Below are 115343 nucleotides of genomic sequence, written 5' to 3' on the forward strand. Positions count from 1 at the left end.
GCAGGACTTATCTCCGCATCGGATCTATCGGGTCAAGTTGTGAGTCTAATAGAAGCATCAGGTATATCCGGTACATTCCTGGCACCAATCGCAGGTATTCTGATGGCAGCGGCAACAGCATCAACCTCGACAGGTGTTATTCTTGCAACGGGTTCATTCGGAGATGCAATTTTGAACATGGGTACAGCTCCACTCGCTGCGGCAGTGATGGTTCACACGGGAGCAACGGTCATCGATTCCTTGCCTCAAGGTAACTATTTCCATGTGTCTGCTGACAGTATGAAGATGACAATTCGACAGCGGATGGGTGTTATACCTTACGAAGCGATAGTTGGTGGCACGATGGCGATTGTAGCTACGTTACTATATGGATTTATCCTTTAAGAAGTTGTTTACCAAACGCGCTTTAATCATATGGATGGAGTGAGAGTAATGGGAGAGAAGAGAGAAAATACATTTGTACTGGCACCGGACTCATTCAAGGAAAGCATGACAGCCAAAGAAGTCTGTATTGCGATGGAAAGCGGATTGCGCAAAATCTACCCAACAGCACAGTATATCCATGTACCCATGGCTGACGGTGGTGAAGGAACGGTGCAATCGCTTGTGGATGCTTCTGGTGGCGCTATTCATTATCAAGAGGTACAAGGCCCATTGGGACAGAACGTCATGGCACAGTATGGCATTCTTGGAGATGGAACAACAGCAGCGATTGAGATGGCATCTGCGAGTGGGATTCATCTTGTAACCTCAGAGACACGTGATCCACTTCGCACAACGACGTACGGAACAGGAGAACTGATTCGGAAATGTCTGGATCAAGGCATTCGTAAAGTTATTATCGGGATTGGCGGCAGTGCCACTAACGATGGGGGTACGGGTATGGCCGAGGCGCTTGGTGCCAAATTTCTGGATGCCCAGGGTCATTCGCTTGAACGTGGTGGCAGTTCACTTAACCGATTAGCACATATTGACGTGTCTGGCTTAGATCCACGTCTCCAGGAAGTGGAGTTCATCGTTGCCTGCGATGTGACGAATCCACTCTGTGGTGAACACGGAGCCTCACGGGTATTTGGTCCACAGAAGGGTGCTACGCCAGAGATGGTGCAGCTATTGGATGCAAACCTGTCTCATTATGCAGATGTAGTGAAACAACAACTGCATAAGGATATTCGAGATGTACCAGGTGCGGGTGCAGCAGGTGGTTTGGGAGCAGGGCTTCTAATTTTCACGCAAGCTACATTACGCAAAGGCATTGAGATCGTGATTGAATACACAGGTTTGCGTGAAAAACTAGTTCATGCAGATATCGTATTTACAGGCGAAGGCGGCATTGACTTTCAAACGAAGTTTGGCAAAACGCCTTACGGTGTGGCTCAAGCAGCCAAAGAAGCCGGAAAGCCAGTTATTGCTGTTGCAGGTTATGTAGGTGAAGGGATTGAAACGCTATACACAGAGGGAATTGATGCTGTGTTTGGTATTGTGCCAGGAGCAGCGGATCTGGATAAACTCTTGCAGGAAGGCTCAGCGAATGTGGAGCGTACCATGGAGAACATTGCGCGGGTGTTGAAGCTTGGTCTTCTGCCGTCGTAGAAATGGGATACCAGCAGAATAAAGATCAGAAGAGACGGATGGCGAATTCGAAGCCTGCATGATGGGGCATTTTGCATCCGTCTTTTTGGCTGTCTCAATCTACCGATAAAATGCGAGCAACCCGTGAGTAAGCTCGATGAGTTCGAGCCAGTTACGTGGGTCTTTACCTGTAATAGACTGTATGCGTTTGAGCCGGTATTGTAGCGTGTTGCGATGGATGTTAAGGTCGTCCGCTGTCGTTGTCATGCTACCACTATGATGGATAAAGCTACGTAGCGTCTCAAGTAGATCGGCAGTGTCCTCCAGCTTATTGACAATGTTGGAGTGATTGGTTAAGTTGGCAGCACTAAAGCGTACTAGAAACTGCACATCATCGTAACGTGTTAGAGGGAACGCAGGGCGTAGTGCCATCAGAATGTTCATGGCGGATCTTGCCTGCTCATAACAGCGTGCGATATTGGCTTCTCGCCTACTAATGGAGATGAGGGCTTGAGGTTGATCCTGCTGAAATTGCTGAATGAACACATCCACCTCTGATTCATTCTGAATAAGCACCAATTGTGCATCCCCTGCATCCTCAAGTGTGAACCAAGGATGAGGCAGCAATGTTCTATAGGCTTCCGGGTTAAACGGAGGGGATTCCCCTTGAAATCGAATATATATAAGAATTGTAGGTAATTGCAGATCGATATGATATTGCAGTGCTTCTTTCCGCATTTTCTGTGAATAAGAACCAGAATGATTAAGGAGTCGTTCCAAAAATGCCTTTTTGCGTGAAGCTTCATGAGCTAGGTTCTCCAGTTGATTGCGTTGTTCAATAAGAAGGGATACGGTAGTACGCACGATGTTACTGAATGGACGAACTTCATCGGGATGTCCTGATATGCCGATTACACCCACCAGCTCATTGCCGATGATAATAGGCTCGTTCGTACCCATTTTCTCTAACCTGCCATCTTGCCACACTTCAACCATGGTTCTTGTCGTTAATGCTCGAATAGCTCCCTGATGAATTGAACCTACACGTTCACGCTGTCCACTACCAATAATAATTCCTTGTTCATTCATAATATTGATGTTGTATGGGATGTCTTGCATCATTTTATCGACGATATCCTGTGCCTGTTTCTCCGAAAGCTGTAACATATCCGTTCCTCCTTCATCAGGCAATCCATCAGTGTATTATGCATAGCCTCTAATGTCTGTTCAGCCCTATTTATAATTGTGCAACTGAACGAAATTATAGACGATGGATTGGGCTTACACAAGCGAGAGGGTTTTGAAAGGAAGGATATATCACGGCTCATCCTGTTCTTCTAATCACTGTTCGTTCATAGAGGACTCCTCCATAACCTTCGTGTCTCTGTTGGCACGCAAATAATCTTCTTTTTTTCTTTGGACATCCTCCATGTTCAGAATCGGTCCAGAGCATTTTACTACAATACAAATAACACAGAACGGGAGGACAGAATACATGTTATTCAAGCGGTTTATCAGTTTTATGTTGGTTGTAGTGATGTTGGTGCCACTCATTAACGTGGGGAGCGTGGCCAGTGCAGATGGGTTAACGCCTCGTGAGCGTCTTAATGAGCAGAGAAATGATTATTTCCTGAACAATTATCCGGGTATAGTCTCAACTGTGCAGAGTATTTTGGAGGAGCAGGGATTTATTAATCTACCAGATGACTATAGCTCGTTAACCGATAGTCAGAAATTGGAGATTGCCGAAGGCGTAATTAATCTCCTCTCGCCTAATGTCCAGTATTCGGAAGATGGACAAGTTGAGTATATCTTTAACGTGCTCTACCATTTGGCAAAACTTACGAAACAAGCAGATGCTAATACATTTCAACAAACGTCAACTTCATTATATGAATTGTTCGGAGACGTGGATGATTATTTCCTGAACATTAATGATCAGGACTTGGATCAACTTCGTACTGCGAGCAGTTCGTACAGCTTGTTAAGGGGTGTGGACCGAGCATTGCTTGTCAATACAGCATATAATAAATACGTAAGAGCAAACTTAGGCAATCCAGTTCCCTATGCCACTAAGCTAAGCTTTATGACGACACAATTAGCGCTTTTTGATGGCATGAATGGTACAAGTGTTAGTTCCGCCTTAAACAATCTTTATAGCGTATACATCGCTAACCAAGATTATATTCAGAATCAGGATAGCAGCTTTCCACCATTTGCACTTAATTTGAGTAAAATGTCCGAGATTATTAATTATCATGAGCTTAGTGAATTAGCGGATTGGATAATTGATAACAGACCAGAGAGTGGATTCTATGACAATATCGCACAAGTGCAATCTGCGTTTGATTCGTTCTTTGCAGACGCACCATGGTTGGATCAATATAACGAATTCAAAAAGACCGCTAGAAGGACTAACCCAGAGGACATCCAGAAAGCTATAGAATTGTTTAGTAATGAGCAATTCATAGTTGTACCTGATTTTAAATCTCTGTCTACTGAAGATCAGCAAGCGGTAGCAGACTATTTATTAAGAATTGAAGCTCCGACAAATGCTGGATACGCGAATCAGGGGCAAGTTCAGATCATGGTTGAAGTAGCTATGCGCGCACTTGATGTGATGCACCAGATCGGAGGGCCAAACTCTAGAGAGGCACTTGATGCGTTCTATGCAAAACAAGCAGAACGTGTGAATTACTTCAATGATGCCGTCGAAAGAGAAGAATTCTATCGTCTCGTTCATGTATATGTCACTTCCTCTGATCTAGAGAAACGAATGACAGCTTATCGATTCGAACTGAGGCTCACGACAAGCCCGACAATTAGTCGTGTAATGGGGGAAACGGAATCTGCAGTGGAGTTGACCCCATATCTTAATCGGGTTGAGACGAAAGCAGATATGAAAGATACAATTGAGAAAATTGCTTATATACAGAGCAAGGTCGAAACATACAACACCAATAATCCGACCAAACCGATGGAGAAGTTCCCGCTAGATTTCAGCGAATTCAAAGCGCTACCTAGCACAGATAAGAATGAATTAGCCATGCATATGTTGGAGAAACGCCCGAATGCAGGATATTTAAGCTATGCAGATATTCAACGTGTTTTTGATCAATATTTGAATCCGGATATTGATAATGGTAATGAATATGATCTGCGTGATGTGAATTATGCAAGAGAGGACGAAGATACAGATGATATGATCATGGCTATAGAACATCTGGAAGACATCACTTTGCCTCAGGAATATACTAACTTCACGCCAGAACTAAAAAAATATGTAGCTAAATTCTTGATCTATCAAGTTGGGGAAGACTATGAAACAGAGTCACAAGTTCAATATATGATTGAACTGGCTGTGCAGGCACATTTAGTCTGGGAGCAAAAGGAACTGAGCGTTCTTCAGAATAAACTAAATGTTCTAGCCCAGTCCTTGTCCGATGGTCTTGAGCACTTTAATGATCGCAAGACAGAGGATCTGCATAATATCGGGCAGCGTTATCTTGAACTCAGTAGAGTGAACAAAACTATATTTGCATATACCTTCTTACACTTATTGGCGAAGGAGCAGTTGGAAGGAACATCAGCAGGGGACATCCCCAACCCTGAGTTTATTCTTGAACTACTCTCTACACCGTACGAACCAATCGAGAATGCTATTACGGTAGACCAAATGGATCAATGGCTTGATACAACGATGAAGGATCAGTTGAGTGGTGAACAATTTTTCCATGGCAAAAAGTTCGACTTCTCAGGTTCCGTTAATCTGTCCAGAAGAGTTGGACTTAGCAATGCAGACAAAAAGGAATTAGCAAAATGGGTTCTGGAGCATAAAGAGAATGGTTATAAGAGTGTTCACCATTTGCAACATGTCATTGACCAATTCTTTACCGCTCCTAATGTAACAGGGGACAACACAGCTAAGAAATTGATCGGATTAGACTCCACTATGGAAATTTCCTTCGATGGAGGTCTGAACTGGCTTGATGTAGCATTTATTCAGCGTCTGGAACTTAATCGAAACGTGACAGTGCTAGTACGATATAAAGTGCAGGGAGAAGAGCTTCCAGGACGTGCTGTTAAGATTACCTTTACAGCCAAAGGCGAGACGGATGGCGGGGGAACAACACCACCAACGACACCGACCAATCCATCAACACCTAGTCCGTCCACGTCGACACCTTCTGCCGGAGCACCAAGTACAACACCTGCTCCAGCTACGAAACAGGAACAGATTGTTGTAGATGTGAACGGTATTAACGGCACGAATTTGACCAAGACACCGATTACTCGTACAACTGGAACCAATGGTGTAATCAAAGATTTGGTGAAGATGAGTGAAGCGATTGCGAAGGAATCCGTAGAAAAAGCGAAGCAACTTGGCACAGATACAGCACGCATTGTCATCCCAGATGCTCAAGATGCTGTGGCCGAGACACGGATTGAATTGCCAAAAGCAGCAGTTAAGGAACTGAATGATGGTGCCCTTAAACTTGAAATCTCTACAGGCAATGTTGTGATATCAGTTCCAACGAGTTCGATTGCTGGATTCGATCAAGACTTGTACTTCCGCGTTGTTCCACTGAAACTGGAATCGGAGCGCAAGGAAGTAGAAGAACGTGCGAAGAAGGAACAGTTGATTCAAGAGATTGCTCCTAATACGAATGTACGTGTACTGGCTCGTCCAGTTGAAATTGAAACAAATATGCAAAGCAGAGAAGTTACGTTGACCCTACCACTGCGTAATAGCTTGCCAACCGATCCGACTGCACGTCAGCAAGTATTGGATAACCTGGCGATCTACATTGAGCACAGTGATGGTACCAAAGAATTGATTCAAGGTAAGCTGGTGAAACTCACAGATAATAGTGAAGGCATTGAGTTTACTGTATCCAAATTCAGTACGTTCACACTTGTCGTTGTGGATGGCTTGAAAGCTTCTCACAGCTCACAGCTTCCATACATTCAAGGCTTTGGGGCAGACTTCCGTCCTGAAGCGTTGGTAACACGTGCGCAAATGGCGGCTATGCTGGCTCGCAACCTGACTGATGAAGCAGAATCAAGCTCTGCTGCTAGTGTGAACTACACGGATGTATCTGCAACGCACTGGGCAACCAGTGAGATTCAGAAAGCTCAATCCGCGGGCATTATGAACGGGTTGAGTACTTCACAATTTGCGCCGGAAGGCTCCATTACGCGTGCACAGATGGCAACGATTGCGTATCGTTGGATGCAGCAACAACAAGCAAGTCCAATCACAGGTGCTGGAGCAGAAGTTACGTTTACGGACGTATCAGCAGACCTGTGGGCATCGGATGCGATTGCTTATGTTCAGTCTGCAGGCTTGATGGTTGGTTATACCGATGGTACGTTTAAGCCAAATAACAAGCTGACACGTGCCGAAGCTGTGAAAGTTCTGAATGTGCTGTTCAATCGCGCACCACGAACTGAAGTGGTGACACCTTCGTTCAGCGATGTACCAGCAACACACTGGGCATATGCAGACATTGAAGCGGCAGCGCAAAAATAATATTTTTACAGGTCAACAGGTAATAGGATCGTAGGGGAATATAACAGATAAGAAAAGAGCTGTTCCAAATGCCATACAGTGGCTAGGGACAGCTCTTTTTTGAGTTTTGTGAGACTCAACAATGGTTCGTCGAATCGTCTGATTCGGATGTTTTCCAATCTAACGAACCGAGGAGACGCTATTCACAGCAAATTCAACAAATGGAATATCTAACGAATCATAGCGACGTTATTCCACGATAAAGTAGAAGATTCAGCTACTTTGGAAGCTTTCTTTTACAAATAACTTCGCTCAGGTTCGTTATAATCGGTATCCCAGCATTATTGGTCATATAAGACTTGTTAGATTCGTTAGCGCCTCACCTATTCAATTCGTGATGCTCAATAGGCAGTTTGCTACTCTTCATCGGGGGATTCCGAACGTTATCGTAAGGTATTCATTCTTGCGCAGAGTTTGGATAGAAGCTACCCTCTTGCAATTGATTTACGAATCCCTGAAGCCAAATATAGTATTGCTCCGCATGTTGAAGTTTGTGCAGGTCACGTAGTGCCTCATTTCGGTCTTCTGGCAAGGTATGCTCCGAAAGGATGATCGCCGACAGATCAGGAATGACTGCTCGGATGCCTTCTAACATCACATCCACTTCGCGCTGTAGCTTCGATCCGAAGAAGTTCTGAAAGGTGCGATAGAAATCTGTTTCAGCCAGGTACTGATCCTGACGATCCTTCTTCTCCTCCAGCTTATATATCATCTGTGACTCCGTAAGTGAACGAACAGCGTAGCTCATATTACTTTTACTCATGTTCATAGAGGTCTTCATCTCTTCAAGTGTCATAGGTCGATCCTCAAAATACATAACCCCATACAATTTGCCAAACGTATGATTAACCCCATACAGATCCATCGTGTTGGCGATGGCGTCGATGACCTTCTCCCTCAGCGCATACCGATCAGGCAATGAAGAGTGATTCGGGTTCCCGGTAGATTCTTTCACCACAATGTCACCTCAAGTTTATGATAGCGTTCCCACTAGCTTCTTCATATTTTACATGACCCGTCCCATTTTTAACATAACCCTGAAATAGATTTTTCAATACGAGTGTACAATCATTTTTGTACAGAATAAATAAACAATTGTTCTATGCCAAACATTTCTAAAAGATTAAAGAAAAATTGAACATAAGGAGTGGGGGAATTGCGATTAAAGCTATGGAGGGAGTCTGAAGCGGTATTCTTCACGTTACCGGCTCTAATTCCGTTGCTGGTTTTCTGGCTAGGGCCTCTCGGATATATCGTTTATCTCAGTTTCACCGATTGGGACTTCATGAGCCCAGACAAATTATTCGTTGGTTTAGATAATTACAGCTATCTGCTGACTAATTCTGAATTCTATCAATCCTTGAAGGTTACGTTGTTATTCGGCTTAGGAAGTGTCATTCCAACTATCGTTGGTGGACTAGCACTCGCTATGCTCATGAATAGCAAGATCAAATCAACCGGAGTCTTCCGGACACTACTCTTCTCACCATGGGTAACGCCAACAGTTGCGGTGTCGATCGCATGGTCTTGGATCTTCGAGCCAGAGGTGGGACTCGCCAATCTCATGCTTGGCTGGGTGGGTGTATCTCCAATTGGTTGGTTGCGTGACATGGATTGGGCACTGGTTGCGGTACTGATCGTTACCCTGTGGAAGTCGATTGGCTGGGCAATGGTGTTCTATCTGGTTGCACTGCGAAATCTTCCATCTGATCTGCTCGAAGCGGCTTCCATTGACGGGGCAGGTAGTTGGGACAAGTTCCGAAGTATTACACTGCCGCTGATCTCACCAACGACGTTCTTCCTTTCCATTATTCTGACGATTCAGTCTCTTCAGGCTTACGACCAGATTAACGTCATGACTCAGGGTGGACCGGCGGGATCGACAAGAACGTTGCTGTATATGTATTACCAATCTGCATTTGAATCCTTCAATGTAGGTGAGGCTTCATCCATCGCTGTTGTAATTATTCTGATCTGCGTATTGCTCTCGGGAGTCTCCTTCCTGCTCGGCAGACGTTTGGTGCACTACTAATGACAATGACGATGCCTAACAAGAAGATCCAGAAGAGGATGAAGCGCAAGGAGATGCAGAATGTGTCCGTAAAACTGAAAATAAGTAAAATTATTCGCTATCTGTTATTAGCAATCATTGCACTCGGTACGGCATTTCCTTTCTATTGGATGGTCATTAGCGGATTCAAAACGAATGATGAGATCTGGCAATTTCCGCCGACCTTCTGGCCGGAGACATTCCTGTGGAGCAATTACGTGGATGCGTGGAATGCCGCACCGTTTGCTCGTTACATTTTGAACAGTACTGGAGTAGCCTTGGCGATCTGTCTATTCCAGATCGTTAACTCTAGTATGATGGCATATGCTCTGACTCATATGAAATTCCGTCTCAAAGGTACACTAACCTCCTTAATTCTGGTGGGTTACATGATCCCGAGTACAGCTGTGTATCTGCCGAGTTACATGGTACTTAGCGAGCTTAACTTGCTGGACTCCTACACAGGCTTGATTGTATCCAACTGTGTTAGTGTGTTCTCGATTTTTCTGATCCGCCAAGCGTTCATGCAGGTATCTCATGAATTGGTAGAAGCCGGTCAGCTGGATGGTGCATCTCATTTCCGGATCTTATGGACCATTATCGCGCCACTGGTTCGATCAAGCTTCGCCGTAATGGTGCTGATTACGTTTATCGAGCAGTACAACAACTATTTCTGGCCGATGCTGATCACCAAAGACCCTGATCTGCAGCTAGTATCGGCTGGTCTGAGAAGCTTCTTCGTCGAAGGCGGGGCATATGGACTGGCGTGGCCGCAAATTATGGCTGCGAGTGCCTTCACCATCGCACCACTCCTTGTTCTCTTCTTATTCACACAGAAAACGATCATGCAGAGTGTCAACATGACGGCTGGTGTGAACAAGAACTGATTTGAATCACCGAACATCCTGCATCATCTAGATACACGTTACCAACTGTACTAACCACATTTCACCTAAACGGGAGGAACAACAATGAAATGGAGTCAAGCTAACATGACATGGAAAAACAGACTGAGGTCAAACTGGAAGGGTGGCATGTCCCTCGTACTAGCAGCGAGTTTTGCTCTACTGACAGCTTGTGGATCATCGACACCAGCCGAGTCCGATACAACGGCTGCTGCAAGTGGAACAGACACTCAGGCGAAGGCGCCGGTAGAGATTGAGTTCTGGTATGGTCTCGGTGGTAATCTGGGTGACAACATGAAGAAGACGATTGATGCGTTCAATGCTTCCCAGGACGAAGTTGTTGTCAAAGGAATTGTACAGGCAGACTACACGGAGACCGAACAGAAGCTGCAAGCAGCCATTGCTTCTAAGAAGGTCCCTGCGGCTGTACTGAGTGCAAATATCGACTGGGCGCGCAAAGGCTACTATGCTCCGATGGATGAAATGATCGCAGCAGATTCGAATTTCCAAAAGGATGACTTCATTCAAACGTTCCTGAACCAAGGAGAAGTGGACGGAAAGCAATACTTCTTGCCGATGTATGGAACAACTCAAATCATGTATTACCGTATGGATACGCTCAAAGAGAACGGAATCGACCCGTCAAGCCTGACCTCATGGGAGAAACTTGCTGAGGCAGCAGCGAAAATGAGCAAGCAAGAGAATGGCAAGACCACCTTCTATGGATGGCAACCCATGTGGGGTAGAGACAACATGATTGATGCTGTAATGGGTAAAGGTGGACAGATTCTTAGTGAGGATGGCAAGACCGTTATGATTGATTCCCCAGAGTGGATCGAGACATGGGATCTGTTCCGTAAATGGATTCACGAAGATAAGATCATGGGCATCGAATATGGTGGTCAAGGTTGGGAGTATTGGTACAAAACGATTGATAATGTGATGAAAAACAAAGCAGCAGGTTACACGGGCTCCAGTGGTGACCAAGGTGACCTAGACTTCAGCATCGTCGCTGCAATGCAACAACCAGGTTGGGAAGGTATTGGTGAAGGTAAGCCAGTTGCGAATGCGATTCTGGCAGGTATCCCGGCAGCAGCAAGCCCTGAGCAACAACAAGCGGCATATAAATGGCTGACGTACTTCTCTAAGACTGAAAACACGGCTGCATGGTCGATGAACACAGGTTATATCGCAGTTCGTCAATCCGCTCAAGAAGATCCAGAGTTCAAGAAGTTCAGTGAGGAAAATCCACAAATTACAGTACCACTTCAACAAGCAGCTCATGCATCCGCTCCATTCCGTGATCCAACGGGCGGCAAGATCAATGATGCATTGAAGGATGCGGCAGATAAAGTGCAGATCAACAACGTTCCGGCCGCAGAGGCATTGAAGGAAGCGAAGGAGAAAGCTCAGAAAGAGCTTGATCGTATCGCGAAGTAAGGCTGAGCTAAGCTACCTTTCAGCCATAGATCTAGAATAACTAAATCAGTATTGATACGGGGATTATATTGATAACAGAAGCAATCAAGCCGGGAGGGCGGTACATGCAAGATGTACCGCCCTTTCGGTTCATTACGATCGTAGATAAGGAGTTTAGCGGATGCAACAAGAGGGGACGTATGTAGGTGGATCACCCCATCCGATTCAAGCCGTCCTGTTTGACAAAGACGGAACGTTACTGGATTTTACAAGGATGTGGGGGTTCTGGACCGATTGTGTACTGAATGAGTTCAGAGAACGGTTGGCTGCTCGAGATATGCATATTGATGCGGCTGATATTCCACAGATCTGGGGCACGTACCATGATGAGCAGGGACGTATGAACGGGTATGATGTCCGCGGACCACTCGCCATGGGAACGATGGATGAGGTATACGCCGTGCTGACCTGGCATGGATACCGAGCGGGATTGAGCTGGGCTGAAGCCAAGATCATGGTGCGAGATTGCCTAGCACATGCGGAGGAAGCGATGGAGATTCATCGTCCGGCACACCCTTTACAAGGTGTTCGTGCATTCTTAGAGCAATGCCGTGACCAAGGTGTGGTTATGGGGGTTGTCACAGCAGACGACACCCCTAGTGCGGTTAAACATCTACAATGGATGGGGCTTAACTCATTCTTTGATGTCGTAATTGGTACAGACCTCGTGGATCGTGGCAAGCCTTTTCCCGATATGGTGTTGCTCGCCACTGAAAAGTTAGGTATACCTGCATCGCAGGTCTTAGTTATCGGTGATACGGATGGTGATATGGAGATGGCACGCGCGGCTGGTGTAGCTTATAAGATTGGAATTGGAGAACCGGGGCGACTTACACTCGCAGAGCGAACGATTCAGTCATTTCATGAGCTTCTGAATGGTGGTTTGGCGAATGACTAATGCTCAAACGTATCTGGGGTGGGTGCTGCTCGCCCTCGCCATTGGACTGGAGCTGAGTGCCACCATTTTGCTCAAAGTATCGGATGGTTTCTCTCGTTTATGGCCTTCGGTGATGATGTTTGTCTGTTATGGAGCAAGCTTTACGTTTCTCAATTTCGCAGTGAAATATATGCCTCTAGCGGTGGCTTATGCGATCTGGTCTGGTGTGGGGATTACACTTATTGGTATTGTGGGTCATTACTATTTTGGTGAACGTCTCCGGTTGAATTCTATGGTATGGATTGGCTTTATTCTGATCGGCATTATTGGACTGAAATGGAGTGATTCCTGATGAAAAATGAACATTTGCCTGAGCTACCCCTTGCCAGCTTTCAGGTGATTACGGATACGCATGTACGAGATGATGCAGATCATATTCATAACCGGCATTTGGAGCAGGCCTTGGCCGATATAGCGACCTTCAGTCAAGGAAGCAGTGGCATTATGCATGTTGGCGATGTGACGGATCGAGGCCTACCGGGCGAGTATCGTGAACTAGAGCGTATACTGAAGCAACATGCTGAGAACTTGCCTGATATCCGCTACACGGTGGGGAATCATGATATTGGCGCCATCGTATTTCAAGATCCTCCGTTGCCTCTGATGGCAATGACGTCTGCCGAAGTAGCAGAGTTGTTAGAGCAAGATAAACATGTGGAGCCAACAATAACACAAACGAGAGCTGAATCGGCTGCACTGGTTGAGCAGTTATCCCGCGGTTTGTATACTGTACCGGCTCATGTTTCATCAGAGGGGAAGCCTGTTCCTTCCGAGATTGAGCCGATTACAATTGCTGAGTTGTGGCATCGTCGGTTGAGTGACTTTGAAGTGACTACAGGTATGAAACGTTCTTATCACGATCACTGGATTAACGGGTATCATTATATCTTCTTAGGTACGGAGCAGCCTCATCCGAAGGATTGCGAGTTATCTGCTGAACAATTGGTATGGCTTGAGCTTACGCTGTCTGAGCATGCGATGCCAGATCATCCGATCTTTCTGTTCCTGCATCAGCCACTTATGAACACGGTAGCCGGATCAATGAAGGAACAAGGGTGGTATGGGGTGAATCAGGATGCTGAGCTTAAAGCGGTTCTAACCCAGTATCCGCAGGCTATTCTTTTCACAGGACACACGCACTGGCAGCTTGAAGCACAGCGTACAATGTACGATGGAGAAGGGCACATGCCAACCATGTTCAACGCATCTTCTGTTGGTTATCTCTGGACGGATCAGGACGAACATCTGGAGGGCAGCGAAGGACTTCATGTGGAGATTTACAAGGATCGGGTCGTTGTGAAGGGGAGGAACTTCGTGACAGGTGAATGGATTGAGGGTGCGGAGTTTACGGTACATTATCCAGTATTAGATTAATCATGAGGCAATCATAAGTAGACAGTAGCAGTGCAATGTGGCGAGTTAGTTTACGTTAAGGGGTCATCCTTAGGGGTGGCTCTTTTAGTTTTAGGTAGATTATTCCATTCTAATTTTGGTACAGTGTAGGTTGGATTGGTTTAGCTTGGATACGCTGCATCTGAAAGCATGCACACAGCATGACTCGCCAAGACAATAGTGCTCAAGGTCAGTCCTCGAAATTACGGAGAAAGGAGGTTAGATCAATGAAAGGTCACTGTCCCCTGTTATTCATACATATCAGCTTGATTGTATCGGGTATTTCATTTAAGGGTTAGATTAGATCATACAAAGGTGGAACTTACGAATGCCGCAAGACAGAAGTTACAGTTTGAAAGAGGTAGTTAGACAACTAGGATTAATACTGCTACTGCCTGCAATCTTTTTTATCATTACATCCTTAATATTAGAAATGTTAGACGTGAAAAATGTAGATACAGCGTTTGTGCTCATATTGTTCCAAATCTTAACGTACACGTGGTTTCTTGCGCTTAATCCAAGGTTCAGAGAATACATACGTGATCCACTATGCTCCAAAGTAAAGATAAGAACGGCTGCCTTCTATATCATCGCTGGGTTCGTATTGATGGCACTAACTTCAGTGCTAATCTTAGGAACTGGAATAGAAACAAATGAGGGTCAGCGTCATCTCTTCGAATCGAGTGATCTTCGTTCAGCCGTGACGTTTCAGACGATAATTGCTGTCATAGCCATTTGCCTAATTATTCCGTTCTTCGAGGAACTGCTGTTTAGAGGATTGCTCTTCACGACACTTTCCAATAAATATGGAGCATGGTGGGCATTAATCATCTCTTCGGTGATCTTTGGTATGCTGCACGGTGGTGTTTTTATAGCTACGTCCATTTTTGGACTCGTGTTTGGCTACATTTTTTATAAAACAAAATCACTGATCCCAGGGATTTTACTCCATATGATCTGGAACTCATTAAGTGTGTTTCTCACATAAGACACGCCTACAGAAAGGTCAAGTTTATATAAAAAAGTTCCACGTGAAACGTAGTAGAATAGCGGAGATTGGGTAAAGTTGTAAATGGGTGCGACAACGATTTATACTCAAATAGATACACATGCGAATCACTTCAAGTGCGTGTTCAGAAGCTTACTTTTTGAAAAACCTTTTAAATGTTAGTTTAACCTATCCATGGAGAGGAAGTAGAAGCGGCATGAGAGAACTTCAAGTTGAAACGAAGTATGGTACAGTTCAAGGCGAGCTTTTGCATGGTACACGTGTGTGGAAAGGTATCCCGTATGCCAAACCGCCAGTAGGGGAGTTGCGTTTTCAAGCGCCAGTACCACCGGAATCATGGGATGGAATAAGACAGGCTACACAATTTGGGCCTGAGAATATACAGCCTCGTCACGAATCAGATTGGACAGGTGGGCAACGGCCAGTGGAATCAGAAGACAGTCTATATCTGAACATCTGGGCACCGGAAAAAGAAAGCACTAATCCTCTACCTGTTATGGTATGGATTCATGGGGGCTCATTCGTATCGGGCTCAGGCAGTCAGCCGATGTACGATGGGACACAATTGGCTCATAGAGGCGATGTTATCGTTATCACCATCAACTACCGACTCGGACCACTCGGTTTTCTGCATATGGCTCCACTCGGTGAGTCCTATGTAACGAATGCAGGTCTGCTTGATCAGGCGGCAGCTCTACAGTGGGTGAAGGACAATATCTCGGCATTTGGCGGGGATGCGAACAATGTTACGGTATTCGGAGAATCGGCAGGCAGCATGAGTATCGCAGCTCTAATGGCTATGCCTGCGGCTAAAGGATTGTTTAACCGTGCCATCATGCAAAGTGGAGCTTCACAGTTCATAACTGCGGAACAAGCATCTGCGATGCGTGAGGGGATGTTGAAGATTCTTGGCGTTGAGCCAGACAATCTGCAAAAACTGAGAACTATTCCGGCAGAGGAGATTATCGCAGCAGGTCAGACCCTTAAACAGCAGATCGGTGCAGGGATGGCTCTGTTATTCCAGCCGGTACTGGATGGCGATACCCTACCTCAGACTCCACTTGAAGCGGTGAACGCAGGTTCAGCACAGGACATTCCTGTATTGATTGGAACAACACGGCATGAAGGTGCGCTGTTTATCCAGCCACATGTACCTTTCTCACCCGAGATTGATATGGTACAAGGTGTGGACTTTATGGCACCAGATCTGGAGAACCGTGTGGCCATTGCAGATAGTTATCCCAAAACGGCAGATGGCCAAGCTCAGGTCATGACAGATCTCTTCTTCTGGCGCTCATCATTACAATATGCGGCAGCTCAGCAGAAGCACGCACCCGTCTGGATGTATCGCTTCGATTGGGTGATGCCAGAGCATCCATTGTTAAAAAGAGCCATTCACAGTATTGAAATGTTCTTCGTGTTCAATACATTACCTGTGTTGAAATTCATGAATGCCGAGCCGGACGAGGCAGCGGCAGAGCTTGCGCTCAAGGTACAGGATGCCTGGATTTCCTTTGCCAAGCAAGGTAAGCCAGAGACTGCGGGTATAGCTTGGCCTGCATATGAACAGGATCGCGCAACGTTAATCTTCAACCATGAGATTGAAGTCGTGCATGATCCTGAAGCGTCTAAGCGGGAGTTACTAGGTCTATAAAGGTATAACGGATATAACGTGGTATAACGAAGTTCATTATCCTATTTTCCCCGAGGGTATGAACACCGCGGTGCATATTTGATTTCTCACATTTACAGGGCAGCTAGGTTGAAACAAGAATAAAGGCGACTTCCATGTACGATTGAACGGAAGTCGCCTTTTGTTATACATCATGATGGAGACTAGCTCGGAAAGAACATACAACACTTATTTCCTAGAGGCGCGTGTATGGGATACCTCGTCAAAGTAGAAGGAACGTTTGCCTCCAGAGAATAGCACCATGAATACATGAATGATGAGGATCACCGAAACGATCATGTACAGCATAACCATCCCGACAGACAGCCAGATTAGATAAGGCTGAAGCAGCCCGTCATGCGTATTTTGGAAGGCATAGTCGTTAACTAACCGAATGATTGCAAATGACAGCCACGGAACGTAGAGTGCAATGAACCTTTTGAATATAGAGTTATACGCAGGTTCACCCGTTTGTTGATTAACATAACGGAATCGCAGGATGACTGAGCCTGGAGTTACTCCATTTCGCAGCCATGGAACACAGAACAATACAATAAACATACCTATGGAGGTGTTCAACACATCGTTGATTACATTAGCATCGGTGACGATCGACATCACATTGGCGATAAATACGATCACAATCCCATCGATCATTAATGCGAGCAATTGTGCCACAGGGTATACGCGGTTCTGCTCCACGATCTGTTCACTTTTCGCTTGGATGCTTGCCCGTGACGGGAATAGCGCTAGTAAAATGGGAGCTACGAGATATCCAAGTACCGCGCCTGACGTGTTGGCTAACAGATCATCCACATCAAACAGACGGTAAGGACAGGTGTAATAACCGTAGAGTCCCGTGAGCTGCGTTAGTTCGAAGAATAGGGATAGTCCGAATCCCCCGAACAGGGCAACTTTCCAGTAAGATCTTTTTTGTAAGAAGTACCGAAGGTAAACACCCAGCGGCATAAGCAGTAGAATATTAAACAAAACCTGCAAGAATGCTCTACCCTGAATCATACCAAGATAGGTGGAGGGCTGTGACCAGACGATGGTCGTCTCGCGCATAATGTCCTTCACAAACGTGAACGGGACAAGGTTGTAATAGATTGTGTCAGCCGCATGCTGCGCACAGGTGTTTCGTGTTGCTGGCAATGGGAGAATGACGAGACAGTAGGCAGCCAGAATGTAGAAGATAAACGAAAAGCTAACGAAAAAGCGAGACCAGCTAAAAAAGCCATCTTTGCGATAACCGTAGATCAGCCACGGAACAAGCAGGAACATGGACATGACGACGAAGATAGCCAATGCCGCCTGTACAGGAAATACATAGGAAGACATGAGTGAGAACTCCTTTATAACGTAATATATTTAGATCTGTGTATGTGACCCCTTAAGGGGAAAACTTCGTAAAAATGGTTGCTCAGCATGTTGTGCTGGATAGTTATATGTTAAAGCGATCCCCTTAATGTAAGGGATGATTGAACCTTAAATTTGGTTTAAATTCGGTGAGTTTACTTTGGGTATAAGGCATATCTAGGTGGAAGAATGTAGCTTAATCCCTTATACTTGCGGGGAAGCCTATATAAGAATGGAGAGTTTAATACATATGTCGAATTTGCCTAATTGCCCGAAATGTAATTCCGAGTACACTTACGAGGACGGCAACTTGTTGGTTTGTCCAGAATGTGCTCATGAATGGTCTTTGGACGCTGAGAACGAGAATACAGAGGATAGCAAAGTTGTGCGGGATGCGAACGGAAATGTGCTGAATGATGGTGATACGGTAACGGTCATTAAAGACCTGAAGGTGAAAGGCAGCTCACTCGTCGTGAAGCAGGGCACGAAGGTGAAGAATATCCGTCTGATCGACGGAGATCATGATATTGATTGCAAAATCGATAGCCTAGGTGCGATGAAGCTCAAGTCCGAATTTGTGAAGAAAATCTAGTTATATGTTAGTCTGAGCCGTAGTAACGACCTCTAAGAAAGATGTAGCATGTAAAAGAACGTTCAATTTCGCATATTGTGCGAACTGGATGTTCTTTTTTTTTGTTAATATTGCGTGTCAATAAAAAATGAACCTTTCCAAGCAGGGCTTTGTCTATAGATTTGAAGCAGGCAGAAGTACAGAAAGGAGGGTGGATTTTGAGCGACAAAGAATTGTTCGAGATGTACAACAAGGATGTGTACCGCACCTGTTATTACATGCTCCATCATGCGCAGGATGCGGAGGACGTGTGCCACGATGTGTTCATCACCGTATTTCGGCAGGACTGGAGAAAGGTTGAATATATGAAGACGTGGTTGATGAGAATCACGGTAAACCATTGTCTTAACTTTTTGAAAAAGAAACACTCTGCTAAAGAGCGGGAGAAGAAGCAGTTTATGCTCACAGCGCAGATCACAGCTCATTCCGTAGATCAGGCAATGGAACAACTAGAGGAATCGGAAGCGTGGAAACAATGGATTCATGAATTACCCGAGAAGATACGTTCAGCTATATTGTTGCGGTATGTGAATGAACTGAGTTTGTCAGAAGCTGCCGAGATTCTAGAAGTGCCGATCGGAACGGTGAAGTCCAGAGTGTATAAAGGGCTGCGATTATTACGAAAGAAATGGGAAAAGGCCAGAAAGCTTCATCAGAAAGGGGAAGTGTATGGTGAAAAGTACAGAAAATCAATTATCTCATCATCTGAAAAATGATAAAGATATGCCTTATCCTGACTTTGATGCAATGTGGAATCAGATTAGCCAGGATCAAGAGCGTTGTCCCGCATTACATGTGTCAGGAACCAGGGAATACGCAGGACGACGTATACAATTCAAGAAGACGGTCCTGGTTGGAACAGCCGCAGTTGTGTTGTTGGCAACACCGGTATATGCCGCAGTTCATTATAACTGGGATGATCTTCTGGATGGCAGAAGTGGGATTCAGCATGCTTTACAGATGGAGCTTGGACAGCAGCTTAATCAGTCGATGACGTTAGACGGAGTAACGTTGACGCTGGATACCGCTTTTACAGATGATAACCGTACTGTCATCTTGTATACACTTGATCCGGGGAAGTATACGGGCGACAACATCGAGTTCTCCTCTATCGGTCTTCAGGGCGAGGATGGCAAGCTGATTGAGGGCAGGTATCACCATGTATATGATACGGATGACAGCAAGTTTAAGGGATACTTTGAGACCGAGTGGACACCCAAAGGCAAGCTTGCAGATGTTCACTTTACCGTGGGCGGCATTCAGATGTTAGTTCCTGCAGAGGCTCCACTTACGATTGATCCGTTGCAAAAGGATGTGCAAACCTTCAACATCGATAAGGATGGTCTGGGTACGTTAGAAGTAAGTGCGTTCAACGACAAGCAAAATCAGGTGATGTTGTCTACGTCTCTGACTTTTGAGCAACCTGAGGTTCGTGAATATGCGTTTCCACAGGTGATTATCTATGATCACGATGGAAATGTAATCAATGAAAGCACCGGTGGTGTCTTTGGTACACCGGGCGATCATGGCGAATACACAGCAGAGCAGAACTATAACCTAGAGACGTTGAAGCAATCGGCTGCATCCTATGTGCTGGCCTATAATAGACAGGAAAGTCAGATGAGTCAACCGTTTAACATCGGCATTCAGTTGGATAAGACGGAGATGCTCAGTGGAACAAGTACAAGAGCACTGAACTTACCTATGGAAGGTCTGCCAGAAGGGGCGCAGATCAAAGAAGCCATTATTACCCCTACACAGATCAGAGTGATTATTAGTCACCAGGAGAAATATATGCCATTACCCTATCTGAATTACACACTGGATGTGGAGGGAGCAACGTTGTACGGTGGGTTGATGAACAGTGGCCTGAAGTATGAAACGGAGCTTCGTTTTGAGATAACACCGGGTATGGAAGTGAATCAGGACACCCCGATCGCCTTGATCGCCAGTCACAAAATCAACCGATTCCACGGTGAATTTGAGCCGGTTACTCTGACGCAGATCAGTGAAAAGCCACAACAATTGGATACCATGCTCGGGGGTTACGTTGTTCATTGGACATATTATCGCAAAGATGGGGATTTGTATGTGGAGCGATATAGCGACGATCCTCGCTTTGGCGGGGTGAATCAGACATATATGATCGAGAACGGTAAACGAAACTATGGCAAAATGTCTAAGGCCCAATTCTCCGGTGATGGCGACAACAAAGGTATTGATCAATACAAGCAATACACATCCGATACGGCAACCGTGTACCCTTGGGCGTACAGCACAGAGGAGCCTGAACGTGAAGTATCGGTTCAATTGCAAGAGAGAACGAAATAAGATTGACAGGAAATATATGGGTGAACTATACTGGTTAGAATTTATTGATCTAAACGATAAACGCGATGATCAGGAGTACTAAGGAATATGGTTGGCCCCAGAGAACTGTCATTATGGTGTGAGGCAGTCCATCCCGTTCCCCAACTCGTCTGTGAGTGGCAGGATTGAAAGGTGTGTAAGCAGTTTATGTCTATGCTTAGGCACGGGCTAGGGTCATGCTAAGGCTATGGATTTTAGCGTACAACCAAGCTAACTGTAGATTCTGACGGTTCATCACCGTGATCAGATGCTGAGATTCTATGACAGATTCATATGTATTCAATGTATCCTGTCATGGATGAAGAAGAGTGGTACCGCGAAGGTCTAACCTGTCGCCTCTTAGCTGAGGCGGCAGGTTTTTTGCTTTTTTTTTGACCTATATATTCAGAAAAGGGTAGGTGGCTAAGGGATGAAGAGAGAGCGTATTATTGATTACTATTCAGGTTTCGATGAGTGGGGAAGGCTGGAACGAGAACCGCTTGAATTCATCATCAATATGCATTACATCAGGGAGCATCTTCCGGCTGGCGGTTGTATTCTCGATAATGGTGCTGGGCCAGGGAAATATGCCATGGAGCTGGCTAAGTTGGGGTATCGCGTTACCTTGTCTGATCTGACACCAGTATCGGTGGATATTGCACAGCAGAAGGCGCAGGAGCTCGGCGTGATGCAGCAATTTGATGGATTCCATGTGCTGGATGCAACTTCGCTCTTAGGTATCGCGGACGAAACTTATGATGCATCTCTCATGCTGGGGCCATTATATCACCTACAGACCGAAGCGGAGCGAGCGGCGGCTGTACTGGAGTTGCATAGGGTGACTAAGCGGGGAGGCGTGGTGTACATCGCGATGCAGAGCCGAATGCGCATGAGTATTAATTCGCTACGCTCACCGCAGCAATGGAAGCCAAACGATCATATGGGAGCGATCCGTTCTTTTGTAGAAAAGGGAATATTCGATCATCAGGATGAGGGACGATTTACGGGGGCGTATTACTTCAACATTCAGGACATCACCCCGTTCATGGAACAGCATGGCTTCGCGACAGAAGCGTTGATTGGTTCATCTAGCCTGGGGGCTATGCTCACAGATGAGCAGCAACAATACTGGCGGGATCGCGGCGAATATGATGAACTGATCGGTTATATGATTGAAGCGGCGAAAGACCCGTCGATCTTGGGCATCTCTTCACATCTGTTGTACATCGGAAGGAAAAAGTAGCACTCAATTAACGTTGGAAATACGTATAAGCAAGCTATGAATATAGAAAAAATAAGAAAAGTGCCCGCTGGAGACAGAGGGTACTTGTTTTTTTTCTCAAAATAGTTCAATATTAAGACATATTACAAAAGGTGATCTACTTACAATAGGTTAGATAGATGACGGATCGCTTCATAACAGGGAGGAACAGACCATGGAAATCGGAATCAGTACATTTGTGGAGACGAACCCGGATGTGAATACAGGAGAATTAATCAGTCATGCACAGCGGATTCGCGACGTAGTTGAGGAAATTGTTTTGGCAGATGAGGTGGGGCTGGATGTATATGGCGTAGGTGAACACCATCGTGTCGATTATGCCGCTTCATCACCTGCTGTTATTTTGGCAGCAGCAGCTTCACAGACGAAGAACATTCGGCTGACAAGTGCAGTAACGGTATTATCATCGGATGATCCGGTACGGGTATTTCAGGATTTTGCAACACTGGACGGCATTTCGAATGGTCGTGCAGAGATTATGGCAGGGCGGGGATCGTTTATCGAATCCTTCCCATTGTTCGGTTATGATCTGAACGATTACGACGAGTTGTTTGATGAGAAACTGGATTTATTGCTGAAATTGCGTGATTCGGAAAAAGTAACTTGGGAAGGCAAACACCGCCCTTCCTTCAACAATCTGGGTATCTATCCACGCCCGGTACAAGAGAAGTTACCGGTATGGATCGGTAGTGGTGGTAACCAAGAATCCGTTGTGCGCGCAGGGCTGCTTGGCTTGCCACTGGTGCTTGCTATTATCGGTGGTCGTCCAGTGCAATTTGCACCATTGGTACAACTGTACAAAAAGGCAGCTGCTCATGCAGGGCATGACGCATCGAAACTGACGGTTGCTTCTCACTCTCATGGCTTTATTGCAGATACAATGGATGAAGCGGTAGAGAAATTCTTCCCACCAGCACAAGCAGTAATGAACATGCTGGGACGCGAACGTGGCTGGGGGCATTACAGCCGGGCAACATTTGATGCGGCACGTAGTCTAGAAGGCGCATTGTACGTAGGTGACGTGGATACCGTAGCTCAGAAAATCATCTACCTACGCAAAGAAGTGGGCATCACCCGCTTCATGTTGCACACCCCACTCGGCACAATGCCGCATAATGAGGTTATGCGTGCGATTGAGCTGTTGGGTAAAGAGGTTGCTCCAATCGTACGCAAGGAAATTGCACGTTGGGAAGCGGAGAACGGCGAGAATAACTAATAAAATATATATCTTTTTGGGATACTTGACTTGGGAGATATAATTCCCATATAATATCCGATAACTTCAATAACTAGAAAAAGCTGTGAAGAGAAAGAGTACCATGGTGATATCTTTAAACAGAGAGCCCCGGTTGCTGAAAAGGGGTAAAGAATAACCTTGGGAAAATGGTCTCTGAGCTGCGCACCGAAACCTCATGTGGTGGTAGGCTGCGCCGGAACCCGCCACCGTTATATGGCTAGGGTATACACGCAGAGTCTGCGTCGTACCTGAAGAGGTCAATGTCGTGAGGCATTTATAAATTTGGGTGGTAACACGTGAGCACAACTCTCGTCCCTTTGGGGATGAGGGTTTTTTTGTGTCCCAAAAAAAAGGAGGTTGTTTAAAATGAAGCATGTTTTTATTGGTGGTGCTTGGCCCTACTCCAATGGTTCATTGCATTTAGGACGTCTTGCAAGTCTGCTTCCTGGTGATGTCCTTGCCCGGTATTATCGTGCGAAGGGGTCAGAAGTGCTGTATGTATCGGGAAGTGATTGTCATGGTACACCCATTGCCGTCAGGGCAGGTCAGGAAGGAGTTACACCAAGTGATATTGCTGACAGATATCATCAGGAATTTGTTGGCTGTTTCCGCAAGCTTGGATTTTCGTATGATCTGTACTCAAGAACGGATCAGGAGACGCATCACCATATCGTGCAGGAGATTTTTTCGAAATTATTACAGCAGGAATACTTGTATACTCAAACGGTTCAACAAACGTATTGTGAGATAGATCAGCGCTTTTTACCTGATCGTTATGTTGAGGGAGATTGCCCCGTTTGTGGTCATCGTGCACGAGGAGATCAATGTGATTTTTGTTCCTCCTTACTTGATCCCGTTGATTTGACCAATCGGACCTGTAAACTATGCGGACACCCTCCTGTAGAGCGTCCAACAGAGCATTACTATTTTGCACTTTCGAAATTTCAAGAGTTCTTAAGTGAGTATGTTGAACGTGCTGAGGGCTGGCGGGAGAATGCTACACAGCTAACTCGACGTTATTTGGAAGAAGGGCTACACGATCGGGCAGCTACACGTGATCTTAATTGGGGTGTGAACGTACCTATCGAGGGATTTGAAGAGAAGAAGATATATGTATGGATCGAAGCTGTATGTGGGTATTTGTCTGCAAGTAAACAATGGGCAGCAGAGACCGGAGGGCAGTGGGAGCCATTTTGGCTAGGGGAGGATCAAGATATTCTCTCTTATTATGTACATGGCAAGGATAATATCCCTTTCCATACTTTGATATGGCCAGCAATACTACAGGGAACTGGCGAGCCTCTAGATTTACCAGATCGAATTATATCTTGTGAATATATGACGTTGGAAGGCAAGAAGTTCTCGACAAGTAACAACTGGGCGGTATGGATTCCTGATATTCTTGAACGGTATCAACCGGATTCCATTCGTTATTTTCTTGTAGCCAATGGCCCGGAGAAAAGGGATGGAGATTTCTCATGGCGTGAGTTTATTCATAGTCATAATGGGGAGCTTTTAGGTGCATTCGGTAATTTCGTAAATAGAACATTGGCTTTTGTTGAGAAGTTCTATGATGGTCTCGTTCCTGAAGGTACAACAGATCTGGAGTGGGAGCGTGTAACTTCACAGCTTTATTTGAAAAGTGGTCAACTCATAGAAGAAGGCCATCTGAAGGAAGCAGTTGAGCATATTTTCACCTATATTCGTCTGGCCAACAAATATGTTGATGATACCAAACCGTGGGTTCAAATAAAGGAGGATAAGGCTGCTTGCAGAACTACATTGTCTACTTGCGTGCAGATCATAGCTAATTTATCTAATGTGTTAGAGCCGTTTGTACCTTTTGCGTGTGAGAAAATCAGAAAATTCCTTTCGTTGGAGCAACCGAGTTGGCAGCCTATCAAGGTTCCAGTCAATCGGAAGATTCATGAACTAGAGTTGTTATTTGAACGGATTGATCCCATTCGAATCGAAGAGGAAGAGCAGCGACTTACTAATCAATAACTGCATGGTTAAGCGCTGTTCACAGGAGATTGCCTCTCACGAACAGCGCCTTCATCATACAAGCATGTTAACAACAATCCATTGCACCGATGCAACTAAATCCATTAATCCATTTGCAATGCTGCAAATAGGATGCTAAACGCAGACGCACTTAATGCAATCAATTGCGGTTTAAGACCCAGTCCTTTGAAGTCGAATACGGTGGGTAACAACCAGTACAGCATAAGAAGTGTCCAGCTAGCACTCGCGATACCTGCGATGAGCAGTTGTTTGCCTGAAATATCCCGTACCGCTGACCCCAAGAGACCTGGGAACATCGTGTCACCCATTAATCTCACATTCCAATATGCAATGAGGAAGAAAATAAGTACCACCAGCATAGTACCCATAATCATCATCGTATCTTTACTCAGCCATAGCTTGATTAATGTCTGGTTTTCACGTTTCATGCCACCGAAGCCGATCAGAAAGAATATAAATCCCACAACTAGCCCTGTGCCAGAAGCGGCAGCGCAGAGAATTTGAAGGATGATTCCCGCGATACCGACAATCCATACGATCATTCCATCACCTGTTTCCAAGAATGAGGCAAGCGTGAGAAACTGTACAATTGTTTGCTACGTCAGTTCGCTACTTGTTGATTTCATTCTATATTGTTATGACCCATTGTACGCCCCATCTTCATTAGACTCAATATGAATCCACAGCATGTTAGTGCATCACAAACCACATAGGGACAGGTGGCTACTCGTCGGCTTGTTCGTAGTTTTCCCGGTGCTCCTTCTTCATTTGCACATAATCGGGATCAGACTTGGCAATCTCCCATTGTGCTTTGAAAATAGCTGCGGCCTCTGCTTTTACCTTATCGTTCTGATAAGGCAGAATGGAGCCATCTTCCTTCGAATACTTGCGTCCACCTTTATGGTTGGTATATCTTCTGGCTCGGGTGTACCCCATCTGAAGGAACTTGCGAGCCATGTCCATCCCCACAAAATCTCCTTGTTCTTTATACTCCAAAAAGAGCTCATAGATCTTCTGCGAGGATTCGGTTGCAATCTCTGGAGTTTTGAATCGCCAATGAGGAAGGATTTCGCTTTTGTATGGTTCAACCATGAGTACACCTTGCTCTCCGCGTCCTACGGTGTACAGTTCAGGTTGCTTGCGCAGGTCAAGCTCTTTGTAATTCAGATCGTAATCAAACTTTTTCATCTGCTTGTCATCCTCCTTCATAGTTTGGATTAGGGCTTGCTCTCACCTTGGGGAAGACTATTCTGTTTAGTTATTCATTGATAACGTTATACCCGCGAATATAATTTATGAAAAAGATTAATTGACATATAATATGTCGTTTGTATAATGAGAATAAGAAAGTGACATAAAATACGTCAACGGGGGAGTAATATGAGTCGAGTGAATATGGCATCAATGACGGTTCTGCAATACTTGGCGCTTGTCCATCAGTTATCTTACACCGAGTTGTGTAAAACAATCGGAATGACGCCTCAACAATTCAATGATTGGGTCAAAAAACGACGTCCAGTCCCACAAGATCGACTACAGCAAGTTGCACAATTTTTTCAAATAGACTCTTCAGTACTCGTATATGAGACAAACTATTTACGGGATCTCACTCCAGAGAACAAAGTACAGGTACAGATGATTTATATCAAGCAGCAGCTTGAGCAGGAGGGAGACGTAACTGAACAAGAGGCACTTAGACAAAAGCTCATTCAGCTACAGGAAGAGGAACGAAAACAGGCCTTAATCACTCAGTTTACAGCAGCTGTTAACCAAGCGGATGAACAGTTACTTCAGGAGTACGAGCAATTGGTAAATAGATTAAGCAACTCAGCTATTGGAGATGCACGTTTACTACGAGAGGAGGATAAGGAATGAGCACGGCTTTCACACTGCAATTACAGGGAACAACTTGGGTATGCAAAAACCAAGATGTTATCTACGATGGTGTCTATCTGTTTACAAATCAACGAGGACTAAGCAAAACAGCCTTGATGCCACCGCCCTCAATTCCTGCAACTTGGATCTCCGTCTATGGCAGTCTTACTATCTCTCAGGTAGGCAAAGAGAATCCGAATGGGGGAATAAATGAAGCGGGTCTTGTTGTTGAACAAACAACACTTTGGTCAAGTGAATATCCAACAGTTGATGAGCGTCCTGCAATAAGTGAGTTGCAGTGGATACAGTATCTTCTGGATACTAGCCGTACGGTTCAGGAAGCGTTGAAATGTGTTGAAAACATTCGCATAGCCCAGGCTACGTCTCAACTGCATTATTTAATTGCGGATCGTAGCGGAGATTACGCCATCGTTGAATTTATTAGTGGTCAGATGTTTGTGCACCGCAGACCGTTACCGTTTGCTGTGATTACCAATACAGCTTACGGTGATGCAATTCATGATTTGAAGGCAGGACAGAGTGAGTGGGCATCTATGACGGATTATGAGCGGAATTCGATGGAGCGTCTCCAAACGGTCACTGACGCTCTTGCTAGTACGAGTCCTATGCTAAACGCTGGAAACGTAATGAAGCTTTTTGATCTGCTAGGTTCCTCTAGCCGTCCAGACACCGTTTATTCTTTGGTATATGATCTCGAACATTCTGAGATTCATATAACAACTAGAAATCACGCCAATTGTATTGGAAAGATACGACTGAAGGATTTTAACTTTGATAAGTCTTCACCTGCTCAAGTATTAGATGTGCAAACGGGATGGGGAGCACATAGAGCATTGGTTTTCCAAGATTATTCGGCTGAGCTGAATATGGCAGCAGTGCGTTCCTTTTTCCGAGATCCTGTATTAACGTCTGTGTTCCAATGGGAGATTTCCGAGGAACTGATTCATCATATAGCTCATTATCCCGATTCTTGTGTCTGAACCGAGGTTAATGGTGGACAAGAGCAATCATCGTTCAGGAGGGATAACGCTATGGGAATGTCCGGCAGATATGTTGTGGTTACCGACGAATTAGTTGAATCCATCAAGGCGGGAGAAGTCAGTGTACACGATTGCCCCGTCGATCTTGATATTGATAAAGTGTGGCAGATGTTGCAGTTCACGTTGACAGGGAAAATGGCAGAAGGTGAGCCACCTCTCGGTTACGTGGTGCCGCTCGCAGGTGAGCAATATCTGGGGAATTACTCGGATATGGATCTGTTTCTACTTACGAATGAACAGGTATTGGAGGCCTACATGGCCATGGAACAATTGGATCGCGATGAATTGAAGGCACGTTTTAGCTTACAGGACATGATGGATAAAGACGTCTACCCTGCTATGGAAGGCTGGGATGAAGAGGCGACATTTCAAGAGATCATTCAGACCTTGGATGAGGTTCAGGCATTATACCAGGCGACGGCTGGGAGCGGAAACGGGATAGTCTTTTATATTTTCTAGGTGCGAAGCGGTAACCTGTTTGACCCACCTGTATTCGGGTTATTGATAGAAATAAGGCTTACGCCTTATCCTAAAAATCCGGTAGAAGAGAGGGAATAGGATATGACACAAGAGCAGAACCAGAACGCTGAGAACGAAGAGAACAAAGCCATTCAAGATGATGAACCGGATCAATTCGAAACGCCTGTAACTGCGGAAGACGAAGAGTCAACCAGCGGTAGCGATGAGAACTCTGGAACATAAGAGAAGAGCTTATCTGATATATAGTATTGTGACAAAGATCGGAAATATTTTCCGGTCTTTTTGGCATTTTTTTGTTAATTTTGTTTACAACAATTACCTATAGCCTTCATAATAGGAGTGAACCGTATTATTCGAAGGAGGAGATCATATTAAGAATCGAAGGTTAGCTAAATGGATCGCCGTGCCGCTTGTTTTAATGATGGTTGCGCTTACGGGGTGTCAGGCTGTAGGCGGAGTTGATATTAGCAAAGCAATGGCTCAGAGCACAACGGTGAAGTCTGTTGAATCCAAACAATCACTGAAAATTAACATTGAACCAGCAACGGAGCTGGCAACTGCTAAAGACCTTGAAATGATTGAGCTTATTAACTCTATTTCTCTAGATATTAGTGATGCAAAAGTGAAAGACACAAGCACAGCATCCGTTGAAGGTGCAGTTGGTTTTCAAGGGAAGAAGTTGCCTTTCCATCTCTCCATGAACGAGAAGGAAATGGTGATTGATATGGAAGGAGCACAGAAGCCTCTTTACATATCTCTGGAGTCACTTGAGGGACAGGATGACCTGCTCATGATCGATACGGAGGCACTTGAGAAGCAGATTGAAGAGCTTTCTCCTAAATTGCTGTCCTTTGTAATGAAGCATCTGTCTAATCCGAAAAACATCTCGGTAACACCAGTGCAGGAGTCCGTAAACGGTGAAACGCTTAGTCTCTCGAAATTGCACATGGAGATTACCGGTGAGGAATTGCTCGCAATGGTGAAGCCGTTCTTGGAAAGTGTAGCGAAGGACGAGCAAGGCCTGAAAGACCTGATTGGTGATCTGTATGATGTGATCGTACCGATTATCGCAGCCGTGAATCTGACAGAGCCTACCGATGGCGTTGACTTGAATGCAATGATTCCTGAATCCAAGGAAGTTGCTGTTGCCTCCATGTACGCGATGGTGAAGACAGGTCTCGACGAGATTCTGGTGAGTTATGATCAGGAGCTGGATAAGCTGTTGACCGAGACACCTGAGCTGAAAACGGTGTTTGGTACAGACACCAAGCTGGTACTCGACTATTTCCTAGACAGCAAACTCGATGTTCGTAAACAGAATTTTGAGATGAAGGTAGCGTTGCCAGCATCCCAAGACCTGCCGCTTCAATCTGTGACTGTATCAGGGGACAGTGAGCAGTGGAATATTGGCGGCGACGTGACTGTGGATGCAGTAGATACATCTGCGGGCGTACTCGATATTATGACAACAGAGATCACTCCAGGTACAATGCTGCGTAATTTCGATTCGAATTCAGTGATGTATCAGTTGTTAAAGGATGAAATGAGCATTACGAATAAACATGTGATGTTGATGCCAGAGGATGAGTACTTTGGTGTCGTGACTGAGAAAAATACAACATTTGTCCCGCTTCGTTACCTGTCTGAGGAATTGGATGCTGAGGTGAAATGGACAAAAGGTTCGGATAAGATCGTTGTAATTGACGATATCACAGGCAACGAAATTGTACTGACAGTAGGCTCTAACCAAGCCACCGTCGCAGGTGAGGAAGTCACACTAACTCACCCAGCTTATGTGAACAAAAACGGCACAACCTATGTTCCACTTCGCTTTGTAGCTGAAGCTCTCGGAGCAACAGTAGACAAGGAGAAAGAAACAGGCTGGATTTACATCGTACGTCCATAAGTGTTAAGAAGCAAAAGACCTTCTCCAGTAATAATTGGGGAAGGTCTTTTTTTCAATATTCAAAAAATGAAAGATACACTTACGTGTGTTGTAACATTTGAAGCCTTTTGCTAAATCCAGTGCTCCCAGCCGTATAACCCATCTGTGCATAAAACTCATGAGCAACCTGGCGCTCTGGTCGATTGCCGCTGTTCAGAGAAACTGTTGTGATACCATGGGCAGATGCCCAATGTTCCGCAGCTTGAATGAGAATTCGGCCAATGCCGGAGCCTCTATGTTGCTTATGAACGACTAGAGCTGCAATGCGACAATGACGACCACTTTGCTCATACATATAGAATGTTTGTAAACCAATCATACCGACTGCTCGCCCGTGTAACTCCGCCACCAGTGTCGTATAACTAGGATCTGAAGCAAGATAGGTATAGCGCTCTAGCATATCTGCATACGTTGTTGGATACCCAAGCTGATCCATGAGAGTAACCAAATCTGGGAGATCATCGGGTGAACTGTGCCTTATCGTAACATCTGTACTCATCCGCTCTTCGCCTCTTTTCGTCGTTGTTGCAGTGAGAGTTCAATAATGGAATCGAGTAGTTTGGCAAAAGAGATGCCGGCAGCGTCTGCACTCTTAGGCAGCAGACTATTTCGAGTGAGCCCAGGAAGTGTGTTGACCTCAAGCACATAAGGCATACCATCTCGGATAATCATGTCCACACGTGCATAGACGCTGCATTTTAACACGCGATAACAGGTTAATGCAGCAGCCTCCACATGTTTATGGATATCGGCAGGTAATTGAACAATGCGTTCCTCGGCGCCGCCGTCATCGTACTTGGAGGAGTAGTCGAAGAATGCTCCGCTTGACCGGATTGAGATGACAGGCAGCATGGTGCCATCCAGTATTGCACATGTAATCTCTTCACCCTCAATATATTGCTCGATCATCACCGTATCATCCCAAGCAAGTGCTGCCTCAGTAGCTTCACGAAGTGTACTGGGTTCACGTACAATCTGAGTGCCAATGCTGGAGCCACCAGAGTTAGGCTTCACGACCACAGGATAGGATAGCTGCGTCACGGTTGTGGAGGATAGCTCCTCCAGATCACTGATTTGCAGCCATTCTACCGTGGGCACACCGGCTTGCTGCATAATTCGCTTGGAGATATCCTTATCCATGCAGACGCTACTTGCAAGCACACCACAGCCTGTATAGGGAATACCTAGTGAATCGAGTGTGCCCTGAATGGTACCATCCTCACCGTATTTGCCATGTAGAGCGAGTAACGCGATATCCAGTCCTGCGGACTTTTCAATGAGCTCCCGCTTATTATTGATGACAACGGGGACAACTTCATACTTCTGTGGATCCAGGTGCGTGATCATCTCCTGTCCGGTAAGCAGAGAAATGTCCCGCTCCGAAGATGTTCCACCCATGATGACGCCAACCTTCATGCGTAATCCTCTCCATTCCATGGAATTTTTAGCAACTACATTCAACCAAACCATGCATCACTGCATCGTTCTTGCCGTCTCACCTATGATCCGAATACCTTTGCGTATGTTGTCATCGTTCACTCTGGAGAAGCCTAGACGCATCGTGTTCAGTCCCTGTCCGGGTTCGAGGTAGAAGGTATCTCCAGGTGTGAAGGTGACTCCTTTTAGTTTGCAGGCAGCAAGTAGATCCCTTGTTCGAAACGCTGCTGGAAACTGTACAAATAAGTGCAGTCCCCCTTCGCCGGAAATACGGCACATGGGGAGATGCTGGCGCAAGCAGCGAACAACCAGCTCATATTTGCGTTTATATTCGGCTCGAGCGCGCTTCAGATATTTATCGAAATTACCATTGCTCAGATATTGATAGAGCAAGGATTGATCCAGCGTTGAGGTATGAATGCTCCGAGCCCGTTTCATACTTTCCAGATAATCAATCAATGCAGCATCTGCGATGACCCAACCGACCCGTAGTCCTGGAAAGAGCACCTTGGAGAAGCTACCGAGATACACCAGTCCATTACCCTTGCCTATGCTGGCGATGAGGGGAGAGACGTGTGAGCCAGAGTATCGAAGCTCTTCATTGAACCCATCTTCGATCATGGGAACGTGATATTGATTCATTAAACGAATAATTTCAGCCCGTTTGGCGGGTGATGTGACGATGCCCGTTGGGTTATGGTAGGAAGGCACCAGATAAGCGAGATCATACGAATGCTTCATCAGTTCCTGTTCCAGTTGCCCTAGATGAAGGCCATCTGACTCCATTTCCACGCCGGTAAGGTGAAAATTATGAAGCTTTAGGTTTTTGATTGCCGTGTGGTGGGTGGGATTCTCACATAACGCTCTACCGCTTTTTTTGCGAAGAGCTCCAAGCACAAGGTCGAATCCTTCCGTGAATCCATTCGTAATGAGGATATCCTTGCCGCTCAGATCCACACCCTTGTTCTCCATATACTGCCGTAGATACTTCATAAGGGGGCGATACCCTTGAGCATATCCGTAATTCAGGAGCACTTCACCTTCAAGTGACATCCGATCGAGGAAAGCCCTCTTCACATTGTGAAGATCGAACAGCTTCTCATCTGGAGCAATGCTGGTGAACGAGATTTCCCCACGTTCGGCACCAGAGCCGTGCTTCATCAGATCGTATTGCTCTGCCTGGATTGCATAGTCGCTAACGTGATTGTTCCAGTCCAGCGTCCAACCCGAAGCTGATTCTGGTGTATCCACCGCAGCGCTGACATAGTTCCCTTTGCCTTTAACTGCATAGATCAGCCCTTCCTCTTCAAGCTCGGCATATGCGAGCAGAACGGTACTTCGGCTTACACGCATAAGCGTGCTCAGTTCTCGGGTCGAAGGAAGCTTCTGGTCTGCCTGTAGGCCGCCTTTGAGTATGAGTCGCTTCATATAATCTTTAACTTGTATATATACAGGGCGGTCGTCCGTCAATTGTAGATCGGAATACATCCCATCACTCCCTCTATGTGCTATCTTGCCATATTATAAATACGCCGGAAAGAACCACGATCCCTTTGTTTCGTGGCACGGGTGGTTCCCATTTTGAACACGCACTATTATTCAAAAGACAAATAAAAAAGCCCTGGCTTCTGCCGGGCTGTTTGGTGAAACTAGATCCTGTTTTTTCTATAGTTCTGCTGCTATAACGTTCTAAGATTGCATGGCATGACTAATCTCTCTAGGATCAAAAGCTACTTGTCCTTCTACGTGTGTCTATTTAGTTCGTACGACTATCATTGCAGGCTTTCTACATGAATCCATTGCTATAACATTCGTCAATCTAGTTCTTGCTACGTTTGCTTGCTGCAAGGGTCGAATAGATGATAAATCTAAAAGCTGTTGGCTAATTGTGACACCGACTGTACTCTTATGTGGCCACATGACGAATTCAGTATGAAAAAGAGTGCCAATCATAGGGTACAATAGACGTGAGTAGATATAAAGACGTATGTCTTAGTGCCCAATTTCTTCCTCATACCCCTATAGTACCACTTTGAATCAGGGAAGTTAACCTTTTTTTTGAAATATTTGTCGTAATAGTTGAAAAAAGCGTGAATTGTGCGTCTAATAGTGCAAATACAATAAGAATGGCTGGTTGAATGACATCTTTTACATTGAGATGCATTAGGCATCCGTCGTAATTAAAAGTAGAATTTTGGAACAAACTAACAGAATGAAATAGTCTCCTTTTACAATATGTGATAGGATGTAAGCCTATAGATAATGAGGAAGTGAGCCATTTGATTCAAATTACTGTGCCAACACCAGATGTCAGCATCACGAAGCAGGCTAATCCACAGCTTAGCCATATTTACGGGTTTACTGATTTTCATCTCATCACACGTGAACAGGGCGGCATTTATATGTTCTACAATGCTGATGAAGAGTTGTTATTTGTCGGAAAAGCGAGAAAATTAAGACCACGCATTAAGAAGCATTTTGAGGACACTGTATCCCCAATCAAGAATCACCGTGAAGAAGTGACGAAGATTGAAGTATGTCTGGTTGAAGATCCGATGGATCGTGAAATCTATGAGACATATATCATTAACACGATGCGTGCGAAATACAATGTAGATAAAGTATTGTATAAGTAAGTTTACGAGTACGAGTAAGCTGAACAAGTAAGGTAAGGTGAAACCGCACTGTTGAGGGCTATCCTTCTCAGGTGTGACTTACGGACACGGGTGTGATCTTACGGTTACATCCATGTCTAAGTTTCTCCAGAACAAGGCTGTAGTTAAGACCGAGATGAACGGGGTGCGACTGACCCTCGTGGATTGCAGGAGCTATACCGTACCCAAAGAGATGCGTATAGATGCAATAGTAGTAGTACAACAACCAACCAGCATCCAACACCAAGGTAGATTAAGCTCTAACAGAAGCACAAGTAGTAGTCATATAGGAAACAAACAATTAGAGTGTATTACGTTTTTGAGCAACAACATTACATAGAAGAGGTGATTGGTTTGATCGGTCGTAGTGGTAATCCGACACTGAAAGAAAGTACATTTGAAGGCAACAGAGGGTATGGAGATGATCGGTATCAGCAATTCATGACGATTAACGGTACAGTTAACAAGGCATTTATCACGTTGATCATTCTGCTAGGTAGTGCATTTGCTACGTGGATGATGTTTTTTAACGGACAAGAGGTGCTTCCACTGGCTTACGGTGGGCTGATCGTTGGTTTTATTCTAGCGCTAATTATTTCATTCAAACCAGTAGCTGCTCCCTACCTTGTACCGATCTATGCCATCGCAGAAGGTATGTTCCTCGGTGCGTTCTCCGCAGCATATGAATCGTTGTACAACGGAATTACGTTGCAGGCTGCTCTGTTGACGATGGCTGTCTTTGTCGCATTACTAGTGGCCTACAAAACAAGATTGATTAAGGCGACGGAGAACTTTAAGCTGGGCGTTGTGGCTGCAACTGGCGGTATTATGATTATGTATCTTCTAAGCTTCGTACTGCGTTTATTCGGAATTACAGTACCTTACTTGCATGACAATAGTCTGATTGGTATCGGCATTTCGGTGGTGATCGTCATTGTGGCGGCGCTGAATCTGGTGCTTGATTTTGACTTTATCGAGCATGGGGCAGAGCAGGGAGCACCCAAATATATGGAGTGGTATGGAGCATTTGGTTTAATGGTCACGCTGGTGTGGCTGTACATTGAGATTATCCGTCTCCTCAGCAAACTTCGGAGCAGAAACTAGGAGCGGGCTTGGTTGATTAGGTGGATTGCTAAGACCAAGCCTGTAAGAATCAGTAATAGAGCTAACGAGCTAACGCGTGTCTATACACGACGTTGGCTTTTTTTGTTTATACTCCTTAATTAGTAGGATAACCATACGAATTTCACAGATATAGATTGACCTTACGAAAAATAATATGATACCTTAAATGATAATTGTTCTCATTTATCAGAAAGGAGTCATCTCATGATATTCGATAAGGGAACACATGCCGCTAAACCAACACATGCTGAATCAAGAGCAGTGACGAGCCGAAGCACCAAGACAGATATCGCTAAAGTTAAGACATATATGGCTCAACATTATAACTTACCATTATCTATTGCTGATCTGGCGGCAAGAGCCAATATCAGTCCTAAATACTTTGTAGATTTATTCAAGAAAACTTATGGGCAGAGTGCCATGGAGTACTTAACCGATCTTCGCATTAATCATGCCAAGCGATATCTGAAGGAGTCTGGAGATAAGTTACGCGACATCGCACTGAAGGTGGGGTATAGCGACGAGTATTATTTTAGCCGGAAATTTAAAAAAGAAGTGGGCATTTCTCCATCAGATTATGCAAGAAATACGAAGAAACGCATCGCCACATACTCCTCCAATATGATTGGACAGCTTCTGGCGCTCGGTGTCATGCCTGTTGCTGCGCCCATCGATTCGAAGTGGACAGCATATTATTATAATGTGTATCGCACAGAGATCCCATCTCATCTGAAACTGACAGATCCATATACAAGCTGGCGAATGGAAGCAAATGTGGAGAAACTGGTGCATATTCGCCCAGACGCCATTATTGGCAATGATCAGATTAGTGAGCAGGATGAGGCGAAGCTGGCCGAGATTGCTCCGTGCTGTGTCGTACCTAAGCATCCATCGGATTGGCGTACGCAATTGCGTACGATTGCTACTTTTTTGGAACGGGAAGAGCAGGCAGAACAATGGATCAATGCATATCATCAGCGGGCGCAAGAAGCGCGGGAACATGTACAGAAGGAAATGGGTCAGGAAAAGGTACTCGTACTTCGTGTGTATGGCCAGCACCTCTATCTCTACAGCAATCCGGGTATACAAGAGGTATTTCATCATGCGCTCCAACTAGATACAATGCTGGATATGAACGCTAATGTACCTATAACAATGGAGCAACTCGCTGCGATGAATCCAGACCACATGCTCGTGATGGTGTGTCCTGAAGCGGCATCACGGGCAACATGGCTCAGCTTACAGCATTCGCCTATATGGCGACGGCTTAAGGCAGCACAGCATTATCAGATCCACCTGATTGCAGGTGATCCGTGGTTCGACTACTCTGCTGTCGGCGTGATGCGTATGCTCAGCGAAGCTTTGCTTATGTTTACGGGATATTGTCCAAATGGTTATCTGGATACTGTCCATGGTGATTCACGAGTGACATGACATATAATCCTACTATCTAAATGAGAATGTTTATCAAGGGGGATATATCATGTTTCCACAGAGTCAACCAAAGGGACAGCCATTTGTTGCTCAAAAACTACGTCATGTACGGGTGTCTGTCTTCGTTTTACTATTGCTTATCGCGGGTCTATTATCTGCCTGTAGTTCCAATTCGAGTGCAGAGCAAACCGGGGAATTGCAGCAAGAGCAGCCGGCAACGGAAGCCGCAGCGCCAGCATCCTCTAACACAGATGTGGAGGAAGATCAGGCTCAGGAGGCAGTGGGGGAGCGTACAGTAAAGGATGAGCTAGGCCATGATGTCATTGTCCCGGCTAATGTAGAGCGAGTCTTCGCACCCTATCTGGAAGATTCCCTGCTCACGCTAGGAGTTAAACCTGTTGCACAATGGGCGAGCGGCACGCAGGGGCATGTGTATTTGCAGGATCAGTTAAGCGATGTTCCAACGCTCGACTTCTCCAGCGGGTTGCCTGCGCCTGAGGCATTAATGGCGTTCAACCCGGATTTTATTATTTTGCATACAGCGAATTATGCTGAGAATGGTGTGTACGAGAGCTATTCCAAGATCGCACCAACCTATGTATTTAGCAACGCTTCGGGTGATGTAGAGAAGTCCTTGGAGGTCATCGGCGATCTGTTGGGTAAATCCGCTGAGGCGAAACAGGCGATTGAAGACTATCATGCAGAAGTCGAATCAGCCAAAGCCAAACTGGCTCAAGTGACGGAGGGTAAAAAGGCAGCGATCATCCGGTTTGCCCCGCGTGGCATCACCTTGATGGGAGGAAACTATTTCAGCGGTTATGTCGTGTACGAGCAGCTTGGCTTAGGGAAGCCAGCATTGGTGGAGACGGAGAATAGCGCGATGGTATCGACCGAGATATTGCCTGAGATCGATGCAGATTTTATTTTCACGGTAGAGCAAGGCCCTGGTAGCATGAAAGAAATGACGGAGACCGCAGTATGGAAAGGTATTCCTGCCGTAAAAGCAGGAAATGTGTACGCCGTTGAACCGGCCTCTTGGCTAGGCGGTGGATTGATCGCATATCGACGTGTAATTGATGATACGTTAAAGGCATTGACGGAATAATAGAGAGTTGAAGTGGCTCCCATAGAGGTGCTGGTAAGGAGGATTAACGATCATGACGTTTCAGTCCAAGAAACCCCAATTAGATGCACCTAAACAAGAAAATGCACGAAGTGTGGTGAAGATTCCACGCGCCGAACAATGGAGTATGAGCCCCAGCACAGGAGGTCATGCGTATCAGATTATGGTTTATGAGCCAGCGGAGGAAGCCCCTGCGTCAGGGTATCCGGTCATCTATGTGCTGGATGCGAATGCTGTATTCGGTACGATGGTAGAAGCCGTTCGTCTGCAGGGTCGTAGACCAGAGAAGACGGGAGTAATCCCGGCCATTATTGTAGGCATCGGTTATCCAACAGAGGCGACCTTCTCGCCTCATCGGTATGCTGATTATACCCCGGAGGCCACTACGGAGTATACAAATCAACCGGATGGTACACCTCTGCCGCCGCAGGGAGGAGCGGATCGATTTTTACAGTTTATTGAAGATGAATTGAAACCGAGAATAGAATCACAATATCGAATTAATCGGAGCAGACAAGCGATCTTTGGCCATTCTCTGGGCGGGTTGTTCGTTCTACATACACTGCTGACGAAGCCAGAAGCTTTTCGTTATTATATCGCTGGCAGTCCGTCACTGCATTGGAATCAGAAGCTGATGCAGACGGAGGAAGAGGCATTTATTGCTCGTTTGGATTCCGATCCGATTCAGGCCGAGGTATGGATTGGCATAGGAGAGCAGGAAAAGATCCATCCTGCTGGTAATAACGGGAGAGCCTTAGGGCTTACGGAGCGTCTATCTAGCTTGCATCATCCGGGTTTGACGATTCAATTCACAGAGTTTGAAGGAGAGAATCACGTATCGGTGTTACCTTTTCTAATTAGTCGTTCGCTTCGTTTGGCATGTAGCCCGGAGACCATCTGAGGTATAAAATACAACACAAAAATAGGGGGCGATTGCCCCTTATTTGCGTATCGCTTGAAGTACATCCTGGACAGTGACCACATCGTACTCTGTAGGCAATGCTGTTCCTACAGAACAGGCTGCCAGCATATGTCCATCATCCAGTCGCTCGCTGTGAAAACGATAGGCTTCATCCTGCTCACAATGCCAATCTCCCTGATCATTGGGAAGAATGGCGAAGGAGTCCAGCGGTATGGAGAGCCCTTTGCCTACGGCCTTAATGTAGCTCTCCTTGAGCGTCCATAGTCGATAGAAGGTTTCAACCTGCATATCGGCCGGTTGGCTGATCAGGTAACGATGCTCCTGCGGAGCGAAGAAACGGTCTGCAATCTGAAGGTCAATCGGGTTAGTTTGCTCCACATCAATGCCCACAAGACCATGTCCGCCCGAGATCATAACAACCCAGTCTCCAGAATGAGAGAGGTTAAAGGGGTGCTCTGCATGTTCGTTCAGGAAAGGCTTTCCGTACGCATTTCGGATAAACGATATTTTCTTCGCCTGCCCACCAATCTGATCTGCTAACGTAACCCGAGCCAATGCTTCACCAAGGACAGATCGATAAGCGTCCGCCTGATGTACATAACGGGCTGCACCCGCACGTCGCTCAGTGGCGACCATAGAGAGCAATAGTTCCCAATCGTCTTCCAGCAGTATTGAAGGTACTTGCATAACCTGTATCTTAATCATCATTTATCACCTGTCGATGTATTCGGCATTTGGCAGCAACAATCCTGTTTAACACATGGAGCTACCCGGTAGTGCGGCAGCATCAAAGGCAACAGTCTGCCCTAATAAGCGGTACCTTACATGCAAAGTCTCTCCAACCCGCTTGCTTAAAACACCGTACGTATAAGGTTATCAGCCCTGTTGTGTCTTCTTCCAGTCCTCGTGTGCAGTCTGTACCTGCTTCCACATCTCTTCGCGTTCCATCTTACTGTACCGTACCAATGGTTCATGGAATACGTCAGTGAGAGTGCTAATCCACTCGTTGAAGGTTCTAATCTCCATCTTACGAATACCCTCAGCATCATGGATTCGTAGCATACATCCACGTAGTTCATGACTACGCTGGGCATCTCTTTGACGAAGAAGAAATGTGTTATGCCAAGGTGACTGGATCGACTGGCTGTAGAATTCATGCTTCGGAATGAACTCATCCAGTTGGCCGACCCAATCCGGGGCATAGTCGACACCTAGACTCGGACCGTTCGGTTCATATTCGAGCCTCCAACCCTCCGCAGCTACTGATGATGGAATTAGATTATACGTGAAAGGTGCCTGCCCGTAGGTACCATAACGCAAGGGAAGCGGCTGAAATGGCATACCACCAAGCCCAACATCTAAAATCCATTGTTCATCTGGATTTTCTGATCCTGGTATTAATACAGACAACCCTAAATGAAACGAGTTAACACGTGGTTGCTCCCCATGGGGTTGAACACCTGCACGATGCCATCGCACAGTATATCCAAGTGAGTGAAGCAGCACGCTAAACGCGCCATTCAAGTGAAAACAGTATCCGCTACGCCCGTTCAACATGAGCTCTACAGATTCTCGAAGGTGAATTCCGGCGGGGCGACCTGCAAAAATATCAACGGTCTGCCAGGACAGGTACTCTACATGTGCCGCTTGCAGCTCGGATAGAAATTCAAGTGTTGGCGGCTTTATCTCATCCATACCTATCCGTTTAAGATAGGCTTTAATTTCAGTTGGATTCAACGTGTACATTGGCCTAACCTCCAATCATATGTGGAGCCACCATGTTTCATTGATAATGGCTCCTTCATCTATTGTAGGTACGGCACAGGTTACTGAACACCGCTGTTTCTCTCCATTGTACCGGTACAATTTTGTGTAAGCAGAGCCTAAAATTTCGTGAACTTGCCTCTCATTTCGCTATATTGAATATGAATTCGGTTCTCTGGATGTTTGTCTGTTGTATATAGAACCAGTAAGAAGATCCATTCCAGAGGTTTCATGAGTAGATAGACAAGATCCGCTGTCCAGCGGGAACGAATATGTTTACTCACCGGATAGCCATAACGATCGTATAACCCACGAACTAGGCGATGGAATCGGGGCGTGTACTGTTCCAATACATGTTCAAAAGCATTTGCAATCATTAATTGTCGATTCACTTTAATAACGTGGCCGTGTCGTATGCCATCTCGCACTGGTTTGACCCATTTGGCATGTCCACCAGCTGCAACGGTGCACAAATAGTGTCCACTTCCCGGAATGATATCGGGCGGTGGGATGGGGAGACGAGAGTAATTGTAGCTGCTCGTATCCAGGAAGGTCCGAATGGCACTGTCAGGTCGCTGACCAAATAAGACTAGAATGAGCTGGATCACCAGTTGTAGTGGGAACATGAGAATCACCCAGACAAGCGGTGCAGTGCGAAAACGACTGATATGCCGATACAGGAATCGTTGCCATCCAGGCAGATGCTCCATATCCGTTAGCAAACTTTGTCCCTCAACATGAGCCTGTACAAAACCATCCCACGAGCGCTTCAGGCGACCAACATATAGGAATATGAGCGATAGGTAGCTGCTCTGTAGTGTGAGCGTGGATAACGTTATAAGCAGTCCTGTTCCGTAATACCATGTTAGGCCTGTATGTGTGATATAGGCGATTCCCCAGACGATACTGAGAACGAGAGCGCTGTTGCATAGTGTGTAGACGATTGGCGAGAGTTTATTTGAGCGACTAAACAGCAGGATATACGCCAACAAACCAACGATATGAGTTGTAATAAATACAGGAAGACTGTAGTGGCTAATCGTCGCATAGTTGGAAGCTGAATTGCCTGTATCTTCATACACAGACAGTGGTTCTCCTCCGTTAACACCTGAAGAATCGAAGGCTATGCCTATGGCAAAGCCAACGACTGTAAATCCCATTATAAAAATTTCGCATACGGTGAGGAATATTCGTCCATTCCCAGTCGCCTTTTTGATGAAACTATTCAGCATAACCCATCCTGATGCAGCCGGAATAATTAAAAACAAGCCTAGGAATTGAAGTGTAGCAATCAAGAGATGTCCTCCTTCGATTTCAGTATTCCTATTGTAGGTCAGCGAGAGCTTGTTGGCAATATTAACCATTATAATATTTAGGTCTAACGCCTCATATTAGGGGAGGGAAAACCCTACTTGGGGTGGGGAGCTGATAGGATAACCGAGCTTACCTCGGAGCGCATACACTTCTTCCCATGTATGGGAGAGTGGATTCTCTTTTTCTTGGGTATGTTAACCGTTTAGAGTGGATATAGGTTAGAATAGAGATAGAAAGCAGGATTAGGAGATGTTAATATGGCTAATGATGAAGTGATTTTGACGCAGGAAGGCTTGGAAAAGCTGGAGGACGAGCTACGGGAATTAAAGACAGTTAAGCGTAAAGAGTTGGCCGAGCGTCTGAAACTCGCGATTAGTTACGGAGACCTGAAGGAAAATAGTGAGTATCATTCAGCCAAAGATGATCAGGCATTTATGGAAACCCGCGTTTTGATTCTAGAGAAAATGTTGAAGAATGCACGAGTGATTACGGCGGACAACATGGACTCGAACAAAGTGGGCGTCGGCTCCACAGTGTTGCTTAACGACATTGAGTTTGCAGAGAAGATCGAATACAAACTTGTTGGACCTGCTGAAGCTGATGTTTCAGATAACAAAATTTCGTACGAGAGCCCTCTAGGCAAGGAACTAATGGGTAAAGAAGTGGGTAGTACCATTCATGTTAATGCACCGATGGGCGTGATCAAATATGAATTGCTCGAAATTCGGATCTAACCACGAACGAACGTCGACTTTTCAATTATGAATAAATTAACCTTGTTGAATAAAGAGAGGATCCGAAGCTAATTATAGCCGAAGAACCTCTCTTTTTTTGGTATATGTGAAACATACAGGAGTGAAATTCGAGCTTTATCACATACTATAAATAAACAGACTTAATTGTAATTCCCTTTAAAGCGTTAGTGTAAAAAAATAACATTCTGATTAATTTCATTTTTTCAATGACCTGACACGATGAGTAGTATATAATTACGGGAAATAATAGAACAGATGGAGTAGATAAGATGAATTTCGGTAAGTCACATCTAGAAGAAAACAACTTGGGTAAGGGTGAACGCTTCTCCCGCGCAGGGTTCATTTTGGCAGCGATCGGTAGTTCAGTTGGACTTGGTAACATGTGGAAGTTCCCGTACATTACGGGAGAGAATGGGGGCGCAGCGTTTTTCCTGCTCTTTATCGTCTGTCTGTTACTCATTGGTCTGCCTGTATTGCTGGCGGAACTTGCAATTGGTCGAAGTGGGCGCGGAAGTGCAGCTACAGCGTTCATCAAGGCTGGCGGACATAAAGGGTGGCTAGCAGCAGGACTGCTGCAAGTTTTGACACCGTTTATTATCCTTTCTTTTTACGTGATCATAGCAGGCTGGACACTCCAGTATGCGATCACATCTTTCAGTGGTAGTCTGTATAGTAACGCGGATTTTGGTGGGCAATTTGATTCCTTTATCGGTGGGTATATGCCGATTGTATGGCAGTTCGTTTCTGTGCTGATCACAGGCTGGATTGTAGCTAAAGGGGTCTCTAACGGAATTGAGAAGTTTAATAAAGTGCTCATACCCGCGATGTTGGTATTGCTTATTATACTGATGATTCGGGCCATCACATTGCCAGGAGCGGGTGCAGGGGTTTCCTTCTTCCTGAATCCAGACTTCTCTCAATTAACGACCGAATCGGCATTGGTTGCACTCGGACATGCCTTCTTCTCGCTATCTCTCGGGATGGGTATTCTCGTGACCTATGGTTCGTATGTTGATAAAAATCAATCTCTTGGCGCTGCGACAGTGGCTGTTGGTGCGGGTGACCTGATCTATGCCTTTATCGCAGGTTTAATTATTTTCCCAACGACATTCTCGTTCGGTATCGCACCGGATCAAGGGCCTAAACTGATCTTCGTTGCGCTGCCTGCTGCATTCTCGGCAATGCCGCTCGGCTTCCTGTTTGGCGGATTATTCTTCATCCTGTTGGCCATTGCAGCATTAACATCAGCCGTATCATTGCTGGAAGTGCCAGTTAAGTATTTCATGGAAAGATTGTCTTGGAGCCGCAGCCGTGCTGTATGGGTTATTTCGCTCGCGGTCTTCATTGTGGGTCTTCCTTCGGCCCTGTCGATGGGACTTGTGCCTGCGTTTAACATTAACGGTACAAACCTGTTTGATTGGATGGACTTCATGGCTTCCAACATCATGCTTCCGGTCGGTGGATTGCTTGTCACAATATTTGCCGGTTACTTCTGGAAGACAGCAGCAGAAGCTTCTGGTCTGAAATCAGGCTGGTTCAAAGTTTGGCTGTTCATGCTGCGCTACGTAGCACCAATCCTGGTACTTCTGGTATTGTTGCACACATCCGGTATTATTCACTTCTAAGAGGGATCATCAGGATGACTACACAGATTTACCAAGCATAAAACCTCTTGGAAGAATTGCAAAAGCCCTTGTGTTCCAACGACAATTTTGGGACAATACGGAGTAGAGGTTTTTTTGAAATGAAAACCGATGAGCCATATGCTTTTTTTCGAAAAGAGGACTGCGTAATGAACCAATCATCCATTTATGGATTAACATTAGAGCAATTACGTTCCTGGCTGCCGGAACACGGGCAAAAGAAATCCCGTGCTTCCCGGATCTGGGAATGGTTATATCAAGAACGTGTACATCAGTTTACAGAGATGACCGATGTGCGCCAGGAATGTCTGGACGTGATCTCCGAACACTTTACGATGAACTCTCTGAGTGAACATGTGAAGCAAGAGTCGGCAGATGGTACAGTGAAATTTTTGCTGCGTTTGCAGGATGGGAACCTGATTGAAACGGTACTCATGCGTCAAAAGTACGGTCTCACTGTATGTGTGACCACCCAGGTGGGCTGTAATATCGGCTGTAGCTTCTGCGCGAGCGGATTGATAAAGAAAAGCCGTGACCTGTCTGGTGGCGAAATTGTGGAACAGATTATGCATGTACAGCGTCATCTAGATGCAGCAGGTCAAGGTGAGCGAGTTACCAACGTTGTTGTGATGGGGATTGGTGAGCCATTCGATAACTTCCAGAACATGACGGATTTCATCGAAGTGATCAAGGAGCGCAAAGGACTTGCCATTGCTGCGAAGCGGATCACCGTGTCCACCAGTGGTTTGCCAGACAAAATCAAAGAGTTTGCAGACAGCAGTCTTCAGGTCAATCTGGCCATCTCCCTACATGCACCGAATAATGATCTGCGTACACACATCATGAAGATCAACCGGGCGTTCCCGATTGAGCAGTTGATGGATGCTGTTGATTACTACCTAGCAACAACGAATAAACGCATCATGTTCGAGTACATCCTGCTACGTGATGTGAACGACCAACGCGAGCATGCTGCCGAGCTGGCTGAACTGTTGTCCAGTCGGAAGAGTATGGTCAGTGTTAACCTGATCCCATACAATCCGGTGGATGAGCATAGCCAGTATCAACGAAGTACAGAAGAATCCATTCTGGGTTTCTATGATACACTCAAAAAGAACAGTATCAATGCTACGGTTCGTATGGAGCATGGTACTGATATCGATGCAGCCTGCGGACAATTGCGTAGTAAACAGATGAAAAACAACGCGCCTGATCCGCAATCGGGTCGCCTTGCTCTTGGCTAGGTATGTTCCGGATATTTCATCCTACTGGATGAGTCCTGAACGTTGCCCGGTTTGCCTATAAAGAAGAACGCCTATGGTCTGCTCAACCTGTGAGCGGCATAGGCGTTCTTTCATTTATTTAAGTGGTTTGACCATCAATAGATGCGGAATGCCATCTTCCAAAAATACATCCGATGCTGGTGCGTATCCAAGACGTTCATAGAACCCGGAGGCTTGCACCTGTGCATGTAGTTTGGCTTTTGTCAGTCCTTGATCTAGCGCCATCTGCTCTAGCTTGTCGATCAGAACACGGCCTAGACCATGTTTACGGTATTCCAGCATAACGCAGATTCGCTCTAGCTTAGCAACGTCATCAACGATCCGCAATCTGGAGGACGCGGCAGGCACTCCGTCTACATAGAGAAGAATATGGCGAGCTTCCGTACCTAAGGCGTCATATGCATCGAATTCATCTTCAGCCGGAACCCCTTGCTCCTCGACAAAAATAGACATGCGAATAGCGAAACAGGCTTCAAGTAATTCTTGATTATTAACCTCAACAACAGTGGTGTTCATGATGTGTCTCCTTTGGTTGATTATCTCGTAATATTATTTAAAATTAGTTATATCACTTTTTTTGTTGCGAATGCAACATAAATTTAGATGAGGATGTGAGTACGTTGAAGGACGTATTGCGTGAAATTGGTATGATTGCACGTTGTCTGGATTCCATTAGTAATGTCGAATTTCAACATTTGAATTTATCACGGGGACAATACCTTTACCTCTATCGCATCTGCGAGAATCCGGGGATTATCCCGAATCAACTCGCTGAACTAATTAAGGTTGACCGAACTACGGCAGCTCGTGCAATCAGCAAACTAGAATCCGACGGATTTATAAGTAAACGCTCAGCAGTGGATAACAAGAAAAATAAAGAGTTATATCCCACAGAGGCCGGTCTTGAGGCGTGGGAGTTTATTCGTAGAGAAGGAGCTCACTCTGATCAAGTGACCTTGGCGGGATTAACGGAAGAAGAGATTGAGACGGCCGTATCTCTGCTACGCCGGATGCGTCACAACATTGAGGTTGATTGGCGGTTCGTGAAGAAGGGTGGGCGTAGACCGTATATGGATCAGGAGGAATGATCAGCTCTTCGATCGATTACTTTCGAGGAAGAATACAGGAGGACAAGATGAGAATCGTGAGCCGGAAAAGACTGCTATGGCTGCTTATTGTCGTTGCTAGTATTACGGGAGGGTCGATGATCTATATGAAGGGGCAATGGATAGTGGATGAACGATCTCCAACAGCTGCATTTGTTCAGCATCATATGACCAATCCGAACGGTACGCTGGCCTCTTACCTGAAGGATGCTACATTGGAGACGCCTGATGTTGTAGCAGGTCGGGAAGCGTTGTCCGAGTCCTTGGGCTTATGGATGCAGTATGCTGTCGCCCAGAACGATGAGGAATTATTCAAGCAAAGCTACGACCTGCTAACGACCTATTTTCTAATGCCGCAGAAATATATTGCCTGGAAGCTTGATGCTGAAGGGGAATCTTTGGTCACCACCAATGCGCTAGGGGATGATCTGCGCATCATAGGTGCGCTGCTATCGGCTGCTGAACTGTGGGAACAGGACAAGGCCAGAATACGTGAGACGGCTGCAGAACTCACCCAAACATTGAATCAATCGGTGCAGATGGAAGGCTACTATGTAGACTTTCATGATTTCTCCAATGGAATTTCATCAGATACATTAAGTTTGGTTTACGTGGATCTACCCGCGTTGAATGCGATGGAGCGGTATGAATTGATTGAGCCAGGGACGTACGAGAAGTACGAGTACTTGCTAAAAAGCATGCCGGATGATGGTCTGTTCTATCCTAAATCGTTTAATGTGAACTCCAAAACATATATCTATGATGACAAGGTAAACCTGATTGATCAATTAATTGTGGCTAATCATCTGACAACAACCAGTCACAAGCCGGATAAGCTTATTTCTTTCTTAAAGGAAGAGTTTGCGACCCGGAAGCAGCTTGCCGGACAATATAGACGAAGTGATCGTACACCCGTCGTTGCCTATGAATCCCCATCTGTATATGGACTTGCGATTCTACTTGCGATCAAGTCAGGTGATCCAAAATGGGCTAAACAACTGTATAACCATATGATCACTTTCCGGAGCCAGGATCCCAATTATCCCGGTGGTTACGTATTTAACGGGGATACGCATGCATTTGATAACCTTTTTCCATTAATTGCTGCGACAGAATTACAAATATACCTTCGAAAGTAATCATTCTGTCATCTTATGAGATGGTGAATATGGTAGCATATATTTTGCATTATTTTGTCGTAAATTGGTGAAATATTCAGTAGGGCATATAAATAACAAAATTTACATGCAGAAAGGAGAGAATGATGAGAAATAAAGCACCTATTCGCCGGATTGGATGGGGATATGCCAGCTTGATTGGACTCGCTGTAATTCAGCAGCTTGTTGTATATCTCAAAATTTATATGAATCAAAGTTATACCACACTAGATGTCATTTTTAGTGTTGTGTCATTAGCTGCACTAGTTCTCGGTTTTATATTACCTGTCGGTGTATCTGTTGTTGTCATATTTGTGTACCTAGTTTCTTATTTTGTGTGGTTGGTAACCTATGCCGATGTTAATGTGCTTACGTTCTCATGGTGGTTACTCATTCCCGCTAATGTTGCTGTGGCTGCATTCATCAAGGCCAGTCTTGTGCGGAGCGCACGGATTATGGATCGTTTGCAGGAGATGCAGGATCGTAATCCAGAGATTGATCTCGATACCTCGCTTGGAAACAAGGATGCACTTGCAGATACAGTGATCAAGCAGAGTAACCTTGCTAAACGGTATTCAGAGCAGTATGGATTCAGTATGGCGATGTTTAAAATTGAATTTCTACCCTTGGTTATGGAATCTCTCGGATCAGTGAGATATGCGCAGTTTCTGTTGGAGTTGTCCAGTACGATCCAGAAGCAGATCCGATTTGAGGATTACAAATTTTTTGTGGATCGTGGGCGTTTTGTCATTCTATGTCCGATGGTGAACGTAGAATATCTTCCCGTGCTTACCCAGCGGATCAAAAATGCGATGATGGATCTATCTTTTATTGATAAGAAGGGAAATGAACTACAGACGGTTATTCGCTCAGGAGCGCTCATTTTTCAGAAAGAAAATTTCAGTAAGTACGAAGATATTGATGCGGTTATTGCTGCGCTTGAACGGAACACAGAGACAGATCTCATCGGTGAATATATCTAAACTAGCTAGAAGGAGAGAAGCTCCGTGAACTATGTAACCTGGTTCATCCCCATATGTATAGCTATTAGCTGTATTTTGATGTTGTGTACAGTAGGCTTAACGATTGCCACGCTTCGATTCCGCTCGAAAGTCTATCGCAAATATGATCGGAGGAAACTAAGTGGCTGATATTCTTTTACTGTTATCAATTTTTAGTATCTGGATAGCTGTATTTGAGTCCATCCTCATCATGACGGGAGCCATTCGTTTCATTCATAAACAGGAGAAGATAGGCGTTCATATCCCTAAAGATATGGATCATTATCCGACAGTAACGGTTATGGTACCTGCTCATAATGAGGGTTTGGTTATTGTGGCTACCGTGGAACATATATTGCAGATGAATTATCCCGAAGAGAAGGTACAGGTTATTGTTATTGCAGACAACTGCACAGATGATACCGCGGCGAAGCTGCATGCCTTCCTAAGCAAAACCCGTTATGTCCATCGTGATGTGACTGTAATGGAGCGCAAAGGAACTGGAGGAAAATCCGGTGCATTAAATGACGGATTGGAGCTAGCAACAGGGGAGTGGATTTGCATTTTCGATGCTGATGCAGCCCCAGAGCGCAATTCATTAATGTTTCTGGCGCAGAAGTCATTGGAAAACCCAGAGAAGTATGGCGTCGTATATGGAAGAAACAAAGCTCGGAACAGAGGGCAGAACTTCTTGTCCAAATGTATTAACTTGGAGCTTGTTACGGCACAACGTGTCTATCACACCGGCCTTTGGGAGCTGTTCAAGCTAGGTACAATTCCGGGTACGAACTATATTATAAAAACAGAACTAATCCGTGAGATCGGTGGTTGGGATGTTACAGCCATTACCGAAGACACCGCACTGTCTTTTGACATTCTCGCTCGTGGACAATTGATTGCACTGGCTCCCCAAGCCGAGGCATATCAACAGGAGCCTGAGAAGCTCAGTGTATACATGAAACAACGCGAACGTTGGGCAAAAGGAAACTACCAGGTGGTACTGGATAATTTCCTGAACCTGTTCAACCGCACTAACTGGCGTAGCAAGGTGTTGTTGCTGTACTATGCTATCAGCTATTTTTGGTTTATGATTGCGATCATTGTATCGGATATTATTTTTATCGTTAACCTCGTGTTCCAGATTATTGGCCTATTCAAACCTGAATTCAACGCTCCATTCCAGTTCTCAGGAGACGTGTATGTGTATCTTGTTATCGCTTGGGCATTAATGTACTACATTTATGTGCTGCAGATTAATCTCGCCCTGGCTTCTGATATTGGACAGAGCAATATACGCAATTTCATATACGCCTGCCTATCCTATTTTACCTATGCACAGTTATTTATTCTCATTTCCATCAAGGCATCTTACTCGTTAACGATGGATAAGATCCGTAAGCGTGAGAGTAAGTGGTATAAGACACAACGTTTTGGATAATCAAATTCATTCTAACGCTATCAGGCTACTTTCTGAACATTTCGGAAGGTGGTCTTTTGGTATAGGTGGACGGTCTTACAGACTTCAGGTATACTCATTCGAGCGAATAAATAGGAGGCGATGAGGCTGGTTAACAGGGGATCGGATTTCTATGATAATGAGGCTAACTTTGAGAAGTATATGGAGCGACGGCAGTGGCAGGAGAATGCGAACGATACGCTGGAGAAGCCCATTATGCTGGAGTTAATTGGAGATGTCTCAGGCAAAAGCGTATTAGATCTAGGCTGCGGGGATGCCAAGTTTGGTGCAGAATTGCTTGGGGCACAGCATCGGGCGGCTAGTTACACCGGGGTTGAGGGGTCAGTTAACATGGTAGATGCAGCCCACGAATCGGTAAAAGGTCTGAATGCTGAGATCAAGCAAGCGTTCCTTGAGGACTGGAATGATGAGGCGCAGACCTATGACGTGGCAATATCCAGATTAGCCATTCACTACATCGAAGATATAGATAGCCTATTTCAAAAGGTATATCACACCTTAAAGGATGGAGGAACGTTCAGTTTTTCGGTTGAACATCCGGTAATCACATCCACCTTACAGCCTTCAGGTACTCGAACGAACTGGATCGTAGATCAATATTTCATCGAAGGGTTTCGGGAGCAACAGTGGTTAGGTGGTTCGGTGAAGAAGATGCACCGTGCACTTGAATCATACTACATCGCTCTACAGAAGGCGGGCTTCCGTGTGGAGCATTTACGGGAGTCAGCGCCACAGCGTCAGCATTTTGTGAATGAAGAGACGTATCTACGGCGTCAGCGGATTCCGTTATTTTTATTCTTATCGGCTCGAAAATAAAAGGATGACTTGCACAGCTTGCTGTGGATAATTCATCTAAGCGCCATCAGCCCAAACTTCTATCCACATGTGGATAAGAGGTTTGGGCTGATGAATTAGAGCTCTATACACAGAAATGTGTGCACAACATAGTAATAGATGTTGATGAAATAAGCTATTATTGTTCTGCTGCCCTAACATACACACGATCTCCGTGTCGATCAACTTCAACTGGGGCTTCAAAAAATTGACTCAGTACCTCAGCATTCATCAACTCGCTGGTCAATCCCTGGTTTACGACCTCACCTCTACGAAGTAGCAGACTATGGCTAAATACAGGCAAAATCTCTTCTGTATGATGTGTAACATAAATGAGAGACGGAGCATCAGGACGCAGGGTCAGATTACGAATGCTCTCCAGTAGTCGTTCTCTAGAGAATAAATCTAGGCCATTGCAAGGCTCGTCCAGAATCAGGATACGCGGGTTGGCCATCAGTGCTCTCGCAATGAGTAGCTTCTGCTTCTCCCCTTGGGAACACGTGCGATACTCTCGATCCCATAGATGTAGGCAACCAAGCGCGTTCATCAGTTCTTTCGCCTGTTCGAGATCCTCATCGGAACATTGGTCATACAGCCCGATGGTGGCATGTTTCCCGCTTATAACAACATTCTGCGTTCGGTCGCTTCCATGTAATTTCTCCTGTAGGGAAGAGCTGACCCATCCAATCGACTTCCGAAGCTGCCGTAAATCGACATCCCCGTAGGCATGCCCAAGCACAGAGATCTTACCTTCAGACGGCCATTGATAGCCGGTAATCATGTTAAGCAGTGTCGTTTTACCTGAACCATTCAGACCGAGAAGCGCCCAGTGCTCACCTTTGCGTACAGACCAACTGACATCATTCAACAAGGTAATCGCTCCTCTTCGCCAGGACACGTGCTGCACATCAATCATCATATTCATTCCTTCTTTCTGTCATCCTCCATTGTCTTAGTTGTATTGTAGTCACAAAACGAAAGAGGTTCAACGGTCATCACGCTGTCCTTGGTCGATCCCTGCGCAGAAATACAGCACACACACCAAGTAGTGGTAAAAACGAACATAACTTGATAACAAACGCAACGCTGGTCACATCAATTAAGGAACCTAACACAACCGAGCCAAGTCCAGCCATGCCGAACGACAGGCCAAAAAACAATCCGGATACCGTTCCAATATGACGAGGAAGCAATTCCTGTGCATAAACAATGATGACGCTGAAGCCGGACATCAGAATTAGTCCAATCATTCCGCACAACACCATGGACAAGACGGGTCCTGCATAAGGCAGTAACAGGGAGAACGGTGCGGTGCCCGCAATGGAGAACCAGATCATCGGTTTACGTCCATAGCGATCAGCGAGTGGGCCGCCGAGCAGGGTTCCGACCATACCTGCGAATTGCAGAACGAACAGACAGATCTGCGCTTGGGAGAGAGGCAAGTGATATGCGTCGGCATAATAGAAGGCGTAGTATCCGGTCATGCCAGCGATATATACGAATTTGGAGAACAGCAGCAGGATAAGAATTCCCATTGTAAAAGCGATGAATCCTCTGCTCATAGGTCGAGCTACCGACTCTGCGCCGCTGGATTTAAGAGGCTGTTGCTGGCGAATGCGAGTCTCGGCAAGCTTGTCTCTGTACCAGCGACTGACATAAGACTGAATAACAATGCCGATCAGGGCAAAACCCATCAGCCACAGAAAACTACGCTGCCCATGTGGCAGCAGGATGAAGGCAACCAGTAATGGTGCAATGGCCTGTCCCGTGTTGCCTCCCACCTGGAAGATCGACTGCGCCATGCCGCGTCCACGGCCTGCCGCCATATGGGCTACGCGTGAGGATTAGGGATGGAGGATGGATGAGCCGATGCCAATCAGTGCTGCCGAAACAAGCAGCATCCATAACTCGGAAGACAAGGCTAAGCCAAGAACACCGACCAAGGAGAATAACATGCCTCCGGGGAGCAGGATGGGCATTGGCCTGCGATCTGACATATAACCGACCAGTGGCTGAAGAACGGATGCGGTAATATTCAGGGTGAAGGCAATCCAGCCCATCTGGGCGAAACTGAGCTGCATGGTCTGCTGGAACAGCGGGAACGCAGATGGAACAACCGTCTGCACCGCATCATTCAGCAGATGGGCGAAACTGACTCCGGCGAGTGCCCAATTGGCGGAGGAGTTGATTTGCATTTTGCTTAAAGTGGCCTGAGCCATGGGAGATCACCTCGAATTATTTTTTTATGATAAAAGATGGGGGCAGATCATGTCTTTGTGAAAAGTGCTTGGAAAGTGAGCACGATTTGCTATAATGTCAGCAGGTGAGGAAACGATGGAATTAAACATGACGCTAAATGGGTTGGAATTATGGAAAGCTACTGGAGGATTCGCGAATGAGCCTCATGTACATGACGACTGGTATCAGCTAACGCTGCCGGTCAGAGGCCAATGTTATCTGGTACAGGAACAGCATGCATACCCTCTGAAAGCAGGCATGGGGATTGTTGCCCATCCTCAAATGGAGCATCATTTTGAAATAGGTTCAGATTCGGCTGTCATAGTGATCAAGTTCCGTAAACCGCCTTTAGGAAGTTACGAAGGCGCGGAGTTAAGTGGGAGACGGACTGAGTTTCGGCCTGCCCAGACTTTCGATCCGGCGGAGATCAGTAGCCTGTTTCGAAGCTGGCATTCCATTTTGTTAGATGACATGCCCGACTTGCTGCGAGTACAGGAAACAGAACTAGCGATTGAGACATATCTAAGACGTATGTTGATGGGGCAGGAAAATGAAATAGAAACGGTAGATACCGGTACATTCATTGATCCTCATCTCCGCCGAGTGCTTGATTACATTCACAGTGCCTACACAGGCCCAATGGATATTGATTCGATGGCGGTGGTTGCGCATCAGAGCCGGTATCATTTTATGCGTTCTTTCAAGGCTCTTACGGGATCAACACCTTATCAATATTTGCTAAATTTGCGGGTAGAAGAAGCGTCCAGAAGGCTCCGCCTTACGACTGATTCAGTAACCACAATCAGTTATGAGCTGGGATTCTCCAGCGTCAGCCAGTTGTATAGAGCTTTTCAGCGAGTGTATGTTATGACACCGATGGAATATCGGAATCAGGTCTAAATTATCATGGGCAGTCTCGCGTATGCGAGACTGTATTCAAGAAAGTTACAGCCGGACACTGATTTTTGTTGTTGCCAAACAAGTTAGACTTTGCTAAGATGATTAAAAGTTTATGTAAGCGTATACATTTAAGTTAAAATTACAACGTTGTAATTTTGGGCGTAGATTATTAACTCAGCTTCACAACATCAGAGTAAATAGCACTTTATGCTAATTTAATCATGTTTATTAACTATAATGAATTTGCTGAGTAGGTGTGATTATGGAAAAAAGGTTTAATTCTATCCAAAAATTCAAACGTTGTAATTTTAATCTGAGGGGGAATGATTCAAGGTGAAAAAACGGATGTCTACGTTGTTCAGCCTAGTCAAACGGGATAAGTATTTGCTGCTTATGTTCTCTCCAATCTTTCTGTATTACGTTATTTTCATGTACGTCCCCATGCCGGGCATTTTGCTCGCCTTTCGGAATTTCATTCCCGGTCAGGGAATGTTCAGTGGGGAGTGGGTTGGTCTAAGGTGGTTCGATCAGTTTGTGAATTCCATCTATTTCTGGAGGCTGCTGCGCAACACATTTCTGCTCGCCTTCCTACCGCTTCTATTCGGATTCTCCATCCCCATTCTGTTCGCTGTCTGTATCGTTGAGATTAAGAATCGAACCTTCAAGCGATTTGCCCAGACCATTACTTATCTTCCGCACTTTATCTCCACTGTCGTTGTGGCAGGGATGATTATCAATTTTCTGTCCCCTACAGACGGAATCGTCAACACCCTGATCGCCAAGCTTGGTATGGAAAAAGTGAACTTCATGATGGACGCCGGATGGTTCCGTACCATCTTCACCAGCTCGGATATATGGCAGAGCTTTGGCTTTAGCTCCATTATCTACATTGCTGCGATTATGGGCATAGACCCTGAGATGTACGATTCCGGCAAGATTGATGGAGTCAACAAATTTCAAGAGCTTTGGCATCTGACTCTTCCGAGCATCAAACCAACGATTGTCATTCTGCTGCTTCTATCGCTAGGTGGAATTATGAGTGTAGGCTTCGAGAAAGTATATCTGCTCTATAACGGAGCTACCTACGAGACGGCCGATGTATTATCCACTTACGTATACCGGATGGGGATTGAAGGGCAGAATTACGGTTTTGCAACAGCCGTGGGTCTGTTTAACTCGATCATCACGTTTGTACTTGTATTTGCAGCCAATTCAATGACTCGGCGATTGACCAAGATGTCACTCTGGTAAGACCATTCCCCCCAAAGGAGATCTGATATGCAAAAATCGAGAAGTGACCGGTTATTCTATGCATTTATCTATTTGCTGACCATCTTGGCAGTCGCTGTTACCTTATATCCTTTCCTGTACGTTGTTAGTATTTCATTCAGTTCGGTGGAAGCCATCGACAAACAACAAGTGGTCTTGTGGCCAGTAGGTTTTACGCTCTCGGGTTATAAAATGGTGCTGCAATATAGCGAGTTATGGGTCTCTTTTTACAATACCCTGTGGTACACCGTCGTAGGTACGCTGCTTAATATTGTTGCGACCTGCCTAGCGGCATTCCCTTTATCAAGACAGCAATTTTTCCTGCGTAGAAAGTTGAACTTTTTCATCGCCTTCACCATGTATTTCTCGGGTGGACTCATTCCCGTCTACATGTTGATTACATCTCTCGGATTGTACAATACACGCTGGGTCATGGTGCTACCTGTGCTGGTCATTACATTTAACGTGATGATCTGTCGCTCCGCATTCGAAGGCATTCCGAATGAAATTTTTGAGAGCGCAAGTATCGATGGTGCCAACGAAATGACGATGCTATACCGCCTGGCGGTGCCTATTATCAAACCAACATTAGCTGTTCTAACGCTGTATTACGCCGTATTTCACTGGAACAATTTCTTCTCTGCGCTACTATATCTCGGTAAGCAGGATATGCAACCCTTACAGATGTTCTTACGCCGAGTATTGATCATGGCCTCACCTGAGGTGATGCAGAAGATGGGGGGCACCATGACTTCGGGTGCGCTGGCAGTCTCAACACTTCAAGTCCGGTACGTATCTATTGTGGTCAGCATTCTACCGATTGTATCGATCTACCCATTTATCCAACGGTACTTCGTCAAAGGGATTACCCTCGGAGCCGTGAAAGGATAGCCTTACTGACTTGATCACCGTATGACCCAGGTTGTTCATAACAAGGAGGATTAGCGGATGAGAATTAGAGGAGCAGGAAGAAAAAGTGTTATTGCAGCAATATTGGCGATCAGTTTAGCAGGTTGTAGCGGCGGTGCAGGAACAGGAAGCGATGCAGGGAATGCCCCAACAAGCTCAGAACCTGCATTTAATTACACTGGAGCAGGGCCGGTGACTGATCAGCCTGATGCGAAGCTGTCCATTCTTGGAACGAATGCGTGGACGACTAACGTAGATCTATCTACGGCCGCCATTGTGAAAAAAATTGAGAGTAATGCAGGGGTTGAAGTTGAATGGGATCTGATTCCGCCCCAGAACTATGCGGATGCAGTCAATCCAAGGCTGGCAGCAGGTACTGGCTTACCAGATATCGTCTACTTGCCTGATCAGGATCAGCTTATGAAGTATATTAATAGTGGATTGTTTATTCCATTGAATGAGTTGATCGATAAGTATGGAGTGAATCTCCAAAAAATATATGAACAATCGCCTGCGGTCAAAGCCAGTTTAACAACGCCAGATGGTAAAATATATTATGTCCCGCAGCAAACGCTGACCAAAAACTATATGCCTGTATTTATGATCAATCAGCGCTGGCTGAAGAAGCTGGGCTTGAACGAGCCAACAACACTGGATGAGTTCACGGCGATGCTGCGCAAATTTAAGACCGATGATCCAAATGGCAATGGGCAGGCGGATGAAATTCCATTGTCGATGGAATCTAAGTTTATTCCGATGGCATTTGGCCCGGTATTTGGCTTGGATCTATCGAACCAATTCTATGCTGATGATCAAGGCAAAGTTCATTTCAGTTACTATGAGCCTGCCTATAAGGAATATCTGACCTACCTGAACGGCCTTTATAAGGAAGGTCTGCTCGGTGTAGATTATGCCAGCACAACGAGTGATCAGGTAACATCTCGGATCTCGCAGGATTTAACGGGTGCAACGTTTAATTTTAGTTGGTATATGTCGATGGTCTACAGTCCGCTGTACAAGGATTACAACCCAGCTGAGCCTATTTTCAAAGGCATCTTGCCGTTGAAAGGGCCGCATGGCGACCAATTCTATGTTGGACGTACACCGGTGAGTGGTATTTTCGGAATTACCCGGGATAGCAAAAATCCAGAGCTAGCATTCCGTTTCCTGGATTATGCGGTAAGTGAGGAAGCGCAGACATATTACACATGGGGTATTAAGGATGATACCTATACCGAAGAGAATGGTGTGAAGACCTTCACGGATAAAGGTAAAGATAACGAATACATTCAGAAGCTCGGTATTGGTCCGGTCAATCTGCCTAATATTCAATCCACCGATTCTGCAGATTCGGTCGTAGCAGAGTGGCATGCCAAGCTGGATAAGGAAATGGAATCGTATATTCGTGAACCGTTCCCGTTTGTGTATGCTCTGCCAGATGAAGCTAGCGTAGAGAGCATGTCCATGCCAGATATTACGACGTATGTGGAAGAAATGAACTTCAAATTTATTAGTGGAGATACAAGTCTAGATCAGTTCGATAGCTATATTGAGACATTAAAGAAAATGAACATTGAGCAAGTTATTGCCGGCAGACAGGCGCAATATGACCGGTACAAAGCTGCACAGCAATAAGTTTCCCAAGGTATGAGAGGTGTTGATTGATTTTGATAACCATTAAGGACATTGCCAAACTGGCAGGGGTGAGCTATAGCACAGTATCCAAGGCGCTCAACGGTGATCCTCGAATCAAACCTGCGACGAGACAGAAAGTGCTCGCGGTGGCAGAGAAGCACCAGTATCGAAAAAACATTATGGCTCAGCAGCTCTCCACTGGCAGAAGCAACATCATTGGCTTTGTTCTTGATGAACTGAGCAATCCATTGTTCTCCAACATATCAGGTAATTTACATGCGGAACTCAAGAAACGGGGCTACCAGATGATCCTCGTTGTAGCGGATGATGGGGTGGATATATTCAGTCAGTTACGTGTGGATGGCTGTATCCTCTGGGATTACGCACTCGAAGATCGGGAAGCCTTCTGGAAAAAGTTCGCTACCTTGAACATGCCTTGTTTTGTACTCGGTACGGATGAAGCTCCGAATTCTCCTTACATCAAGATTGATCGCAAAGAAGGAATTTACAAGGCAGTACAGCACCTTCAATCCCTCGGACACAGTCGGATCGGATTCATAGGGAACTCCCAGAATATCAAGCTGGAAGGATACCGAGAAGCGCTGCAGCGTACAGGTCTTGAATTTGAACCTCACTACGTTTTGCCTGCCCACTCATCGTGGGAGGATGGATATTTTGCCATTCGAAATTATACATTTGGGCCGGAATCGCCAACAGCGTTTATCGGGCTTAACAACCTGGTGACTCGGGGGGCGCTACGTGCGCTTCTCGAAGCTGGTTATAACGTGCCTAAGGATATCTCATTAATCGGTTATGATGATCTGCCGGATATGCAGTACGCCGAAGTCGCGCTGACTACGATTGGTCCGCCGCTGGAGGAACTGGCGGCACAGGCAGCAGAGCTAATCGTATCGTTAATTCGCGGGGAGCAGACGGAATATCCGGTAGTCATTCAACCGCAGCTGAATCACCGCAGTTCAACGGCAGTTTCTCGGACGTGATGACCTGAGCATCAATAACAATAACAGGTCGTTTGAGGATCGAGTTTGCAATATACAATACCGTATCACATCCTAGGAGGTTGATTGTATGCCAATACAGACACAGTTATCCTGGTCTGAACGAATAGCAGAGACGATTGTAGAGCAATGTGACAATGACGGTTATCATGCATTTCCTTCTGAACGCTGGGCTTATGTTCAAGGCATGACTCTTATGGCGATGGCGCAAACGGGTGAACAGTATGGCAAAGGTGAATATATTGATTTTATGAAGCGGCATATGGATCTATATATTCAAAAGGATGGTTCGATCGCAACGTATTCGCTTGAAGAATACAACCTGGATCAGATTAATCAGGGTAAGAATCTATTTAGTCTAATGGATGATGCTGAAGATCAGCGTTATGAGGAAGCGGCGCATCTACTCGCGGCACAACTGGCGGGGCAGCCAAGAACATCGGAAGGTGGCTTCTGGCACAAAAAAATCTATCCATTCCAGATGTGGCTGGATGGACTGTACATGTCCGCCCCTTTTCTCGCACAATACGCGAAAAAGTTCAATCGTCCGGAATTATGGGATGAGGTCGCTCATCAGATTTTGCTGGTTGAGCGTAAGACCCGCGATCCGCGAACAGGTCTGCTCTATCATGGATGGGATGAATCGAAGGAGCAGGTATGGGCAGACTCCACAACAGGGTGTTCCGCACACTTCTGGAGTCGGGCGATGGGCTGGTATGCGATGGCCATCGTGGATAGTATAGAGCATTTCCCGATCCATCATCCGAAGCGGGGAACCATTATCGGTATCTTCGAGCGGATGTGTAACGCATTGGTACGCGTGCAGGAGCAGGAGAGTGGTCTCTGGTTCCAGGTGTTAGATCAAGGGTTCCGCAAAGGCAACTACCTGGAAGCTTCAGGTTCAAGTATGTTTGTGTACGCACTTGCGAAGGGTGTTCGCTTGCGTTATTTGGAGCCACAGTTCAAGCAAGCGGCTGAGAAAGGATGGCAAGGTCTGACATCTAGGTTGGTAGAAGAGACGGCAGATGGAGTGAAGCTGAACAGCATTTGTCATGGGGCAGGACTTAGTCTTGATCGAGATGGATCGTACAGCTATTACGTGGGTGAGCAGGTAGTAAGTGATTCCTTCATGGGGACAGCACCACTTCTACTGGCCGCGCTGGAAATGGAGCGATTGTCATGACCAAACGTGTGCTGCCATCCACAGACCCGAGCCAGAGCACTATATATTATACCGTGGCAACCGACGGAAGTGGGGATTACACGACCATTCAGGCTGCGATTGACGCAATTCCTGATCATTCTGCAGCCAAGCTGGAGGTTCGCATTAAACCAGGGGTGTATGTTGAGAAGCTGCATATTGAGAAGTCTAAGGTTCACCTCATCGGTGAGGGAGCCGAGCAGACGATCATCACGTATGATGACCATGCCCTCAAGACATTCCCGAACGGCGAGCTGTATCATACATTTCATTCCTATACCGTGTTTGTTGGGTCTGATGACTTTACCGCAGAAGGGCTCTCGTTCGTAAACTCGGCGGGGCCAGGTAAGCTTGTTGGTCAGGCTCTGGCGATATATGTTGACGGAGACCGGGCAGCCTTTCGGAACTGCCGATTCATTGGGCACCAGGATACAATCTTCACCGGGCCGCTCCCAGAGCAACCGTTAGATCGAAGCTTTTTTGGCGGGCCACGCGATGGGGCTGAGAGGCGTAAGCTACGACAATACTATGAAGGCTGTTACATTGAGGGCGATGTTGATTTTATTTTTGGCTCGGCGACGGCGGTGTTCAAAGATTGTGAGATCTTCTCTAAGATTCGTGTGTCCGGTGCAGATCAGGTACAGGGAGAAGTGCAGGGCTATGTTACTGCGGCTTCCACGCCTGAGGATGTGAAGTATGGTTATGTGTTTATTGACTGTGATCTAACCAGCAACGCACCTCCTGAATCGGTGTATCTTGGACGACCATGGCGTAATTATGCAAAAGTGTGCTTTCTCAACTGCTGGATTGGAGCCCATGTGAAGCAGGAAGGCTGGCATAACTGGAACAAAACCGATGCAGAGAGCACCGTGGTATTCGCAGAGTATAACAGTTCAGGGCCAGGAAAAGCACAGGCAGGCATTCGTGTACCATGGGCTGACCTCCTAACGGAGGAGGAAGCGGCTGAATACACGATACCTCTTATTTTGTCTGGTGAAGATAATTGGCAACCTTTCCGTGCTTCCTCCCCGATTGAAAAGCCAAGCGATTAGAATACTTATCGGCATGTATCCGTGGTTCAGATTATAGCCGTATGAGCGCTGCTCTCGTATCAGCTATTCTATGATACTTAAACGTTTCTGCTGCTATCGCACGAAAAGCCTCCATACCTTCCGCCATGGCGAAGGGAGTGGAGGCTTTGTGGATCTTATTGGAGCGATATTTGATTCAACGGATTAGAGATTAGAAGTTAAAGTTATCCGGGTCAGGTCCAACGCGTTGATCTTCATTCAGCGCATTGATTCGTTCCATCTCTTCAGAAGATAGCTCGAAATCAAAGATCGAAGCATTCTCTTCAATGCGATGCGCCTTAGTGGATTTTGGAATAGTAACGACACCGTTCTGTAGATCCCAACGCAAAATGATCTGTGCAATTGACTTGCCTTTTGCTGATGCAATCTCTGTGAGCACCGGGTTGTCCAACAGCTGACCTTGCATGAGCGGGGACCATGCTTCAAGTTGAATGTTGTGTTCTTCACAGAAGGCTTTCAGCTTCGTCTGCGTCAGACGAGGATGATATTCTACTTGATTCACCATAGGAGTGATCGTAGCGTCCTGCATGAGATCTTGCAGATGATGAATCTGGAAGTTGCTTACCCCGATCGCTCTAATCCGGCCTGCTTGGTAGAGTTCCTCGATGGCTTTCCATGCAGCTTTATATTTACCTGCTTTTGGCCAGTGAACCAGATATAGATCCAAGACCTCGAGTCCTAGCTTGTTCATCGTTGTATCGAAGGCGGCAAGTGTCTCTTCGTACCCAAGGTCAGCATTCCATACTTTGGAGGTGATGAAGAGGTCTTCGCGCTTAAGATTGTTCTCTTGTAATGCTTCAGCAATTGCCTGTCCTACACCAGCTTCATTGCCATATACCGCAGCAGTATCAATACTGCGATAACCATATTTAATGGCATGTTTAACCGCTGTGATTAACTCGGCTCCTTCTTCTACTTTGAATACGCCGAGTCCAAACCAAGGCATGTGAACGCCGTTATGCAATGTTGTTGTCGATTGTAAGTTTTGTGCTGTTGTCATGAAAATTCCTCCTTGATGTGTATACAATTCGTTACTTCGTGTAGAATTGCTATTAGTTCATGATACAAAATCAAATCATAGTAGATCAAATTGCAATCAACGTATATTATATAATTATACACTTTTTTGAAACCGGTTCCCTACTTAAGATAAGCTCTTAGATTGAAGAGTATCTAGAGTTGGTAGATTTTAGTGAGTGAAGTTACTTATGCGCCGGTACATGCATTTCTTTACGGTCAAGCACTCTCGCCCAAGCGGTTAGGATTACGGCAATGAGTACCATGAGTGCACCTACCCATGTTGTATGGATCAAGCCTATGGAATCCGTGATTACACCACCGAGATAGGCGCCTATTGCAATACCAGCGTTAAAGGCAGCGATGTTAAAGGCTGAGGCTACGTCTTTTGCCTGCGGTGCATACCGCTCTGCGAGGGTCACCACATGCATCTGTAATCCGGGGACATTCATAAAAGCAAGCATACCCATCCCTAGGATCGTAACCAATGCTGCCGTTTTGAAGGGAACTGTGAAATATAGTATACCCAGAATTACGGTTTGGATCATAAACATGTAGAAAAGTGCCTGTAGTGGACTGCGGTTGGCTGCTTTTCCTCCAAGAATATTACCAATCGCAATGGCGATCCCGTACACAAGTAGAATGAGTGCTACCGTTGGCTCTGCGTACCCGCTAATATCATGTAATAGTGGAGACAGATAGGTGAAGACAACGAATGTCCCTCCATATCCGACGGCCGTAATGACGAAGGCAAGCAGCAGTCTTCCGTTGGTTACAAGTTTCAGTTGGTTCCGGAAGGCTGTGCGTGTTCCGCGCTCCAGTGTGGAGGGCACGAGCAGCAGGTTACCAACCAACGCGATGAGCCCAATGACCACGATAAGAATAAAGGCTGCACGCCAACCCCATTGCTGACCAATAAGTGTGCCTAACGGTACACCGGTTACGGTCGCAATGGTTAACCCGGAGAACATGATGGCGATCGCACTGGCTCTACGATTGGCAGGTACAAGATCTGCTGCAATCGTTGAACCAATCGACATGAATACACCATGAGATAGGGCTGTGATGATTCTAGCAATGAGCAGCAGCGTAACCCCGCTAGATAAGGCCGCAAGCGTGTTGCCTGCGATAAAAACAAGCATGATTGCAAGTAACAACGTTTTGCGTGAGACGGTAGACGTTAGAGAGGTTAGGATAGGTGCTCCAAACGTCACGCCAAGTGCATATAAGGTAACGGTTAATCCCGCTGTGGTTACAGATATGCCGAGATCATCTGCAATAAGTGGCAACAGACCTACGCTGATAAATTCAGTGGTGCCGATGGCAAATGCACTGATTGCGAGTGCCAGCAGCGCGAGTGTACTTCGTTTGGAACTTTGTAACATATATAGCTCAACTCCCTGGAATGTGGATTTACGTACTGGCAAATGCTATTATGAGATATTCCGTATCAAATGAATAGTACGTACTTTTTAGTACCGTACGTACTTTTTGGTGCCTATACCGTTAATGAAATCCACCAGGGAGGAGATATATCATGGAGAGGAAGAAGTACAACATTTCTGTTGAAGCAACCCTTGAGGTCATCGGTGGTAAATGGAAATGTGTGATTCTATGCCATCTGACCCACGGGAAGAAACGTACCAGTGATCTTAAGCGCATAATGCCTGCTATTACGCAAAAGATGCTGACACAGCAATTGAGAGAGCTTGAAGATGATGGCATTGTGAATCGAATCGTCTATAATCAGGTTCCACCGAAGGTGGAGTACGAATTAAGCGATTATGGTCGGAGTTTGGAACCGATACTCAATGCACTTTGCAATTGGGGCGATCAGCATATCGTAAGGGAATATGGCGATAAAGCGTTGATGTTGGAGGATAATGGGTTGAATGATTTTGGTTCTGAAGATCACAAGGAGCTGATGAAGCAATGAATTATGAGATTCTGCATCAAGGTGCGTTTGCTATGCTCAAAGTTAATCTAGAACGCGGAGAACGGTTCAAGGCTGAGAGTGGAGCTATGGTATCCATGACACCTACAGTTGAGTTGAGAGGCTCTGCAGAAGGTGGGATGTTCGCAGGGTTCGGACGTATGATTAGTGGGGAGAAGTTCTTCTTTCAGGAGCTTACGGCTACAGGCGGATCAGGAGAGGTTCTATTGTCCCCTTCTAGCATGGGAGATGTGCAAGTGGTCGAGTTGGACGGTTCATACTCCCTCTATGTGCAGAAGGATGGATTTCTCGCGGGTACTGAAGGTATTCAGGTGAATAGCAAAATGCAGAATCTCAAAAAAGGTCTCTTTTCTGGAGAAGGTTTCTTCATTATTGAGATCAGTGGTCGGGGAACAGTATTTCTGTCTTCGTATGGTGCAATCCATGCCATTCATCTGGCTGCGGGCGAAGAGGTCATCGTTGATAATGCACATCTCGTTGCATGGCCTCATTATATGAATTATCGCATTGAGAAAGCCTCACAGGGCTGGCTGTCCAGCGTGACTAGCGGAGAAGGATTGGTGTGCCGCTTCAGGGGAGAAGGAACGGTCTTGATCCAGAGTCGCAATCCGCAAGGGTTCGGACAATGGGTGAAGCAATTTATCCCTTCGCGTTAAACCGCCATGAAAAAAGATACAAAGTTGCAACGGATCAGATGGCAAAATCGTTATAAGAATAATTAACCTGCAATGCCTAGACATAATGGTTGTCCAAACCCATGATATAGCCGTCATAAGCGGGTTCATGTGGCGACCATTAATCTGTAATATTCTCTAGTATATGTAATGAAGTAGAATTCTAAGGCATCGGTGATGGAGGAATTGAGATGAGTTCACAGTTTAAAAATGCAAATGAAAGTCCAGGACACCTGTTATGGCAGGTTACAACCATGTGGAGTAAAGAAATGAGACGGGTTCTTGAGCCGCTTGGGTTAACACACCCACAATTTGTGCTTCTACATGGATGCTTATGGTTGAATGAACGCGATGAAGAGGGTAATGGTGTTACTCAGGTTCAAATTTCTCAATTTACGAATGTCGATGTTAATGTAACATCTCAAGTTCTTCGTGCGCTTGAAAAGAGAGGGCTGATTCAACGTACTCGTCATAAGACGGATACAAGAGCAAATATCATTTCTACAACTCCAGAGGGCACAGCTCTTGCCAATCAGGGGATTCAGGTTGTAGAGGCTGCGGATAAGGCGTTTTTTGATCTGGTAAGTGATCGTAAGGAAGAGTACATGGATATTTTACGTGCGTTTATTAATAATAAATCCGAATAACTGACGTATTGGATTTTTTTGTACATTATTAAACTACATGTTGTAGTGAGAGAAGAAGATTATCCTACATAAAATGATACTCAACCATTGAAAACCTCCCTGACGTTGCAGCCGGGAGGTTATTTATTTTGGGATTTATTTATTTTGCTAAGCTATCTCATCACTTAAGAAAAATGATGATGAACTATGAACGGATGTAAGTTTAGGTTCATGATTATTCACTTAGCCGATAGGTTGCAAAAGGTTCTCTGTGACGGAATGAATCACTAAGCTGATCCAGCTCAGCCATCATGTCGGACGTCAGCTTAAGTTCAAGGCTCTGGAGATTGTGCTCCAGTTGTTCTGTACGCGTGGCTCCAACGATCACCGTTGAAACGGCTGGACGTGCCAGCAGCCAAGCGAGGGACAACACACTTGGGGAACAACCATGTTCCGCCGCTTTCTCGCTAACCTGTTGTCCTAAATGAATATTGTGCTCCAGCAGAAAACGATTGAAAGATGGATCGGTGTCTGCCCTAGAGCCGGATGGTACAGCTTGTTCTCCATTGTACTTGCCAGTTAAGATACCGCCAGCCAGCGGGAAATATGGGATAATGCCAACGCCTTGATCCAAGCACAGCGGTACCAATTCTAGCTCAGGTGTACGGTCAGCGAGAGAGTAGCTCGTTTGCGTTGAAATATAACGAACATAGCCCTTCAATTCGCTCGTGCCGAGAGCTTTCATCAGCTCCCATGCTGCATAGTTGGACGCTCCGATGTATCGGACTTTGCCGGAGGATACCATATCATCCAGCGTGCGCAACGTTTCATCCAGCGGTGTGTGCGGATCGAAGGTATGGATCTGGTACAGATCAATATAGTCCGTCCGCAGACGACGGAGACTATGCTCCAGCTCTTGTTGCAAATGATAGCGGGAGGAACCCCGCCCATGAGGACCATCGTGCCGGGGTAGTCCGGCCTTGGTAGCAAGCACAGCGTTTTCCCGTTTACCTGCAAGGGCTTGTCCAATGATTCGCTCGGATTCCGTGCCAGCATAGATGTTAGCGGTATCGATGAAGTTAATCCCTTGATCCAGTGCGGCATGAATAATACGGGTAGATGTCGGTTCGTCGGCACGTTTGCCGAATGCGTTGGTGCCCAGACCGAGTGCGGATACCCGTAGACCGCTGTTGCCTAAATGTCGAAATTCCATCATGTATCGCTCCTTTCTGTGCCATATCTTATCATGGCGATTATAACCTAATCTATTGAAATGGTGTTATTAATATAGTTAAATGATTCTTAGAAACCGCTCTTATAGAGTTAAAGGAGAAATCATGGAAAACAGTGCAGCTCACTTAACCAGACGGAAGCCGAAGAAACCGAAGAAGAGATGGAAGAAGCCCCTAATCATTACATTGAGTGTGCTTGTTTTGTTAGGCGGGCTTGGATTCATTTATCAAAAGCAACTGGTCATACTCGCATTCAAAATGTTCGCCTCAGATACGGTGAAGGAAACACTGGATGATTCTTATAAACCAGCGGGTAATGAAGATGCACCCGTTGTGGAACATACAGATCCATTCTCGCTGTTGCTGCTCGGAATCGATCAACGTGACAACGAACCAAGTCGTTCGGATACCATCATCTACTCCGTCGTTCGCCCAGAAGATAATAAAGTACTGTTACTGTCCATTCCGCGTGACTCCTATACGGAAATCGTAGGGCGGGATGTAAAATCGAAAATTAATTCAGCGTATGCCCACGGTGAGGCCAAGATGGCTATGGATACCGTGGAGAAGCTGCTGGAGAACAAAGTAGACTTCTATGCGGCCATTAACTTTAATGGTCTGAAAGATATCGTAGATGCGGTAGGCGGTGTAGAGCTGCCAATCAAGAAAAATATTGAGAACAAGCTAAAGACGCACGAAAAGCTGTTCGTCGAAGCCAACAAACCGATCTATAACGGAGAGGAAGCGCTGGGATATGTGCGTTACCGCGAAGACTCCGATTTTAACCGGACGATGCGTCACCGGATTTTCCTGAGTGCATTCATGAATCGTGCGCTTGAGGTCAAGAACCTAACTAAGATTCCAGATGTCATCAAGATTGCTGGCTCCAACTTTACAACGAATATGAATTCCGATTTTATTGTTGATTTTGCCGAGTCATTGTACATGAAAGATAGCATTCCTACGATCAGCAATTACATGCTACAGGGTACGGGTGCGATGCGTGGTGGTGTCTGGTACTATGATCTATCGGAAGAAGATCTGCAATATGTACGGACGATGATTGCCAGCTGGCTTGATCCAGATGCAACCGAAATTATAGAGCCAAGCACAGATGATACAACAGAATCGACAGATGCGGCATAAAAGAGGTTGTTCAAAAAGCTCACTTTTGATTACGAAGGACGCCTGACGGCTTCTCAGCATAGAATGAATGGATTCGAGTAAAAATTGTGTGAAACGTAAGCCTGAGGAAGCTCATTGCTTCTTGGGCTTTTTTGTTTTGTCGTAAACGCAAGAGGAAGGGATCAGCAGAGTTATTTCAACATTTACATCTTTTTCAGATCACAATAGAGTAAAATATAGGGAAACAAATCAACATCGACCAATGGAGGAAAGGTATGAAAGAGTTCAAGGATCGGCTTCATCAGGTGCAAGAGCAACAGAAGCAGTTGGTTAAGGAGTATAACGAACTGCTTCAGGATTACCAATCCGATGATCTGATTGTACAGAACGAACAACTGCGTGAGCAGTCTGAGGCGTATAAGCTCAAGCTGAAGCAGTTGGAGATCCGGGCGCGTCAGATGGAAGAAGAGAATGGTCGCCTTCGGATGGCGCTGTCTGAACAGATGCTGGATGAGAAATTGAATCTGATCCGTGTATCGAAGGAGAAAATGGAGACGTATTTCCGAGGAAAGACGGCTGTACATCATGATCGGCTGGAAGCTCACGAGCATCGTACCAAAGCGAATCTTAATTCCATCTATAACCGGGCTGCGGAGGAGCTGCAAGAAGATGAGAATGAGATCAAGGAACGTATTGCATATCTAGCTGGAGAAGTAAGAGAGCGAATAGAGCGGCAACGGCAAACGCTGTGGGAGCGGGAAGAAGCGATACGTCAGCAAATGCATCAAGGATATGATCATATGGCTGAGGAAGAGCTGAGTGAGGAGACAATTAAGCAACGCATTCGCCAAAACCGAATGGAGATGAAGATTGGCTTAAGCTGGATCAACAAGTTGGCCATTTTGCTTCTTATTCTGGGTGTGGGTGCAGCATTCCGATACTCGTATTCCACTTGGTTCAGCGATCAGATGAAAGGTGCGGCCTTTTTCTTATTAGGTGTGCTTATGCTCGCTGGGGGAGAGTGGTTGTTCCGTCGTAAGCGGCAGACGTTTGCCATGGGACTGTTAGGTGGAGGCATATCCATCTTGTTTGGGTCCATTTTCTACAGTTACTTCTTGCTGCATATCATTGGACTGTATACGGCTCTAGGGTTATCAGTACTCGTATCAGCTGTATCTGTCATCCTATCGCTGAGGTATCGATCCAAAACGATCTGTACGCTAGGACTCGTCGGAGGTTATTTACCGTTATTTTCGTACATGGGGTACTTCGGACTTGAAGGGCGCGCCGTTTATGCGGCGATGATCTATTTACTGCTCTTAAATGGCATTATCGTGCTGATCTCGTTTGGTAAACGTTGGCCTATTGTGCACTATATCAGCTTCTTGTTCAACACACCGTCGATGCTCATTATGCTATGGTTATCGCCGAGTAATGTTGCAGGCATGTTGTATTCGATTGTGACGTTTGCGTTGTATCTGGGCATTACGCTGGCGTATCCGTTCAAACATCGGGTGAAGCTAACCTGGTGGGACTTCGCCTTGCTTGCCATGAATACAAGTATCAGCTGTCTCATGCTCTATGTGCTGTTCAGGGCAGAGGGCTGGGATGATGCACAAGGACTGCTGGCTCTAGTGTTCTGTCTCGTTTACTTCGGGTTAGCTCGATTCGTTCGTCGTCATATGGTGCAAGAAAGACAGACAATTCTGTTGTTTTACATTACATCGTTAACCTTTGCGGTTCTGATTATACCGTTCCAGTTTGGAGCAGAATGGTTGTCCTTGGGTTGGTTGATCGAAGGAATTCTACTCATCACCCTTGGTCATCTGAAGCGATTCAAAGCGGTGGAACGTGCCGGATGGGGCGTGGTGCTGCTCTGCATCGTTACCTTTATCTATATTGATGTGCTCGTGATGTTCATCATGGGAATGCAGTCTCACTTTATGCTGAAGTATTCCTGTATCACACTTGGTTCGCTGGCGATTACGCTGTATTATTCATTTATTCAACGGGGCTCGTTGTCATCCTCAGGAATGCTGCGTTATCACACAGTAGAGCGTGGCTTCCTGCAGGGATTCCAATATGTTACGCTGGTGAACCTATGGTTCTATGTTCTGTATGAATCGAATGAACTGTATAGCAGAGCTGTGGATGACAGCTTCCCGTTATACCTGTTCTACAAATTCATTCTGTTTGCTTCGCTGACAATTGCGTTAGCCTACGGACTGAGCAAAGTGAAGCCACTACAAGGTCGATTTGTACGCTATTACACGAACATTCTACATGCTGTGGGTTACTGTATAGCGCTAGCGGTAACGTTAAACCTGCCAGCCTTGCAACCGGATGTTCAGCAACATACCGCTGCCGAGATCGTGGGGCTTATTGTACTGATTATCTTCAATGTGGGGGTATTCTTTGCTGGAAGAGATCTGTTAATTACAGCTATCCGTGGGCAGTTCAAAAGTATTGAATGGTATCCTGTCATTGCAGGTGTCTACCTGTTAGGGGTAATCACCGTTTTCATGACGGTACAGTTCCAATGGGGAGATGTAGGACTGCTCTTCAGCTTAATCTACCTGATACTTGCCATCCTCTACATTGCTTACGGATTCCGTAGAAAATATGTGATGATTCGTCGCCTGGGTCTAGGCCTGACCCTGCTGGCTACGGGCAAGATGGTGTTCTATGATGTTAGTTTGCTGACCGCAGGCAGTAAGATTGTCGCGTATTTCAGTTTTGGTATTTTACTTCTGGGTATTTCTTATCTGTATCAAAAGGTGTCGAGCAAGATGGAGGAAGTCCATGCTCAAGAGAATAAGCCGAATGAACAGGATTCATCTGCTGAATCAGATAAGGAACAACATAACGATGAGGTCTAACGACTAATAAACATAACAATAAGCTCCTTGATCTGCCTGGCAGACTGAGGGGCTTGTTGGTTGTTGTGAGTGATCGGTAGAGATGACAATCGTGAAACGTTTATGGGAGTGAACGCGTTATAATAAAGTAAGTTTATTGCATGAGTATGTTGCTGGTATTTAGGGCTGGATGCTCGTATGTATCCATGACGTTTCTGTCGTTGCTTGCTTGCCATTCAGGGACTCTCCGCGTTCACCGTTCATGTGGGACAGAACCGTGAGTGTGATGGATAAAGCAAAAGCAAGTAGCACATATATGCAAATGTTCTTTTTGTTCATATTTGGGTACCTCTCTTGTTGGTAAGCTAGTGACTGTCTATCATGAGAAAAAAAGCACAACGTCTGGTATAGTAGAGAAAAGCATAGAACGACGCCATGTATACACTATATAAATTGTCATGAATGCAAACAATGGAACAAATCTGATGAAGTTATCATTATTATTTGAACGAACATATATGCTCGCTCAGCATTTACAGTGGAACGGAGAGGACAGAAACAAACTGAAGAAGCGAAGCGTTCGCCTGAAAGCTTTCTGCAAGAAAGCTACCTCGGAAGCATACGCTATCCCAGGATTTCCCCTTAGGAGAAGGGATTCAAAAAAAATCCGGGGATAACAGCGATCGGAGGTTGTTCTGTCATCGGAGTGCAGCTGTAAATACTCCTTAGTTGAACATATATATATAGAGAGTGAATTTTGAAGGTGGGGGAATAACATGCGGGAGACGGCAAAAATCGTCATTCGTACACCTGGACAGGAAAGTGATGGTTCATTTGCTTATGTACGGCAAGGGCTCTCCATAGTGGTAGGGCGTTACACAGGAGGCAGTGAACTGGATCTGTCCGTGTACAATCAGATGATTTCCAAACGGCACTGCCGTATTCATTATGATGCACAGTTTCAGCTGTGGGTTGAGGATCTGGATAGTAAAAATGGAACGGAGTTGAACGGGCAACGCCTTGTTCCATATGAGAGATATCCTTTTGCAGAAGGGGACAGCCTGACGCTAGTGAATGGACTGATTCAGCTTCGGATCGAGAATGATTTGGAGGAGACGAGGGAATATCGTCTTTCTGACCTGCTCGGTGAAGGAATTAGAGTGCACGATCATATGCAAACGGTACAGATTGGCGAGGTGGAGATTCCGCTATCGAAGAAGGAGTTCCAGCTGTTCAAATTATTGTACAGTCAGCTAGACCATTTTGTGACGCGTGAGCAGATTGTCAGTCAGGTATGGCCTGAACGTAGCATATTGGAAAGTGAACCGGTGGGGATTGATGAGATTAACTCCTTGATCTACCGGACGAATCGAAAGCTCGGCATTCATTTTACGATCAAATCGGTGTATAAGAAGGGCGTGTACATGAAATCTCATGTACCGGATTTAGGGTGACCTTATTGCGCAGTTCGAGTACCCAGAGCAAGTCAGTATAATAGAAAAATGCAATCAATAAGCCCAGATAAGCTTTAATGCTTGTCTGGTTTTTTTTGTGTAGCTATGAAGGATACATGCTGCTTTTTTGAAATGACTTATTCTATACCGCCTATCGTGTGTTCTACTTATTCAGGAGCGCAGCTTAGCGTTGATATGGAATTCAAGCCGAGTTCAATTTATTTGACTAAGTCAATTAAATTGAATACAGTGTATATAGTTGACTTAGTCAAATAATATACTGAGTATCATTTAGGAGGCCTGCATGAATTCACATACATCGATCATCCCCATCATCCGCCAATTTAACCGATTCTACACAAAGGTACTTGGCCTGCTGGATAAACACTTGCTCGACAGCGACTTTTCTCTATCAGAAGTGCGGGTTCTTTATGAGATTGGTCATTCCGAGCACTGCACAGCTAGCATGCTCATCGAGCAACTTCGTCTGGATCCCGGGTATTTGAGCCGAATGTTGAAACGGTTTGAAAAGTTGGGGTTAACTTACCGTGTACAATCCAAAGAAGATGGAAGATCGTCTCTGCTGTATCTTTCAGAACTTGGAAAAGAAACACTGGCTCGGATGGACGCATTATCCGATGAACAGATACACAATATGATCCTCGAATTGCCCGATCAGAGCCAGCGAAGTATTGCCAGAAGTATGACGGCCATTGAGAGGGAGTTGTCTAGTGAACCGATAGAACGGAGAATACATGTCCGAACCGAGCTGAAGCCGGGAGACGTCGGAGCACTGATTCAACTGCACGGCTGGGTCTATGCCAAGGAATGCGGCTATAACCACGAATTTGAAGCGTACGTCTGCAAAACGTTTTATGATTTTCTGCAAACCTACAGCCCGGACAAGGATCGGTTCTGGTTGGTAGAATCGGATCATGAAATTGTCGGCAGTATCGCGGTCATCGGCCATCCGGGCGAGAGAGCCCAAATTCGTTGGTTTATCTTGCATCCCGATTATCGGGGGATGGGGATTGGGAAGAAGCTCATTCAAGAGGCTATCACATACTGCCGGGAAAAGGGATATCGAGATGTCTTTCTGGAAACGACGGATGATCAGAAGACAGCCATCGCTATGTACACAAAAGCAGGGTTCGTCAAAACCCTAGAACAAGAGAACATGGGTTGGGGAACGCATCACATCGAACAAACCTATGAACTACATCTTCATAAAGAATAATTTCTTCATGATAAATATGTACGGGTCTCTTTCAAGATAACTTTTCAATAATATTATTAAACGGGTATGCACGAGTACTGTAGTATAATGATGAATGCAAGAGCGAAGACCAGTCAACATCTTCAACTCCCAAAGGATGAGGCTATATGTTCATTATTCCATTCATTCCATGGTTGATCGCCGTGCTTACCTTAATTGCTGTTCTGTCTATTGTGCTCATTAGCTGGAGAAATGGAATCTCTCCGATGCCTACATCCCGATTGGTCAGACGTGTTGTCATTCAGGAGGTGAATCGCATTCCTGGTTATGGCGATGTAATCGAGGCAGGCTCTGGATGGGGCACGCTCGGCCTGGATGTCGTGCGGTATTGTCCGGGTAAACGGCTCACGGGTATCGAAAATTCTCTCTTGCCTCTGTGGGTCTCCCAAGGAATCGCATATCTGAGTGTACGCCTACGTGAGGCCAAAGGTCGACAACAATCCATGAAGGGTAGACTGCGGTTCATCCGCGGCAATATCTACAATAGCTCTTACGAACATGCTGATTGCGTCATCTGTTATTTGTTTCCCGGAGCGATGAATCGTCTGAGTGATAAGTTCACACGTGAATTGCCGCCAGGTGCGAGAGTGATTAGTGTCTGTTTTGCGTTGCCAGGCAAGGTGCCACTTCGCACGATTACCTGTACGGATGCTTTACGCACCAAGGTGTATGTCTATGTGTTTTAGGCGAATAGAATGAACAACACGAAGGGATTGTCTCACAAACCTGAAATATGGACTGAATTGATGAAATAACGCCTCTGTGATTCGTTAGATATCAGATCCGGGAAAATGATCTCGAATAGCATGTGTCAGGTTCATTACATCAAAATAACGCTAAAGGGGATGTCCCTCGTCATATTTATATGACCTATCGGACATCCCCTTACGTCTAGCTTGGAACAGATACGTTGTTTGTTAAGTTGCCGCACAGATTCATATGTGAGATAACTCGTTGTTTATTTTGCTGAATCGGTTGTACTTGTGCTGTCAGAAGTAGTGCCAGATTGTCCGCGGCCTCTTCCGCCTCCGAATCCACCTTGACCATTACCTCCGCCAAAACCGCCCATGCCTGACTGAGCTGTAGTGACACCTGATTCATTGACCCAAGTTACATTGCTTGTGGATTGGAATGCAACGATTTTTGTTCCGCCGCTGTAAGTGCCATCTGTGTACAGTCCATCCACGGCTGTGCCTGTGGAGGTTCCGCCAGAGTAGATGACATAAGATCCATCTGCTTCTAGGTCAGGGGAGCTAATGACTACGGATTGATAATCCTTCGCTGGAGCAAACGTTAGAATGCTGTTGCCTTCACTGTCTTCGACATGAACGAGTGTTCCTGCTTTTTGAGTGGCAGGGAATGTCATGACAATTGCATTCTGAGTAGACGAATCGGAAGTACCCTGTGCCATGCCTGAGCTTCCAGCTGCGATCAGATATCCACCACTCATCTCAAATGAGCCATCATAGTCGAGTGCTCCATTGCCATTGTCTGTTGGACCATTGACGATTACAGTACCACCTGTCATGTAGATCGAACCGTTCGCATCCAGCCCGTCACCGCCTGCATTCACAGTGAGTGATCCGCCGTTAATATGCAACTCGTTGTTGCCAGATGATTCACCCGGCATACCACCAGGTGCACCGTTTTGTTGTGCTGCATTCGTGCTAGTCTGATCGGTAGTTGATGTTGTAGCTGTTGTATCCGTGTTTGGACTAGCTTCAGCGGTAGCGGTGGTTGTAGTCTCTTCACCACCAGCTGCATTAACGCCATCATCGGATGCTGTGACATCCACATTGCCGTCATTCAATGTAATGACTGCACCTTCAAGTCCTTCATAACTGTTCGCAATTGTGATCTCTCCACCATTAATGGTAAGGGCTTGATCTGCATGGATTCCGTCATCGCCAGACTTCAGGCTGAATGTTCCGTCATTTACAGTGACATTATTGTTGCTATGCAGGGAATCATCCATGGAATCAATCGTATAGGTACCACCGTTAACCGTGAGATCAGTACCTGCTTTGAGTGCTTTGGCGCTGATGGACTCTTCTTCCGTTGTCGTGGTGGCTGTGTCTGCATCGGCATTGGATTCCGTCGTCGTTGCTGTATTGGCAGAGTTGGATGCAGCTGTGTTGTTGGTGTCTGCTGCAGCATTCGCGCCAGTATTATCTGGCATATCGGCAGGACGCTCGCCATCCGGCGGTGTACCCATATCCGTAGGTGGTGTACCCATGTCTGTTGGAGGTGTGCCACCACCAAATCCACCGCCCCCGCCGCCAAACGGTCTTTCTTCTACTTTGGCTGGTGCATTTGCACTTCCTCCAGCAGTCACGATATTGTATGTGCCGCCATCCGTAACAAGGGCAGTCTCAGCTTGAATACCGTCACTACCGCTTTCAATGTTGAAGGTACCATCTGCAATGGCGACAAAGCCTTTAGAGGTATCGGTATCATTGGTGGATTTAATTCCATCGCCTGCTGCATCGATAGTGATCGTGCCTGCCTGAATCGCAACCATGTCTTTACCTTTGATTCCGTCATCGGCAGCCTTGACGTTGATCGTGCCGCTGATAACTTTCAGATCATCCTTACTCGTAATGCCCTCATTATAGTTACCTGTCACTGTTAATTGTCCTGTACCGTTGAATGTCAGATCTGCTTTGCTAAAGATAGCTGCATCCGGCTCATCCGTCGTATCATCGGCGTATACGTAGGTTTTGCCATCCGAAACTTCGTTTTTCGTTCCTTTCTCAAGTGTAATGACGGCTTTGCCAGCCTTCTGGATGTAGATCCCTGCACTATCGTTATCATGAATCTTTGTCCCGTTTAACACGAGGTGCACGACGCCTTTATCCGCAACGTTGACTACAATTTGCCCATCTGTCAGTTCACCGCTAAGCACATAAGTACCAGCTTCTGAGATGGTTACCGTACCGTTTGCCACTTTGGCTCCCGATCCAGTCACTGCTGCGGTTGTTCCATTCAGTTTGATGATGGTGGAGTCTGCTTCAGTCCAGCTCACATTGGTATCATCTACATCGAGAGAGACGAGGTCGGCGAATTTGACCGAAGTTTGTTCACTCACGGAGACGGTTTTGGTGGTTCCTGTCGTTGTTGTTGCGGCATTGGCAGTTGTATTCGTTGATGCTGGGGCGCTGCATGCTGTCACGAGTGCAGTAATCATCGCTATAGACCACAGTTTGCTACCGGCTATCACTTTCTTCTTCATAGTATATCGATCCCTTCAAATTTAAATTAATAAGATATCCTTGGTAATTAAAAGCGGTTCTTTAATAGTCGGTGGTTGGGCTCATCGTTAGGGAGATATCCAAGTTGCCGTTCCGTGTACGGATCGCGTCGAGGAATTCCTTCTGGCTAACACTTTCGTGGATAGTTACGCTGTATACCAACTCGTACAGACTACCAAGTTCGGTCGTTCTGATTTTTTTCAGATCAAAAGGCACGTTGAATGTATGGAACACTTCGTTAAGTGCTTCTTCATAGCTTAGATTTTCAGGAATAGTTACTTTCAGAGTTTTCTGCTGGCTCTTCTTGCCACCGAAGTTGAAGCGACTCAGGACAAACATCAGTACACACAAGACAACTGTGAACAGAACCGCGTATCCAAAAGCACCAACTCCGCACGCTAGACCAGATGCCATCGTGAACAATACATATGCGATATCTTTCGGGTCACCCGGCGCACTCCGGAACCGGATAATGGAGAAAGCACCCGCCAAGCTGAACGCTCGGGCAATGTTACTGCCGATGAGCAGGATGATGATGGCGACAATGACTGGTAGAACAACCATGGTTAAGGTGAAGCTCTGTGAGTAGGTGCTCTGATTGGTCTTCATGTAAGTGAGACTAATGACAAGTCCCAGAATAATTGCTAGTCCGATGGTAACCACGGAACTGCTAAAGGTTAGTGTTGTATCATCTAATGCAGAGCTGAATAATGAATCAAGCATATAGGACACGCTCTCTTTCTCTAATTGATTGTTCTTGTTCCATCGCATGTTCGAAGTCTGTACCTGGTATGAGCACGCGCTCTGTCTGATAATTCAGGTTCGTTGTTTTCGCCAGATGTCTGTATTCGTTGCCGTATTTGGAGAATCCAGTACGGTAGAGACCGTGTTCGGATAACAGTTGAGACAGCCAGATTGGAACAGTTTTCTCGGCCTTCACTTCCATGAGCCATCGACCGTCTTTCACGAGCGGTTCGCCGTAATCTCCCTGTTCCAGCTTCAGATCGTATCTGCGGCTGCGAATGTTGGTGTCAAAAGTAATGCGGAGATCGCGGCTGTTTTTGTCAAACAACGCTTTGCGTTCATAAGCTAGATACACTTTCGGTTCAAGATCATACAGCCGGAGGAAGTATTTGATCTCTTCAATGACCTGTTTGTTCATGTAATCGGCGAGTTCTGGCGCCTGCCCAGTACGAACGAACTCGTAGGCTTCATCCAGCTTCAGGGCTGTTCTGCGTTTATTGACCAGGCCGAATACTTTCTTTTTGATCTCTAAGTACACTTTGGCATTCTCTTCGGGCACACCGTATGCTCTTAGACGCAGCTTCTCCTTATATTTCGGTTTGGAGAGACTAGCACGAATCAGTGAATCTTGCGGTGTATCGAAGTAAAGGTTACTAATCGAGTAAAAATCGTGTTTCTTGTTATACGCATCTAGCTCCATATATTTCAGCAGGTCGCTGTAAAAATGTTCATACTGCTCATCGGTCAGAAGATATTTGCTCTCATATCGGTTGAACACCTCAATAGCCATGTCACGTCATCCCTTTCATTGTGTCGTTGTATGTTGTGATGCATTTTGTCTTGCTGTCATGTCTGTATCTTAGAGCGTTAACCTTGAATGAATCTTAAATGATTTTACATTCCGTTAATCTTTTTTTACCTTCCTATAATAGTGCTCAGCCAAAACATAAATTAAGATTGATTCAAGGTTCCGCAGATATAATCATTGGTATAATAGATGAACATGTTCACAACCAATCCATATAGAGGGATGAATACAGATGAGAATACTAATTGCGGAAGATGAGATTCATTTGGCAGAGGCAGTATCACAGATATTGAAGAAAAATAATTACTCCGTAGATATGGTGCATGACGGAAGATCGGGACTTGATTATGCACTCAGCGGCATTTATGATCTATTGCTGCTCGACATCATGATGCCGGAGATGGATGGAATAACAGTGCTGAAAACATTGCGCAGCGAAGGTAACCACACACCGGTGATTTTGCTGACTGCTAAGGGAGAGATTGACGATAAAGTCACTGGGCTCGATTATGGAGCAGATGATTATATAGCGAAGCCGTTCGCTACAGAAGAGCTTCTAGCCCGCATTCGTGCAGCACTGAGACGTAAAGGTGAGGTTGTTCCTGAGGATGCTCTCAAATTCGGAGATATTGAGCTGAATACCGTGCAACTGAAGCTCTCGGTGCAAGGCAAAGAGATGAAGCTTAATCTGAAGGAAAACGAACTGCTAGAGCTACTGATTACGCGCAAATCGGCGATTACCTCCAAAGAGCAGATCATTGAGAAGCTGTGGGGATTCGATTCGGAAGTGGAGTATAACAATGTGGAGGTGTACATCTCGTTTTTGCGCAAAAAATTAACCTTCTTGAATTCTGCGGTTCGCATTAATACCATTCGGGGTGTGGGTTATGTACTTGAGGTGACGACCTGATGTTCAAGAAACTCAGAAATCGATTCCTTATCGTGAACCTGGTGTCCATCTCGATTATGATGCTGGTCGCCTTCGCAACGATCTATACAATTACCTATCAGAATGTGCAGCGCGAGACCAATATGGAGCTGTACAAAGTATCTGATTTCTATCACGGTCCTTATAATTCTTCCAAAATGCCGCGTGGCGAAGAAGGGTTCTCTGGTGTAACAGGTTCAGGTACGTCGGGTACATCGGGTGCGTCAAATGCGTCAGGCATAGGATCACCGCCAGCGGACGGACTCGGGGAGAATGGAGGAGGGCTAGGCGAAGATCCTAACTCTCCGCCTGCACGTTCCGTATCGTTTATGATCCAGACAGATAATGATTGGAAGATTACCAATACACATTCTCGCTTTGATATGGATGCTACCTTTTATGAAGAGGCTCTAGGAAAGGTTGATCAGGATAAGCTGAGCAGCGGCAATCGTCAGACAGGGCAATTTGCACTGGATAGCACCGAGTGGGCTTATGTAATTAATCCGAGCAGTGATGGGTATATGGTCGTGTTCATTGATGTAACGGCACAACAGGGCATTCTTACGAATCTGATCTATACGTTTGCGGTTGTGGGGCTTGCGATGCTGATCGTCATTTATTTCCTGAGCCGCTACTTCGCGAATCGTTCCATTAAGCCTGTTCGTGAAGCATTCGAGAAGCAGAAGCAATTCATTGCCGATGCATCTCATGAACTGAAAACACCGCTTGCGATCATCAATACCAATGCCGATGTGTTACTCGCCAATAGCGATGATACCATTGAACATCAAGCCAAATGGCTTCATTACATTAAGTCCGAGACAGAGCGGATGTCCAAACTGACGAGTAGTCTGCTCTATCTGACCGAGATTGATGATTCCCGATCTACGATGATTCATGCCAAGTTTAATATGAGCGATGCAGTTGAGACGATTATTTTGACGATGGAAGCGATGATATTTGAGAAAAGCATTTCACTTGACTACAGCATAGAGCCTGAGCTTATGGTTCATGGCAACAATGAACAGATTAAGCAGGTCATTCTGATCCTACTGGACAATGCCGTGAAATACGCTAAATCCAAGGGTGCAGTGAATGTTACGTTGAAGAAGCAGAATAACGAAGTAGTGCTTGCGGTGTCTAACACTGGCGAGGGTATTGCCCCTGAACATCTGGATCGAATCTTCGATCGTTTCTATCGAACGGATGCCTCCCGTGCACGTCAACATGGTGGACATGGTCTTGGACTTGCGATTGCACGATCTATTGTGGATCAACATAAAGGTCAGATATATGCTCGAAGCGTGGTTGGAGAAGGCGCGACGTTCTACGTACGATTAACGTAGATGATCGGGTACAGCGATCGGAAGCTTGTTCTGTCATCGTAGTGGCAAGCAGCAATATTTTTGTTCAGGTTATGAGATGAAGTGGGCTTAGTATGTATCGGAGCCGAGGGATGTCTTGAAAAAGAGATTACCACCAAGCATAAGATGTGCCAGTAACGGGTTAACCTATGCTACAATAGCAACAGCATATATGAACCAAGGAGCTGACTGAATTGACCGAGACGAATCCAATTAATGAACAAGAAATGATGCAATATATTTCAGATAAAACAAAAGCGAGTCAAGCGAACATTGCGCTTGTTCTGAAGCATGAGCAAGCTTACATCAATAAAGCACATGAGAATGCCAAAGGTGATGTAGATATCGATGGCGATGATCTGGCGGATTACATTGTGAGCCGCAAAGACGTGAAGTTGGATGAGCTGACTGTGGAGAACATCCTGGATGCTGAAATGGATTACCTGATGGACAAGGGCCACGCAGGGTACATTGATTAAGTTGTGAAGTATGGTAACAGTTGAAAGACCTGCAACGAGAATGCAATAAGCATATCTCGAAGCAGGTCTTTCAACGTATCTATCTATTTCATTGATAATGCTGTATATGGTTTATTGACCAACCATTCCACCGTCCACAGTGTAGAGGGAACCTGTTACATAAGAAGCTTCTTCGGACAAAAGGAAGTTCATTACAGCAGCGACTTCTGCCGCTTCGCCGTAGCGACCCATTGGAATGGTAGAAACTGTTGCTGATTGATAGTCATCCACATTACCAGAGTTTGCTTCAATCTGACGCATCATACGTGTGTTGATTGTGCCTGGCAACACGGCGTTAACTCGGATATTGGAAGATGCCAGTTCATTCGCAGCTGTACGGGTAAGACCGACTACAGCATGTTTAGACATAATATATGGAGACATCCCTGGAGCTCCCATTAAGCCTGCAAGGGAAGATGTGTTCAGAATCGCTCCGGATTTTTGTTTTTTCATCACAGGAATGACATTTTGCAAACCTAGGAATACACCACGTACGTTGACATTGTATACGAGGTCGAGTGCTTCAACACTCAGTTCATCAATGGAGCCAGTTGGCCCTTCAATACCTGCATTATTGGCGAAGTAATCAATTCTTCCAAAGGCATCAAGTGCTTTTTGCACATAGTTTTTAACGTCTTCTTCTTGAGATACGTTGGCTTTTACCGCAATGACATGCTCTTGGTCTAGATTAAGATCTGCAATGGTCTGCTCAATCGCTTCTTGATTCAAATCGACCAGCACCAGATTGATTTTGCGCTCAGCGAGGCGGCGTGCTAATTCTTTACCAATTCCTCCGGCTGCACCTGTAATTACGGCTGTATGTGTGTAGGATGTACTCATGATCTAATCCTCTCCTTCGGTGTAATGTTGTTCAGGCGATCATTTCTATAAAAAAATGATTCATCCTGTCGTCTATACTTCCTGTCTTAATGTTAAGATATACATAAGAATGTGACAATCGTCATTGACAACGCAAATGTCAGCTATCGAACACAGATGTAAGCGGTGTTCATTTAGGTTACAATAATGGACAAAGGAGGCGGGAATGTTGATTATTGAACATCCTCAGGATCGCAGAGCACGAAGAACGCAGGATGCTATCATCGCTGCGGCGGTTTCTTTAATATTGGAAAAGGGAGCGGACGCTGTAACGATTCGGGACATTACGGAGCGAGCGGACTACAACCGAGGTACGTTCTATTTGCATTTTCCGGGCAAGCCGGAGCTACTTGAATTTATTTTGGAAGATTTCATGCAGGGTGTGGGACAAGCGTATGCAGAACCATATGCGCATTTAAAAGAAGTGGACATGACCGCATTGCTGCCATCTACAATGCCGGTCTTTAATTATATAGAAGCACATCAGGACATCTTTCGTGCTTTAATCACGATGCACAGTGATATGAGTTCCAGGCTATGTAATATGTTTCGTACCTACTTAACGCAGGATTTTATTCTTGTCACCGAGGATAGTGAGCACGTCATTAATTACGACATTATGCTGAGTTACCTCGTATCGGCAACAGTTGGTGTCATTATGCACTGGGCGGAGATCGGGTTTAAATATTCTGCACATTATATGGGTGAACAGTTAACGGCGTTGATCAACATCAAACCGACCCGTCTGCTGATTGAACCAGGGCAGAAGGGTCGGACGATTCACGAACGTATGCTGTTAGATTGAGATAAGAAAGGGAGGATGGCTATCCAGTCATAGAAGCGTCAGCTGCGCGTTGCAGTTGTAACAATTGTTCGCGCACACGTACAGCCTCTCCAATGATAATTAAAGCCGGATTATTCACACTTTCAGAGACTGCGAGCGATTGCAATTCAGCGAGTGTGCCCGCAATGATTCTTTCCTGCGAAGTAGTTCCCCGTTCTACAAGTGCGGCTGGTGTGGAGCTGTGTTTGCCATGACGCAATAGCTCCCGTTGGATATCGGCCAACTGACTGATTCCCATGTATATGACCAGAGTATCCACGCTGTGAGCCAACAGATCCCAGCGAACCGATGATACGTTACCATCACTGCCAGTTCCGGTGACACAGGCGAAGGATGAAGCCAGCCCGCGGTGGGTCAGCGGAATCAAGGTGGATGCGGATGTGCCGACAGCAGAGGTGATGCCTGGAATGACTTCAAAGGCAATGCCGGCCTGTGCTAGCACAAGTGCTTCTTCACCGCCGCGTCCGAAGATGAACGGATCACCGCCTTTGAGGCGAACGACTCGTTTTCCTTCCGCTGCATGGGTGATGAGCATACGGCCAATCATCTCTTGGCTCATCGAGTGCAGCCCAGGAGCTTTGCCGCAATAGATGCGTAGTGCATCTTCACGAGCCTCGGCAAGCAGTTGATCATTGACGAGACGATCATAGAGAATGACATCTGCCGTTTGGATTCGTTTCAAGGCTTTTACCGTGATCAGTTCAGGGTCACCAGGACCGGCACCGATAATACTGACGAATGATGTACTCATGACCGTGTCCCCACCTTCTGTGCTGAATCTGTACCTGTTAAGCCTGAACGCCCGCCCTGAATTGTAGCCAGCTTGGAAGAAGAGAGGGAGGAAGTCCCCCACGTATGTGCTGCATACAGACCTAAGCCTGTGAAAATGGCTCCGCCAATAAGGTTTCCGACTAACACGGGAATCTGATTCCATAACCACCAATCTGCGATGCTCACATTAGCACCTAGCATCATACCTGCCGGAATGACGAACATATTCACTACAGCATGCTCGAATCCTTGCGCGAAAAATATCGTGATGGGCAGCCACATCGCAACGATCTTACCAATGGTGGACGTAGAGGTCATAGCCATCACTGCACCGAGGGTTACCATCCAGTTACATAATATCGCTTTGATCACAACGAGACCGATACCTGCTGCGCCTAAATGCTGATACCCCAATGTTTTGGTTTCACTCGTTTGAATCAATGTTTGAATGAGTGGGCTGCTCAGATCTGTGCCCATTTTGGTAAGCGTGAGTCCGTATAGACCAGCGTAGAACACACATCCTAAGAGATGACCGGCAATAACCCAGCAATAATTACGCATCATGCTCATCCATGTAACTCGTCGTTTCAGTAGTGCTAATGGAATCATGGCGAAGTTGCCTGTCACAAGTTCCAGTCCCAGAAGAATGATAATGACGAATCCCGCTGGGAAAATCAGTGCACCTGCCAAACCAACGGAAGTTTGAGATACAGCGGTATAAGCAAGTGTTGTTGCAAAGGCGAGGATAGCGCCTGCCAGAAAACCGCGAATCAGCATTTGAATCCGATTCATCCTGGCTTTATTCTCACCTGCTTCCACCATTGATTGCAGTACTTCTGCCGGTTTAACAAAATCCATAGTGCACTCCTCCTTGCTGTCAGGCCACCCCTATTGTGACGATCTAACCTGCGATAGTAATATAAATTTCCCCACTAGCTCCATCAATCTCTGTTTTGTACGTATTGAGACAACCGTCATCCGGTTCATGTACTTTGCCGTTGCGAAGGTCGATCTTCCAGTCATGGAGCGGACAATGGACAGACGTCCCGCATACCATACCTTCGGACAACTTGCCGCCCTTATGAGGGCAGCGATTTTCTACCGCGTGTAGGCTACCGTCGCTGAGCTTGAAGACCGCGATCTCAGTATCCTCCACCATAAATGTACGTGCACCCTTTTCTTCAATATCTGCAAGGTGTCCAATGTGCAATCTATTCATCGCTGTTCCTCCTATTCTAGTGGGCTGCATTTTGAGCGCTCGCCAGGGGTGTGAAGTTTTTGCGCAAGTTCTCATCCTCAATGATTTCTTTCCAAGGATCAACGGTGCGACCCAGCGTTGCTTCGAGCCGCTCAACCAGTGCCAGACGTACGTCACGATCCTCCAGCGCTGTCTTCACATGATCCAGACCTACGCGTTCAATCCAAGCCGCTGTTCTCTCGTTCCAACGTGCATTCTCTCTATAGTATTGCAGGTAAGCATAGGTCCACTCTTCGACTTCAGCATCGGTTTTCACTGTGCAGAGAAGTTCGGCAGCGCGGACTTTGACGCCTCCATTACCGCCAACATGCAGTTCCCATGCACCATCAATAGCGACAACACCGAGATCCTTAATGGTTGCTTCTGCACAGTTCCGCGGGCACCCAGAGACAGCTAGTTTTACTTTGGCTGGAGCGACCATCTTGTCGAGTTTTTTCTCGAGTCGAATTCCCATTTCGATGGAGTCCTGGGTTCCGAAGCGACAGAAGGTATTACCTACGCAAGTTTTGACGGTACGGAGCGCCTTGCCATAACCGAATCCGGACGGCATATCAAGCTCTTCCCAGATCTTCGGCAGATTCTCCTTCTGTACACCGAGGAGATCCAGTCGTTGCCCACCTGTGAATTTCACCATCGGTACATCATATTTCTCAGCAATGGTAGCAATTTTGATTAGCTCTGCCGGAGAAGTTACTCCGCCGTAGATCCGTGGGATAACGGAATACGTACCATCCTTCTGAATATTGGCATGATAACGCTCGTTAGTGAATTTGGACACGCGCTCGTCTTCATACTCTGTATGCCAGATCATACCGAGATAATAGTTGAGGGAAGGGCGACATTTGGAGCAGCCTTCAGGTTCGTTCCAACCGAGGACGTTCATGACTTCCTTAACACTTTTCAGTCCCATTTCCTTGATCTGTGCAACCAGTTCATCCCGATCATAGGACGTACAGCCACAGATACCTTCTTTGACCTGTTCGCCTACATTATCACCTGCATAATGCGTGAGGAGAGATTCAATGATCGGTTTACAACCACCGCAAGAAGCGGACGCTTTTGTACAGGATTTAATTGCACCGAGGGTATTGCAGCCTTTGTTCAAAACAGCATCTCCGATGGTAGATTTCGTAACACCATTACAGCCACAGACGATCTCGTCATCAGGCATACTTGCCATGCGTTCAGCTACAGATGGGCCAGCGCCTGAGCCGCCAGAGGGTACTCCGAGCAAAATTTCTTTTTCACGGCCGCTAATGTTCTCGCCGCTTTTAATGAGGGAGAAGAGTGAGGCGCCGTCGGTAGTATCCCCAAACAGCACCGCACCAATAAGCTTTCCGTCGCGGATGACCATCTTTTTGTAGACACCATCCACATCATCTTGAATGCGAATGCTGCGTGTATCAGGGGAGTCCTTGAATTGTCCTGCGGAGAATACATCCACGCCGGACACCTTCAGCTTCGTTGAGGTAACGGAGCCTTCATAGCCTTCGGTTGCCGCACCTGCCAGGCGTTTAGCTAACACCATGCCTTGTTCATATAATGGAGCTACCAAGCCGTAAGCGATCCCGCGGTGCTCTGCACATTCACCTACAGCAGAGATTCCTGAAATGTTGGTATTCATATAGTCGTCTACGATTACACCGCGATTGACATCCAACCCAGCTTGACGAGCTAATTCGATCTGAGGACGAATGCCGACAGCCATAACAACCAGATCAGTCTCTAGTACGGTTTGATCCGTGAACCGCAGGGATTTCACTCGGTTCTTACCTGTGATTTCTTCGGTGTGTTTGTTCAAAAGGAACTTCATACCCTGTTCCTCTAATTCCCGTTGAAGCATCAAGCCTGCAGGTAGATCCAGGTTACGATCCATCAAATGACCATTGATGTGAATAACAGTGACATCCATACCAAGGTTGAGTAGACCGCGAGCTGCTTCCAAGCCGAGCAATCCGCCTCCGATGACAGCCGCTTTGCGATACTTTTGCGATGCAGCCATCATGGTTTCGCAATCCTTTATGTCACGGAAACCAATGACGCCTTCTTTATTAGCCCCGGGGAGGGGGAGGATGAATGCCGAAGAGCCAGTTGCCATAATAAGCTCATCATACGAGGCATGAACACCGGACTCCGATACGACCTCTTTGCGCTCAGCATCAATCTGAACGACCGGATCACCAGGGTACACACGAATGTTGTTCTCCTCATACCAGTTCCAGTCATTAATGACGATATCTTCGATGCTCGTTCCACCTGCCAGCACAGAGGATAGCATGATCCGATTGTAGTTCGGATGCGGCTCTGCGCCAAAGATCGTAATTTCATATGCATGCGGAGCAAGCTTAAGAATATGTTCGATTGTGCGTAAACCTGCCATACCATTTCCGACCAACACCAGTTTTTTTGTTGAACTCATTATGATTAGCCCCCTTAGATCCATTCTGCAAAATGCTCACAACAATCATGTCCAGTAATCATGTCCAGAAAAATATAAAAAGCCTGTCATGCCTCGGTGGATTGCGTAAGTACACACGCATCCCTTGCTCCGAGATTGCAAAACAGGCTTCATTGCCGTTTCAACCAGCTACGCCGTTGTAACTGTGATCGATTCAAATATGGAGTTGTTATGGCATAACTATAAAAGATCCTTCTTCTCATGTCAAGATAGTTAACATAAAAAAGTGTTTGAAATTTAAAGTTAATTATGTTTACATGTGTGTAATGGAAGTTGAAATGAACGAAGAGAAGTATCGTCTAAATAGGATCGATAATTCGATCAAATTGTGAGGTAATGTAACACGAATCCGAAGAAGCAATCATGCAGGCATTTGATTCTAATGGATTTGTTATAGATGTAATAGGGAGGGATTGATCCATCATGCGATCTTTATTGGTCATCCGTGTACAACAAACAATAGCTGCCTCGTCCGATGCAACAATCCCTCTTACACCGGAGCAGTTACTTACAGCGAACGGATATCATGTGCAGGTGACGGATAGCGAAACCGAGGCGCTGAAGTTGATCAGCAAAGCTGAAGCTTCCATTCTTCATCTATCCCTGGCCGATGTAGAGCACTGGGTTCACTGCCTGGGAAAGGGAAGGTCGGATGCGCCATTGCTCTGGTGGTGTGCACCAGATACGGCAGCATCTTCGGTAGAATCATGTGAGGTAGAAACTTCTTTTGACGGAATACTTACTCCATCTATGGCTGGATCGGAGATTCATTGGACGCTGCATTTTGCAGCCAGGCGTTACATGGAACGGAAACAATGGGAGCAAGAACGTAAGCAGCTGCAATCCAGATTAGAGGATCGGAAGTGGATCGATATGGCTAAGGCTATCCTCTGTGATCTGAAGCAGATCTCCGAATCGGAGGCGTATGATCTGTTACGGAAGAAGGCTATGGATGAACGCAAGCGGATGGTTGATGTCGCCACAGCTATTGTGAAGGCACATCAGTTACTCCAGTCTTAATTGGAAGGAGGGATCGTCATGAATATGTCTGAGATTCTCAGGGAAGTGGGACGGGGCAAACGAGGTTCACGTGATTTAAACTATGCCGAGGCATTGGCTGTTGCAGAGAAGATTCTGAAGCAGGAGGTATCACCAGCCCAGGCGGGAGCCTTTCTGATGGCTGAACGAATGAAGATGGAGAATGTTGAAGAACTCGAAGCCTTCATTCATGCATGCCGCAACAGTGCGGACAGAATGTCTTTTTTCCATAATGGACTTGATTGTGCAGGGCCTTATGATGGACGAACGAAGTCGTTTATGGCGACGTTTCCGGTTGCCTTTGTATTAGCTGCTACGGGTGTCCCTGTAACATTGCATGGGAGCGAGCCTTTGCCTCCTAAGTGGGGGGTAACGTTACCGGTGCTGCTAAGAGAAGCGGGAATTCATACGTCTACAATGGATCGGGACGATGCCAAACGTGCAGCCTCACGTACCAATGTCATGTTTGTTTCTTCAGAAGACTGGTGCATTCCGTTGAAGCAGCTTCGGCCGCTTCGGGAGGAGCTTGGCTTCCGCACGGTGTTCAATACAGCAGAGAAGTTAATTGACTTTAATCACTCGCCTTATCTTATTTTTGGTGTGTTCCATAATACATTTCTAGATCGGATTGCGAAGCTGCTCACCAAATTTAATTACCGCCGAGCATATGTTGTGCAGGGTATGGAAGGCTCTGAGGATCTGTACATTGATCGACCTACGCGGGTATACGCGGTGGAGGCTGGGGAGATGAAGCTTGAACTGATTGATCCTGCTGCATACGAACTGGATATCCCTGTACCTGATTTGGTCTGGACGGCTGCGAAGCAGTTGGAAGTAGCGGAAGCGGTGCTAAGTGGTTCAGGGCATACAGCCTTTGTGAACCAGGTTCTGTTAAATGCTGGATTCCGTCTATATGCTGCTGAGCGTGTTGGGTCTGTCGAGGAGGGTATCTACACGTGCCAGAGTGTGCTGGAAAGCGGAGCGGCATATCGCTTATATCAAGAATGGTGCGTCTCGATGGGTGGAGAGCTGCCGGATAGTAGAACGGTGTCTGCCTATCCGGCATCGTCCGGATAATCTCTAATCTATATCAGTCCCAAGGATAATTAACGGTCAGGAAGTCAGCAAATTTCTTGCTCTCTTCCCGCCGCTGCTTCCGCATGGCCGCCCGAGCTGGAGCGGTCTCATAGAGTTTCATTTCTTCTTCCGTCTCCGGGATCAGGCGTGGAACGATGAGTTTGCGGTTGTCTTCGTCCAGGGCAACAAAGGTCAAGAAAGCAGTCGCAGCGATTTTTTTCTCACCTGTCTTCAGATCTTCACGGATCACTTTCACAAAAATCTCCATGGAACTGCGTCCTGTCCAAGAAGCGAATGACTCCAGTGTCACGGAATCCGTTGGGTTGATGGGATACAAGAAGTCGACAGAATCGGTTGAAGCGGTCACGGTATTGACTCTGCACAGTTTGGAAGCTGCGATGGATGCAATATCATCGATGTAGGACATCAGCTTGCCGCCAAATAACGTATTATGATTGTTACAGTCGGTCGGAAATACCCTTGCTGTCTTGTAACAACGTGTCTCACGCACGTACTTTTTCTCCACTTGATCTAGCTCTGTAGGTTTAGGGATCTCTCTCATGTTGTTTCCTCCTGACAGTATGGGCGTTGCTTATCTGCAAGCTTGCGTTGTACTCCTCCACTAATACGTATCTCTATTTGTTTTCTCTCTTGAAGTGGTCGTACTTTTTTAGAAGTCGCACTTCTAGTATAGGTTTCGGTTGTTTTCATATACAAATGTAGGGAGTTTTCAGACACGACCTAGAGTGTGAATCAAAAAAAACCGCCAGGCGCGGACCGGCGCGCGGGCGATTAGTGTATTTATTGTGCACCACTACGAACCTGATACTCTCAAGTTAGAGGCCTTCAAGCACATTGCTTGGGGGCTTCTTCTTCGTGGATGCGGATAGCTTGCATGTATGGCTTGCTGGTATGTTAAGCCTTAGGTTTGAAAATGCCCGATGGGCCTCCGATTGGCAAGAACTCCCGTCCGAAGTGAGCGTTCAGTACAGAAGCACCTGTGCCATACAATGACACGATTCCGATCGCAAGTTCTGCATAAGCTGCGATGGTATGGAAGATGTGAGGAGCTACGCCAAAAGCATCAAAGGTCAGACCAAGGAACAAGAAGTCAATCAGAATAAAGATAATAAGCAGCACTTTGTTGGCTTCCACGGCACCCAGGGTCATGAAGAGGGTGAACACGAGATATCCGGCAAAAGCAAATCCGAGCTGTTTACCATCAGTCTGTTCCGCCAGCGTTGATCCAAATACACCCATTTTGATCATCCAGTTTGCTCCCATTGCAAACCAGAAGAAGGCGTATGCGCCAAAGGCAGTGGTACCAAAGGTATTGTTGCGTTTGGAATCTTGAATGCAGGCGAACAACTGAGCGAATGCACCCAGGAAGATCGCCCAAGGAATAGCGTAGCTAAGTCCTTCGGTGATGCCGAGCTTCTGGGAAGAAGCGACAAGTGTAACGATAGCCAACCCAAATAACCCCATTGCGCTGGGATCGGCGTTTATGATTTTAACTTGTGTCCGTGAATCAGTTTGCATGGTGTTGATAAGCCTCCAATAATATCATATCAGGATCATGGGCTTGTATAAGCCATCCTCTAAACTATATCGTTCGTATCCGCCGGGTCCGGACACACACATCGCCCTATTGTACCCGAATGAATCGGTTATGGAAAGGGATTTTATTACCTTATGATGGCCGTTGTGGACAGTTATTAGACAAATGTTAGCCACATTTATACAAATAATGGGGTTAGGCAAGCTAAATTGAGGTAACGAAATAGATTAAATTAGTGCTAAATATGTACAGTGCCCCTCTGTTTACTAGGAATTAACCCGGTGGGTGAACTTGTAGGCGGGTGGGGTGCTTTTCTTAAAGGGGTACACAATAATGACACATTTTTTAGTAGAGCAGTTGAAGGAGTGTGCAGGTAAAATAGGGAAGGAAATAAAGGCGTTATATTAAGGGTTTGGGGTAAATATTAACCTAACGATGATTCTAACTATCAAAAATTGGAGTAAGATACAAAACATCCATGGCTCTTATGCCATATGTTAAACCAACTATAGATTGACAGAAAAATCTAGAATATAACACAGAAATAAGGAGGTCTTAGGCAAATGGTTATGAGTTTGGATTTAATTAATCGGATCGAGAAAGCCAGACGTAGCCTTCACATGTTGGTCGAACATCATGGGGGCGGGCTAGGGCATCCCGACGTCATTCGGCAGTCCATGGCTTTGGATGAATTAATCAATGAATACAATCGATTAAATCGGAGTCAGACGAGGGCAAGAATGATATAATTCCAAGCGATATCAATGAACATATTCAACCTTTTTACATATAGATCAACATCGTTGCATCCTATATTCGATGCTGAGATGCTGGCAGGCATCCTTCGTAATCAAAAGCGGACTTTTTGAATAATCTCTATAAATCGATTATCCTTATGCGGACATGTAAAAAACTGGAATATACAGCGCAAGAACAAAGGGCTGTATCATTCCAGTTCGGTCATGTCCGTATATTATTGTGCGCTGAGCTTCCTAATGTAGTAAGCGCTTGGCTTCCAGATAGAGAACTTGGACGAATTTCTTCGTGTTAATGCGCGTTTGGGACAAGGATGGTTCCACATTGTTTTGTAGCTCAAGCATTTTCTTGCGGATCTCCGTGAAGTCGAAAAATTTGGATGCGTAATTCTCAAACTTAGGATGGGTGTAATCCGTCAGTCCTAATGAAACGACATGGCTTAACGTTTGGAAGATTGCTCGACGAACGCGTTGCTCCGACGCTTTTACTTCCTTGGTTATTTCAGCGGCTGAAGCATCCGCTCCCAGCTTACGGAGAGCCACATTGTGAAAAATATCTTTGAGCGACGGCAGCGTATACGTAGAAAACTTCTGGTCTTCCGGCTCGAGTTGTTCCAGATATTCAAGCATATCTAGAAGGTCTCTGCTGCCCGCTTCACCAATCATCCCCATCTCGGATAGGAGGAAGTGTCCTGCCGTTGCAATGGTTTTGTCAGGGGCGTGTGAAGCTGTGCGTTCTGAGGTTTGCAGTCGGGACAAGCCTTGAAGTGTACGCTGAATATCCTGAATCGATTGTTGCATGCGCAGACGCTCCTCGACTAAACGCAGAACAGACATAATCTCCAATCGATTAATTGGCTTCGTAACATAGTATTCCACCCCAAGAGAATAGGCTTCCCCTATCATGTTTTTGGACTCAATCTGGGAGATCATAACGACCTTTCCATTGAATCGTCCTTCTAGTGCGCGTACGGTTTGTATCCCGTCTCGTTGCGGCATGAGTAGATCAATGAGCAGGACGTCTACCTTATGCATCTCTAACAGATCGGCATGAATATGAATTCCGTCCTCGGCTTCTCCAGCAATTTCCCCAAGCCCCTCATCTTCAATAATATCAATTAGCATAGAGCGAACTCCCGCATCATCATCAACAATAAAATAACGCATTCTCAGTCTCCTCCCCTCTTGATAAGGGATGTAATTGGCACATCAATAGACTAAGACGGTATCCCGTCACCGTTGTCCGTTGGTTGAACATCATTATTCTTATCATACTTCGTTCCCTATCCCGATGTGAAGACCATGGAATCCCATTACATCATGTTAGGACATGTTGAGCCTTATCCACCCTTATTGAAGAAAGCTTAGTGTATCAGATACGGTTCTTTTTTTGAATGGTGATGTTAGGTAACATAACAGCATTTGGGCCAAAGTTCGATTTTTTATAAAAAAATTAAATGATTCGATGTAGGTATTTGTCGATTTCCGTAGTTGAGATTGTAGTATAGGTAACATCTATAAGAGTACAACCATGCTTATGTGTAATGGTACAAACCATATGCACTTAACGACAAGTGTATCCAGATTCAAGCAGCCCATTCCGGGCAAGTCATATTGTGCATGAATCTAGGATTGGAACAACATTTCAGTCGTGCAATTAGAGGGGCTATATAACGAACAAAAATGTAAAAGGGGGCGTTGCCGATGGAGCAAACAATACAAGATATCGTTGTCAATTTCAACGATTTTCTATGGTCTAAGCTATTAATTATATTGTTGGTCGTATGTGGTGTGTATTTCACAACCAAAACCAAGTTCATGCAGTTCCGTATGATCGGTGATATGGTGAAAGTGCTCGCTGAGCCTCGAAGCAAGGAACCGGGTAAAATCTCGCCGTTTCAGGCTTTTTGTATTAGTATGGCCGCACGTGTAGGCACAGGAAACATCACAGGTATAGCTATCGCTATAGCGCTTGGTGGTCCTGGAGCTGTATTCTGGATGTGGATCATCGCCATTATTGGTTCCGCCTCCAGCTTCGTGGAGAGTACGCTTGCTCAGATCTATAAAATTAAAGACAATGGTGGATTTCGCGGAGGCCCTGCCTATTATATGGAGCGGGGGCTTGGTAAGCGCTGGATGGGTGTTCTTTTTGCGATTCTCATTACATTGTCCTTCGGGCTTGTCTTTAACGCTGTGCAGTCAAACACGATTACAGTAGCATTCCAAAATTCATTTGGCATGGATCGGTTGACTGTTGGAATCGTAATGGCCGTGATATTTGCAGCCATCATCATGGGTGGTGTGAAGCGGATAGCCAAGGCATCGGAGTACATCGTTGTTGTTCTGGCTGTCTTGTATATTGGTGTGGCGGCATTTGTTGTGCTGTCGAACATCACACAGCTTCCAGCCATGATTGTCCTTATTGTAAAGAATGCCTTCGGCATTGAACAGGTAGCCGGGGGTACGCTAGGAGCGGCATTGATGAACGGGGTTAAACGTGGTTTGTTCTCCAATGAAGCAGGGATGGGTAGTGCACCGAATGCCGCAGCCACAGCAGATACGTCTCACCCTGTGAAGCAAGGACTTATCCAAGCCTTTGGTGTGCTGACAGACACACTGATCATCTGTACAAGTACTGCGATGATTATTTTGTTATCAGGCGTGTATCAAGGCTCTGACTTAGGTGGTATTGAATTGACCCAGGCTGCACTGAGTGTGCATATTGGATCATGGGCTTCTGGTTTTCTCGCTATTATGATATTCCTATTCGCCTTCAGTACACTTATCGGAAACTATTATTACGGCGAAACGAATATTGAATTTATCAAATCCAATAAGGGATGGCTATGGCTGTATCGTGTGAGCGTTATTGCTATGGTTCTGTTCGGAGCAGTAGCTAAAGTACAGCTGGTTTGGGATCTGGCAGACTTGTTCATGGGACTTATGGTTGTCGTGAACCTGATTGCAATTCTAATGTTGTCCAAAGTTACGTTTGCCGCTCTGAAAGATTATAAGAAACAAAAAGCTGAAGGACATAACCCGGTCTTTACACGTGATCGAATTCAGATTCCGGGTGAAGTAGAGTGCTGGGAATCTGAGGCGGAAGTAGTGACTAACCAGAGTAAAGCGTAAAGTGTAGCTTCGAAGTGGCTTGTGTGGACACCAGACCATGCACACTAATGTAAAATAGTAAAATAAACAGGGCTTCTACAATCCCGTAAAGGGATGAAGAAGCCCTGTTTGTCACATTCCCAGTGAAGGGGTGCTGATCCACCTGGGAAATGCATTTTCGTTTATTTGGAGATCGAGTAGCTGATCAGTTGCTCGGACAAAGTTTTCATCTGTTCGCCAGTCTGGTTCAGCTTCTCAATGACATCGGTGAAGGATTGGACCAGGTTAGCTTGTTCTTGGGAAGAAGCCGCTATCTGGGAAACCTCAACCTCCATCTGTTTGATTACCTGCTGAACATCTTTCAGGCTGGCATCAATATCTGTCGTTGCTTGTTTGGCATCCACAGACAGCTTACGCACTTCAGAAGCGACAACGCCAAATCCTGCACCTGCTTCCCCCACACGTGCTGCTTCAATCGCAGCATTAAGTCCGAGTAGATTCGTTTGTTCGGAAATCTCACGAATGAATCCAGCGACTTTGTTAATCTGGGAGGAGTTCTGCACAGCAAGGCGTGCATTCTCAAGGATTTGTTCACTGGTTGCTTGCAATTCCTCAGCATGAGCCGCAACGTGCTGAACCATATCCACCAGATTTGTATTGATATTTTGATTTTCCTGTATAATATCCTCAAGTTGATTCTGGTTCGTCTGATCATAGGATACGCAGAAAACCGCCACAACGCTGTTATGGTCGTCAAAGATTGGGATGTTCAGAACATCTAGTTCACGGCCAAAAATTTCTATAGGCAGGTTCGAGATCGTAGCTTCACGCCCATTTTTCAGTACGGCAAAGTTTCTGTAATCGTCTAACAGATCCATCCCTCTGCGGAAGCCAAGGTCAACAAAATTTTCCGTCGTAAACACTTCCACGACTTTTTCATGATCATAGAGGGTCAAGCTAGCAGGTTCTCTAAGAATCAGACTAATATAAGGCATAGCTTTCGTAAGAGCATCGATCACATTCATGGTTTAAAGCCACCCTTTCCATATTTGAAATTTAATTTGATATAATTGGACGCGCGCAACACTGTATCTTTCATCGGATTTAAGAACGTAATCCTGAACGCTTTTTGAGATAAAATAATGACAGTTTTCAGTCTTATTTCTAAATTGTCTTCCATTAAAAATGATTTATTGGATATAAGTGCTAGTTGTAACTGTTTTTATATCAAGATATTTGTAAATGTGCATATCAATTTTGGGACATATGTCCGTTTATGTACGTTATTAGGGTGAGAAGGAGGTTGGGCTGGATGAGAGAAATTATGGATTTTGAGCGGATGCGTCAGCTTGCACGTGACCATGGATTAGACCAGGTGTTGGATCAATCTGCCTTCGCTGAGCTCAGACTGCTTGAAGCTTCTAAAGGGGAAATCATCTGTGCCAAAGGAGAACGACCCGAGCGTCTATATTTTCTAGTTCAGGGTAAACTCAAAATCTATACCACGCTACCCAATGGTAAATCTCTGTTGCTTCGTTTCAGCACCCCACTTGCACTTGTATGCGATCTGGAACTGGTGAACGGCAAAGAAGCGAAAAATACAGTCGAATCGGTTAACAAAAGTTTGCTGCTCGCTGTTAGCTATCGTTACCTGCAAAACACCTATGCTGAGAATGCAAGGTTCCTCCATTTCATGCTTGAACAGGTGACACATAAGCTGTACACGTTCTCTAACCTATCGAGTTTAAATCTGTTGTATCCGGTCGAAAGTCGGTTTGCGAGTTATATGCTGTCTATCATGGAGCAGGAGAACGAGGTGACTGAAGAGATTCAGACCTCCAAGCTGACCGAGCTTGCGGACATGTTAGGCACGAGTTACAGACATCTGAACCGTGTGATTCTTGACCTGAGCGAGCGAAATATTATCCGCAAAGAGCAGCGCAAGATTGTGATTAACAATCTAGAAGAGCTGCGCGAAATTGCAGGTGGAAATATGTATGAGTGACAGAAGAAAGCACCCTTCTTGCCAAATGCAATGAGGGTGCTAATTCATTTTAAGCGATTCCTATTCGTTCGATCTCCGAACTGTTAAATCTCTCCTCGATCCTCGAACAATTGAGCAATCTCCACAATAACCTGAGTGGCTTTTACCATGTTATCAACCGATACATACTCGAATTTACCATGATAGTTCTCGCCACCTGTGAAAATATTAGGGGTAGGCATGCCCATGTAGGAGAGTTGGGAGCCGTCTGTTCCGCCACGGATTGGACGAATGATTGGCTCAATATCAAGGCGCGTCATGGCTTCATGTGCAATATCTACAATCTGACGCACAGGTTCAATTTTCTCACGCATGTTGTAATACTGATCGTTGATCTCAATGGTAATGCTCTTCTCGCCATATTTGGCTTTGAGTTCATTCGTTACATTCAGAAGGTAGGCTTTACGTTCCTCGAACTTCTCGCGATCAAAGTCACGAATAATATAGCTCATTTTGGTCAGTTCAACGTCGCCCTCGATGGATATGAGGTGGTAGAAGCCTTCATAACCTTCGGTGAACTCGGGTGCTTCTTCTACTGGCAGACGACGATTTAGCTCCATCGCAATCTTAGCGGAATTGACCATTTTGCCTTTCGCTGTACCAGGATGCACATTGGTACCCCGCACTGTAATCTTAGCTGCTGCGGCATTGAAGCTCTCATATTCCAGCTCTCCGAGTGGGCCGCCATCCACTGTATAAGCGTATTTTGCTCCGAATGCTGCCACGTCAAACTTATGTGGGCCACGACCGATTTCTTCATCAGGGGTAAACGCGACCCGGATTGTCCCGTGCTTCAGTTCCGGATGTTCAATCAGGTAGGCCATCGCTGTCATAATCTCAGCAATGCCCGCCTTGTTGTCTGCACCGAGAAGTGTCGTGCCATCGGTTGTAATTAAGGTATGCCCTTTGTATTCACGCAGTTCTGGGAAGTCAGTCGTGGACAGAACAACATCCAGCTCTTTATTCAATGTAATATCTTGTCCATCATAATTGGAGATGACCTGTGGTTTAACATCTTTGCCCGTAAAATCGGTAGCCGTATCCAGATGTGCGAGGAAACCAATCACAGGAACGTCTTTGTCTGTATTGGAAGGGAGCGTTGCCATCACATACCCGTTCTCGTCCATGGTAACGTCCTGCAGCCCAATGGACTGACACTCTTTAACAAGTAATTCGCCTAGCGCCAATTGACCTGGAGTGGAAGGGCATGTTTCATTGTTTTCATCAGATTGTGTATCCATCTGCACATAAGTGGTTAATCTTTGGATTAGAATGTCTTTCACCATTAATCGCTCCTTTAGTTTAAATAGATAATTGTAGTGTTATATAGGCTCAACTAAAAAAGTTTACACTTGCCACTCCGATGACAGAATAACCTTCCGATCGCTGTTATCTCCAGATTTTTCTGATTCCCTTTTTCTAAAGGGAAAATCCGGAGATAGCCTATGCTTCCGACGTAGCTTTCTTTCAGAAAGCTTTCAGCCGAACGCTTTGCTTCTTCACGTTATTTCTGTCCTCTCCGTTCTCGTGTAAAAAGTTTAGTTGAACATATTTTCTGTCAGTCTCTACTGGTATAATATCACGTTTGACAGGGGATTCGCTGAGGTAGCATCTGTTTGAAGAAGTTAGGTATAAAAAAGGGTACTAGGGCACAGAAATGTACGTACTTGTATTCCGGTAGGTAAAGTTCATAATAGAAATGATGCAATCTAACAGGCTAAAAAATATATATCAGAAGATTTGAATAGGAGATGTAACCCATATGTCAGAGACTTTATTTTCTCCCTATCAGTTCAAGGGATTACAGTTAAATAATCGTATTGTTATGGCGCCGATGTGCCAGTATTCCGTAGATGCTAAGGATGGTATTCCTAATGAGTGGCACCAGGTGCACTATGTGAGTCGCGCTGTTGGAGGCACGGGTCTGATCGTCATTGAGATGACAGATGTTGACCCAGATGGACGCATTACCGATAATGACCTCGGTATATGGTCAGACGATCACATTCCAGCTTTTAGCAAGCTGATTGATAGCATACATGCCCACGGTTCCAAAGTGGCGATCCAGATCGCTCACGCAGGACGAAAAGCACAGGATGCCGAGCAGCCTGTTGCACCTTCTGTTGTAACGTTCCCGGGGGAGAACTTCAAGACGCCAAGAGCGTTAACGACAGAAGAAGTTGAAGAGATGGTACAGAAATACGCAGACGGTGTTCGCCGTGCGGTTCAAGCAGGTGTTGATGCGATTGAACTTCATGGGGCACACGGATATCTGATGCATCAATTCCATTCCAAGCTGATGAACCATCGGGAAGATAAATATGGCCAGAACTTATCCCAGTTTGGCGTTGAAGTGATTCGTGCAGTGAAAAAGGAAATGCCATCGGATATGCCGCTTATTCTGCGGGTTTCGGCAGTAGAATATGCTGATGGTGGATATGATATAGACCATACCCTTGAGATGTCTCGTGCTTATCAGGAGGCGGGTGTAGATATGTTCCACATCAGCTCAGGTGGTGAAGGGCCTACAGGACAGAGAAAACCAGGTAATTATCCTGGTTATCAGGTTCCTTTTGCACGCCGTTTCCGCGAGGAATTGAACGTTCCTGTCATTGCGGTAGGGTTGCTTGATGAGTATGCATTAGCCGAAGCAGTTATCGGTAACGGAGATGCAGACTTGGTCGCTATAGGCAGAGGTATGCTTCGTGACCCGTATTGGGCAAACCATGCAGCACTGGCACTTGGCATTACGAAGGACAAGGCTGGAATTGCGGAGCAATACTCTCGCGGGTACTGAGATTACTAAGGAGGAGACAGCAATGGGAACAGCAAGTGCATTGCCGGATATTCGGCAGCAGGTACTGCTTCATGCGCCGGTAAGCAAGGTATGGGAGATCGTATCCACAGCACAAGGTATGGGACGTTGGTTCATGCCTAGTGACCTGGAAGCAACCGAGGGGCATGAATTCATACTGGAGGCTGGACCTTTTGGGCAATCCCCATGCAAGGTGATTGAAGTTAAGCCAGAGCATAAGCTTTCTTTTCGTTGGGGAAAGGATTGGACGCTTACATTTGAACTAGAAGAGCAGCCTGAAGGAACTCAATTTACGATAATTCATAGTGGTTGGGATGCGGATCAATTGACCGAATTCGGACAAGCGCATGCCATCGTACGTGAGCGTATGGAGCAAGGCTGGGCCTTAATTGTACAGAAGCTTGCACAAGAGGTTCAATAATTCACCATAATTCCTATGGAATTATAGCGAAATAACAGCACGAATATAGTCAGAAAGCTGCAAATTCGAAGCGGGCAAGCATGCCGGTAGACGAATTTGCGGCTTTTTGTTTTGCAAAAATAGATGCGCCAACTATTTCCGTCAGCACGAGAAACGTGTAACATGGATTTATAGAGGTTCTTCAAAAAATCCGCTTTTGATTACGAAGGATGCCTGGCGGCATTATCAGCATCGAATATGGAATTCAGCCGAAATGTCCGTTGCTCACGTAGTTTGCCTACGCTCCGCTACTCCATTTCTAGCTTCATCCCATCTTCTTGGTACTGAAAACCGTCCTTGTTGAACATGGATTTATAACGATCAAACGACAAATTTAGACGTTCTTCTCTAGAGACGGAAGGATTTAGGATGAAAAAACACTGGATTATGCTCACGATCAGCTTTATATGCATTGTGATATTTCCGCTGGGTTGGGTAGCACATACCTTAATATCCGATCGCACCAATCCAACCGTCCAGGATGGATTCATAGATCTATCTCAATGGGACTTTGACCAAAAAGGTTCTGCAACGCTTGACGGTGATTGGGATTTCTATCCGAATCAATTGTTGACACCCGTTGATTTGGAAGCTGATCGATCTGGACGTAAGGAGTTATCGCCTCATTCACAGGTGAAGGTTCCCTCACAGTGGAATAAGACCCTTGGTCAAGCACATGGATTCGGTACATATCACGTACGCATTAAGATTAATCCTAATGTTATTAAGAACGATTATGGAATACGCTCTCAGAATATTCGCATGGCTCATCGCATTTTTTTGGACGGCAAAGAAATTGGGGGTAAAGGTCTGCCTGGAATAAATCCAGATATCGATATCCAGCTCAATCTGCCTTTCACCGGCTTTACATCGATTGATGGAGAGAGAGCAGATATTCTTATTCAAGTATCTAACTATAGCTACTCCTCCGGCGGGATTGTTGCCTCAATCTTATTCGGGGATGAACGCAGCATCCAGAATAGCCAGCAATGGAGCTGGCTTACCGATCTTATGGCTCTCTTCGGTTTTCTATTTCCTGCGGCATTCTTCTTGCTCTTATTCAGATTAAGGCAGAATGAGAGAGAACTCCGGTATCTTGGCTTGTTCAGTCTCGCCGGTGCGATGTATGCATTGACCCATGGAGAGAAATTATTAGGTACATTTCTACCCTTTCTTCCGAATAACGAGATCCTGCGGATTCAATTCCTTAGTGCAGCCCTTGCATATTATTTTCTGCTTCGGTATATCGATGTTATTGTTCCGGGCGCGGTGCATCAATGGTTTGTTCGACTAGGTGTCATATTGGTCATTCTTCAGTGTGTGATCGGGCTTGCGTTACCACCAGCCGTGTTCTCGCGTCTGACGCCGTATATGTTACTTATTTCTCTCATTGTCATCCTATACTCGCTTAGAGCAATGGTATTTTGGTTGAAAAGGAGAGCTGATGATAGCCATTTTGCATTACTTAGCATGATGAGCCTGATGATGGTTGTGGTGCTGCATACCGTGGGTGCCTTTACCACATGGGATACATCGTTTCTAGCATTGTATGAGCTCTTATTATTTATTTTCATACAGATGATTCTAACGGCCATTCGATTTGCGGAATCCTTTCGTGAGGTTGAGGCATTATCTGAGCGGTTGCTTGTTATTGATAGTCTCAAAGATGAATTTATGGCTAATACCTCTCATGAGCTGCGCACGCCACTACACGGCATCATCAATATCGCCCAATCCATGCTGGAGGGTGCGGCAGGTGAGGTTACGAAGAAACAGGCCAAAAACCTGTCTATGATCACCTCTACAGGCAAACGCCTTTCCTTGTTAATTAACGATATTCTTGATTTTGCCAAACTCAAAAATAGTGAAATTGAACTGAAGCGAGAAGCAGTCGATCTAGAATCCATCGCGCGCACAGTAGTGGAGGTATCCGACTTCACCTTTGGAGACAAACCGATCGTGTTGCTCCAGCAGTGGCCGCAGGCTATGCCGCTTGTGGAGGCGGATGAGGATCGTTTACGACAGATTCTGTACAATCTGCTGGGGAATGCATACAAGTATACTCATCAAGGTGAGATTCGCTTGTTTGCGACGGTTGAGGGTGAACAAGTGACCGTCTCCGTTGCAGATACGGGTGTAGGTATCGCTGAAGATAAGCTGGAGGATATTTTTCAATCCTATGAGCAGGGGAATGGGACAAGTGAAAATGTCATGGGGGGTACGGGGCTAGGGCTGAGTATCACACGTAAGCTTGTTGAATTAGGCGGAGGAACGATATGGGTTGAATCCGTTCCCGGCGAAGGCTCAGTATTCCATTTTACATTGCCTGTCGCACAGACTCACCTGCTTCGAGCAAGCTATAAACCCTCAGCCGCACAATATGTAGCTGCCACCCAGAGTGCTGAGAAGACCAATGGGCTCGTTGATGAGCTGGATGAGAACGATCATGTTTTTGAAGCCGATCACACGATTCTGGTTGTGGATGATGATCCGGTTAATCGCCAGGTATTGATTAACTTGTTATCGACTCAGCGCTATCGCGTTATTGCTGCCGATAGCGGAGCCGCTGCTCTGAAGCTGCGAGAGAAACACCCTGGTATTGATCTTGTGGTAACGGATTGGATGATGCCTGGCATGTCAGGGATTGAACTGTCCCGTAGATTGAGGGAGCGTAGTTCATTGTCTGAGCTACCTATTCTGATGTTGACGGCGCGAGGCTTGCCTGAGGATATTAAGCTAGGTTTCCAAGCCGGAGCGAATGATTTCCTGAGTAAACCTGTAGATGCAGGCGAACTCCGCGCCCGGGTCAGAACGCTGATCGAGATGAAAGTGTCCGTACAAGGGGCAATTCGTACGGAGATGGCCTTCTTACAAGCACAGATTAAGCCGCATTTTCTCTATAATGCACTCAATGTCATCATTGCCACATGTGCGGTTAATCCAGATAAAGCAACCGACTTGCTGATTGAGTTAAGTCAGTATCTGCGAGGGAGTTTCGACTTCCAGAATAGAGACCAGCTCGTTCCGCTGCACAAGGAGATGGAGCTTGTTGAATCCTATGTTCATTTGGAAAAGGCCCGATTCGAGGAAAGACTGGTTGTTCTCTACGACGTGGAGCCTGGCATTCATCTCTATATCCCTCCACTGAGTATCCAGCCTCTGGTGGAGAATGCTATTCGCCATGGTGTAATGGAACGTGCGGCTGGAGGAACGGTATCTCTGAAGATTGCTAGGATAGGGACTCGTATCCTGGTACAGGTCGAAGATGATGGTGTGGGCATATCGCCAGAGCGGCTAGCACAGGTTCAATCAGGAAGAACCGAAGGGCCAGGGGGCGTAGGCTTGAAAAATATTAATCGGCGCTTGACCTCACTGTATGGCACAGGTCTAGAGATTCAGAGTCATTTGGGAAAAGGGTCAATTATTCGGTTTTATATACCCTTAGAATAGTTAATTAATATAAAATAATAACTATATATTGGACTTTATATATACATGTACACCAAACCAGTGTTTGGAAGGTTGTTCGGTATTAAAATGTTCCGTGTAAGTCGTCTTTAGTCCATTGTATATAGTTAGGAGGTTAGAGGAACGGTGAGAGCGATTGTAATCGATGACGAGAAACCCGCGCAGCTACATTTGGAGCGCCTGTTATTGTCGGACGGACGGATTACACCTGTGCAATGTTTTTCGACAGCTCGTGAAGGTATTGATTTTCTGGCTAAGAATCGTGTAGATGTCGTATTTCTGGACATCGGAATGCCTGAGATGAATGGATTGGAAGCGGCTGAATATATACAGCAATTGGAGTATCAGGTTCAGATTATATTTGTAACGGCATATTCTGACCATGCAGTAGAGGCATTTGAATTACATGCCCTGGATTACGTCTTGAAGCCGTTAAGTTCTGCCAGATTAGCGAAGACAGTAGACCGAATTATGAATTTTGGTGCGGCTCATTCCCAGATTGCCGTCGCGGCCGAGATTGTAGAGCCTGATGCTAAGGATACACAGGCTCACACAGATGTTCCTGGGTTACTCACCTTTAAGCATCTGGATATTTACAGAAGCCTAGCGCCTGAAGCGAAGAAGCATAAGTGGCGTACGACGAAGTCGCAGGAGCTGTTTGCTTTTCTGTTTCATCATCGGGGTGAGTGGGTAAGTAAAGAGGTCATACTGGACAAGTTATGGGCGGACGTCTCTCAAGAGAAGGGTCTGACTCATCTACATACATCGGTGTATCAGATTCGCAAGCTTCTGAAGGAATGGCATATGACGGGCAAATTAGAATACAATATGAACCGCTATCGTCTTCTTGCGGGTAATCTCGTAAGTGACATAGAACAGTTCGAACAGGGAACAAGCTATAGTGAAGTCACCGAAGAGAATGTGGAGCAATTACGTGAATTCGCCGCACTCTATCGAGGAGACTATCTTGAAGAGCATGATTACCAGTGGTCTCAAGCCAAAGCGCGTGAGCTTAAACGGAAATATATGCAGCTCGTAATGGATATTGCCAAGTGGAATATGCATCATGGACGGGGTAAAGAAGCGATTGAGCAGTTAATTCAACTACAAGAACATGAGCCATATGCCGAGGAAATCTGCCGCCTTATGATGGAGGTATATGCATCTATGGACGATCAACAAGCCATACTCAAATTGTATACCTCGTTCACACTTACGATATATGAGGATCTTGGTCACCAACCTGAGTTGGAGACGAGTCAACTTTATCATAAGCTGACAGCGAAGTAGTGTAGGCACAGCAGGAGGATATCAATGAAATTGTTCATACATCGTAAAGATCTGCGAACAGATGACCTGGTGGGATTCGATTATTTGCGAGATCAGGGAGTAGAGAGTCTGCACGTGTTTATCTATGACCCATTTTTGCTGCGTCAGGGCCGTGATGAGGAGCACAGTGGTGTGAATTTTCTACAACATGCAGCGGAGCTTGGCAATCAGTACCATGAAGCAGGACAGCATCTACATGTTGCATACGGTAAGCCAGCTGATGTCGTGGAATACATCTTAGAGCAGATGGAAGGCCGCATTGATGAGGTTGTTGCCCACCGGGATATGACCCCTTACGCGATGGAGCGAGATCGTAGTATACGCAAAGTTACGGAAGAGCGGAAGGTCATGTTTACCCTTCTAACAGATCATCTATTGATGGATCTTGCGGGTTTTGCGGCGTTTACAGGTAAGTCTGAGCCTTACAAGGTGTTTGCGGCATTCCATCGGCGCTGGGTCGAGTTCATGAATGAGCATCCGAACCCACCCTCAGCAACCACTGTTGCAGACCTGAAGGTAAGTGAGCGCAAGATTGAATTTCCTGAATCCATGTCTGTGCCTGAGCATCTGTTAACAGACACTATGGTGGAAGATCCATTCCCATTGATGAACGATTTCTTGGCAGAGCGAGTAGTGGACTATGGAGATCATCGGGATGAGTATGAGGCATATGAGCCCAGTCATCTAAGCTCCTATGTGGCTGTTGGTGCGATATCGATCCGTAAGATGTATGATGCTGCCAATCGAGCAGAGCATTCGTATGAATGGATTAGACAGTTATGCTTCCGAGACTTCTATTTGTATCGTGCGGTGTATGAGAGTCACTATTTTACGTATGAGAAGGTATATGATCTCTCGGCATTACACGATGAGCATTTTGAGAAATGGTGTAAGGCGGAGACAGGCATACCGATTATCGATGCAGCCATGACAGAACTGAATGAGACTGGGCGTATGCCGAACAGGCTTCGTATTCTGACAGCGATGTTTCTGACCAAAAATCTGCAGTGTCCCTTTACGTTAGGCGAAGCCTATTTCAGACGTAAGCTGCGAGATTATGACAATATCCAGAATCGGGGCAATTGGTTGTGGTGTGCTTCGCTGGGCGAGAATGCCGCTCCCTATTTCAGGGTGAATAATCCAGTAACACAGTCCGAGAAGTATGACCCTCAAGGGGATTATATTCGCAAATGGCTGCCTGATCTGAAGGATTGGCACAATAAAGATATCCATCAGCCGCGAGAACATGCCATTGTCGATCTGAAAGCTTCGCGTCAGGCTGCCATTGAGGTTTATAAAATGATTCTAGCTAGTCGCCCGAAAGATAATTAAGTTTTATCTAAGGATGTTTGAGGGAAGTACTCTTCCGCAAAAGCATGGTAAGACAAGTGGTATATAGGAATATATAGACTTAACCTCCGTAATGATCTCTTGAGATCTTACGGTTTTTTTGTCTTCTGGGGTGAAGGATGAATGGATTTTGCTAGTCTCCTGACGAGCACATAGTATGTTTGAATGGGTGCATAAAGAGGCAAGTGTTGTGGTGGGTATGAAGTGGGAAGGGACTTTTGCCGAGGCGGGAGCCGGCGGCATTCGTGTGGATGAGTCTGATCTTGAGCTTACCATTTTCATCCCGGTCATCCATAAATAATAATACATATACTATCTGACCCTAAAGACCGCACTGTGGCGGTCTTTTTGCTATGGATGGACATGAAAAACATGTGAAATCTGCTTGAAAATTTAGAAAATGTTAAGAAAATGGACTACCCATATTAAGTTTTATGCTTTTTAATAGAGAGAGTGTATTTATTGTATTAAGTCATATCTAACATATCGACGAACAAATGAAGGAGAAACGCTAAACATGAGTGAGACAATCAAAAGAGAGCGGATTCCAGAGCTGAATCTGGTACGTGCCATGGCTATTATCGGCGTGCTAAGTGTGCACTCCACTTCATACGCTACCGTAGACATGACCGGCTCAGGATACTACTGGCTGTATAATTTTATTAATATTTTTATGAAATATGGTACGCCGACCTTTATCTTTATGAGTAGCTTTGTGCTGTTCTACAACTATTATTCTCGTCCGCTAGACAAGAAGTTAGTAAGTAATTTTTACAAGAAAAGATTCGTGTATATTTTACTGCCTTATTTCCTGTTTTCTTTGATGTATTTTGTATTGCTGCATTACATCCATTATCAGGGTCGCCCATTTGGAGAGTCAGCCCTTAGCTTCATCACCAAGCTCTTCACGGGTAAGGCATACACGCATCTGTACTTTGTCTTTATCAATATGCAATTCTATCTGTTATTTCCGTTTGTGCTCTGGTTGCTCAAGAAGTATCCTTCGGTTGTGAAGTGGTCCGTGCTGATTGGATTACTTATTCAGTGGGCTTTCATCGTGAGTAATAAGTATGGATTCCAAGTTCCTAACAAAGGTAGCTGGGCGTTCTCTTACTTCTCGTACTTTATGCTAGGTGCCTTCATCGGCGTGTACTTCCCTAAGATCAAACAGTGGTTTGTCATTAGCCGTGCCAATGCAACCAAAGGGCGAGTAGTTTCATGGGTACTGCTCTGGGCTGTATGGATCGGTGCCGGTCTTGGGCATGTGTACATTTATTATCTACTGCGCCTGAAGATCGCAACCTATAACACACTATGGTACGAATTCTTCTGGAATCTGCATACCTTCGCTTGTGCACTGGTTCTGATCCAGATCTCTTATCTGCTCTATCGCAAAGGGCCAGCATTAATCGTTAAGCCACTTAATCGACTGGGTGCGCTGTCCTTCGGCATTTATCTGATTCATCCGTTCTTCTTGCTCGTTTATCGGAATTTCCCTCCACACACGGGTACGTCTTGGCTGCTTCACCTCTGGTATGCTGGAGGGTTCGGGGTTGCCTTGATCGCATCGTGGATTGTCGTAGGTTTGACAGCGAGATTCATTCCATTCGCATGGGTCTTCTTCGGTAATCTGCCGAAGCCTAAACCACGCCTCGTGCCACAGCAAAAGTCAGGACAACTGGATGCGTAATTATATTTATTTTCCATAATAGGAATATAGAGCCGTTTCTTGGTCGACCTTAGGGTTGAGCGGGAAACGGCTTTTTCGTATGTCATAAGATATAAATTAACTAAACGTTTACACGAGAACGGAGAGGACAGAAATAACCTGAAGAAGCGGAGCGTTCGCCTTTATCCCCGGATTTTCCCTTTGGAAAAAGGAATCAGAAAAATCTGGGGATAACAGCGATCGGAAGGTTGTTCTGGCATCGCAGTGGCCAGTGTAAATACTCTTTCGTTGTGGTTATATAGATTGCCCTGAAGCATGGGGAACGAATGTTTCTTTTTCGCGTACGAAGGGTAATGAGACATCGGAACACGATTACAAATTCTTTTTGATGAACAGGAACAAGGTGAGATAAATGACAACATGTCAACAATGCGGGAGACCGATGCAAGATATATTAGAATACGTAGAACATATCCTTCATGAATGCGAGCAGCCGCAGGAATTCGGCGCTGAGGAATATCAATCAGGAGCTCATGAGGGTGTTCGTGAGCAGATGTGATACAATAGAAAGAAACCGGATTCATAAGGAACCGAGGTGACGACATGGAGATGGGCACGGCCCCTTTCCGGCAACATATGACTGAACATGAAGCGCAGCAGACGAAGACATGTATGTATTGCGGGCAAAAGCGTTCGTTGTCCGAATTTCGGCGCAGAACCGGGAAACGCGCCGGCCCTGGCGCCAGAAGAGGAGCCTGCCGAAGCTGTCGGAAGTCTGGTGTACAGGCAGCCGTCAGCAACATCTCCATGCCACATGTAAGGCATTCCGAACGAGCGAATAGTGAGAAGGACGTTATTACATCTGTGACTGTACCAGCTGATTCTGCTGTGCGTTCAGTATCCGTGCAAGCGAGCGAGGATAGCTCTGCTTCACCTGTGAGTGAATCCATTTCGGACAAGCAGTCCTTATCATTGACGGAGCCTTCCTCTGGACACCGTAAGAAGAGAAGAAGGAAGAGAAAAGCGAAACGACCTGATGCTCTCCTGGAAAAAGGACAAACAAAATCAGAGCCTGACCAACAGTCGGATCAGCAGCTGTCTGTAGCGAATCCGGAGCTGAAGAGTTCAAATGAAGACTCAGCTCGTGTGACGATACCGACATATCGGACAAGCTCACATGGGACTCGCAATCGTGGGTTAAGTACAGATCGTCGTCAGCGCCGTCAGAATTCAGCAGAGCCTGTAGCTATTGATCCGGAAGATCCTTCTTCCCTTCGAACCAACAGACAGGGACTCATCCGAATGCGTGGCAAAACGGACAAGGGACGCCGCTGGCATCAGGAGATTGATATGGAGCTTGCTGTCACGCTGGTGAAGGAAAAGGCTGCAGTGGTGGTCAACCGATATACCATTCGCAGATTATTCAGCAATAAGGATTTTAAACGGTTTATTCTGAATCGTGATCAGTACACGTGTTATTTCTGTGGATCGTATGGAGACACCATTGACCATCTACTTCCCCGAGCCAAAGGCGGACATACGACACCGCTCAATTGTGTATGTGCCTGTAATCTATGCAATCAATCGAAGGCGGCTATGGATGCGGATGAATTCATGCAGTCTGGAATTCCGGAGTGGAATGCAGCACATCAGGAGGAATTGATTCAGATACAGCTACAAGAGGCGCAGTTGGATTAGTTGGTTATTTAATTTCAATCTATAACCGTTTTGAAGATACGTATAATGTAGAGCACACCTGAACTTGTGTTGGGGTGTGCTCTTTGTGATGTCAACAAGTGTCAGTAAGTGATGAAATGTCCACGATGAACTGTGAATATTTCTTCAAATTAACAACGGTGGGAAGTACATCTGTACGTTATACTGAGAGTAGTGTGGTGAGAGCTTTTTGTACGAAAAGAATAGAACTAAAGTTGTTACTTAGATCGGTACCCGAACCAGAAGTAACTTAAGACAGTATAGATTGGAAGGATGCAGATGAGCTTGGTACCCTTGGACATTATGTCCTATATCACGGAAGAAAATATACGTTATTGGTTAGAGCAGTTTCGCTCGCTTGGCCCATTACCAGGGATTCTGCTCACCTTTATGAAGTCATTTGTACCACCGCTGCCCACATTGCTTATTGTCGGAGTGAATGGCGCGGTGTATGGACTATGGGCAGGATTTATATATTCATGGATCGGAATGGTATTAGGCTGTACAGTTACGTTTTTAATTGTAAGAGAAATCGGTAAATCTGCCTTTGTAGAGCGATGGGCGAATAAACCACGAGTACAACGCAGTATGGTATGGATTCGGCGGAATGCGTTCAGTTATGTATTTTTGCTTAGCATATTTCCGGTTGGGCCGTTTGTTATTATCAATGTTGCGGCAGGTATTGCCCGTATGAGGTTCCTATCCTTCTTGCTCGCCGTTGGCTGTGGTAAGGCCATTATGATCTTCTGTGTGACGTACATCGGTTCTAACGTCGAGCAGTTCTTGGAGCATCCTACTCGCTGGGGTGGCGTATTGTTGTTTATCGCCGCATCTCTATGGGCGAGTCGTAAGTTGGAGCGTCACTTTACCCGTTCGTCGTCCAATTCTGATGGAGCAAAAGGAGAAGTCGTATGATTGAGAATGTATTTGAATTTGATCAAGAATTGCATCGTATGAATGAGGATGAGCTGCGTATGTTGTTACGTGAGCTGTATCTTCGAGCAGATATGGCAGTCAGTCAAGAAGTAGATACAGGTCGTACGGATGCTTTTGCTGCTAAAGTTCAGTCGTTATTTAATAGATTGAGCGACCAGCGAAGTCAGGATCAGGCTGAGAAGCAGGCATTGGAAGCACAGAAAACGCATGAAATACACATCGCATTTGGAGACTCACCATTAGGCAGTATTAAGGTAGCGATGGGCAACGTTCCTGGACGTTCAGGGCGACGGTTTTTCTCGATGAATGACTACTATGCAATTGGACCATTGAGTGATCTAACGAACAAATTAAATGTGCAGCGCAGACATCTTTGGCTACTTGAGCGATTTCACATGAGTGAGCATGGTAGGTATGCGGCTCAAGGGATAGACGAGCTGCTTCACATCAATCAAGTGGTCAGTTCGATTGAGGAAGAGACGCGGATTACGATCTGGTATGCCAATAATGGCCATGAGCGAACCGGGCTCTTATATGCCATGTATTTGCTGCGTGACAGGAAAAGCCCGATTTATCTAATTGAAACTAAAGATATATATCCAAAATTGTTTGATACGCCTGAAATACAGTACGAGGTTCGCGGTACAGGTGAGATTCATTCCGAGAAATTACTGAAGATGTGGCATCACTGCGAGCATGATGAACCGTTAACATCTGAGGAGCGCAGACAAATGGAGCAAGAGTGGCTGCATCTGTCTGCACAGCCTGGGCATTTGCGCTTAATGCAAGATGGGATCATCCAAAGTGTCTCTGAGGATGCCATTGATGAGTTCATCCTGCAGAAGTTTACCGAGGTGGCGTCGACAAGACAGCCTGGGGAATTCATTAAGTCATCTCGTATTGTAGGTGAAGTGCTGGGTCATCTAGAGCAAGCTGTCGGGGATACTTTTATTGAGTACCGTATACGTCAGCTTATTCTACAGGGACGATTCGACATGGAAGGCATGCCTCATGCAATGCGATTTTATAGTATAAGACTTGCCAACAGCTAGTCTAAAGGGTATTACGTTTGATATCGAAGGAAGCCGGGGCTTCACCCAATTTGTTTATTTGGGAGTTCGGGAGTCTTGTTTAGCATCTGTACGTTTACCCCATAGTTTCAGCAGTGGACCATCAGATCCATACACCGGATCGTTATCTGGTACAGGAACCTGCCGAATCTCACGCACAGCTCGGGGGCGTTCGCTTGGATCACCGGTGCGCGTATTATAATTCATGCCAGCGGGATAAGCGCCTGCGATACGGAAATCGAGGCTGGCCTGTAGCCGTTTATGCCCTGTTCCTGCAGGAAGTACGACAACATCACCCGCTTGTAAAGTAACAACGTGACCATGTTCACCGCCGAGGATGACCTGAACGGAGCCGCTAATGACGGCCAAGGCTTCATGCGCATTACTGTGATAGTGGTGATAATCATACACGCCATTAACCCAGCTATTGCCCCAGTGATGATCGTTCATCGTCTGTTCTGCCAAGGATGGATTGTCTGCCCACACCCCTTGGCATATAAGTACAGGGAGTGTAGGATTGTTAGGGATTACCCCATCATCATGTAGAAATAACGTCTGTACCCGTGAATCGGTCTGCTCCATATATATCACGTCCTTCTGCTATTCATTCTACGTTACTATACGATTCAATCGTGATAATCAATCTATATCGACTGAGATCGCCTGAGTAAAATCGTAACAAAAAAAGCCAGGGAAGGGGTAGTACGAACACACCTTCCTCGGCTTTTTTGCACCTCTGTCCCAGGACTGACCTGATGCTAGTTATTGTTGGACAGGGGAGTTATGCTATATCTGTTACCCATCTAGTGAAGACCATGGAATGACTCCTTAATTCTGTTAAACTAGATTGCAGGAATCAGATGTATTAGTGATGTTTTTTCACATCAGCAATTTTGTCCTGAACAGCACCTTTGGCTTTATCCTTTTTACCTTCAGCCTGAAGGGATCTGTTATTCGTTGCATTACCGATCTGATCCTTCACTTCGCCTTTAGCTTTGTTAACGCCTGCTTTGATTTTATCGCCAGTTGAATTACTCATATCGAACATCTCCTTCGTTATCTGGTGTAGTCCTTATTAACCGGGTTGTTGGAATTCTAAACGATGGCTTGTTCATAAGAGTCAAACTACATACTAAATTCAAGCTAAATAAAGATGTTCTTATCGGGAATAAGGGTGGCTTCCTCGCCGCATAATAATGGGAGTGACCAATTTCGTTGCATAAAAAACGAGGTTTTGGGAATCTTTTCCTTTAAAAACAAATGAATTGTTCCTTCGTTGCGTACATATCGCATATATGGCCATATGTGATCTCGTCTTCATACCACATGTGGTAGAAATGCGGATCTTGGACTGGAGGAAAGGCTCGCTTGACGAGGCCGTAAACCTTGACAAAATAATCGATTTTGTTACAATGTTCACAATATCTTCACAAGTGTAAAAAATTTCTTTTTCATGTTGATGTGTAAGAGGTGTAATATAGGGGTATAGAGTTCGGTTTCGGCCTGCTTGTCGTTTTGTGCGTCAACACATGTTGCACGCAATAGATCCTAGATACAATACATCATGTGAGAGCGGCTTACGGGATTCGCTCATTCTATTGTGTGAAATTTGGTACATTTAGTTGTATTGATGTATTTGTGGTTCGGCTCTGCTTGACAGGCATCATGAAAAGTTGCGGACTTCTATCCCAAAGTAAAGGAGGACTTTCTCTTATGTCACAATCGCCTACTCAACAAGAGGTGCCGGTTACAGAAGGTGCCGACGTTTCCCAACGCCAGTCCTTGGATGTACTGGATCAACTGATGAAGCCTGAGGTACAGGAGTCTTTGACCGTTCTGGTGGAGAACCTGCCTAAATTGGCTGAAATGGTTACTGCAATGACGAAAGCTTATGACTTTGCACAAAGCGTAGCTACAGACAAAGTTCTGATCAGCGACACAATGAGTGCAATGGGTGAATTCGCTAAGCCTGTTGTAGACAAAGCTAAAGGTGTAGCTTCCGCTGCAATCGAAGCAAATGATCGTGCGCAAACAGAGCAAACTTCGGTTGGCTTGTTCGCTATGCTCAAAATGCTTAAAGATCCAAACGTACAACAAACGCTTCGTTTTGCTCAATCATTCTTGAGTGTCCTGAACGAGCGTCAACAACAGCAACGTTAAGATTAGTAGAACGGAGGATGGATATGTCGAAGCAAATTTTGATCTTGGGCGGAGGTTACGGCGGTCTGTTGACTGCGCTGACTGCGCGTCAATACTTGACCCCGGAAGAAGCGACTATTACAGTCGTGAACCGTTACCCTACGCACCAAATTATTACGGAACTGCACCGTCTTGCAGCGGGAAGCATTGCTGAAAAGGCTGTTGCACTTCCACTGGAAAAATTGCTGCGTGGCAAAAATGTTAACTTGAAAATCGATACGGTGGATACAATCAAGCCGGACGAGAAAAAAGTTCTGATGACTAGCGGCTCCACATACTCTTACGATGCACTTGTCGTTGCTCTGGGTAGCGAAACAGCTTACTTCGGAATTCCGGGATTGCAAGAGTACAGCTTCACGCTGAAATCTGTTAGTGATGCAAACCGTATTCGTGCACACGTTGAAGCACGTCTGGATGCATACAAACAATCCGGCAATAAAGCAGACGCTACGTTTGTTATTGGTGGCGGCGGCTTGACTGGTATCGAGCTTGTCGGCGAATTCGTTGACCTTCTTCCTGGCGTATGTAAGGAAAAAGGCATCGACTTCAACGATATCTCCCTGTACACAGTTGAAGCAGGTCCTTC

103 protein-coding genes, 1 pseudogene and 1 other annotated feature (2 of these 105 running past the window's edge) are annotated in these 115343 nt (G+C 45.7%); of the genes and pseudogenes, 71 read left to right on the plus strand and 33 right to left on the minus strand.

Annotated features, from left to right (window positions below):
* Together ASD24_RS27965 and ASD24_RS27970 are read left to right on the plus strand one after the other, a co-directional pair.
* On the plus strand, positions 1 to 384 hold the 3' portion of the coding sequence (locus ASD24_RS27965) for a GntP family permease (protein WP_056703175.1). Its footprint begins 912 nt before the window's first position; the window shows 384 of its 1296 coding nt (coding positions 913-1296); its start codon lies off the left edge, out of view; its stop codon occupies positions 382 to 384.
* Between the two features lie 48 nt (positions 385 to 432).
* On the plus strand, positions 433 to 1593 hold the full coding sequence (locus ASD24_RS27970; RefSeq protein ID WP_056703178.1) for a glycerate kinase: 1161 nt from the start codon (positions 433 to 435) through the stop codon (positions 1591 to 1593).
* 99 nt (positions 1594 to 1692) lie between these two features.
* Here the strand turns inward: ASD24_RS27970 and ASD24_RS27975 are convergent, their stop codons facing one another.
* Complete coding sequence (locus ASD24_RS27975) at positions 1693 to 2739, minus strand: CdaR family transcriptional regulator (protein WP_056703181.1); 1047 nt, start codon at positions 2737 to 2739, stop codon at positions 1693 to 1695.
* A 328-nt stretch (positions 2740 to 3067) separates the two neighbouring features.
* On the opposite strand from ASD24_RS27975, the gene ASD24_RS27980 reads away from it, so the two are divergent.
* Positions 3068 to 7105 carry an S-layer homology domain-containing protein gene (locus ASD24_RS27980; protein ID WP_056703184.1) on the plus strand — a complete coding sequence of 1346 codons (4038 nt, stop codon included), beginning with the start codon at positions 3068 to 3070 and terminating at the stop codon, positions 7103 to 7105.
* A gap of 436 nt (positions 7106 to 7541) precedes the next feature.
* Here the strand turns inward: ASD24_RS27980 and ASD24_RS27985 are convergent, their stop codons facing one another.
* Positions 7542 to 8102 carry a GbsR/MarR family transcriptional regulator gene (locus ASD24_RS27985; protein ID WP_056703189.1) on the minus strand — a complete coding sequence of 187 codons (561 nt, stop codon included), beginning with the start codon at positions 8100 to 8102 and terminating at the stop codon, positions 7542 to 7544.
* Positions 8103 to 8300: 198 nt separating this feature from the next.
* Here ASD24_RS27985 and ASD24_RS27990 point away from each other — a divergent pair, with 198 nt between their 5' ends.
* The 8 genes from ASD24_RS27990 to ASD24_RS28025 all read left to right on the plus strand — a co-directional run bounded on the left by ASD24_RS27990 (position 8301) and on the right by ASD24_RS28025 (position 16570).
* A complete protein-coding gene (locus ASD24_RS27990; protein ID WP_056703194.1) occupies positions 8301 to 9176 on the plus strand; it encodes a carbohydrate ABC transporter permease in 876 nt (291 codons plus the stop codon).
* Positions 9177 to 9229: 53 nt separating this feature from the next.
* Entirely contained in the window at positions 9230 to 10081 is an 852-nt protein-coding gene (locus ASD24_RS27995) for a carbohydrate ABC transporter permease (RefSeq protein WP_056703556.1), read from the plus strand.
* 84 nt (positions 10082 to 10165) lie between these two features.
* A complete protein-coding gene (locus tag ASD24_RS28000) occupies positions 10166 to 11539 on the plus strand; it encodes an ABC transporter substrate-binding protein (RefSeq protein ID WP_056703197.1) in 1374 nt (457 codons plus the stop codon).
* 160 nt (positions 11540 to 11699) lie between these two features.
* Complete coding sequence (locus ASD24_RS28005) at positions 11700 to 12476, plus strand: HAD family hydrolase (protein ID WP_056703200.1); 777 nt, start codon at positions 11700 to 11702, stop codon at positions 12474 to 12476.
* Positions 12469 to 12807 (plus strand): DMT family transporter, encoded by a 339-nt coding sequence (locus ASD24_RS28010; protein WP_056703203.1) that lies wholly within the window; start codon positions 12469 to 12471, stop codon positions 12805 to 12807. Before ASD24_RS28005 ends, ASD24_RS28010 begins: the two co-directional genes overlap by 8 nt.
* Positions 12807 to 13889, plus strand: a complete 1083-nt coding sequence (locus tag ASD24_RS28015; RefSeq protein WP_056703205.1) for a metallophosphoesterase family protein — start codon at positions 12807 to 12809, stop codon at positions 13887 to 13889. The genes ASD24_RS28010 and ASD24_RS28015 overlap by 1 nt, the downstream gene beginning before the upstream one ends.
* Positions 13890 to 14235: 346 nt before the next feature.
* Positions 14236 to 14895: a CPBP family intramembrane glutamic endopeptidase gene (locus ASD24_RS28020; RefSeq protein WP_056703209.1), complete on the plus strand. Its 660-nt coding sequence runs from the start codon at positions 14236 to 14238 to the stop codon at positions 14893 to 14895.
* Positions 14896 to 15112: 217 nt separating this feature from the next.
* Positions 15113 to 16570: a carboxylesterase/lipase family protein gene (locus tag ASD24_RS28025; protein WP_056703212.1), complete on the plus strand. Its 1458-nt coding sequence runs from the start codon at positions 15113 to 15115 to the stop codon at positions 16568 to 16570.
* A gap of 207 nt (positions 16571 to 16777) precedes the next feature.
* Here the strand turns inward: ASD24_RS28025 and ASD24_RS28030 are convergent, their stop codons facing one another.
* The gene (locus ASD24_RS28030; protein ID WP_056703216.1) at positions 16778 to 17929 is read right to left on the minus strand and encodes a VanZ family protein; all 1152 of its coding nucleotides are present in this window, start codon (positions 17927 to 17929) and stop codon (positions 16778 to 16780) included.
* Positions 17930 to 18197: 268 nt separating this feature from the next.
* On the opposite strand from ASD24_RS28030, the gene ASD24_RS28035 reads away from it, so the two are divergent.
* The 6 genes from ASD24_RS28035 (at position 18198) to metG (ending at position 25450) form a co-directional block, all read left to right on the plus strand.
* Positions 18198 to 18539, plus strand: coding sequence for a zinc ribbon domain-containing protein YjdM (locus ASD24_RS28035; RefSeq protein WP_056703219.1), 342 nt, complete (start codon positions 18198 to 18200; stop codon positions 18537 to 18539).
* A 197-nt stretch (positions 18540 to 18736) separates the two neighbouring features.
* Entirely contained in the window at positions 18737 to 19294 is a 558-nt protein-coding gene (locus tag ASD24_RS28040; RefSeq protein ID WP_056703223.1) for an RNA polymerase sigma factor, read from the plus strand.
* On the plus strand, positions 19248 to 20909 hold the full coding sequence (locus ASD24_RS28045; protein ID WP_056703225.1) for a DUF4179 domain-containing protein: 1662 nt from the start codon (positions 19248 to 19250) through the stop codon (positions 20907 to 20909). The genes ASD24_RS28040 and ASD24_RS28045 overlap by 47 nt, the downstream gene beginning before the upstream one ends.
* Positions 20910 to 21357: 448 nt before the next feature.
* A complete protein-coding gene (locus tag ASD24_RS28050) occupies positions 21358 to 22170 on the plus strand; it encodes a class I SAM-dependent methyltransferase (protein WP_056703228.1) in 813 nt (270 codons plus the stop codon).
* A gap of 193 nt (positions 22171 to 22363) precedes the next feature.
* Positions 22364 to 23425 (plus strand): LLM class flavin-dependent oxidoreductase, encoded by a 1062-nt coding sequence (locus tag ASD24_RS28055; protein ID WP_056703232.1) that lies wholly within the window; start codon positions 22364 to 22366, stop codon positions 23423 to 23425.
* A gap of 76 nt (positions 23426 to 23501) precedes the next feature.
* Positions 23502 to 23766: a binding site (T-box leader), on the plus strand.
* 46 nt (positions 23767 to 23812) lie between these two features.
* Complete coding sequence (gene metG, locus ASD24_RS28060; RefSeq protein ID WP_056703235.1) at positions 23813 to 25450, plus strand: methionine--tRNA ligase; 1638 nt, start codon at positions 23813 to 23815, stop codon at positions 25448 to 25450.
* Positions 25451 to 25554: 104 nt separating this feature from the next.
* Here metG and ASD24_RS28065 read toward each other — a convergent pair whose 3' ends face one another.
* Both ASD24_RS28065 and ASD24_RS28070 read right to left on the minus strand, forming a co-directional pair.
* Positions 25555 to 26013: a hypothetical protein gene (locus tag ASD24_RS28065; protein WP_056703238.1), complete on the minus strand. Its 459-nt coding sequence runs from the start codon at positions 26011 to 26013 to the stop codon at positions 25555 to 25557.
* A gap of 181 nt (positions 26014 to 26194) precedes the next feature.
* Positions 26195 to 26659 (minus strand): DUF4385 domain-containing protein, encoded by a 465-nt coding sequence (locus tag ASD24_RS28070; protein ID WP_056703241.1) that lies wholly within the window; start codon positions 26657 to 26659, stop codon positions 26195 to 26197.
* Positions 26660 to 26851: 192 nt separating this feature from the next.
* Here ASD24_RS28070 and ASD24_RS28075 point away from each other — a divergent pair, with 192 nt between their 5' ends.
* The 5 genes from ASD24_RS28075 (at position 26852) to ASD24_RS28090 (ending at position 30793) form a co-directional block, all read left to right on the plus strand.
* On the plus strand, positions 26852 to 27346 hold the full coding sequence (locus ASD24_RS28075) for a helix-turn-helix transcriptional regulator (RefSeq protein ID WP_056703245.1): 495 nt from the start codon (positions 26852 to 26854) through the stop codon (positions 27344 to 27346).
* Positions 27343 to 28347, plus strand: a complete 1005-nt coding sequence (locus tag ASD24_RS28080; protein WP_056703248.1) for a carcinine hydrolase/isopenicillin-N N-acyltransferase family protein — start codon at positions 27343 to 27345, stop codon at positions 28345 to 28347. Before ASD24_RS28075 ends, ASD24_RS28080 begins: the two co-directional genes overlap by 4 nt.
* A gap of 51 nt (positions 28348 to 28398) precedes the next feature.
* Positions 28399 to 28866 carry a YfbM family protein gene (locus tag ASD24_RS28085; RefSeq protein ID WP_056703250.1) on the plus strand — a complete coding sequence of 156 codons (468 nt, stop codon included), beginning with the start codon at positions 28399 to 28401 and terminating at the stop codon, positions 28864 to 28866.
* Positions 28867 to 28968: 102 nt separating this feature from the next.
* Positions 28969 to 29109 (plus strand): hypothetical protein, encoded by a 141-nt coding sequence (locus ASD24_RS30510; RefSeq protein ID WP_156395579.1) that lies wholly within the window; start codon positions 28969 to 28971, stop codon positions 29107 to 29109.
* A 196-nt stretch (positions 29110 to 29305) separates the two neighbouring features.
* Complete coding sequence (locus ASD24_RS28090; protein WP_056703254.1) at positions 29306 to 30793, plus strand: copper amine oxidase N-terminal domain-containing protein; 1488 nt, start codon at positions 29306 to 29308, stop codon at positions 30791 to 30793.
* Between the two features lie 79 nt (positions 30794 to 30872).
* Here ASD24_RS28090 and ASD24_RS28095 read toward each other — a convergent pair whose 3' ends face one another.
* From ASD24_RS28095 to pdxR, 3 genes are read right to left on the minus strand one after another with little or no spacing between them, the layout of a single operon-like run.
* Positions 30873 to 31331 (minus strand): GNAT family N-acetyltransferase, encoded by a 459-nt coding sequence (locus ASD24_RS28095; RefSeq protein WP_235540941.1) that lies wholly within the window; start codon positions 31329 to 31331, stop codon positions 30873 to 30875.
* Complete coding sequence (locus tag ASD24_RS28100; RefSeq protein WP_056703257.1) at positions 31328 to 32248, minus strand: D-alanine--D-alanine ligase; 921 nt, start codon at positions 32246 to 32248, stop codon at positions 31328 to 31330. Before ASD24_RS28100 ends, ASD24_RS28095 begins: the two co-directional genes overlap by 4 nt.
* A 57-nt stretch (positions 32249 to 32305) precedes the next feature.
* Positions 32306 to 33757, minus strand: coding sequence for a MocR-like pyridoxine biosynthesis transcription factor PdxR (gene pdxR, locus ASD24_RS28105; RefSeq protein WP_056703259.1), 1452 nt, complete (start codon positions 33755 to 33757; stop codon positions 32306 to 32308).
* Between the two features lie 791 nt (positions 33758 to 34548).
* Here pdxR and ASD24_RS28110 point away from each other — a divergent pair.
* The 5 genes from ASD24_RS28110 to ASD24_RS28130 all read left to right on the plus strand — a co-directional run bounded on the left by ASD24_RS28110 (position 34549) and on the right by ASD24_RS28130 (position 39506).
* The gene (locus tag ASD24_RS28110; protein WP_056703262.1) at positions 34549 to 34905 is read left to right on the plus strand and encodes a nucleotide excision repair endonuclease; all 357 of its coding nucleotides are present in this window, start codon (positions 34549 to 34551) and stop codon (positions 34903 to 34905) included.
* A 372-nt stretch (positions 34906 to 35277) separates the two neighbouring features.
* Positions 35278 to 36027: a Bax inhibitor-1/YccA family protein gene (locus ASD24_RS28115; protein WP_056703562.1), complete on the plus strand. Its 750-nt coding sequence runs from the start codon at positions 35278 to 35280 to the stop codon at positions 36025 to 36027.
* 225 nt (positions 36028 to 36252) lie between these two features.
* On the plus strand, positions 36253 to 37482 hold the full coding sequence (locus tag ASD24_RS28120) for an ABC transporter substrate-binding protein (protein WP_056703266.1): 1230 nt from the start codon (positions 36253 to 36255) through the stop codon (positions 37480 to 37482).
* Between the two features lie 49 nt (positions 37483 to 37531).
* Positions 37532 to 38587 carry an ABC transporter substrate-binding protein gene (locus ASD24_RS28125; RefSeq protein WP_082560603.1) on the plus strand — a complete coding sequence of 352 codons (1056 nt, stop codon included), beginning with the start codon at positions 37532 to 37534 and terminating at the stop codon, positions 38585 to 38587.
* 52 nt (positions 38588 to 38639) lie between these two features.
* Positions 38640 to 39506 carry an alpha/beta hydrolase gene (locus tag ASD24_RS28130; protein WP_056703269.1) on the plus strand — a complete coding sequence of 289 codons (867 nt, stop codon included), beginning with the start codon at positions 38640 to 38642 and terminating at the stop codon, positions 39504 to 39506.
* A 39-nt stretch (positions 39507 to 39545) separates the two neighbouring features.
* Here the strand turns inward: ASD24_RS28130 and ASD24_RS28135 are convergent, their stop codons facing one another.
* The 3 genes from ASD24_RS28135 to ASD24_RS28145 form a co-directional block, all read right to left on the minus strand.
* Positions 39546 to 40235 (minus strand): 4'-phosphopantetheinyl transferase family protein, encoded by a 690-nt coding sequence (locus tag ASD24_RS28135; RefSeq protein WP_082560604.1) that lies wholly within the window; start codon positions 40233 to 40235, stop codon positions 39546 to 39548.
* Positions 40236 to 40403: 168 nt separating this feature from the next.
* Complete coding sequence (locus ASD24_RS28140) at positions 40404 to 41273, minus strand: arylamine N-acetyltransferase family protein (protein ID WP_056703274.1); 870 nt, start codon at positions 41271 to 41273, stop codon at positions 40404 to 40406.
* Between the two features lie 137 nt (positions 41274 to 41410).
* The gene (locus ASD24_RS28145; RefSeq protein WP_056703277.1) at positions 41411 to 42586 is read right to left on the minus strand and encodes a DUF6688 domain-containing protein; all 1176 of its coding nucleotides are present in this window, start codon (positions 42584 to 42586) and stop codon (positions 41411 to 41413) included.
* Positions 42587 to 42862: 276 nt separating this feature from the next.
* Between ASD24_RS28145 and greA the strand changes: the two genes are divergently transcribed.
* The 3 genes from greA (at position 42863) to rlmN (ending at position 46247) form a co-directional block, all read left to right on the plus strand.
* Entirely contained in the window at positions 42863 to 43339 is a 477-nt protein-coding gene (gene greA, locus ASD24_RS28150; RefSeq protein WP_056703281.1) for a transcription elongation factor GreA, read from the plus strand.
* A gap of 290 nt (positions 43340 to 43629) precedes the next feature.
* Positions 43630 to 44985 carry a sodium-dependent transporter gene (locus tag ASD24_RS28155; RefSeq protein ID WP_056703284.1) on the plus strand — a complete coding sequence of 452 codons (1356 nt, stop codon included), beginning with the start codon at positions 43630 to 43632 and terminating at the stop codon, positions 44983 to 44985.
* A 167-nt stretch (positions 44986 to 45152) separates the two neighbouring features.
* The gene (rlmN, locus tag ASD24_RS28160; RefSeq protein ID WP_056703287.1) at positions 45153 to 46247 is read left to right on the plus strand and encodes a 23S rRNA (adenine(2503)-C(2))-methyltransferase RlmN; all 1095 of its coding nucleotides are present in this window, start codon (positions 45153 to 45155) and stop codon (positions 46245 to 46247) included.
* A gap of 114 nt (positions 46248 to 46361) precedes the next feature.
* Here the strand turns inward: rlmN and ASD24_RS28165 are convergent, their stop codons facing one another.
* Positions 46362 to 46802, minus strand: coding sequence for a GNAT family N-acetyltransferase (locus ASD24_RS28165; protein WP_082560605.1), 441 nt, complete (start codon positions 46800 to 46802; stop codon positions 46362 to 46364).
* A gap of 104 nt (positions 46803 to 46906) precedes the next feature.
* Here ASD24_RS28165 and ASD24_RS28170 point away from each other — a divergent pair, with 104 nt between their 5' ends.
* The 5 genes from ASD24_RS28170 (at position 46907) to ASD24_RS28190 (ending at position 51843) form a co-directional block, all read left to right on the plus strand.
* Positions 46907 to 47374, plus strand: a complete 468-nt coding sequence (locus ASD24_RS28170; RefSeq protein WP_056703294.1) for a MarR family winged helix-turn-helix transcriptional regulator — start codon at positions 46907 to 46909, stop codon at positions 47372 to 47374.
* A 47-nt stretch (positions 47375 to 47421) separates the two neighbouring features.
* Positions 47422 to 48531 carry a glycosyl hydrolase family 8 gene (locus ASD24_RS28175; RefSeq protein WP_156395580.1) on the plus strand — a complete coding sequence of 370 codons (1110 nt, stop codon included), beginning with the start codon at positions 47422 to 47424 and terminating at the stop codon, positions 48529 to 48531.
* A gap of 125 nt (positions 48532 to 48656) precedes the next feature.
* Positions 48657 to 49532, plus strand: a complete 876-nt coding sequence (locus tag ASD24_RS28180) for a diguanylate cyclase domain-containing protein (RefSeq protein ID WP_056703296.1) — start codon at positions 48657 to 48659, stop codon at positions 49530 to 49532.
* Between the two features lie 160 nt (positions 49533 to 49692).
* Entirely contained in the window at positions 49693 to 50988 is a 1296-nt protein-coding gene (locus ASD24_RS28185; RefSeq protein WP_056703300.1) for a glycosyltransferase family 2 protein, read from the plus strand.
* Between the two features lie 120 nt (positions 50989 to 51108).
* Positions 51109 to 51843 (plus strand): class I SAM-dependent DNA methyltransferase, encoded by a 735-nt coding sequence (locus ASD24_RS28190; RefSeq protein ID WP_056703303.1) that lies wholly within the window; start codon positions 51109 to 51111, stop codon positions 51841 to 51843.
* Between the two features lie 157 nt (positions 51844 to 52000).
* Here the strand turns inward: ASD24_RS28190 and ASD24_RS28195 are convergent, their stop codons facing one another.
* Together ASD24_RS28195 and ASD24_RS28200 are read right to left on the minus strand one after the other, a co-directional pair.
* A complete protein-coding gene (locus tag ASD24_RS28195) occupies positions 52001 to 52786 on the minus strand; it encodes an ABC transporter ATP-binding protein (protein ID WP_056703305.1) in 786 nt (261 codons plus the stop codon).
* A 70-nt stretch (positions 52787 to 52856) separates the two neighbouring features.
* A pseudogene (locus tag ASD24_RS28200) lies at positions 52857 to 54080 on the minus strand (MFS transporter).
* A 115-nt stretch (positions 54081 to 54195) separates the two neighbouring features.
* Between ASD24_RS28200 and ASD24_RS28205 the strand changes: the two are divergent.
* The 7 genes from ASD24_RS28205 (at position 54196) to ASD24_RS28235 (ending at position 62084) form a co-directional block, all read left to right on the plus strand.
* A complete protein-coding gene (locus ASD24_RS28205) occupies positions 54196 to 54999 on the plus strand; it encodes a helix-turn-helix domain-containing protein (RefSeq protein WP_056703308.1) in 804 nt (267 codons plus the stop codon).
* A 333-nt stretch (positions 55000 to 55332) separates the two neighbouring features.
* Positions 55333 to 56250, plus strand: coding sequence for an ABC transporter permease (locus ASD24_RS28210; protein ID WP_235540943.1), 918 nt, complete (start codon positions 55333 to 55335; stop codon positions 56248 to 56250).
* Positions 56251 to 56277: 27 nt separating this feature from the next.
* The gene (locus ASD24_RS28215; protein ID WP_056703312.1) at positions 56278 to 57159 is read left to right on the plus strand and encodes a carbohydrate ABC transporter permease; all 882 of its coding nucleotides are present in this window, start codon (positions 56278 to 56280) and stop codon (positions 57157 to 57159) included.
* 57 nt (positions 57160 to 57216) lie between these two features.
* The gene (locus tag ASD24_RS28220; protein ID WP_056703315.1) at positions 57217 to 58812 is read left to right on the plus strand and encodes an extracellular solute-binding protein; all 1596 of its coding nucleotides are present in this window, start codon (positions 57217 to 57219) and stop codon (positions 58810 to 58812) included.
* Positions 58813 to 58844: 32 nt separating this feature from the next.
* Positions 58845 to 59813, plus strand: a complete 969-nt coding sequence (locus ASD24_RS28225; protein ID WP_056703318.1) for a LacI family DNA-binding transcriptional regulator — start codon at positions 58845 to 58847, stop codon at positions 59811 to 59813.
* A gap of 88 nt (positions 59814 to 59901) precedes the next feature.
* On the plus strand, positions 59902 to 61014 hold the full coding sequence (locus ASD24_RS28230; protein ID WP_056703321.1) for a glycoside hydrolase family 88/105 protein: 1113 nt from the start codon (positions 59902 to 59904) through the stop codon (positions 61012 to 61014).
* On the plus strand, positions 61011 to 62084 hold the full coding sequence (locus tag ASD24_RS28235; RefSeq protein WP_056703323.1) for a pectinesterase family protein: 1074 nt from the start codon (positions 61011 to 61013) through the stop codon (positions 62082 to 62084). The genes ASD24_RS28230 and ASD24_RS28235 overlap by 4 nt, the downstream gene beginning before the upstream one ends.
* 190 nt (positions 62085 to 62274) lie before the next feature.
* Here the strand turns inward: ASD24_RS28235 and ASD24_RS28240 are convergent, their stop codons facing one another.
* Both ASD24_RS28240 and ASD24_RS28245 read right to left on the minus strand, forming a co-directional pair.
* Positions 62275 to 63123, minus strand: a complete 849-nt coding sequence (locus tag ASD24_RS28240) for an aldo/keto reductase (RefSeq protein WP_056703326.1) — start codon at positions 63121 to 63123, stop codon at positions 62275 to 62277.
* 202 nt (positions 63124 to 63325) lie between these two features.
* A complete protein-coding gene (locus ASD24_RS28245) occupies positions 63326 to 64525 on the minus strand; it encodes an MFS transporter (RefSeq protein ID WP_056703328.1) in 1200 nt (399 codons plus the stop codon).
* A gap of 152 nt (positions 64526 to 64677) precedes the next feature.
* Between ASD24_RS28245 and ASD24_RS28250 the strand changes: the two genes are divergently transcribed.
* The 3 genes from ASD24_RS28250 to ASD24_RS28260 all read left to right on the plus strand — a co-directional run bounded on the left by ASD24_RS28250 (position 64678) and on the right by ASD24_RS28260 (position 66415).
* Positions 64678 to 65076, plus strand: coding sequence for a winged helix-turn-helix transcriptional regulator (locus tag ASD24_RS28250; RefSeq protein WP_056703330.1), 399 nt, complete (start codon positions 64678 to 64680; stop codon positions 65074 to 65076).
* Complete coding sequence (locus ASD24_RS28255; protein WP_056703335.1) at positions 65073 to 65750, plus strand: TIGR00266 family protein; 678 nt, start codon at positions 65073 to 65075, stop codon at positions 65748 to 65750. The genes ASD24_RS28250 and ASD24_RS28255 overlap by 4 nt, the downstream gene beginning before the upstream one ends.
* A gap of 209 nt (positions 65751 to 65959) precedes the next feature.
* Positions 65960 to 66415 carry a MarR family winged helix-turn-helix transcriptional regulator gene (locus ASD24_RS28260; protein ID WP_056703339.1) on the plus strand — a complete coding sequence of 152 codons (456 nt, stop codon included), beginning with the start codon at positions 65960 to 65962 and terminating at the stop codon, positions 66413 to 66415.
* 214 nt (positions 66416 to 66629) lie between these two features.
* Here the strand turns inward: ASD24_RS28260 and ASD24_RS28265 are convergent, their stop codons facing one another.
* Positions 66630 to 67607 (minus strand): aldo/keto reductase, encoded by a 978-nt coding sequence (locus ASD24_RS28265; protein ID WP_056703340.1) that lies wholly within the window; start codon positions 67605 to 67607, stop codon positions 66630 to 66632.
* A gap of 124 nt (positions 67608 to 67731) precedes the next feature.
* On the opposite strand from ASD24_RS28265, the gene ASD24_RS28270 reads away from it, so the two are divergent.
* Positions 67732 to 68772, plus strand: a complete 1041-nt coding sequence (locus ASD24_RS28270; RefSeq protein ID WP_056703343.1) for an LCP family protein — start codon at positions 67732 to 67734, stop codon at positions 68770 to 68772.
* Positions 68773 to 69026: 254 nt separating this feature from the next.
* Positions 69027 to 71630: a DUF2339 domain-containing protein gene (locus tag ASD24_RS28275; RefSeq protein WP_056703345.1), complete on the plus strand. Its 2604-nt coding sequence runs from the start codon at positions 69027 to 69029 to the stop codon at positions 71628 to 71630.
* 159 nt (positions 71631 to 71789) lie between these two features.
* Here the strand turns inward: ASD24_RS28275 and ASD24_RS30515 are convergent, their stop codons facing one another.
* On the minus strand, positions 71790 to 71948 hold the full coding sequence (locus ASD24_RS30515) for a hypothetical protein (RefSeq protein WP_156395581.1): 159 nt from the start codon (positions 71946 to 71948) through the stop codon (positions 71790 to 71792).
* A 437-nt stretch (positions 71949 to 72385) separates the two neighbouring features.
* Between ASD24_RS30515 and ASD24_RS28280 the strand changes: the two genes are divergently transcribed.
* From ASD24_RS28280 to ASD24_RS28290, 3 genes are all read left to right on the plus strand, one after another.
* Positions 72386 to 73063: an FHA domain-containing protein gene (locus tag ASD24_RS28280; RefSeq protein WP_056703348.1), complete on the plus strand. Its 678-nt coding sequence runs from the start codon at positions 72386 to 72388 to the stop codon at positions 73061 to 73063.
* Between the two features lie 304 nt (positions 73064 to 73367).
* Complete coding sequence (locus ASD24_RS28285) at positions 73368 to 74300, plus strand: bifunctional helix-turn-helix transcriptional regulator/GNAT family N-acetyltransferase (protein WP_056703349.1); 933 nt, start codon at positions 73368 to 73370, stop codon at positions 74298 to 74300.
* A 146-nt stretch (positions 74301 to 74446) separates the two neighbouring features.
* Positions 74447 to 75025, plus strand: coding sequence for a class I SAM-dependent methyltransferase (locus ASD24_RS28290; RefSeq protein WP_056703352.1), 579 nt, complete (start codon positions 74447 to 74449; stop codon positions 75023 to 75025).
* A 272-nt stretch (positions 75026 to 75297) separates the two neighbouring features.
* Here the strand turns inward: ASD24_RS28290 and ASD24_RS28295 are convergent, their stop codons facing one another.
* The 3 genes from ASD24_RS28295 to ASD24_RS28305 form a co-directional block, all read right to left on the minus strand.
* Complete coding sequence (locus ASD24_RS28295; RefSeq protein WP_056703355.1) at positions 75298 to 77571, minus strand: carbohydrate-binding domain-containing protein; 2274 nt, start codon at positions 77569 to 77571, stop codon at positions 75298 to 75300.
* Between the two features lie 61 nt (positions 77572 to 77632).
* A complete protein-coding gene (locus ASD24_RS28300) occupies positions 77633 to 78313 on the minus strand; it encodes a DUF4956 domain-containing protein (RefSeq protein WP_056703358.1) in 681 nt (226 codons plus the stop codon).
* Positions 78306 to 79124, minus strand: a complete 819-nt coding sequence (locus tag ASD24_RS28305) for a polyphosphate polymerase domain-containing protein (RefSeq protein WP_056703361.1) — start codon at positions 79122 to 79124, stop codon at positions 78306 to 78308. The genes ASD24_RS28300 and ASD24_RS28305 overlap by 8 nt, the downstream gene beginning before the upstream one ends.
* 250 nt (positions 79125 to 79374) lie before the next feature.
* Between ASD24_RS28305 and ASD24_RS28310 the strand changes: the two genes are divergently transcribed.
* The 3 genes from ASD24_RS28310 (at position 79375) to ASD24_RS28320 (ending at position 81913) form a co-directional block, all read left to right on the plus strand.
* On the plus strand, positions 79375 to 80052 hold the full coding sequence (locus tag ASD24_RS28310; RefSeq protein ID WP_056703364.1) for a response regulator transcription factor: 678 nt from the start codon (positions 79375 to 79377) through the stop codon (positions 80050 to 80052).
* Positions 80052 to 81416 carry a sensor histidine kinase gene (locus tag ASD24_RS28315; RefSeq protein WP_056703366.1) on the plus strand — a complete coding sequence of 455 codons (1365 nt, stop codon included), beginning with the start codon at positions 80052 to 80054 and terminating at the stop codon, positions 81414 to 81416. Before ASD24_RS28310 ends, ASD24_RS28315 begins: the two co-directional genes overlap by 1 nt.
* A gap of 212 nt (positions 81417 to 81628) precedes the next feature.
* On the plus strand, positions 81629 to 81913 hold the full coding sequence (locus ASD24_RS28320) for a hypothetical protein (RefSeq protein WP_442952613.1): 285 nt from the start codon (positions 81629 to 81631) through the stop codon (positions 81911 to 81913).
* 111 nt (positions 81914 to 82024) lie between these two features.
* Here ASD24_RS28320 and ASD24_RS28325 read toward each other — a convergent pair whose 3' ends face one another.
* Positions 82025 to 82792, minus strand: a complete 768-nt coding sequence (locus ASD24_RS28325) for an SDR family NAD(P)-dependent oxidoreductase (protein ID WP_056703368.1) — start codon at positions 82790 to 82792, stop codon at positions 82025 to 82027.
* Between the two features lie 205 nt (positions 82793 to 82997).
* Here ASD24_RS28325 and ASD24_RS28330 point away from each other — a divergent pair, with 205 nt between their 5' ends.
* Entirely contained in the window at positions 82998 to 83636 is a 639-nt protein-coding gene (locus tag ASD24_RS28330; protein WP_056703371.1) for a TetR/AcrR family transcriptional regulator, read from the plus strand.
* Positions 83637 to 83655: 19 nt separating this feature from the next.
* Here ASD24_RS28330 and cobA read toward each other — a convergent pair whose 3' ends face one another.
* From cobA to nirB, 4 genes are read right to left on the minus strand one after another with little or no spacing between them, the layout of a single operon-like run.
* Positions 83656 to 84426 carry a uroporphyrinogen-III C-methyltransferase gene (gene cobA / locus ASD24_RS28335; protein ID WP_056703374.1) on the minus strand — a complete coding sequence of 257 codons (771 nt, stop codon included), beginning with the start codon at positions 84424 to 84426 and terminating at the stop codon, positions 83656 to 83658.
* Entirely contained in the window at positions 84423 to 85304 is an 882-nt protein-coding gene (locus tag ASD24_RS28340) for a formate/nitrite transporter family protein (protein WP_082560608.1), read from the minus strand. Before ASD24_RS28340 ends, cobA begins: the two co-directional genes overlap by 4 nt.
* Before the next feature lie 43 nt (positions 85305 to 85347).
* Positions 85348 to 85665, minus strand: a complete 318-nt coding sequence (nirD, locus tag ASD24_RS28345; protein WP_056703377.1) for a nitrite reductase small subunit NirD — start codon at positions 85663 to 85665, stop codon at positions 85348 to 85350.
* 16 nt (positions 85666 to 85681) lie between these two features.
* A complete protein-coding gene (gene nirB / locus ASD24_RS28350; RefSeq protein ID WP_056703379.1) occupies positions 85682 to 88123 on the minus strand; it encodes a nitrite reductase large subunit NirB in 2442 nt (813 codons plus the stop codon).
* A gap of 462 nt (positions 88124 to 88585) precedes the next feature.
* Between nirB and ASD24_RS28355 the strand changes: the two genes are divergently transcribed.
* Both ASD24_RS28355 and ASD24_RS28360 read left to right on the plus strand, forming a co-directional pair.
* The gene (locus ASD24_RS28355) at positions 88586 to 89182 is read left to right on the plus strand and encodes an ANTAR domain-containing response regulator (RefSeq protein ID WP_056703382.1); all 597 of its coding nucleotides are present in this window, start codon (positions 88586 to 88588) and stop codon (positions 89180 to 89182) included.
* An 18-nt stretch (positions 89183 to 89200) separates the two neighbouring features.
* On the plus strand, positions 89201 to 90277 hold the full coding sequence (locus tag ASD24_RS28360; protein WP_056703385.1) for an anthranilate phosphoribosyltransferase: 1077 nt from the start codon (positions 89201 to 89203) through the stop codon (positions 90275 to 90277).
* Positions 90278 to 90290: 13 nt separating this feature from the next.
* On the opposite strand, the gene ASD24_RS28365 is transcribed toward ASD24_RS28360, so the two are convergent.
* Both ASD24_RS28365 and ASD24_RS28370 read right to left on the minus strand, forming a co-directional pair.
* On the minus strand, positions 90291 to 90839 hold the full coding sequence (locus tag ASD24_RS28365; RefSeq protein ID WP_442952614.1) for an acyl-CoA thioesterase: 549 nt from the start codon (positions 90837 to 90839) through the stop codon (positions 90291 to 90293).
* 353 nt (positions 90840 to 91192) lie between these two features.
* Positions 91193 to 91816, minus strand: a complete 624-nt coding sequence (locus ASD24_RS28370) for an acetate uptake transporter (RefSeq protein WP_056703388.1) — start codon at positions 91814 to 91816, stop codon at positions 91193 to 91195.
* A gap of 582 nt (positions 91817 to 92398) precedes the next feature.
* Between ASD24_RS28370 and ASD24_RS28375 the strand changes: the two genes are divergently transcribed.
* Positions 92399 to 92584, plus strand: a complete 186-nt coding sequence (locus ASD24_RS28375) for an aspartyl-phosphate phosphatase Spo0E family protein (protein WP_056703391.1) — start codon at positions 92399 to 92401, stop codon at positions 92582 to 92584.
* 243 nt (positions 92585 to 92827) lie between these two features.
* Here ASD24_RS28375 and ASD24_RS28380 read toward each other — a convergent pair whose 3' ends face one another.
* Entirely contained in the window at positions 92828 to 93757 is a 930-nt protein-coding gene (locus tag ASD24_RS28380; protein ID WP_056703393.1) for a response regulator, read from the minus strand.
* Between the two features lie 537 nt (positions 93758 to 94294).
* On the opposite strand from ASD24_RS28380, the gene ASD24_RS28385 reads away from it, so the two are divergent.
* Entirely contained in the window at positions 94295 to 95722 is a 1428-nt protein-coding gene (locus tag ASD24_RS28385) for an alanine/glycine:cation symporter family protein (protein WP_056703396.1), read from the plus strand.
* 161 nt (positions 95723 to 95883) lie between these two features.
* On the opposite strand, the gene ASD24_RS28390 is transcribed toward ASD24_RS28385, so the two are convergent.
* Entirely contained in the window at positions 95884 to 96726 is an 843-nt protein-coding gene (locus ASD24_RS28390) for a methyl-accepting chemotaxis protein (RefSeq protein ID WP_056703399.1), read from the minus strand.
* A 287-nt stretch (positions 96727 to 97013) separates the two neighbouring features.
* Between ASD24_RS28390 and ASD24_RS28395 the strand changes: the two genes are divergently transcribed.
* Positions 97014 to 97706: a Crp/Fnr family transcriptional regulator gene (locus ASD24_RS28395; protein WP_056703402.1), complete on the plus strand. Its 693-nt coding sequence runs from the start codon at positions 97014 to 97016 to the stop codon at positions 97704 to 97706.
* 83 nt (positions 97707 to 97789) lie between these two features.
* Here ASD24_RS28395 and pepT read toward each other — a convergent pair whose 3' ends face one another.
* A complete protein-coding gene (pepT, locus tag ASD24_RS28400) occupies positions 97790 to 99028 on the minus strand; it encodes a peptidase T (RefSeq protein WP_056703579.1) in 1239 nt (412 codons plus the stop codon).
* Between the two features lie 479 nt (positions 99029 to 99507).
* Here pepT and ASD24_RS28405 point away from each other — a divergent pair, with 479 nt between their 5' ends.
* The 10 genes from ASD24_RS28405 (at position 99508) to ASD24_RS28445 (ending at position 112540) form a co-directional block, all read left to right on the plus strand.
* Entirely contained in the window at positions 99508 to 100542 is a 1035-nt protein-coding gene (locus tag ASD24_RS28405; RefSeq protein ID WP_056703405.1) for an NADH:flavin oxidoreductase/NADH oxidase, read from the plus strand.
* Positions 100543 to 100564: 22 nt separating this feature from the next.
* Complete coding sequence (locus tag ASD24_RS28410; RefSeq protein WP_056703409.1) at positions 100565 to 100981, plus strand: SRPBCC family protein; 417 nt, start codon at positions 100565 to 100567, stop codon at positions 100979 to 100981.
* Between the two features lie 408 nt (positions 100982 to 101389).
* Positions 101390 to 104470 carry a hybrid sensor histidine kinase/response regulator gene (locus ASD24_RS28415; protein ID WP_056703413.1) on the plus strand — a complete coding sequence of 1027 codons (3081 nt, stop codon included), beginning with the start codon at positions 101390 to 101392 and terminating at the stop codon, positions 104468 to 104470.
* Positions 104471 to 104614: 144 nt separating this feature from the next.
* Positions 104615 to 105778 carry a response regulator gene (locus ASD24_RS28420; RefSeq protein WP_056703416.1) on the plus strand — a complete coding sequence of 388 codons (1164 nt, stop codon included), beginning with the start codon at positions 104615 to 104617 and terminating at the stop codon, positions 105776 to 105778.
* Positions 105779 to 105802: 24 nt separating this feature from the next.
* On the plus strand, positions 105803 to 107149 hold the full coding sequence (locus tag ASD24_RS28425; protein ID WP_056703419.1) for a cryptochrome/photolyase family protein: 1347 nt from the start codon (positions 105803 to 105805) through the stop codon (positions 107147 to 107149).
* Between the two features lie 175 nt (positions 107150 to 107324).
* Entirely contained in the window at positions 107325 to 107468 is a 144-nt protein-coding gene (locus tag ASD24_RS30520; protein ID WP_156395582.1) for a hypothetical protein, read from the plus strand.
* A gap of 216 nt (positions 107469 to 107684) precedes the next feature.
* Positions 107685 to 108857, plus strand: coding sequence for an acyltransferase (locus ASD24_RS28430; protein WP_056703422.1), 1173 nt, complete (start codon positions 107685 to 107687; stop codon positions 108855 to 108857).
* Positions 108858 to 109472: 615 nt separating this feature from the next.
* Complete coding sequence (locus tag ASD24_RS30095; RefSeq protein ID WP_235540945.1) at positions 109473 to 110534, plus strand: HNH endonuclease; 1062 nt, start codon at positions 109473 to 109475, stop codon at positions 110532 to 110534.
* Between the two features lie 321 nt (positions 110535 to 110855).
* The gene (locus tag ASD24_RS28440) at positions 110856 to 111467 is read left to right on the plus strand and encodes a TVP38/TMEM64 family protein (protein ID WP_235540947.1); all 612 of its coding nucleotides are present in this window, start codon (positions 110856 to 110858) and stop codon (positions 111465 to 111467) included.
* On the plus strand, positions 111464 to 112540 hold the full coding sequence (locus ASD24_RS28445) for a DUF1835 domain-containing protein (protein WP_056703428.1): 1077 nt from the start codon (positions 111464 to 111466) through the stop codon (positions 112538 to 112540). The genes ASD24_RS28440 and ASD24_RS28445 overlap by 4 nt, the downstream gene beginning before the upstream one ends.
* Before the next feature lie 54 nt (positions 112541 to 112594).
* Here ASD24_RS28445 and ASD24_RS28450 read toward each other — a convergent pair whose 3' ends face one another.
* Positions 112595 to 113140, minus strand: coding sequence for a cupin domain-containing protein (locus ASD24_RS28450; protein ID WP_056703431.1), 546 nt, complete (start codon positions 113138 to 113140; stop codon positions 112595 to 112597).
* 283 nt (positions 113141 to 113423) lie between these two features.
* Positions 113424 to 113597: a CsbD family protein gene (locus tag ASD24_RS30100; RefSeq protein ID WP_082560610.1), complete on the minus strand. Its 174-nt coding sequence runs from the start codon at positions 113595 to 113597 to the stop codon at positions 113424 to 113426.
* 674 nt (positions 113598 to 114271) lie between these two features.
* On the opposite strand from ASD24_RS30100, the gene ASD24_RS28455 reads away from it, so the two are divergent.
* Positions 114272 to 114718: a DUF1641 domain-containing protein gene (locus ASD24_RS28455; RefSeq protein ID WP_056703434.1), complete on the plus strand. Its 447-nt coding sequence runs from the start codon at positions 114272 to 114274 to the stop codon at positions 114716 to 114718.
* Between the two features lie 23 nt (positions 114719 to 114741).
* On the plus strand, positions 114742 to 115343 hold the 5' portion of the coding sequence (locus ASD24_RS28460) for an NAD(P)/FAD-dependent oxidoreductase (RefSeq protein WP_056703437.1). Its footprint extends 580 nt past the window's final position; 602 of the gene's 1182 nt are visible here — the first part of the coding sequence; its start codon is at positions 114742 to 114744; its stop codon lies off the right edge, out of view.

Source organism: Paenibacillus sp. Root52, from assembly GCF_001426865.1.
Taxonomy (GTDB): domain Bacteria; phylum Bacillota; class Bacilli; order Paenibacillales; family Paenibacillaceae; genus Paenibacillus.

Bases quoted from the DNA above. Each gene is read 5' to 3' on its own strand.
- ASD24_RS27970 (WP_056703178.1), top strand. From the start codon at position 433: ATGGGAGAGAAGAGAGAAAATACATTTGTACTGGCACCGGACTCATTC.
- ASD24_RS27975 (WP_056703181.1), bottom strand. From the start codon at position 2,739: ATGTTACAGCTTTCGGAGAAACAGGCACAGGATATCGTCGATAAAATG.
- ASD24_RS27980 (WP_056703184.1), top strand. From the start codon at position 3,068: ATGTTATTCAAGCGGTTTATCAGTTTTATGTTGGTTGTAGTGATGTTG.
- ASD24_RS27995 (WP_056703556.1), top strand. From the start codon at position 9,230: ATGCAGAATGTGTCCGTAAAACTGAAAATAAGTAAAATTATTCGCTAT.
- ASD24_RS28000 (WP_056703197.1), top strand. From the start codon at position 10,166: ATGAAATGGAGTCAAGCTAACATGACATGGAAAAACAGACTGAGGTCA.
- ASD24_RS28005 (WP_056703200.1), top strand. From the start codon at position 11,700: ATGCAACAAGAGGGGACGTATGTAGGTGGATCACCCCATCCGATTCAA.
- ASD24_RS28010 (WP_056703203.1), top strand. From the start codon at position 12,469: ATGACTAATGCTCAAACGTATCTGGGGTGGGTGCTGCTCGCCCTCGCC.
- ASD24_RS28015 (WP_056703205.1), top strand. From the start codon at position 12,807: ATGAAAAATGAACATTTGCCTGAGCTACCCCTTGCCAGCTTTCAGGTG.
- ASD24_RS28020 (WP_056703209.1), top strand. From the start codon at position 14,236: ATGCCGCAAGACAGAAGTTACAGTTTGAAAGAGGTAGTTAGACAACTA.
- ASD24_RS28025 (WP_056703212.1), top strand. From the start codon at position 15,113: ATGAGAGAACTTCAAGTTGAAACGAAGTATGGTACAGTTCAAGGCGAG.
- ASD24_RS28030 (WP_056703216.1), bottom strand. From the start codon at position 17,929: ATGTCTTCCTATGTATTTCCTGTACAGGCGGCATTGGCTATCTTCGTC.
- ASD24_RS28035 (WP_056703219.1), top strand. From the start codon at position 18,198: ATGTCGAATTTGCCTAATTGCCCGAAATGTAATTCCGAGTACACTTAC.
- ASD24_RS28045 (WP_056703225.1), top strand. From the start codon at position 19,248: ATGGTGAAAAGTACAGAAAATCAATTATCTCATCATCTGAAAAATGAT.
- ASD24_RS28050 (WP_056703228.1), top strand. From the start codon at position 21,358: ATGAAGAGAGAGCGTATTATTGATTACTATTCAGGTTTCGATGAGTGG.
- ASD24_RS28055 (WP_056703232.1), top strand. From the start codon at position 22,364: ATGGAAATCGGAATCAGTACATTTGTGGAGACGAACCCGGATGTGAAT.
- metG (WP_056703235.1), top strand. From the start codon at position 23,813: ATGAAGCATGTTTTTATTGGTGGTGCTTGGCCCTACTCCAATGGTTCA.
- ASD24_RS28065 (WP_056703238.1), bottom strand. From the start codon at position 26,013: ATGATCGTATGGATTGTCGGTATCGCGGGAATCATCCTTCAAATTCTC.
- ASD24_RS28070 (WP_056703241.1), bottom strand. From the start codon at position 26,659: ATGAAAAAGTTTGATTACGATCTGAATTACAAAGAGCTTGACCTGCGC.
- ASD24_RS28075 (WP_056703245.1), top strand. From the start codon at position 26,852: ATGAGTCGAGTGAATATGGCATCAATGACGGTTCTGCAATACTTGGCG.
- ASD24_RS28080 (WP_056703248.1), top strand. From the start codon at position 27,343: ATGAGCACGGCTTTCACACTGCAATTACAGGGAACAACTTGGGTATGC.
- ASD24_RS28085 (WP_056703250.1), top strand. From the start codon at position 28,399: ATGGGAATGTCCGGCAGATATGTTGTGGTTACCGACGAATTAGTTGAA.
- ASD24_RS30510 (WP_156395579.1), top strand. From the start codon at position 28,969: ATGACACAAGAGCAGAACCAGAACGCTGAGAACGAAGAGAACAAAGCC.
- ASD24_RS28090 (WP_056703254.1), top strand. From the start codon at position 29,306: ATGATGGTTGCGCTTACGGGGTGTCAGGCTGTAGGCGGAGTTGATATT.
- ASD24_RS28095 (WP_235540941.1), bottom strand. From the start codon at position 31,331: ATGAGTACAGATGTTACGATAAGGCACAGTTCACCCGATGATCTCCCA.
- ASD24_RS28100 (WP_056703257.1), bottom strand. From the start codon at position 32,248: ATGAAGGTTGGCGTCATCATGGGTGGAACATCTTCGGAGCGGGACATT.
- pdxR (WP_056703259.1), bottom strand. From the start codon at position 33,757: ATGTATTCCGATCTACAATTGACGGACGACCGCCCTGTATATATACAA.
- ASD24_RS28120 (WP_056703266.1), top strand. From the start codon at position 36,253: ATGATATTCGATAAGGGAACACATGCCGCTAAACCAACACATGCTGAA.
- ASD24_RS28125 (WP_082560603.1), top strand. From the start codon at position 37,532: ATGTTTCCACAGAGTCAACCAAAGGGACAGCCATTTGTTGCTCAAAAA.
- ASD24_RS28130 (WP_056703269.1), top strand. From the start codon at position 38,640: ATGACGTTTCAGTCCAAGAAACCCCAATTAGATGCACCTAAACAAGAA.
- ASD24_RS28135 (WP_082560604.1), bottom strand. From the start codon at position 40,235: ATGATGATTAAGATACAGGTTATGCAAGTACCTTCAATACTGCTGGAA.
- ASD24_RS28140 (WP_056703274.1), bottom strand. From the start codon at position 41,273: ATGTACACGTTGAATCCAACTGAAATTAAAGCCTATCTTAAACGGATA.
- greA (WP_056703281.1), top strand. From the start codon at position 42,863: ATGGCTAATGATGAAGTGATTTTGACGCAGGAAGGCTTGGAAAAGCTG.
- ASD24_RS28155 (WP_056703284.1), top strand. From the start codon at position 43,630: ATGAATTTCGGTAAGTCACATCTAGAAGAAAACAACTTGGGTAAGGGT.
- rlmN (WP_056703287.1), top strand. From the start codon at position 45,153: ATGAACCAATCATCCATTTATGGATTAACATTAGAGCAATTACGTTCC.
- ASD24_RS28165 (WP_082560605.1), bottom strand. From the start codon at position 46,802: ATGAACACCACTGTTGTTGAGGTTAATAATCAAGAATTACTTGAAGCC.
- ASD24_RS28175 (WP_156395580.1), top strand. From the start codon at position 47,422: ATGAGAATCGTGAGCCGGAAAAGACTGCTATGGCTGCTTATTGTCGTT.
- ASD24_RS28180 (WP_056703296.1), top strand. From the start codon at position 48,657: ATGAGAAATAAAGCACCTATTCGCCGGATTGGATGGGGATATGCCAGC.
- ASD24_RS28190 (WP_056703303.1), top strand. From the start codon at position 51,109: ATGAGGCTGGTTAACAGGGGATCGGATTTCTATGATAATGAGGCTAAC.
- ASD24_RS28195 (WP_056703305.1), bottom strand. From the start codon at position 52,786: ATGAATATGATGATTGATGTGCAGCACGTGTCCTGGCGAAGAGGAGCG.
- ASD24_RS28205 (WP_056703308.1), top strand. From the start codon at position 54,196: ATGGAATTAAACATGACGCTAAATGGGTTGGAATTATGGAAAGCTACT.
- ASD24_RS28215 (WP_056703312.1), top strand. From the start codon at position 56,278: ATGCAAAAATCGAGAAGTGACCGGTTATTCTATGCATTTATCTATTTG.
- ASD24_RS28220 (WP_056703315.1), top strand. From the start codon at position 57,217: ATGAGAATTAGAGGAGCAGGAAGAAAAAGTGTTATTGCAGCAATATTG.
- ASD24_RS28230 (WP_056703321.1), top strand. From the start codon at position 59,902: ATGCCAATACAGACACAGTTATCCTGGTCTGAACGAATAGCAGAGACG.
- ASD24_RS28235 (WP_056703323.1), top strand. From the start codon at position 61,011: ATGACCAAACGTGTGCTGCCATCCACAGACCCGAGCCAGAGCACTATA.
- ASD24_RS28240 (WP_056703326.1), bottom strand. From the start codon at position 63,123: ATGACAACAGCACAAAACTTACAATCGACAACAACATTGCATAACGGC.
- ASD24_RS28245 (WP_056703328.1), bottom strand. From the start codon at position 64,525: ATGTTACAAAGTTCCAAACGAAGTACACTCGCGCTGCTGGCACTCGCA.
- ASD24_RS28250 (WP_056703330.1), top strand. From the start codon at position 64,678: ATGGAGAGGAAGAAGTACAACATTTCTGTTGAAGCAACCCTTGAGGTC.
- ASD24_RS28255 (WP_056703335.1), top strand. From the start codon at position 65,073: ATGAATTATGAGATTCTGCATCAAGGTGCGTTTGCTATGCTCAAAGTT.
- ASD24_RS28260 (WP_056703339.1), top strand. From the start codon at position 65,960: ATGAGTTCACAGTTTAAAAATGCAAATGAAAGTCCAGGACACCTGTTA.
- ASD24_RS28265 (WP_056703340.1), bottom strand. From the start codon at position 67,607: ATGGAATTTCGACATTTAGGCAACAGCGGTCTACGGGTATCCGCACTC.
- ASD24_RS28270 (WP_056703343.1), top strand. From the start codon at position 67,732: ATGGAAAACAGTGCAGCTCACTTAACCAGACGGAAGCCGAAGAAACCG.
- ASD24_RS28275 (WP_056703345.1), top strand. From the start codon at position 69,027: ATGAAAGAGTTCAAGGATCGGCTTCATCAGGTGCAAGAGCAACAGAAG.
- ASD24_RS30515 (WP_156395581.1), bottom strand. From the start codon at position 71,948: ATGAACAAAAAGAACATTTGCATATATGTGCTACTTGCTTTTGCTTTA.
- ASD24_RS28280 (WP_056703348.1), top strand. From the start codon at position 72,386: ATGCGGGAGACGGCAAAAATCGTCATTCGTACACCTGGACAGGAAAGT.
- ASD24_RS28285 (WP_056703349.1), top strand. From the start codon at position 73,368: ATGAATTCACATACATCGATCATCCCCATCATCCGCCAATTTAACCGA.
- ASD24_RS28290 (WP_056703352.1), top strand. From the start codon at position 74,447: ATGTTCATTATTCCATTCATTCCATGGTTGATCGCCGTGCTTACCTTA.
- ASD24_RS28295 (WP_056703355.1), bottom strand. From the start codon at position 77,571: ATGAAGAAGAAAGTGATAGCCGGTAGCAAACTGTGGTCTATAGCGATG.
- ASD24_RS28300 (WP_056703358.1), bottom strand. From the start codon at position 78,313: ATGCTTGATTCATTATTCAGCTCTGCATTAGATGATACAACACTAACC.
- ASD24_RS28305 (WP_056703361.1), bottom strand. From the start codon at position 79,124: ATGGCTATTGAGGTGTTCAACCGATATGAGAGCAAATATCTTCTGACC.
- ASD24_RS28310 (WP_056703364.1), top strand. From the start codon at position 79,375: ATGAGAATACTAATTGCGGAAGATGAGATTCATTTGGCAGAGGCAGTA.
- ASD24_RS28315 (WP_056703366.1), top strand. From the start codon at position 80,052: ATGTTCAAGAAACTCAGAAATCGATTCCTTATCGTGAACCTGGTGTCC.
- ASD24_RS28325 (WP_056703368.1), bottom strand. From the start codon at position 82,792: ATGAGTACATCCTACACACATACAGCCGTAATTACAGGTGCAGCCGGA.
- ASD24_RS28330 (WP_056703371.1), top strand. From the start codon at position 82,998: ATGTTGATTATTGAACATCCTCAGGATCGCAGAGCACGAAGAACGCAG.
- cobA (WP_056703374.1), bottom strand. From the start codon at position 84,426: ATGAGTACATCATTCGTCAGTATTATCGGTGCCGGTCCTGGTGACCCT.
- ASD24_RS28340 (WP_082560608.1), bottom strand. From the start codon at position 85,304: ATGGATTTTGTTAAACCGGCAGAAGTACTGCAATCAATGGTGGAAGCA.
- nirD (WP_056703377.1), bottom strand. From the start codon at position 85,665: ATGAATAGATTGCACATTGGACACCTTGCAGATATTGAAGAAAAGGGT.
- nirB (WP_056703379.1), bottom strand. From the start codon at position 88,123: ATGAGTTCAACAAAAAAACTGGTGTTGGTCGGAAATGGTATGGCAGGT.
- ASD24_RS28355 (WP_056703382.1), top strand. From the start codon at position 88,586: ATGCGATCTTTATTGGTCATCCGTGTACAACAAACAATAGCTGCCTCG.
- ASD24_RS28360 (WP_056703385.1), top strand. From the start codon at position 89,201: ATGAATATGTCTGAGATTCTCAGGGAAGTGGGACGGGGCAAACGAGGT.
- ASD24_RS28365 (WP_442952614.1), bottom strand. From the start codon at position 90,839: ATGAGAGAGATCCCTAAACCTACAGAGCTAGATCAAGTGGAGAAAAAG.
- ASD24_RS28370 (WP_056703388.1), bottom strand. From the start codon at position 91,816: ATGCAAACTGATTCACGGACACAAGTTAAAATCATAAACGCCGATCCC.
- ASD24_RS28375 (WP_056703391.1), top strand. From the start codon at position 92,399: ATGGTTATGAGTTTGGATTTAATTAATCGGATCGAGAAAGCCAGACGT.
- ASD24_RS28380 (WP_056703393.1), bottom strand. From the start codon at position 93,757: ATGCGTTATTTTATTGTTGATGATGATGCGGGAGTTCGCTCTATGCTA.
- ASD24_RS28385 (WP_056703396.1), top strand. From the start codon at position 94,295: ATGGAGCAAACAATACAAGATATCGTTGTCAATTTCAACGATTTTCTA.
- ASD24_RS28390 (WP_056703399.1), bottom strand. From the start codon at position 96,726: ATGAATGTGATCGATGCTCTTACGAAAGCTATGCCTTATATTAGTCTG.
- ASD24_RS28395 (WP_056703402.1), top strand. From the start codon at position 97,014: ATGAGAGAAATTATGGATTTTGAGCGGATGCGTCAGCTTGCACGTGAC.
- ASD24_RS28405 (WP_056703405.1), top strand. From the start codon at position 99,508: ATGTCAGAGACTTTATTTTCTCCCTATCAGTTCAAGGGATTACAGTTA.
- ASD24_RS28410 (WP_056703409.1), top strand. From the start codon at position 100,565: ATGGGAACAGCAAGTGCATTGCCGGATATTCGGCAGCAGGTACTGCTT.
- ASD24_RS28415 (WP_056703413.1), top strand. From the start codon at position 101,390: ATGAAAAAACACTGGATTATGCTCACGATCAGCTTTATATGCATTGTG.
- ASD24_RS28425 (WP_056703419.1), top strand. From the start codon at position 105,803: ATGAAATTGTTCATACATCGTAAAGATCTGCGAACAGATGACCTGGTG.
- ASD24_RS30520 (WP_156395582.1), top strand. From the start codon at position 107,325: ATGTTTGAATGGGTGCATAAAGAGGCAAGTGTTGTGGTGGGTATGAAG.
- ASD24_RS28430 (WP_056703422.1), top strand. From the start codon at position 107,685: ATGAGTGAGACAATCAAAAGAGAGCGGATTCCAGAGCTGAATCTGGTA.
- ASD24_RS30095 (WP_235540945.1), top strand. From the start codon at position 109,473: ATGACTGAACATGAAGCGCAGCAGACGAAGACATGTATGTATTGCGGG.
- ASD24_RS28440 (WP_235540947.1), top strand. From the start codon at position 110,856: ATGTCCTATATCACGGAAGAAAATATACGTTATTGGTTAGAGCAGTTT.
- ASD24_RS28445 (WP_056703428.1), top strand. From the start codon at position 111,464: ATGATTGAGAATGTATTTGAATTTGATCAAGAATTGCATCGTATGAAT.
- ASD24_RS28450 (WP_056703431.1), bottom strand. From the start codon at position 113,140: ATGGAGCAGACCGATTCACGGGTACAGACGTTATTTCTACATGATGAT.
- ASD24_RS30100 (WP_082560610.1), bottom strand. From the start codon at position 113,597: ATGAGTAATTCAACTGGCGATAAAATCAAAGCAGGCGTTAACAAAGCT.
- ASD24_RS28455 (WP_056703434.1), top strand. From the start codon at position 114,272: ATGTCACAATCGCCTACTCAACAAGAGGTGCCGGTTACAGAAGGTGCC.